The 115,343-nt window shown below is 63.5% G+C and carries 92 protein-coding genes, 1 tRNA gene and 4 pseudogenes (1 of these 97 only partly in view); 41 read left to right on the forward strand and 56 right to left on the reverse strand.

Annotation, left to right across the window (positions count from 1 at the left end):
* From ACUXVA_RS04520 to ACUXVA_RS04530, 3 genes are all read right to left on the reverse strand, one after another.
* Window positions 1-480 carry the 5' end (the start) of a M20 family metallopeptidase gene (locus ACUXVA_RS04520; RefSeq protein ID WP_445491018.1) on the reverse strand. The gene continues 819 nt to the left of window position 1, outside the view, so 480 of the gene's 1,299 nt are visible here — the first part of the coding sequence; its start codon is at window positions 478-480; the stop codon falls past the left edge of the window.
* 595 nt (window positions 481-1,075) lie between these two features.
* Window positions 1,076-1,942, reverse strand: coding sequence for a class I SAM-dependent methyltransferase (locus ACUXVA_RS04525; RefSeq protein ID WP_445491020.1), 867 nt, complete (start codon window positions 1,940-1,942; stop codon window positions 1,076-1,078).
* A gap of 32 nt (window positions 1,943-1,974) precedes the next feature.
* Window positions 1,975-2,952, reverse strand: coding sequence for a Bug family tripartite tricarboxylate transporter substrate binding protein (locus ACUXVA_RS04530; protein WP_265081401.1), 978 nt, complete (start codon window positions 2,950-2,952; stop codon window positions 1,975-1,977).
* Between the two features lie 130 nt (window positions 2,953-3,082).
* Between ACUXVA_RS04530 and ACUXVA_RS04535 the strand changes: the two genes are divergently transcribed.
* Window positions 3,083-3,970 carry a LysR family transcriptional regulator gene (locus ACUXVA_RS04535; protein ID WP_265081400.1) on the forward strand — a complete coding sequence of 296 codons (888 nt, stop codon included), beginning with the start codon at window positions 3,083-3,085 and terminating at the stop codon, window positions 3,968-3,970.
* A 636-nt stretch (window positions 3,971-4,606) separates the two neighbouring features.
* On the opposite strand, the gene ACUXVA_RS04540 is transcribed toward ACUXVA_RS04535, so the two are convergent.
* The gene (locus ACUXVA_RS04540; protein ID WP_445491023.1) at window positions 4,607-6,775 is read right to left on the reverse strand and encodes an autotransporter domain-containing protein; all 2,169 of its coding nucleotides are present in this window, start codon (window positions 6,773-6,775) and stop codon (window positions 4,607-4,609) included.
* Between ACUXVA_RS04540 and ACUXVA_RS04545 the strand changes: the two genes are divergently transcribed.
* The 3 genes from ACUXVA_RS04545 (at window position 6,707) to ACUXVA_RS04555 (ending at window position 10,117) form a co-directional block, all read left to right on the forward strand.
* Entirely contained in the window at window positions 6,707-7,585 is an 879-nt protein-coding gene (locus ACUXVA_RS04545) for a hypothetical protein (RefSeq protein ID WP_445491025.1), read from the forward strand. The genes ACUXVA_RS04540 and ACUXVA_RS04545 overlap by 69 nt on opposite strands.
* A 154-nt stretch (window positions 7,586-7,739) precedes the next feature.
* The gene (locus ACUXVA_RS04550; protein WP_445491027.1) at window positions 7,740-8,027 is read left to right on the forward strand and encodes a hypothetical protein; all 288 of its coding nucleotides are present in this window, start codon (window positions 7,740-7,742) and stop codon (window positions 8,025-8,027) included.
* Between the two features lie 485 nt (window positions 8,028-8,512).
* On the forward strand, window positions 8,513-10,117 hold the full coding sequence (locus ACUXVA_RS04555; RefSeq protein WP_265081396.1) for a winged helix-turn-helix domain-containing protein: 1,605 nt from the start codon (window positions 8,513-8,515) through the stop codon (window positions 10,115-10,117).
* Between the two features lie 292 nt (window positions 10,118-10,409).
* Here ACUXVA_RS04555 and ACUXVA_RS04560 read toward each other — a convergent pair whose 3' ends face one another.
* The 4 genes from ACUXVA_RS04560 to ACUXVA_RS04575 form a co-directional block, all read right to left on the reverse strand.
* The gene (locus ACUXVA_RS04560) at window positions 10,410-10,847 is read right to left on the reverse strand and encodes a hypothetical protein (protein WP_445491029.1); all 438 of its coding nucleotides are present in this window, start codon (window positions 10,845-10,847) and stop codon (window positions 10,410-10,412) included.
* 1,799 nt (window positions 10,848-12,646) lie between these two features.
* Window positions 12,647-13,249 (reverse strand): Panacea domain-containing protein, encoded by a 603-nt coding sequence (locus ACUXVA_RS04565; RefSeq protein WP_445491031.1) that lies wholly within the window; start codon window positions 13,247-13,249, stop codon window positions 12,647-12,649.
* 1,040 nt (window positions 13,250-14,289) lie between these two features.
* Window positions 14,290-16,596 carry a relaxase/mobilization nuclease domain-containing protein gene (locus ACUXVA_RS04570; RefSeq protein WP_445491033.1) on the reverse strand — a complete coding sequence of 769 codons (2,307 nt, stop codon included), beginning with the start codon at window positions 16,594-16,596 and terminating at the stop codon, window positions 14,290-14,292.
* Window positions 16,593-16,955 carry a plasmid mobilization protein gene (locus tag ACUXVA_RS04575; protein ID WP_445491035.1) on the reverse strand — a complete coding sequence of 121 codons (363 nt, stop codon included), beginning with the start codon at window positions 16,953-16,955 and terminating at the stop codon, window positions 16,593-16,595. Before ACUXVA_RS04575 ends, ACUXVA_RS04570 begins: the two co-directional genes overlap by 4 nt.
* 812 nt (window positions 16,956-17,767) lie before the next feature.
* On the opposite strand from ACUXVA_RS04575, the gene ACUXVA_RS04580 reads away from it, so the two are divergent.
* Both ACUXVA_RS04580 and ACUXVA_RS04585 read left to right on the forward strand, forming a co-directional pair.
* Window positions 17,768-18,430: a recombinase family protein gene (locus tag ACUXVA_RS04580; protein ID WP_445491037.1), complete on the forward strand. Its 663-nt coding sequence runs from the start codon at window positions 17,768-17,770 to the stop codon at window positions 18,428-18,430.
* 688 nt (window positions 18,431-19,118) lie between these two features.
* Complete coding sequence (locus ACUXVA_RS04585) at window positions 19,119-19,379, forward strand: hypothetical protein (RefSeq protein WP_445491039.1); 261 nt, start codon at window positions 19,119-19,121, stop codon at window positions 19,377-19,379.
* A gap of 742 nt (window positions 19,380-20,121) precedes the next feature.
* On the opposite strand, the gene ACUXVA_RS04590 is transcribed toward ACUXVA_RS04585, so the two are convergent.
* From ACUXVA_RS04590 to ACUXVA_RS04630, 9 genes are all read right to left on the reverse strand, one after another.
* The gene (locus ACUXVA_RS04590) at window positions 20,122-22,806 is read right to left on the reverse strand and encodes a DEAD/DEAH box helicase family protein (protein ID WP_445491041.1); all 2,685 of its coding nucleotides are present in this window, start codon (window positions 22,804-22,806) and stop codon (window positions 20,122-20,124) included.
* Window positions 22,806-24,524 (reverse strand): site-specific DNA-methyltransferase, encoded by a 1,719-nt coding sequence (locus ACUXVA_RS04595; RefSeq protein WP_445491043.1) that lies wholly within the window; start codon window positions 24,522-24,524, stop codon window positions 22,806-22,808. The genes ACUXVA_RS04590 and ACUXVA_RS04595 overlap by 1 nt, the downstream gene beginning before the upstream one ends.
* Complete coding sequence (locus ACUXVA_RS04600) at window positions 24,521-27,409, reverse strand: SNF2-related protein (protein WP_445491045.1); 2,889 nt, start codon at window positions 27,407-27,409, stop codon at window positions 24,521-24,523. Before ACUXVA_RS04600 ends, ACUXVA_RS04595 begins: the two co-directional genes overlap by 4 nt.
* 122 nt (window positions 27,410-27,531) lie before the next feature.
* Complete coding sequence (locus ACUXVA_RS04605) at window positions 27,532-27,861, reverse strand: LysR family transcriptional regulator (protein ID WP_445491047.1); 330 nt, start codon at window positions 27,859-27,861, stop codon at window positions 27,532-27,534.
* 49 nt (window positions 27,862-27,910) lie between these two features.
* The gene (locus ACUXVA_RS04610; protein WP_445491049.1) at window positions 27,911-29,503 is read right to left on the reverse strand and encodes a DUF6538 domain-containing protein; all 1,593 of its coding nucleotides are present in this window, start codon (window positions 29,501-29,503) and stop codon (window positions 27,911-27,913) included.
* Between the two features lie 79 nt (window positions 29,504-29,582).
* A tRNA-Ser gene (locus ACUXVA_RS04615) sits at window positions 29,583-29,672 on the reverse strand.
* Between the two features lie 330 nt (window positions 29,673-30,002).
* On the reverse strand, window positions 30,003-31,475 hold the full coding sequence (locus ACUXVA_RS04620; protein ID WP_445491051.1) for a trehalose-6-phosphate synthase: 1,473 nt from the start codon (window positions 31,473-31,475) through the stop codon (window positions 30,003-30,005).
* A 166-nt stretch (window positions 31,476-31,641) separates the two neighbouring features.
* Window positions 31,642-32,451, reverse strand: coding sequence for a trehalose-phosphatase (otsB, locus tag ACUXVA_RS04625; RefSeq protein WP_413776431.1), 810 nt, complete (start codon window positions 32,449-32,451; stop codon window positions 31,642-31,644).
* A gap of 7 nt (window positions 32,452-32,458) precedes the next feature.
* Window positions 32,459-33,910, reverse strand: a complete 1,452-nt coding sequence (locus ACUXVA_RS04630; RefSeq protein WP_265083514.1) for an MFS transporter — start codon at window positions 33,908-33,910, stop codon at window positions 32,459-32,461.
* A gap of 258 nt (window positions 33,911-34,168) precedes the next feature.
* On the opposite strand from ACUXVA_RS04630, the gene ACUXVA_RS04635 reads away from it, so the two are divergent.
* Window positions 34,169-34,564 carry a DUF3175 domain-containing protein gene (locus tag ACUXVA_RS04635; protein WP_265081326.1) on the forward strand — a complete coding sequence of 132 codons (396 nt, stop codon included), beginning with the start codon at window positions 34,169-34,171 and terminating at the stop codon, window positions 34,562-34,564.
* Window positions 34,565-34,712: 148 nt separating this feature from the next.
* Here the strand turns inward: ACUXVA_RS04635 and ACUXVA_RS04640 are convergent, their stop codons facing one another.
* The 4 genes from ACUXVA_RS04640 to ACUXVA_RS04655 all read right to left on the reverse strand — a co-directional run bounded on the left by ACUXVA_RS04640 (window position 34,713) and on the right by ACUXVA_RS04655 (window position 39,871).
* Window positions 34,713-36,734 carry a methyl-accepting chemotaxis protein gene (locus ACUXVA_RS04640; RefSeq protein ID WP_265081325.1) on the reverse strand — a complete coding sequence of 674 codons (2,022 nt, stop codon included), beginning with the start codon at window positions 36,732-36,734 and terminating at the stop codon, window positions 34,713-34,715.
* Window positions 36,735-36,900: 166 nt separating this feature from the next.
* The gene (locus tag ACUXVA_RS04645) at window positions 36,901-37,860 is read right to left on the reverse strand and encodes an SGNH/GDSL hydrolase family protein (protein WP_413776430.1); all 960 of its coding nucleotides are present in this window, start codon (window positions 37,858-37,860) and stop codon (window positions 36,901-36,903) included.
* The gene (locus tag ACUXVA_RS04650; RefSeq protein WP_445491055.1) at window positions 37,860-38,591 is read right to left on the reverse strand and encodes an SGNH/GDSL hydrolase family protein; all 732 of its coding nucleotides are present in this window, start codon (window positions 38,589-38,591) and stop codon (window positions 37,860-37,862) included. The genes ACUXVA_RS04645 and ACUXVA_RS04650 overlap by 1 nt, the downstream gene beginning before the upstream one ends.
* Before the next feature lie 20 nt (window positions 38,592-38,611).
* Window positions 38,612-39,871 carry an OpgC domain-containing protein gene (locus ACUXVA_RS04655; RefSeq protein WP_445491057.1) on the reverse strand — a complete coding sequence of 420 codons (1,260 nt, stop codon included), beginning with the start codon at window positions 39,869-39,871 and terminating at the stop codon, window positions 38,612-38,614.
* Between the two features lie 230 nt (window positions 39,872-40,101).
* On the opposite strand from ACUXVA_RS04655, the gene apaG reads away from it, so the two are divergent.
* Window positions 40,102-40,494, forward strand: a complete 393-nt coding sequence (gene apaG, locus ACUXVA_RS04660) for a Co2+/Mg2+ efflux protein ApaG (protein ID WP_265081322.1) — start codon at window positions 40,102-40,104, stop codon at window positions 40,492-40,494.
* Between the two features lie 1,004 nt (window positions 40,495-41,498).
* Here the strand turns inward: apaG and ACUXVA_RS04665 are convergent.
* The 3 genes from ACUXVA_RS04665 to ACUXVA_RS04675 form a co-directional block, all read right to left on the reverse strand.
* Window positions 41,499-42,503 (reverse strand): Hsp33 family molecular chaperone, encoded by a 1,005-nt coding sequence (locus tag ACUXVA_RS04665; protein ID WP_445491059.1) that lies wholly within the window; start codon window positions 42,501-42,503, stop codon window positions 41,499-41,501.
* A 351-nt stretch (window positions 42,504-42,854) separates the two neighbouring features.
* Window positions 42,855-43,781, reverse strand: a complete 927-nt coding sequence (gene argF, locus ACUXVA_RS04670) for an ornithine carbamoyltransferase (RefSeq protein ID WP_265081320.1) — start codon at window positions 43,779-43,781, stop codon at window positions 42,855-42,857.
* Window positions 43,778-44,995 carry an aspartate aminotransferase family protein gene (locus ACUXVA_RS04675; RefSeq protein ID WP_445491061.1) on the reverse strand — a complete coding sequence of 406 codons (1,218 nt, stop codon included), beginning with the start codon at window positions 44,993-44,995 and terminating at the stop codon, window positions 43,778-43,780. Before ACUXVA_RS04675 ends, argF begins: the two co-directional genes overlap by 4 nt.
* A gap of 513 nt (window positions 44,996-45,508) precedes the next feature.
* Between ACUXVA_RS04675 and ACUXVA_RS04680 the strand changes: the two genes are divergently transcribed.
* Entirely contained in the window at window positions 45,509-46,018 is a 510-nt protein-coding gene (locus ACUXVA_RS04680) for a GcrA family cell cycle regulator (protein WP_265081319.1), read from the forward strand.
* Between the two features lie 166 nt (window positions 46,019-46,184).
* Here ACUXVA_RS04680 and phoB read toward each other — a convergent pair whose 3' ends face one another.
* From phoB to ACUXVA_RS04735, 11 genes and pseudogenes are all read right to left on the reverse strand, one after another.
* Entirely contained in the window at window positions 46,185-46,889 is a 705-nt protein-coding gene (gene phoB / locus ACUXVA_RS04685) for a phosphate regulon transcriptional regulator PhoB (RefSeq protein ID WP_265081318.1), read from the reverse strand.
* Between the two features lie 12 nt (window positions 46,890-46,901).
* Window positions 46,902-47,618 carry a phosphate signaling complex protein PhoU gene (gene phoU / locus ACUXVA_RS04690; protein ID WP_265081317.1) on the reverse strand — a complete coding sequence of 239 codons (717 nt, stop codon included), beginning with the start codon at window positions 47,616-47,618 and terminating at the stop codon, window positions 46,902-46,904.
* 25 nt (window positions 47,619-47,643) lie between these two features.
* Window positions 47,644-48,468 carry a phosphate ABC transporter ATP-binding protein PstB gene (gene pstB / locus ACUXVA_RS04695; protein ID WP_265081316.1) on the reverse strand — a complete coding sequence of 275 codons (825 nt, stop codon included), beginning with the start codon at window positions 48,466-48,468 and terminating at the stop codon, window positions 47,644-47,646.
* Complete coding sequence (gene pstA / locus ACUXVA_RS04700; RefSeq protein ID WP_265081315.1) at window positions 48,465-49,310, reverse strand: phosphate ABC transporter permease PstA; 846 nt, start codon at window positions 49,308-49,310, stop codon at window positions 48,465-48,467. The genes pstB and pstA overlap by 4 nt, the downstream gene beginning before the upstream one ends.
* Window position 49,311: 1 nt before the next feature.
* Window positions 49,312-50,310 (reverse strand): phosphate ABC transporter permease subunit PstC, encoded by a 999-nt coding sequence (gene pstC / locus ACUXVA_RS04705; RefSeq protein WP_265081314.1) that lies wholly within the window; start codon window positions 50,308-50,310, stop codon window positions 49,312-49,314.
* 188 nt (window positions 50,311-50,498) lie between these two features.
* Window positions 50,499-51,509 (reverse strand): phosphate ABC transporter substrate-binding protein PstS, encoded by a 1,011-nt coding sequence (pstS, locus tag ACUXVA_RS04710; protein WP_265081313.1) that lies wholly within the window; start codon window positions 51,507-51,509, stop codon window positions 50,499-50,501.
* Window positions 51,510-51,648: 139 nt separating this feature from the next.
* The gene (locus tag ACUXVA_RS04715) at window positions 51,649-52,947 is read right to left on the reverse strand and encodes an ATP-binding protein (protein WP_445491066.1); all 1,299 of its coding nucleotides are present in this window, start codon (window positions 52,945-52,947) and stop codon (window positions 51,649-51,651) included.
* Window positions 52,948-52,981: 34 nt separating this feature from the next.
* Window positions 52,982-54,037, reverse strand: a complete 1,056-nt coding sequence (locus ACUXVA_RS04720) for a lysylphosphatidylglycerol synthase domain-containing protein (RefSeq protein ID WP_265081311.1) — start codon at window positions 54,035-54,037, stop codon at window positions 52,982-52,984.
* A 283-nt stretch (window positions 54,038-54,320) separates the two neighbouring features.
* Window positions 54,321-54,822 (reverse strand): annotated as a pseudogene (locus ACUXVA_RS04725) (DinB family protein).
* Between the two features lie 29 nt (window positions 54,823-54,851).
* Window positions 54,852-55,148 carry a hypothetical protein gene (locus ACUXVA_RS04730; protein WP_265081310.1) on the reverse strand — a complete coding sequence of 99 codons (297 nt, stop codon included), beginning with the start codon at window positions 55,146-55,148 and terminating at the stop codon, window positions 54,852-54,854.
* A 2-nt stretch (window positions 55,149-55,150) separates the two neighbouring features.
* Complete coding sequence (locus ACUXVA_RS04735) at window positions 55,151-56,548, reverse strand: OmpA family protein (protein WP_445491069.1); 1,398 nt, start codon at window positions 56,546-56,548, stop codon at window positions 55,151-55,153.
* A 164-nt stretch (window positions 56,549-56,712) separates the two neighbouring features.
* Between ACUXVA_RS04735 and ACUXVA_RS04740 the strand changes: the two genes are divergently transcribed.
* The 4 genes from ACUXVA_RS04740 to atzF all read left to right on the forward strand — a co-directional run bounded on the left by ACUXVA_RS04740 (window position 56,713) and on the right by atzF (window position 61,396).
* Window positions 56,713-57,771, forward strand: coding sequence for a polysaccharide deacetylase family protein (locus ACUXVA_RS04740; protein ID WP_445491071.1), 1,059 nt, complete (start codon window positions 56,713-56,715; stop codon window positions 57,769-57,771).
* 69 nt (window positions 57,772-57,840) lie between these two features.
* Entirely contained in the window at window positions 57,841-58,647 is an 807-nt protein-coding gene (locus ACUXVA_RS04745) for an SDR family oxidoreductase (protein WP_265081307.1), read from the forward strand.
* Window positions 58,648-58,865: 218 nt separating this feature from the next.
* Window positions 58,866-59,585: a cysteine hydrolase family protein gene (locus ACUXVA_RS04750; RefSeq protein WP_265081306.1), complete on the forward strand. Its 720-nt coding sequence runs from the start codon at window positions 58,866-58,868 to the stop codon at window positions 59,583-59,585.
* Between the two features lie 2 nt (window positions 59,586-59,587).
* Entirely contained in the window at window positions 59,588-61,396 is a 1,809-nt protein-coding gene (atzF, locus tag ACUXVA_RS04755) for an allophanate hydrolase (protein WP_445491074.1), read from the forward strand.
* Between the two features lie 152 nt (window positions 61,397-61,548).
* Here atzF and ACUXVA_RS04760 read toward each other — a convergent pair whose 3' ends face one another.
* The 8 genes and pseudogenes from ACUXVA_RS04760 to ACUXVA_RS04795 all read right to left on the reverse strand — a co-directional run bounded on the left by ACUXVA_RS04760 (window position 61,549) and on the right by ACUXVA_RS04795 (window position 70,075).
* The gene (locus ACUXVA_RS04760) at window positions 61,549-62,283 is read right to left on the reverse strand and encodes a GntR family transcriptional regulator (RefSeq protein WP_413776428.1); all 735 of its coding nucleotides are present in this window, start codon (window positions 62,281-62,283) and stop codon (window positions 61,549-61,551) included.
* 7 nt (window positions 62,284-62,290) lie between these two features.
* The gene (hpxZ, locus tag ACUXVA_RS04765; RefSeq protein WP_265081303.1) at window positions 62,291-62,689 is read right to left on the reverse strand and encodes an oxalurate catabolism protein HpxZ; all 399 of its coding nucleotides are present in this window, start codon (window positions 62,687-62,689) and stop codon (window positions 62,291-62,293) included.
* A gap of 2 nt (window positions 62,690-62,691) precedes the next feature.
* Window positions 62,692-64,086, reverse strand: a complete 1,395-nt coding sequence (locus ACUXVA_RS04770; protein WP_265081302.1) for an AtzE family amidohydrolase — start codon at window positions 64,084-64,086, stop codon at window positions 62,692-62,694.
* Between the two features lie 10 nt (window positions 64,087-64,096).
* Complete coding sequence (locus ACUXVA_RS04775; RefSeq protein ID WP_265081301.1) at window positions 64,097-64,276, reverse strand: DUF4089 domain-containing protein; 180 nt, start codon at window positions 64,274-64,276, stop codon at window positions 64,097-64,099.
* Between the two features lie 23 nt (window positions 64,277-64,299).
* Window positions 64,300-66,140, reverse strand: a pseudogene (locus ACUXVA_RS04780) (dipeptide ABC transporter ATP-binding protein).
* Between the two features lie 196 nt (window positions 66,141-66,336).
* A complete protein-coding gene (locus tag ACUXVA_RS04785; RefSeq protein ID WP_265081300.1) occupies window positions 66,337-67,236 on the reverse strand; it encodes an ABC transporter permease in 900 nt (299 codons plus the stop codon).
* Between the two features lie 4 nt (window positions 67,237-67,240).
* Window positions 67,241-68,254 carry an ABC transporter permease gene (locus ACUXVA_RS04790; protein WP_265081299.1) on the reverse strand — a complete coding sequence of 338 codons (1,014 nt, stop codon included), beginning with the start codon at window positions 68,252-68,254 and terminating at the stop codon, window positions 67,241-67,243.
* Window positions 68,255-68,455: 201 nt separating this feature from the next.
* Entirely contained in the window at window positions 68,456-70,075 is a 1,620-nt protein-coding gene (locus tag ACUXVA_RS04795) for an ABC transporter substrate-binding protein (RefSeq protein WP_265081298.1), read from the reverse strand.
* A 402-nt stretch (window positions 70,076-70,477) separates the two neighbouring features.
* Between ACUXVA_RS04795 and exbB the strand changes: the two genes are divergently transcribed.
* From exbB to ACUXVA_RS04810, 3 genes are read left to right on the forward strand one after another with little or no spacing between them, the layout of a single operon-like run.
* Window positions 70,478-71,272, forward strand: a complete 795-nt coding sequence (gene exbB / locus ACUXVA_RS04800) for a tonB-system energizer ExbB (RefSeq protein WP_445491078.1) — start codon at window positions 70,478-70,480, stop codon at window positions 71,270-71,272.
* Window positions 71,273-71,277: 5 nt separating this feature from the next.
* Window positions 71,278-71,703 (forward strand): TonB system transport protein ExbD, encoded by a 426-nt coding sequence (exbD, locus tag ACUXVA_RS04805; RefSeq protein ID WP_265081297.1) that lies wholly within the window; start codon window positions 71,278-71,280, stop codon window positions 71,701-71,703.
* 2 nt (window positions 71,704-71,705) lie between these two features.
* The gene (locus tag ACUXVA_RS04810; protein ID WP_265081296.1) at window positions 71,706-72,572 is read left to right on the forward strand and encodes a TonB family protein; all 867 of its coding nucleotides are present in this window, start codon (window positions 71,706-71,708) and stop codon (window positions 72,570-72,572) included.
* A 33-nt stretch (window positions 72,573-72,605) separates the two neighbouring features.
* On the opposite strand, the gene ugpB is transcribed toward ACUXVA_RS04810, so the two are convergent.
* Window positions 72,606-73,934 carry a sn-glycerol-3-phosphate ABC transporter substrate-binding protein UgpB gene (gene ugpB / locus ACUXVA_RS04815; RefSeq protein ID WP_445491081.1) on the reverse strand — a complete coding sequence of 443 codons (1,329 nt, stop codon included), beginning with the start codon at window positions 73,932-73,934 and terminating at the stop codon, window positions 72,606-72,608.
* A 222-nt stretch (window positions 73,935-74,156) separates the two neighbouring features.
* Between ugpB and ACUXVA_RS04820 the strand changes: the two genes are divergently transcribed.
* The 14 genes from ACUXVA_RS04820 (at window position 74,157) to ACUXVA_RS04885 (ending at window position 87,302) form a co-directional block, all read left to right on the forward strand.
* Entirely contained in the window at window positions 74,157-76,169 is a 2,013-nt protein-coding gene (locus ACUXVA_RS04820; protein WP_445493239.1) for an ATP-binding protein, read from the forward strand.
* Window positions 76,139-77,884, forward strand: a complete 1,746-nt coding sequence (locus ACUXVA_RS04825; protein WP_445491083.1) for an ATP-binding response regulator — start codon at window positions 76,139-76,141, stop codon at window positions 77,882-77,884. Before ACUXVA_RS04820 ends, ACUXVA_RS04825 begins: the two co-directional genes overlap by 31 nt.
* 1 nt (window position 77,885) lies before the next feature.
* Entirely contained in the window at window positions 77,886-78,623 is a 738-nt protein-coding gene (locus tag ACUXVA_RS04830; protein WP_265081293.1) for a response regulator, read from the forward strand.
* A 302-nt stretch (window positions 78,624-78,925) separates the two neighbouring features.
* Window positions 78,926-79,537 (forward strand): sigma-70 family RNA polymerase sigma factor, encoded by a 612-nt coding sequence (locus ACUXVA_RS04835; protein ID WP_265081292.1) that lies wholly within the window; start codon window positions 78,926-78,928, stop codon window positions 79,535-79,537.
* Between the two features lie 141 nt (window positions 79,538-79,678).
* The gene (locus ACUXVA_RS04840) at window positions 79,679-79,876 is read left to right on the forward strand and encodes a hypothetical protein (RefSeq protein WP_265081291.1); all 198 of its coding nucleotides are present in this window, start codon (window positions 79,679-79,681) and stop codon (window positions 79,874-79,876) included.
* Window positions 79,877-80,144: 268 nt separating this feature from the next.
* On the forward strand, window positions 80,145-80,840 hold the full coding sequence (locus ACUXVA_RS04845) for a cytochrome c biogenesis CcdA family protein (protein WP_265081290.1): 696 nt from the start codon (window positions 80,145-80,147) through the stop codon (window positions 80,838-80,840).
* Between the two features lie 17 nt (window positions 80,841-80,857).
* Window positions 80,858-81,418 (forward strand): thioredoxin family protein, encoded by a 561-nt coding sequence (locus ACUXVA_RS04850; protein ID WP_265081289.1) that lies wholly within the window; start codon window positions 80,858-80,860, stop codon window positions 81,416-81,418.
* Between the two features lie 90 nt (window positions 81,419-81,508).
* On the forward strand, window positions 81,509-82,918 hold the full coding sequence (locus ACUXVA_RS04855; protein ID WP_265081288.1) for a cytochrome ubiquinol oxidase subunit I: 1,410 nt from the start codon (window positions 81,509-81,511) through the stop codon (window positions 82,916-82,918).
* Window positions 82,915-83,922 (forward strand): cytochrome d ubiquinol oxidase subunit II, encoded by a 1,008-nt coding sequence (gene cydB / locus ACUXVA_RS04860; RefSeq protein WP_445491087.1) that lies wholly within the window; start codon window positions 82,915-82,917, stop codon window positions 83,920-83,922. Before ACUXVA_RS04855 ends, cydB begins: the two co-directional genes overlap by 4 nt.
* Window positions 83,922-84,050 carry a DUF2474 domain-containing protein gene (locus tag ACUXVA_RS04865; RefSeq protein ID WP_265081287.1) on the forward strand — a complete coding sequence of 43 codons (129 nt, stop codon included), beginning with the start codon at window positions 83,922-83,924 and terminating at the stop codon, window positions 84,048-84,050. Before cydB ends, ACUXVA_RS04865 begins: the two co-directional genes overlap by 1 nt.
* A 298-nt stretch (window positions 84,051-84,348) precedes the next feature.
* Window positions 84,349-84,945: a L,D-transpeptidase gene (locus ACUXVA_RS04870; protein ID WP_265081286.1), complete on the forward strand. Its 597-nt coding sequence runs from the start codon at window positions 84,349-84,351 to the stop codon at window positions 84,943-84,945.
* A gap of 63 nt (window positions 84,946-85,008) precedes the next feature.
* Window positions 85,009-86,049, forward strand: coding sequence for an amino acid ABC transporter substrate-binding protein (locus ACUXVA_RS04875; RefSeq protein ID WP_445493241.1), 1,041 nt, complete (start codon window positions 85,009-85,011; stop codon window positions 86,047-86,049).
* A 158-nt stretch (window positions 86,050-86,207) separates the two neighbouring features.
* Complete coding sequence (locus tag ACUXVA_RS04880) at window positions 86,208-86,753, forward strand: carboxymuconolactone decarboxylase family protein (RefSeq protein ID WP_265081285.1); 546 nt, start codon at window positions 86,208-86,210, stop codon at window positions 86,751-86,753.
* 51 nt (window positions 86,754-86,804) lie between these two features.
* The gene (locus ACUXVA_RS04885; RefSeq protein ID WP_265081284.1) at window positions 86,805-87,302 is read left to right on the forward strand and encodes a VOC family protein; all 498 of its coding nucleotides are present in this window, start codon (window positions 86,805-86,807) and stop codon (window positions 87,300-87,302) included.
* A gap of 72 nt (window positions 87,303-87,374) precedes the next feature.
* On the opposite strand, the gene ACUXVA_RS04890 is transcribed toward ACUXVA_RS04885, so the two are convergent.
* On the reverse strand, window positions 87,375-88,601 hold the full coding sequence (locus ACUXVA_RS04890) for an MFS transporter (RefSeq protein WP_265081283.1): 1,227 nt from the start codon (window positions 88,599-88,601) through the stop codon (window positions 87,375-87,377).
* A gap of 213 nt (window positions 88,602-88,814) precedes the next feature.
* Here ACUXVA_RS04890 and ACUXVA_RS04895 point away from each other — a divergent pair, with 213 nt between their 5' ends.
* Window positions 88,815-89,369, forward strand: a complete 555-nt coding sequence (locus ACUXVA_RS04895) for an ActR/PrrA/RegA family redox response regulator transcription factor (RefSeq protein WP_265081282.1) — start codon at window positions 88,815-88,817, stop codon at window positions 89,367-89,369.
* A 188-nt stretch (window positions 89,370-89,557) separates the two neighbouring features.
* Here the strand turns inward: ACUXVA_RS04895 and ACUXVA_RS04900 are convergent, their stop codons facing one another.
* A complete protein-coding gene (locus tag ACUXVA_RS04900; RefSeq protein WP_265081281.1) occupies window positions 89,558-90,061 on the reverse strand; it encodes an MmcB family DNA repair protein in 504 nt (167 codons plus the stop codon).
* 157 nt (window positions 90,062-90,218) lie between these two features.
* Between ACUXVA_RS04900 and ACUXVA_RS04905 the strand changes: the two genes are divergently transcribed.
* Both ACUXVA_RS04905 and ACUXVA_RS04910 read left to right on the forward strand, forming a co-directional pair.
* Complete coding sequence (locus tag ACUXVA_RS04905; protein ID WP_265081280.1) at window positions 90,219-91,340, forward strand: vWA domain-containing protein; 1,122 nt, start codon at window positions 90,219-90,221, stop codon at window positions 91,338-91,340.
* Window positions 91,341-91,474: 134 nt separating this feature from the next.
* Window positions 91,475-92,143 carry an MBL fold metallo-hydrolase gene (locus ACUXVA_RS04910; RefSeq protein WP_265081279.1) on the forward strand — a complete coding sequence of 223 codons (669 nt, stop codon included), beginning with the start codon at window positions 91,475-91,477 and terminating at the stop codon, window positions 92,141-92,143.
* 21 nt (window positions 92,144-92,164) lie between these two features.
* Here the strand turns inward: ACUXVA_RS04910 and ACUXVA_RS04915 are convergent, their stop codons facing one another.
* A complete protein-coding gene (locus tag ACUXVA_RS04915; RefSeq protein ID WP_265081278.1) occupies window positions 92,165-92,413 on the reverse strand; it encodes a hypothetical protein in 249 nt (82 codons plus the stop codon).
* A gap of 174 nt (window positions 92,414-92,587) precedes the next feature.
* Here ACUXVA_RS04915 and ACUXVA_RS04920 point away from each other — a divergent pair, with 174 nt between their 5' ends.
* Window positions 92,588-92,857 carry a GlsB/YeaQ/YmgE family stress response membrane protein gene (locus tag ACUXVA_RS04920; protein ID WP_265081277.1) on the forward strand — a complete coding sequence of 90 codons (270 nt, stop codon included), beginning with the start codon at window positions 92,588-92,590 and terminating at the stop codon, window positions 92,855-92,857.
* A 78-nt stretch (window positions 92,858-92,935) separates the two neighbouring features.
* On the opposite strand, the gene ACUXVA_RS04925 is transcribed toward ACUXVA_RS04920, so the two are convergent.
* The 8 genes and pseudogenes from ACUXVA_RS04925 to htpX form a co-directional block, all read right to left on the reverse strand.
* On the reverse strand, window positions 92,936-93,919 hold the full coding sequence (locus tag ACUXVA_RS04925; protein ID WP_445491093.1) for an acyl-CoA desaturase: 984 nt from the start codon (window positions 93,917-93,919) through the stop codon (window positions 92,936-92,938).
* Window positions 93,920-94,084: 165 nt separating this feature from the next.
* Entirely contained in the window at window positions 94,085-94,501 is a 417-nt protein-coding gene (locus ACUXVA_RS04930) for a DUF1236 domain-containing protein (protein ID WP_265081275.1), read from the reverse strand.
* A gap of 202 nt (window positions 94,502-94,703) precedes the next feature.
* Window positions 94,704-97,196 carry a PAS domain-containing protein gene (locus tag ACUXVA_RS04935; RefSeq protein ID WP_445491095.1) on the reverse strand — a complete coding sequence of 831 codons (2,493 nt, stop codon included), beginning with the start codon at window positions 97,194-97,196 and terminating at the stop codon, window positions 94,704-94,706.
* A 95-nt stretch (window positions 97,197-97,291) separates the two neighbouring features.
* Window positions 97,292-98,467, reverse strand: coding sequence for an extracellular catalytic domain type 1 short-chain-length polyhydroxyalkanoate depolymerase (locus ACUXVA_RS04940; protein ID WP_445491097.1), 1,176 nt, complete (start codon window positions 98,465-98,467; stop codon window positions 97,292-97,294).
* A gap of 141 nt (window positions 98,468-98,608) precedes the next feature.
* Complete coding sequence (chrA, locus tag ACUXVA_RS04945) at window positions 98,609-100,009, reverse strand: chromate efflux transporter (protein ID WP_265081272.1); 1,401 nt, start codon at window positions 100,007-100,009, stop codon at window positions 98,609-98,611.
* 295 nt (window positions 100,010-100,304) lie between these two features.
* Window positions 100,305-101,714, reverse strand: coding sequence for an MFS transporter (locus ACUXVA_RS04950; RefSeq protein ID WP_445491100.1), 1,410 nt, complete (start codon window positions 101,712-101,714; stop codon window positions 100,305-100,307).
* Between the two features lie 298 nt (window positions 101,715-102,012).
* Window positions 102,013-103,089, reverse strand: a complete 1,077-nt coding sequence (locus ACUXVA_RS04955) for an OmpA family protein (RefSeq protein WP_265081271.1) — start codon at window positions 103,087-103,089, stop codon at window positions 102,013-102,015.
* 77 nt (window positions 103,090-103,166) lie between these two features.
* Window positions 103,167-104,091 (reverse strand): annotated as a pseudogene (htpX, locus tag ACUXVA_RS04960) (zinc metalloprotease HtpX).
* Between the two features lie 192 nt (window positions 104,092-104,283).
* Here htpX and ACUXVA_RS04965 point away from each other — a divergent pair.
* The 3 genes from ACUXVA_RS04965 to ACUXVA_RS04975 all read left to right on the forward strand — a co-directional run bounded on the left by ACUXVA_RS04965 (window position 104,284) and on the right by ACUXVA_RS04975 (window position 107,789).
* Complete coding sequence (locus ACUXVA_RS04965) at window positions 104,284-105,513, forward strand: LLM class flavin-dependent oxidoreductase (protein WP_445491102.1); 1,230 nt, start codon at window positions 104,284-104,286, stop codon at window positions 105,511-105,513.
* Window positions 105,514-105,646: 133 nt separating this feature from the next.
* Complete coding sequence (locus ACUXVA_RS04970) at window positions 105,647-105,946, forward strand: hypothetical protein (protein ID WP_320109686.1); 300 nt, start codon at window positions 105,647-105,649, stop codon at window positions 105,944-105,946.
* A gap of 154 nt (window positions 105,947-106,100) precedes the next feature.
* Complete coding sequence (locus ACUXVA_RS04975; RefSeq protein WP_265081268.1) at window positions 106,101-107,789, forward strand: methyl-accepting chemotaxis protein; 1,689 nt, start codon at window positions 106,101-106,103, stop codon at window positions 107,787-107,789.
* Between the two features lie 260 nt (window positions 107,790-108,049).
* Here the strand turns inward: ACUXVA_RS04975 and ACUXVA_RS04980 are convergent, their stop codons facing one another.
* Window positions 108,050-108,859 carry a transglutaminase-like cysteine peptidase gene (locus ACUXVA_RS04980; protein WP_265081267.1) on the reverse strand — a complete coding sequence of 270 codons (810 nt, stop codon included), beginning with the start codon at window positions 108,857-108,859 and terminating at the stop codon, window positions 108,050-108,052.
* 328 nt (window positions 108,860-109,187) lie between these two features.
* On the opposite strand from ACUXVA_RS04980, the pseudogene ACUXVA_RS04985 reads away from it, so the two are divergent.
* The 4 genes and pseudogenes from ACUXVA_RS04985 to ACUXVA_RS05000 all read left to right on the forward strand — a co-directional run.
* Window positions 109,188-110,147, forward strand: a pseudogene (locus tag ACUXVA_RS04985) (FecR family protein); the annotation flags it as partial.
* 294 nt (window positions 110,148-110,441) lie between these two features.
* A complete protein-coding gene (locus tag ACUXVA_RS04990; RefSeq protein ID WP_445493243.1) occupies window positions 110,442-112,118 on the forward strand; it encodes a cadherin-like domain-containing protein in 1,677 nt (558 codons plus the stop codon).
* Between the two features lie 145 nt (window positions 112,119-112,263).
* Window positions 112,264-114,018 (forward strand): type I secretion system permease/ATPase, encoded by a 1,755-nt coding sequence (locus ACUXVA_RS04995; RefSeq protein WP_265081264.1) that lies wholly within the window; start codon window positions 112,264-112,266, stop codon window positions 114,016-114,018.
* Entirely contained in the window at window positions 114,015-115,334 is a 1,320-nt protein-coding gene (locus tag ACUXVA_RS05000) for an HlyD family type I secretion periplasmic adaptor subunit (RefSeq protein WP_445491106.1), read from the forward strand. Before ACUXVA_RS04995 ends, ACUXVA_RS05000 begins: the two co-directional genes overlap by 4 nt.
* The last annotated feature ends 9 nt before the right edge of the window (window positions 115,335-115,343 follow it).

The following is a 115,343-nucleotide window of genomic DNA, read 5'->3' on the forward strand; positions in this document are numbered from 1 at the left end:
ATCGAGGACGACACCGGCCTCGACCAAAGCCTGGACTGCGAGCAACGATGCCGCCAGGTTGCCGCGCGTGTCCGACGTTCCCCGCGCATAAAGCAGGTCGCCATGTCGTGTGGCCTTAAACGGATCAAAGTCGGTCATGTGCCACTTTTCCGGCTCCACGACCGGATAGGTGTCGAGATGGTCGTTGATGATCAGCGAAGGCGCCCCGTCCCGTCCCTTCAGAACGCCAAGCACATTGGGCCGATGCGGCTGCGCCGAATGCTTAGTGACCTCCATCCCGATTGCTTCCAGCTTACCGGCGACTAGCATCGATATCGCTTCTTCCTCCGCCGGCGGCAGATCAGGATCGAGCGGGTTGCCCGAGCGCGGCTGACCGGTACGGATCAGCTCCGTCGTCAGTTCGAGCCACCGCTCTTCGGTGATCCGCGACAAAACATCGGCTTCCATAGAGCTGAGGATAGGGGGGACCGTCATATTCATGAGCCATTCGACCAGCAGGACGCCGAAGGGCGTCACAGGAGACCACGCATGTCTCAATGCACTCCGCATGCCACCAGCATCGCCGCGCGGTTTGTGCAGGATTGTGTCCGAATTCCAATGCCTTAAACCCGTTGCAAGGAATGCAAATTTTTGCGCTTGAACTCACGTTTGCCAACCGAGCACCACCGGCTGCGCTTGGTAGGGCGATCTACCGGCAACTCTCCGGCTTTTGACGCGGGCGACGCGTCAATCCAGCCAACCCGCCGTATCCCGAGACGCGGTCGCGGCCTGCAAGCGAAGGAGGCACTGATAAAACCACGATTTTGATACCGTCGCGCTGCGGCGTGAAGGTCGGCGATAGGCCGATAGAGCAGCCGCCCACGCAAAGCATCAGCATTCGTCCATCAACTGTTATGGAAGATTCAATGCTGTGGACGGTCGTGAATTCTGTGAATGCAGCTCGCCATCTTCACAGACCACTGCGTCCACCGAACGCCCCCTGCGCTTGTAACATTAGAGCTCGCTAACTGGATGGCAGCTTTGCGTCAGAAGCGACCGTATGAAACGAACGACCGTTGTCCCTCATGGAGGGGGTCTACAATTTTCTTGCGGCCGTCAATAACATTTGATTTGGACCTTCCCACCCGGTGGCCGTTTCATATCGACTGAGAACTTGCTCCATATCCGCCCATGCGGCTTCAGCCTTAACGCCGTCAAGGCTCTTCAATATCTCGACGATCGGCCCCGCCGATGTTCGTACGAATTTCATGTAGTCCTTGACGGTCGGGAGGTGAAACGGCGCTGCAACGCTGGTGGTCACGACCTCGCGGAATCCCGCCCCCTTGAACAGGTCATCGATCAGGCCGAGCTTGCCGAGACTGAGCAGTCCGCCGGGCTGAAACGGATCGCGCGGCGGCAGGCCGGCGTGCCCGAGCGCCGTCGACATCAGCGTCGTCACACAGGGATTGGCCTGGGGCGACCCGAACACCATGGTACAGACGCCGCCACCGGGTTTGAGCACCCGCGCCATTTCACGCAATCCCTGTAACGGGTCGCCGAAAAACATCAGGCCTAGCCTGCACACCACCGCATCGAATCTGGTGTCCTCGACCTGCAAGTTCTGTCCGTCCGAAACGCGCGTCTCGACGTTGCGATGACCCGCGGCAGTAGCCTGCTGCGCTGCGAATTGAATAATCTCGGGCGATAAATCCGTGGCCAGCACGTAGCCGTCTGGACCAACCCGCTCGGCGATATCAAGGGTCTGGTCTCCGGCGCCGGCGGCCACATCGAGGACATGGGCGCCGGGTTTAACGCCGGCCATTCCAAGCATGGCCTGCGTCGCCTGCTGCAGCCACGGCCGAATGACGGCGCCGGAGTCGCGCCAGCCCCGGGCCGCCTGGTCCCACTGCGCGCGCATCGCCGCCGTGGCAACATCAGGGTCGACGGAAAACTCTATGTTCATGGCACGCGCTTTCGAACTCGTTTCAGATCGGATTATTCAGGTTTGATGTTGCCGTCGCGGACGATAGCTTTCCATTTGCTTAGCTCGGTCTGCAGATGCGCCGCGAACGCGTTCGGCGAGCCATTGATCGGCGTATATCCAAGCCCTGCCAACCGATCCCGCACGTCCGGCAACGCCATGATCTGACCAATTTGCCGATGCCTGAGTTCGACGATGTCGTCAGGCGTTCCCTTCGGCAGCAATATCCCGTCCCAGAATCCGACCTCGTGGTTCGGTATGCCTGCCTCCTCCAGCGTGGGAATGCTGGGAAATTCTGGAGCGCGCGTCTTGTCGGCAATTGCGAGCAAACGAAGTTTGCCGTCGCGCACCAGCGGGGCAACGATCGGAAGGGTGAGGTGCAGAATCTGGGTGTGACCGGCAACCGTTGAGGTCACGGCCGGAGGCCCGCCCTGGAACGGGACGTGCACGACGTCGAGCCCGAGCGTGTGTTTGAATAGCCGCTCGCTTGCGAGATGCGGCGAAGAACCATAACCGGGCGAAGCGTAATTGTACTTGGCGGGGCTCGCATGCACCAGCGCAACAAGTTCCTTGATGGTGGTAGCGGGCACGGACGGGTTGACCGAAATCGTTTCGGGCGCCGCGACCAATAGTGTGACCGGCGTAAAACTGTCGGGAACCTCGTAGGCAAGCTTTTCGCCGATCGCGGGCTGAACGACGAAGTTCTGATTGACGATGACCATGGTGCAGCCGTCCGGCAACGCCTTGGCGGCCGTCGCGGTGCCGATCATCCCGCCGGCGCCGGGGAGATTCTCGACATAGAACCGCCCGCCCGCCTCGGAGAGCTTTTGCGCCATGATTCGCGCGATCACATCGTCTGGCGACCCCGGCGGGTATGACACGATCATTTTGACGGGCTGCGAGCATTCAGCCCTTGCTGGCTGCGCGACGGCCGACGATACGAGGGCGGTCGTCACCACCCCCAATATCAGCGGGTGTACAAGGCTCTTCATCTCGATCTCCCGGATATCTAGGCCGCCAGGGAACGCCTGTTGGCGTCCTCATAAAAAGCCTAGACGTCCAATGCCACCGTCGTAAGCCGCAGGATTGCGGTCCCCCGCCGCAGAAGTGCATAATCGCACCATGTTCGATTGGAACGATTTGAAGTATTTTCTCGCCGTGGCCCGACACCACAGCACGATCGCCGCCGGGAAATCGTTGGGGCTTAGTCAATCGACGGTACAGCGGCGCTTAGTCGAACTGGAGCGCGCGATCGGGCAGCCGCTGGTGAAGCGTCACCCGTCAGGCTATCGCCTGACAAAATTCGGCGAGGAGTTGTTACCCCACGCCGAGCGCATCGAAGCCGCGGTGACCGACTTCGAACGGCGGGTCAACGATGAGGCCAACGACCTGACCGGTGTGATCCGGGTGACTTGCCCAGAACCGATCATCGGCCGCATGACTAAATCCGCCCTCATCGAGCGCTTCCAGACCCGCCATCCCAAGCTTCGGATTGAATTTGTAACGAGCGACCGATACCTCGATCTGTCGAAGGGCGAGGCCGATGTCGCCTTCCGGTCCGGCGATACCGACGACGAACTTGTCGGCCGCAAGGTCGCGGATTCGATCTGGGCGGTCTATGCGAGCCGGGGTTACGTCGAACAGCACGGCCAGCCTACGACGGTGAATGACCTACCAAATCATCAGCTTGTCGGCTTCGATGAAACGCTCAGCATGCACCGCGCATCGGTATGGCTGCGGAACGTGGCGCCGGACGTCAAGATGTCGGCGCGCACGAACAGCGTGTTGGGTCTTATCTATGCCGTGAAGTCGGGATTGGGCCTTGGGCCCCTCCCCGCGTCCCTGGGCGACGCCGAACCCGATCTCGTACGCGTGCTCGGCCCAATTCCGGAGCTGTCTCGAAGCTGGCGCCTGCTGGCGCATCCTGACCTCCGTCAGGTCCCGCGTATTGCGGCGTTTTTCGATTTCATTCTTGCAGAACGCGAGTTGGTGAAATCCATTTTGGCCTGACGGATCGAAATGAGAGTGACGGGATGAGACCCGACCGTCGGCTATTTGTCCCGATGCCTCATATTACTGATGGCCGCTGGAATTCGCCGCCAATAAGGAAGGCGCATCAGAGGTGGCGCCTAACTCCCGTACTCCGCATCAGCCGCAATGTCCGAAGATGGCACTTGGCCCTTCACCAAATGCCCGCTCCGCGCCGATACTGTTGAAAAAGTCGAAAATCGATCGACCTAGAAAATCTCGTCAAGACTCTCGTTCGATCTGATCTGTCGCTGCATATTGCTCCAGCCGATCCTCGGCGGCCCGTGATCGATTTTACGAGATTCAACGTGGTCCCTCAGGTTAATATGAGCAAGGCTCACCAGTGAGGCTAGGAAAATCCGACCCGGAGCACAAAACGACTTTTTCAACAGTATCCGCCAACTCCGGTCGTTCGCTCATCAGACGTTATGGAATGGCTCATCGACGGCAAAGGACGCGTTAGCTGAGCGTAGAATGAGTGTTCCTAAGAGGCCGACATTCCGCTCTAGAAGGCTCTTTTCCGGCGCTTTCAACACCAAATCATGCCGCGTTTCGCGAGCATGAGATCGGGAAGGCTGACACTTATCGAAATGTGGCCGCGACGCGGGCCGCGCGGCGCTACCACGCATACCGCACGACGCCCTTGCCGGCGTAGCTGCGGCTGACATCGGAGAACTCGCCATCGAAGGTGGCCGCCACCGACCAGCCGCCGGCGAGGGACATTTCGGCCGAAGCCGAGGTCAGCGCGGCGTTGCGGGCGGCGCTGGCGCCGTTGACGATGAAGGTCGAGCCGGGCAGCGACTGGAACACGGCGCTGACATTGCGGTCGGTTGTGTAGTCGTGCGCCCAGGCGGCGCGGCCGCGCAGCGTGAGCAGCCCTTCCGCCAGGGCCCACGACTTGTCGCCGCGCAGACCTAGTTCGGTGCGGGTCGCGGTGACGGTCTTGCCGGCATAGGTGAGAGCGAACCCGCCGGCACCGCTCGCCGAGGTCTCCGTATAGCCAGGCAGATCGAAAGCCGTGACCTGAACGGCCGCGTAAGGCGTCAGGCCGACGCCACCGAGCTCCGGCAGTAGCCAGCGATTGCCGGCTTCGATGCGGCCGGAAAACGCATTGGCATTGAAGTTCGCGCGCAGTCGCTCGGTGCCGACCGCGGTGATCAGGCGATCGGTGCTGATGTCCTGCCAGCCGTAAGCCGCGGTCGCGGTGATATAGGACGACGCGACGCTGTGACGAACGAAGGCGCCGGCCTGGAACAGGTCGGACTGGCCGCTGCCGCCACCCGCAACCGAGAAGCCGGTGCCGCCACCGGCCAGCGCGAAGCCGGCCACGGTGGACGGTGAGAACCAGTAGTCGGCGCCGACGGCAGCCGCCGCGATGTTGCCGGTGGTGCGGTTGGAGCCGAGGGCGGTGTTGCCATCGGTGGTGCGCGACCCGCCGAAGCCGGCAGCCCAGACGTTCCAGCGCGCCTCATAGGCGCGCGGCGGCGCCTTGGTGAACATCGCAAAGACGTCACGTTCGGTGCGGGTGCGCTTGCGGCCGTTCGGCGCATAAGCGAGCGCGTCGTCTTCGGCGAATGCGAGAGGCGTCGGCGCAGGACCACCGCGACCGGCGGTGAAGGGATCGGACAGCACGCCCATGAACTGGGTCATGGCATCGAAGGTGGTCTGCTGCGAACCGGTTGAGGTCTCGCCCGAGATCTGCGTCAGCGCATTGAGCAGATTGTTGCCGCCCAGCAGGAACAACCCATTGAACGACGCCGGCATGGCCGCCCCGCCCTCCAGCGCATTGTCGATGCCGGCAGCCACGTTCCTGTGATTGACCGAGGCATTGCCCGGCAGGATCGGCGACAACAGGCCGGGATCGAGGGTCAGCAGCACGTTGTTGCCGGCATAGCTCAGCCGCGCATTGCGGCCGAAATTGTTCGTGAGGGAGACGGTGTCGAATGTGCCGGTCAGGGTGCCCGCATTGATGATCGTATAGGTCGTGGTCGATGTGAGGCGCGCCAGCGGATCGACACTGACCTTGCCGGCGATCGCGGCAGTCCCGGTGATGATCGTCCTGTCCGATGCGGCACCTTCGACCTGCACCAGATAGGTCGAGGCCGCCGTCATGGTCAGGCTGGCGATGGTCAGCGTGCCGATGGAATTGCCGGGCGCCAGCGTGCCGCCATTGATGGCAGTGACGCCGACAATGCCAGAGCCGCCGAGGATGCCGCCGGGATTGACGGTGAGCAGGCTGGCGGAAGCGAGATTGCCGTTCACCGCGAGCGTGCCGCCATTAACATTGACGGGGTAGGCATAGGTCGAGGCGCCGGTCAGCGTCCACAGCGAGCTGTCGACCTTGTTGAAAGTGATGAAGCCAGAATATTTATGTGTGGGGTCAAAGCCGAGTTGCGAGATATCAAAATTCGCGGCGCCAATGCCGCCGAGTTGCAACGTGTCGCCGAAGCCGACGACATAGCCGGAGATGGCGGAGCCCGGCGTCAGCGTGAGTGTATTGCCGCCGGCGCCGAACCAGATCGCGGCTGTACCGCCGCTAATGCTTCCGGAGTTGACGATCGATGCGCCACCGCTTCCAAAAATTCCGTACACTGACCCGCTGATGCTGGCTCCAACATTGTTGAACAGTTGCAACGCGCCGCCCGCGAAAACGCCGTAGCTCGCCGCTGCTGCACCTGAAATCCTTCCGGAATTGATGATGGACACATCGAGATTGGCATGAACGCCGAAGGTCTCGCCAATGATGCTGCCGCCGGCGAGATTGGCGATTGTGTCGCCGCCGTTCATCACCCGTATCGCACCGGTGGTGCCGCTGATGGTGCCAGCGTTGACGATCGACGCAGGGAATCCGAAAAACCCTTGAATACCAAACGTCGAGCCGGCGATGCTTGCTCCCGCATTGTTCACGATTTGCGAGTTGCCGCTCACCGTTATGGTCCCAATCGTCCCGAAATTATCGACGGACATGTCCCCGGCACCGACGCCTGCTATGTGTCCGCCAGCGTGATTGACAAGACTGCCATACCCGACAACGTTGCCCATGCTTCCGCCGGCGCGATTGACCACACTGCTCGTCCCGACGGTGTTGATGTCGGCCACCGTTCCGGAATTGTCGATATCGGCGCCCCCCAGGCCGAATATGTTGCCAATCGACCCCGTCCCGGTATTGACCACCTTCAGATTCGGGCCACCGAGGATGTCGATGTGTCCGGAATTATTCACGTCAACACCGTTGGCTCCAATGATGCTGCCGCTGATGGTTGCTCCGGCCCGGTTGATCAGCGCCACACGATCGAAGGCGGAAACGGTCGTACCTGCGCTCGTGATGCTCCCGGCATTGTCGAGGGTGACGTTGCCACCGCGTGCGAATATGGCGCTTGGCCCACCGGAAATGACACCGCCAGCGCGGTTGATCACCGTGATGTCGATGAGGGCATCGATGGCGGCCCCACTTGTTGCGGTGATGCTTCCTGCATTATCGACCGTGATGGCGCCGGCTGTCGAAACGACGCCATTGGTCCCACCGGAAATGCTAGCGCCCGCTTGATTGGTCAGCGTCACGTTCGAGGACGAACTGATGCCGCTAAGCCCGCCTAGAATCGAAGCGCCAACACCGTTGCGGATCGTGGCATCTCCGACCCAGATGCCGCGGCCGGCGCCCCCCGTTCCTTGCACTGTCGCGCCATTGAGGACGTCGATCGTGATGCCCGTTTGAATGCCGGTGCCATAGCCCGAAGAAGGATTCTGATCGATGGTCGTCAAATCGCAAGTCACCGTGGTGCCCGGCGCAGGCGTCGGTGCGGTGGCTGCCGGCGTACATGCGGCCTGCGCCAGTGTTGCCATCGAGACCGACACCCCGAACGCCAAAGCCGCGCCTGCAGCGCTGCGCATCCACTCTTGTCCACGACCAAACTGCATGTTCGTCCCCGTCACTTCCACGCCGTGGCGCATCTCAGGATGGGAGTTCAACACCGGACCGGGGCACCTTCACAACCAAAAATCAGTGTTGCGCGGCAAAAGACAATTCGCAAGTAACTGAAAGAGCACGCCTTCTAACAATTGCTGAACAATTCATAACATTGCCGCAACATTCCACACGCGATGCGTGTGGCAGAGAAAAAGCGTGAGAATGCCGATACGCGGTTCCGCACATGTCGTGCGAGACGCTGGCCTCGATTCGACGTCGTCGACATTGCCCTGCGCTGAAACACGCGACAGAGATGCGCCTCCCATGACCGAATTCGTCAGTCAGAGCATCGTCGCCGCCCTATGCGGCCCATGGCCTTAGTCGGCACCATCGTGCTGGGTGTGCTCAGGGGCCGTGCCCTCCCTTGCTTGCGAGCAGTGAAGGCCGGCCGGCAAAATCGGGCGGCCTTCGTGTCGACCTGGAACCAAGGTGCGCAAGACAACGGACCGCATCCTGACGGTGGCAGGATAAGGTATAAGCGGACAAGCGCAGAATCGCCCGGTTCGAAACCGAGGCCCGGTTTCGGTGCCGGTCCAAAAGCGCGACTGGAGTTTGGTATGAGCAAGGCGCAAGGCCTCTCGTTCGGAGAGCTGATCCTGGACGAGACCTGCCTATTCGCGCGACGAGGCAGCAAAACTATCCAGTTCACCCGCAACGAGCGGGCACTGTTGCTTGCCTTTTCGCGCAACCCGCATCAGTTGATGTCGCGCAGCCGGCTGATCGAGGAGATCGCGTCGCCGGAAAACGAGTCTTCCGACCGCAACATCGATTTCCTGGTCAACCGTCTGCGCGCCAAACTCGGCGACAGCGCCAAGTCGCCCCGCTACATCGCCACGCAATATGGCGAGGGTTATGTCTGGATCGCCGAACCATCGGCGGTGCCGATCATGGCGTCACCGCTGTCGGGACCGATCGATGCCTATCTCGCAGTAGTTCCGGCCTTTGTCGAGCAACGCGACCGCATCGACACGCGGGCGTTATCGCTGCTCGATCACTTGCGCGACGGAATCGCCGCCGGCATGTCACCCGCGCAGAAAACCGTCATCGTCGACGACTGGCGCCACAGTGTCTCAAGCGGGCTGCGCTATGTCTTGCAGGTGAGCTTTCAGACCACCGACGATCGCCCCGATTGCACGGCGACACTGCGCGAGATGCCGTCGAAACGCATCGTCAGGGCGTTCCGCCTCGATCTCGCCGACAGCGCATCCTTTGCGTCGGAAGCGACGCGGGTTTCGCAGGGCACGATCAAGGAGCTGCGAAACGCGCTGGCCCATGCCTCGGCGGGGCTCGGCACGCCGTCCGACCAGCCGCTCGACATCCGCCTGCGCAAGGCGTCGACTTTGCTGTCGTCGTCCAATCCAGCCTGGCTCAAGAAGGGCCAGGAGCTGAGCGCCATGCGTGCGCAAAATCCCGCCAATCCCGACATCGCGCTGCAATGGTGCCTGCATCTGTTCGCGCGCCTGGTTCTCGCCAGTCCCTTCACGGGTGTCAGCAGCGAGGAACGCGACGAGCTTGAGAGCGAGATCGAGGCCACCGTGCTGGATTGCTTGCCGGCCATCGAGAACAATCCGCTGCTGATGCTGGCGGCCGCCAAGCTGCTGTATTTCATTCATCGCGGTCATCTCGACCTGGCCGAAGATATCGCCGAACGCGCCTTCGCACGCACGGCCGACTTCGCCGCCGCGCTGCCCGTGATGGGTCAGTTGCGGCAGGCGCGGGGCAACTTCAAGGAAGCCGTCATCCTGTTCGACCGCGGCATCGAGATGGCCGATCCGGCGTCCGATTTCATGCTGCATATGCGCGTGCTGAAATGTATCACGCTACTGGCGTCGGGCGACCGCGCAGCGCTCGATGCCGCCAACACCTTCGCCTACGACATCCCCTACAGCCCGCCCGCACTCGTCGTGATGATGGGCATGACCATGACGGCCGCCGATCAGCCGTTGTCCGAGGACGTGACGAAGGCGCTGACCGCGGCTGGTCCTGTCGGCGTCCGCAATGCGCTCGAATACGTCTATTTCACCTCGGCGCGTCATCTCATGGCACGAACAGCACGCGCGAATGTGATGCGCGGGCTGGTCGCCCATGCACTGCGCCTGCACGGCGCATCGGCGATCCCGCCCATCGTCCCGGCCGGCACCGGCCTGATCGCCGATGCGTGACCGCGGTTCCGATTGGCGGACCTCCGACTGATGACAACAAGGTAGGACCATATCTCAAGCGGCAAAATGCTGCGTCGCACTAGCGGTTACTCGGTCTGCCGCCATGAGCGCATGACATCTGCCCGCACAGGTTGCTACATGCATCGAAACCATATCCGAAAACGGCTGGGATTCAGATGGCTAGAACAATGCGATATTATCGGATCCGCCTAGATGGCGGGCGAAGTCACAAATGCTACTTCGACTGGCTTTCTGCTACCCAACAGATCGGAAAGCGTTGCGGTTGCGTCCCTCAGGAGGCGCGATTCTTCTCGTCCGCGATGCGGACCTTGGGCCAATCTTCGCCGAAGGTCACGAAAGAGAGCGATCGCTCTTTCGTCAGCTCGTCGACGGGGAGAATTAGACTTTCATGGGCGCTACGCCCCATGATAAAGCCGGATAAAGCACCGGATTTTGAAATGACAGGGGCCCCGACGCTTTGCTTGTCCGCGAACGATCGACCACGGGACGTCACAAGTCCGCAATACGGAAGTGAAAGATGGTCGTTGCCGTCCCTGATTTTCACGTCGAATATTTCGCCAGCCACGCGGCCCAGCTTATTGTTCTTCGGTCGATAAGCTATATTGCGGCGAACGCCCGTCGGACTTGGAGAGAGATCTTCGGCATTGACGCGCCGAACCCTGAAGTTGGGCCGGTCCCACAGGTTCGTGCGAAAGTCCCGGACCGTCACGAGCTTTTCCGAGGCCTGCACCGGATCATTAAAGAGCGGAGACGCTTCGAGCTGGACTGCACGGAAGCCGACGTCTGGTGACTTCTCGCCGAGGACATCGGTGACGCGAACGAAGTGGCCGAGACCCGGAGAATTTGCTCAAACTGAGTGCCAAGTTTGGGCCGCAGTGGCGATCGAACCGAGTCTCCAAGCGCAATCTCTCCAAAACGGGAATTTTGAAACTGTCCACCGGAGACTTTCGGGAATTCGCGGTACCCACGGTCAATTTCGCCGCCGAGAGACCTTTCCGAATACGCAAAAGCCCGCCATTGGCGACCTTTCTGCGGTTTGACCGGGAGAATCTCTAACCCTCGGACTGGCTGGCTGGGGCGAGAGGATTCGAACTTCGATATGGGGAATTGGCCTTAGGGGCACTCCCTCGTCCGACAGGGATTCGAACCGTCAGCAAGACCTTAGCTGCAGGCACCTAAAATGGCTGCCTTTCAAAACCATCGCAAATCGCAGTACTAGTTCGAACGTTCGCCAGCGTCCAATATCCATGTTCGATCAGTAAACGTGACATACATGCGCTCTTGGCCAAGCGCAGCGCCCAGCTCAACAGCGAGCTCGTTTAACATCGCCTCAATTGCATCGTCGGATAAGTGCCCCAGATAGGCGTGCACAGCCTCTCCGGTAAAAAGCGCAATAGGTTCGCGATCAGAGCCCACCGACCCGTCGAGACGTGGCCAAGCGTAAGCGACTTCTGCACGGGTGAACATACCGGAAAGCGCGGGCTGGCCTGCCTCTACGCGACGTCTCATCCAGGCATGAGCAGTGCGGACAGCTTCGGAAACGTCGAAGACGCGGCCTTCGGCGTCCCACCCCTCTCGTAATCCGACACTGATCCGAAAGTCACGGCGGGGGCCCATCGAGCCTGCGACGACCGAATAGTCTTGAGCTTTTGGCCCGGTCCGAGTTGTCATTTGATCCGTTTCATTGGTGGCCCGTGATTGCTCAAACTGCCAACTGAGCGTGGCGTGCTCCCTTGCCCGACAGGGATTCGAACCGTTAGCAAGATCGCGGCTGCAAACACCTTAGATGGCTGCCTTTGAAAACCGTACCAAACCGCCGCAGTACTAAGCTTTGGGAAAAAAGCCGTCTCCAGCCTGAAATCTCAGAAATCGGCCGTTCTCTCGTACGGTACCACTACGAGGGGAGTTTGTATTTATTGGGCTTTTTGGCGACTTTGGCCACGGGCGGCATTGAAAGCGGAGCGGCCGTGGCGGAGAGAGTGGGATTCTCTGCCAAACCCGGCGTAAGTCGTTGATATTACAAGATATGCCCCCGTCTCGGGCTTCCGACGTGGGTACCAAAATCCTGAGAGCCTAGTCAACAGCGAAACGCGAGCATAACGCCCCGGGCTGTTCAAGGGCAGTTCGCGTAGAGCTTTACCTTCCGAGGTGTCTGCTTTGAGGCGCACACCCCCGCCATAACCGCCGCAAGAAGTGCAGGATCGAGGGGCTCGTTAGGAATGAACAGGCCTGCTTCGACACCAGCCTCTAAGTCCGCTGCCGTTTCGATACGGGCCTTGCGATAAAAAACGTATGAGTCTTTTCTGATGAACTTATGGCAACCCGGTGCCAAGCGCGTGGTGGCGTCGCAGAGATCATTGGTCCACCCCGTTATCGAAACTATGAGGTGCTTTCCTGCAGGACAGACATCAGTGCAGATCAAGAACAGGTGCTTTCTGTTCGGATCGTCATATGTGCCGGATGGCATAAGCAACGTGTGGCACTTATCCACGCTATACGCCATTTTTGTCAGGAGCGCAGAGAGCTGAATACGCGGTCGATGTGCCGGTGATCCTCGACAAGAGCCGCCTGAGCATCCGCGTTACCGATGCTCAAAAGCGTCATAATCCGTTCGAGTGGAATCGGCTTGGAGCTTCCGTTTGGATCTTCCCATTCGGGCACGTTACTGCGGTCATGGGTATAATCGACCAACTGCCACTGATTCATGTGACCAAAGCGCCCCCAAACCTCGTCGAGGCACTCGATATCCGCGTCGCTCAACTCGTCGAGTTCGTCCAACTCGAAGGCTCGGCGTGCGCCGATCTGATGTTGAGCGCGATCCTCTAAGAACTCAGACCAACCACATGCATCGAGATCGAATTCCCCGTTCACGTGACTGTAGGTCGTCGAATTGACTGGACCGCGCGGCATAGCTACGCGCGTCTCGTCCAAAATTGGAAAGCCAAATTTTTCAATGCTGCAGCGATCGCCAAGATAGACGAGCTTGATAGCCTTCAAGACATTGATGCTGGTTGCACCACTTTTCGAAATGAGAAATGCAATCACCTGCGCGGATTTTCGTGCGTTGAAAGCCGACATATCGAGAGCCTTGCTGTGGAACATGGTCGCCATTTAGGTCCGTGCTTCAAGCGAACGCGAGGCCAGAACTGTTGCTCCGTATGGCGTCCGGCCTCTCGGGCAAATCACCAGGAACCTTCCGTGAACTAGGCCACACCGAAGCAGCCGAATCAAGGCCGAATTGCGGCACATCACCTTGCGCATAGCATGTTTTTGAAATCGTTAACGGCTGATGCCCTCGATCAGATCCTCAAAGTTTGGCTCCCTGCGCAGCTTTTAGGTGCCATTTTCCGGAGCGAGCGAGCCCCTTATTCTGGACGGTGTCGGCGCGAAGCGCGGCAGCTCAGCCGTGCCGGTGACGTCTTTCCGTCGTGTCGCTCGCCCGCGACCGTGAAGGCCCGACGTTGATGGGACGCAATGGGGATTGGGTGCGGCGCGTAGCGCACGGCCCCATTGCGAGGACTGTACGGCCGTTCTCTGCATCATTGGGCTTAGGTCGAAACAGGGTGTGCGATGCGACGGGAAAGCCTCAGACCATCAATTTAAAGGAACCTAAGATGGGTCGGCTGAGATCAGAGGCGTTTGCGCGGTGGTTTCATGGCCTTCTGCGAGCTAGTGCAGGTGTTTGCCTGCCAGAAAAATACCCCCATCAGTTCAACGCGGCACCATCGAGCGCAGGCCGGTCCCGCGCGCGCTCGGCCATCCGGCGAGAGGTCCTGGCGTTCCGGAAGCAGAGGCTGCGGCCGGTTGGACGGCGCCGATGATGCGCGCGCCGGCGGCGCGCCAATCTGCCAAGCAGCCCTTCGGACGTCGCATGACGTCGATCGCAAGACGGGACCAGTCATGAAATGGGACCGTCAGAAAATACATTTGCAAGCGCTCATCGTCGGCGACATCGGTACGGTGGCCGAGGATGTCACACCAGGGTCGCCCTGCCTCCCTGATCCGGCGATGATGTTCATGGCGTTTAGCAGTAGGTCCATCCGCAAGGATCCAGGCTCCGATGTCCTGGGCAAGGAACGACCACTCTGGATGCGGCATCCGACCGCTGGCCCGCCTCAGAACGTAACGACGTAGGACGTTAGGAGCCACTGTCATCGGGGTACGACCGTCCACTCAGGTCGTTGCTGCTGCTTGCCATCATCGGGGGCGGGAATGGAAAACTTCCGGCCGGATGTGGCTTCATATGCGTCGAGCTCGACGGCGCCAATTGTTCGGAGCCGGCTCAGCTCGGGGACAACATCTGCGACGGACTTAGCTGCCAATTCAGCGCGTTGGTCGTCATCAAGGTACAAGCCGACAAACGCCTGCAACGGCCCCTTCAACCTGCGCGCGGCTTCGACGTCTCCTTTGGCTGCCGCGATCAAATCCTGAGCATCGACGATCTCACTCCGGGCGGCGGAGATCGTCTTTGCTTTTGTCACGACGGCACATTGCTCCCGCTGCCAAGTCGCCTGAATGGACGAAGAAGGCGCGCAGTTGCCGACTTCGATTCCATGCCGCTGAGCAGCGATCCAAAGCCGATCTTTTTCCGCCTGCGTCCATCCGCCTTCGAGGGTTACGCCGCCGTTCCAAGCATCTCGGGCTTTAGTAAGGGCGGCGGCTATGGCGGAGTCGCTGAGGCCGCCATGGAATTCGAGATGATCTCCAGTATCCAAAATTCGGGAATGACCGGCATCGATCCAACAACCGTCTGGCGCAGCCACGGCCGTGTAGCCGCGCATTGCCCACCATCGGGTAAGTTTCTCGATTGTATCCTTCGACTGTTCGACGACTCGGAGCGCGGTGGCGTCGGCAGACATCGACACAGTTTTCGCGAGATGTGTTACCTCGCAGCCTAAGATATCAGCGACGGCCTGTGCAAAGACCTGGGCACGGCCAACAGGCCCCCACGTTCGCACTGCTTTCCCGGAGATGGTGTCGATCTCACACCAACCTCCATCGCGCATCATTAAACGCGCGACAGGATTACCTCGTGTCGGCTTCTTCACCATGTGGATGTCTGCGATGAAGCCTGACACGTCTAGCCCGTGCGGCGCGATCTCGGCGAGAAGCTTCGCCTTGTAGTCCAGTTGACGAACTGGTTTCATGGACTTCATGCGCGCCTCCTTAAGTGACATCAATTCATTGTCACTCAGTGCGCTACCGGCGGCCACCTTCGACGCCGCCGCTCTCAAATCGGCGATCTTCATTCGGGAAATAGAAGTTCCGGCCGCGCGGTCGAGGGCTCGACGATATTGCGAATTGCCGCGCAAGCTTCCGCAAGCAGTGGATTCGGCAAATCGCCTTAGCTTCCGGAAGCTGTCATCTCGACCAATTCCGATGAGGACGACGGTCTCATTGACGTGATCTCGAGACGATTGAGAATCTCGCCGTGCTTTGCCAGGATCGTCACGATCGTGGTTAGGAGGCCCGTCATTTGATCGAGAGGGCCGGGGCCGCCTTCGCTCGGGCTCTCCTCTAGCAGTTGGAGTAGAGGCTGAAGGTTCTCGGAGAACTGGCGTGCTTCCAATGCCGCGAAATAGATCGCTTCTCCCGCGTTGCGGGGCTTCTCTTGTTTCTTTGTCATGTCTTCCCTCTTTCATTCGGACCGCGACAGCGGTCCGTTTTTCGCGAACGATGCGATCGAGCGCGCCGACTTCAACCCCGTTTCTGGTGATCATGAGAACATTCGGCCGCGCCCCAACGGCGATTTCAAGCCCTTCTTCTGCGAGCGCGGCACGGAAGGCGGAAGGTGTGTCAGATGCGAGCCACGCCAGACGGACTGCCGCTTGAGCCAGCGGAAGATCGACGCCTTGCCGGGCGGCTTTCGCTCGCGTTCTCGACGACATCGCGCTTGCCGGTGATGACGCTGGAAGAACCATCATCTCCGCTACGTCGTCGCGGCCGATACGGCGCAGCTCTTTGATGACGGATTTCGTCAATCGAGACGGCGTCAGCTTCTCGCCGAAATCAACTTCAAGGGTTCGCGCTGCTGCTTCCAACTTTGCAAACGACATAGAATCGTTCAAGGCGAGGCCATCGGGCCCGATATGGCTGACGACAAGGTGAAAATGCTCTTCAGCGACCGCCTCGTCGGTCCTAGCCTTTTCGGAATGTTGCCAAAGTACGTAGGCGTGATCGAGAGCGTTCATTGCCGCGAGAATGCGGCGGACAGCCTCGTCACGTTGATCATCCGTGAGGTGTATTCTCGGGGAGATCGAGATGTGGTGGCAGGCGACTGTCGCAAGTGATGCGTCGCGCAACAATTCCATATACCTCATGGCATCCGCGGCATCTGGAAGTGCCACGCCGTCAATTCTGACAACGCGAGAGGTCTGCTTCACCTGCTTCGATAGATGAGCCAGCAAACGTTTGATGTCGCCGGCGGTACGGCCGTGGCGTTTCGTTGTCAGGATCAATGTGAAGGTCCTCCCAACGATATGACGGCGCGCGTGAGCCGTTGGAACTCGATCAGCAGATGTCCGGCGGAAACGATGGCCGCAGCGCTCCCCGTCGAATTTGCGACCCGGGCCAGTTGATTGAGGTTCGACCCGATGGGGCCGAGCGCCCGGAGAACTGGATCGATGACGACGGTGACCTTCTCGCGTCGTGGTGGTGATGCAGGCGTGAGATCGGCAGCGCGGATCGTGGCGACGCGAGCAAAAGAGCTGACACCTATCCCGAGCGATCCGGCAGCCGCTTGCACGGCCTCTCGTTCCGGACGTGTCATGCGGAATGTCGTGGTGGTGCTACCGTTCTTCCTTTCCATCGCCGCCATCGCTCAAGGGCTCCCAGCCGGGGTTCGACAGGGGGCTCGCCCCCTTCGCCAGCGGGCGTGTGCGTAGCACCACCCATTGCTGGCTAACTCAAGAAGTCTGTGACGACCGGCGGCATCAGACAAGTCGACTTGGGTCCATCAACCTCGTCGCAGTAGCGTGCAGCACGGTCTTTGCGTCCCGCAGGAATCGCACCGTTCCTTCGGCAACAGGCTTGTCGGTGGGAATGTTCAGTACCTGAAACCTCCATCCGCGGCGCACTCGCTCGACCCAGAGACCGAGAGATTGCCCCGCAAGATCCGCCTCTGCGTAATACAGCCCGTTATCCAGGCCCTTTCGCTCGCCCCACTTAGACACGAATGGATCAGGGCGGAGTCGGCGAACGTTATCTGTCATGATGAACCTCCAACTATTACTAAGGCGCGGACTCATGCATCGATCGGAACCGGTGTCCAGCACCTGAAACTCTTTGAAAATAGAGCTTAAGGACTCGTTCTCGGTGACCAAGGATTCGATCCTTGGGCCAAAGGATTCAACGACGGCACTACGCTTGCCCCGCGTCGATCTGTCGCGTCAGGCTGCGGCCATCAGGGCATTCAAGTTGGCGTCGCATTTGGCTGCTTCGCGGTCGAGGCGGGCGATTGCCGATTGCAGCCGAATGACATGTCACCGAGTCCGCGTGTCACATGTCGCATCGGCCAGGGTTTGCGGCACATAGAAAATGTGACGGATAACGTGACGGCTTGCCGCCGGTCATTCTCTGAATCACCATCTGTCTCACAAACGGTCGTTTGAGTGACATGGAGATACAGTCGTGGGTGAACTGATTGGATACGTCCGCGTTTCGAAGGCTGATGGCTCGCAAGTCGTCGATCTTCAAACCGACGCAATGTTGGCCGCGGGCGTGCGGAAGGACATGGTCTATGAGGATCGTGCTTCCGGAAGTAGGGATGACCGTCCTGGCCTCGACCACTGCCTCAAGGCGCTGCGGGCAGGAGACACGCTGGTCCTTTGGAAATTGGATCGCCTCGGTCGCGACCTCCGCCATCTCGTTAATACGGTTGACGATCTCGCGACCCGCAGTATTGGCCTACGCGTGTTGACTGGTCATGGTGCGATAGACACAACGACTGCTCAGGGGAGGCTCATGTTCGGCATCTTCGCCACCCTTGCGGAGTTTGAACGAACTCTGATCCGAGAGCGGACCATCGCCGGACTGGCATCTGCGCGGGCACGTGGTCGTGTCGGTGGCCGAAAGGCAGTCATGACGCCCGCGAAGGTCCGTCTGGCCGAATCAGCAATGGGGCACCCCGAAACGAACGTCGCTGCTCTTTGCAAGGAATTGGGGGTCTCGCGACAGACCCTGTACCGGCATGTCGCGCCGGATGGATCGCTCCGACCGGATGGCTGCAGGATCGTCGGGGCGGGCCGCGGCACCGGGGCCAGCGGCGATCGACGGATCGAAGCCCTGTCGTAGACGCGTGGGTTGGGCGTAGAACGGCTACGATGCTAGCCAGCACTGACTTCCACTTCCAACTCCACGCACCTCCACGAACACGATGAACCGGCCCTTTGACGTCCGTTTGTTGGCGGTCACCCGTGTCGACAACATCGATGGCGGTGTCATCGATTGAGTCCTGAGTTGTGTCGCTAGTCGCTGAAGAAGAGTCTTCGGAGGAGGTCTGCTCAGGCACCACCGGCGCCGTAGCCACGGCGCCCTCCGGCGCAGCAGCCAACCTTTCAAACAGTATTACGGCGACCCGCTTGCCGTTGATCGTCGCTTTCGTCTTCACCAGCAACCGATCACGACCTTCCGGCCTGGGCGTGGAATTCGTGGCTTTCCTCCTTTCTCGTCGAAGCAGTTCCTGGCGCACGCTCTCGGGGTCTTTTACGGCAGCGCAATTGTCGCGTCGCCATTTCGAGAGCCTTGAGCCATTCCGGACAAGCCGGGCTTTTGAGCGCGACAGCTGCCACAAGTCTGACAGAGCATCATCCGGAAGCTCGGCGGTTTCGTTGGGTCGGCAAATGCCCCAAATCATGTAGGTCGCGCAGGCTCCAGGGTTTCGTACGCGCTCCTCTGGGACGTGAGCCTTAGAGAATGCCGTCAGGAGCCGCCGGCTGGCCGCTTCCCGGTGTTCGCCTGGGATGCGGCAGATGAAATGTGCGTGCAAATCGAACTTTCCGCTGATTGGGTCGAACCGAGGATGGATAACGAGCAGGATCAATTCGAAGCCGTTGCGGCGGCGCATCTCCGTAAAATGGACGTTGATGAGCCGGTTGAATTCGCGATTTGCTTCTACGAGATTGCCGACCGCAGCTTTTGCGCCGGGCAGGCTCACATTCCAGTACAGCCATTCCTCGCCGTTGCAGGCGTCCGCGAACGATTCGATGGCGCAGACCCTGTCAATGTCGCGGGAAAGATTTGATTTTTTGAACAGACGAGATCCGCGTAGCGGGCGGCCAAGCTCGATGATGTCCCCCGGGCGCTCTTCAAGCAGGACGAAATAGCGTTCCCGATCAGAGTAAAACGGGTCAAGGCCGAGCCGTTCAAGACGGTCAGCAATCTGATTTGCTGCTTGGGTTAGCGAGGCTTGGCTTGCGATCGGCGATTCCGCTGCCAGCAATGCTGATGGCGCATAGGCTAGGCTCGGCGTAGGCGACATCGCATCCGAACTCGCTGCGATGCTACATCGAGTTTGCCGACTGACGTTGACAGATTCAGAACTGAAAGCGACCATGAAACCACCCGTTGATGACCCCGCCCGGAGCGCTTGCAGGCGCGATGAAGGGCGGGGTTATCTTTTGATGGTCAGTGCGTTTTTTGTTTAATGCAAACCTGCCGGGGCGATGCGGCCTTTATCGGCGCTCAAACGGCACGCGACCTCTCAGAATACAAGTGTTCGAGAGCAGAGCGCCGACGCAAAGCGATGTTCATGAATATCGAGGCACCGGACATTCTCCTCGAAGGGGAGTTTCGAGATTTCAGCCGGTTCTCCGGAAGCAGTGGATGAGGCGCACGGCATCAGATGCGTTTCTTGCCCACGATAGTTTCGCCAGCGCGTCGGGGCACTAGCCTATCGGGACCGACCAGAAGGCACATGCCGTCGTCGATGTTCGACAAATAGAAGAGTGAACCTGCTCATGAGGCGACTTGCTGTGCATTCGCCTTCAAATCATGGCCGCCTGGGAGTACGCCGATGCCAGCGACGCCAGGGTCGCGCTTGGCCTGACGGCATCATGCGGGATGAGCATATAGGTCCACGGCTTTCCGCCAGTCTCCTTGGCGTGCTCGTTCGCGTGATAAATCCATTTCTGCGCAGCCTTCGCCTTTGCCTGCACAATCGGATCGGACAGCTCGTTCTTGGCCTTGATTTCGACGATCAGCTTGTCTTTGTTCGTCTCGATGACGAAGTCCGGCTCATATGACTGCCCAGATGCGTACTCAATCCGGAATTGCCCCATCGCTGGCTTCATCCATCGCAATACGCCGGTCTCGCTGCTCGATTCGGCGATCACCGCAAACTCGCGCTCGGTGTCCGAATCGAATTTCTGGTATGGATAGCAACACTTCGAGAAGCCCTCGAAGACATATTTTGGCGTCTGATTAAGAGGCTCAACAGGCGTTCGGAAATCTCGAACGAATGCCGGGCTGGGCACGTTGTAGGCCGTAGGTTTCAGCATCACGAAGCCCCGGGACACGCTCGCTCGATAGTCGGTCGCCGTCTCCCAATAACGCTCCTGCATCTGCGCGAAAATGAACCTGGCGAGGTCCTTCCCGTGCACGATCAGGACGTTTTCGACATCCTCTGGCTTGGTGAGATAGGCTTCCAGCCGCCCGACCATCTGCCCCGAAAGCTTGAAGAGAAGCTCGCTCTGGGTCTCGTAGTCTACCTGCGGCAGATCCATGAGATGACGAACGAGATAGTTTTCGAGGCGCTCTTCCTTGACCCCTTCGACGGTGCGCGCGAGGAAAGCGCGGGACTCGTCTCGCAGGCGCTGGACCATGATCTGGTCGGACAACGGCTGCTTGGCAATTGTTTCGAGATTCGAAAGATCGAAATCCCTGAAGCCGAAGTTCACCTCGCTCGTCGGCAGCACGACAATTTCGGGAATCGAAATGGTGTTCATGACGAGCTGTTTCGTGACTTTGGCTACCGTTGCCGCCACGTCCGTTTTTTGTTCGAAAGTTTCGAACGATCCCTGCTCCGGCGCCATCACCTCCTTCACGATCCGGGTGATTTCGGCCTGAACCTCGGGAGTTTCGAGCTTCTCTATGCCGGTCTTGATTTTCCGTTCGAACTCCCGCGCGATCACGTCCCAGGTGACCTTCGCGACCTCGCGCTCTTCCTGTGTTTCGAACACATATGGCTTCTGTTCGGATTCCCCGAACGCTCCGCCCTTCCCCGTCAATGACGTTTCGACGTTCGAAGCAGATTCGACGACATGCGCGCCAACGTTGGACACGTCGCCGCCGGCGCCGACGATCACCGTCTTACGGATAGAGATCAACGAATTGGGGTCGCGCGCTGCCTTGATCACATCGTCGAAACGATCATGGGCGATGACCGTCAACCGGTCGATGGCCTCGACTCCGGTCCGCTGACCATAGGGCAGTCGGAGGCCGCGCCCCAGCGTCTGCTCGGTCAGAATGTCCGAAGCGGAAGCGCGGAGGGGAACGATGGTGTAAAGGTTGGTGACATCCCAGCCTTCCTTCAACTTGTTCACATGGATCACGATGTCAGTTTGTGAATCGGTCTCCAGCGCGACAAGCCTAGCGGTCGCCTCCTCAGTTTCTTCTCCTCGTGTTCCGGAATGAACTTCAATGACGCGCCCCTTGTAGCGCCCCTGAAAGAACTCGACGGATTCGACATATTTCCGGATTTCGCCAGCGTGGCTGGTATCCTGCGCGACGACCAGCATGAAGGGATGGATCAGCTTTCGGCCTGTCTGCTGCGCATAGATCGCCAGCTCCGCCTTCGTATGTTCGTGACAGTGGATGCCATCTTCAAGCTTGATGCGCTCAAGTTGTTCGGGGGTGACACTGTCAGCGCGGAATCCCTCCCGGGTCGCAACCGCCGGGTCTTTCACAAAGCCATCCACCATCGCCTGGCCGAGTGGATAGTCATAAATGACGTTCTTGAAGGCCGTAGAGCGCGCCCCGACCGAGCGCGGAGTGGCCGTCAATTCCAACCCGATCACCGGCCGCAGTTCGGCAATCGCGTTCATGCCCGCGTTGGCGCGGTAGCGATGAGCCTCGTCCATGAGGAGGACAAGGTCCGAAAGGCCAGACAGATATTCGAAATAGCTCTCGCCTATGTACTCGTGGAGCTTGCGAATGCGGCCCTGCTCCTTGTTGATCTTGTCAACATTGAAAATGAACACGACCGCCGTATCGCCAAGAAGATCACCCCGCACGGCATAGCCGCGCTCCCAGTTGTCGCCGGTTTCGACGATGGGAGGAAGCTGCGCAAATTCTGCGATCCCCCTGAAGACATATTTTGGAGAATTTTGCTGGCTGAAGTCGGCAACCAGCTTGTCATAGATCGTTGTATTTGGAGCCAGGATGAAGAAATGCTTTGAGCGGCTGCTGAGGTAGAGATAGGCAATGAACGCACCCATCAACCGCGTTTTTCCGACGCCGGTAGCAAGGGCGAAGCACAGCGACGGGAAACTTCGCTCAAACTCGGTCACACTCGGATAGGCAGCTTTGATCGCCTCAAGCGCTGCGGCAACATCCGCAGCCTTCGAAAACTCGATAGATTCGAGCACGTCGGCGAGGATGTCCAGCGCCTCAGCCTGTGGCGTCCGAAGAGAAAGCCTAGCTTTAATCTGCTGAACCTGACGCGGCAACATCACTTTTCTCCTGTCGTATCGAAGAGCGGCAGCGTTGCTTTTGCGTTGCGGCGTTTGGGCTTCTCTACCTCGTCTGTTGCTGGTTCTTGGACGTCCTCAGAATTAATTGCATCCGGGAGATCGGCTATCTGTAGGGAATAGTCGTCTCTACCCCATTCGCATTTGGCTAGAATGGAGTGGGGTATCTTCTTCACTGTCAGATTCGGGAAGCTGTCTTCCTTTGCGTTAAATGCCTTGCAACAGACCAGAAGAGATCTTTTCGGGCCGACCTCCTCAGACAGCTTCTTCAGGGCGTCGTAGGTCAGCGACTGGGTTGTTACAAAGACGAAATCGGCCTCGGTCGAATAACCGTGCCGCCAGTATTCCGCCGTATCCTGGCTTGGCGCATACGTGAATCCAAGATGCTTGCAAAGTGCTTCCGCCAGCATCGCCGCATTGTACTCTTTCGCGATGACCCAATTCCCGAAGCGATCCTTTTCGAGGAGGGACGGTGCGAGCCGATAAAATCGAAACCCACCGCCACCCGCCCACCCAGTCGCATCGGTCACACCACCTGGATCGTCATCTTCCACGACCTTCGTCAGCCGGGGAACGATATGGGTAACGGCATGGTCGCCCAGTTCAACCATGATCCACCGGCGGCCGAGCTTTTGAGCAACTGCGCCAGTTGTCCCGGAACCTGAAAATGAATCGAGAACGAGATCGTTCTCTGTTGTGCACATCAGAAGAATTCTTTCAATCAACTCCTCAGGTTTAGGAGTCGAGAATTCGCGCCCTGCTCCGAACAGCTCCTTCTGGTGAGCCTTGGTCTGCCGTGTGGTAGGCAAGTCTGTCCAGAGACTGTTGTATGGCCTGGTCGGACTCGCCTTGGCATATTCGCGAGTATAAGGAACCCATCGGCTGGACGGCCCATCACCCCGAGTTTTCCAGATTAACTGACCCTCTGCGATAAGCTTTTTGACGGCAGCCTTTCCTAGCGCCCAGCACGCCTCTCTTCCATCGTCGTGTATCGGAAGAATTTCTTCGCCGTCGGGATCATCGATGGGGAAGAACATTGTCGGCCTATCGGTACGAAGGCTGTTCTTTCCATTCTTCTTCAGGAGCCGGTCCCGATAATAGCGACCTTCATCATCTGGACCGCGATAAGCTCGGAGGAGAGATTCATCGCCTCTTTGCTTCAATTTCGCCGCTGTAATGTTTTTTGCGTATCCAAAAATGAATTCATGATCTGGGGTAACTGGGACTTTGTTATCGTTCGGGCTATCCACTTTTCTCCAAATGAAGGTCGAGATGAAATTCTTTCTGCCAAATACTTCATCGCAGACTACCTTGAGATAGTGAGCCTCGTTGTCGTCCGCCTGCACAAAGAAACATCCGTCATCACGAAGCAGCCTATGAAGCAGAAGGATACGTTCGTGAAGCATCGTCAGCCATAGCGAGTGCTCAAGTCCGTCAGCATAATGCTCAAATGCAGAGCCGGTGTTGTAGGGTGGATCAATGTAAATGCACTTGATCTTACCTGCAAAACCCGCCTCCAGAGCCTTCAAAGCGAGTAGATTGTCGCCCTGTATAAGTATGTTGTCGAAAATGTCGGCTTCAGATCGCCGCGCGCTGGCATGATGAGACAGTGACGCATCCTCGATAAGGATTCTTGGCTCAAGCCGCGGCCGCTCATCCTTGCCGATCCAGGTGAGTTCAAGTCGTGTTTTCTTGCTCATGCCGTCAATTCCCAGCGGATCGTCATCAGGGGCGTAATCTTCGGCGTGATCGCCAGTTTCGAGGCAACATCGTTCAATTTGTCATCGATCTCTCTGCCGATCTCCCGCAGTCTTTGGAAGCTGGCGAACACAAGGTCATCGCGCTCTTGCTCCAGCTTTTTTATCCGGCGCTCTTCGACAATCTTTTCTGCCAGCGGCATTGATTGATTGCCTCGAAGCGCTCGTTTGGCGGCGTCGGCCTCGGCCTTGAGTTCCTTCTCGCGACGCTTGTTGGCGCTTTCGAGGTCCTCGGCGTAGGCCTCTAATTTCAGGGTTTCCTCGTCCAGCCACTTCCGGCTTTCGTCCTCGGCTTCCTGCTGGGCAGCCTTCATGGCTTCCCCATCGATTGCCGCCATCGTACCGGCCGGATAGGCAGCGTCCACAGGGCCGCGCGTGGCGGGCACCTGGAACAGTCGCTCGGCGGTCTCCTGAGCCAGCATCAGGCCGTCATCGGTCAGCGCTGCGACAACCATGCTATCTCGCGAGCCGAGGGCTGTTTCGGCCCTCAATAGCGAAACCTTGAGCCAGCCCGATTTTCCAGAAACCCGTTCGAGGTCAGACAGGCGAGGCTGCCCCTCGCTTCGGTAGGCCTTGTAGTCGAAAACCAGCTTCGCTTCCGGAAGCTCGCGCTTGCGCGCCTCCTCGACCAAGCTATCCGCCAGTGTCCCATCGCCCAGCCGGAAGAATTGCCATCCACGCTCATCCGCCTCGGGCCAGACTGTCGACCAGGTTTTGTTGGCATGAAGAAAGCGCGGAATGCCGTCCTTCAAGAATTTTGCGTCTGGAAGCTCGGCGCGAGCCACCAGCCAGAGGCGCTGCTCAAAGTCCGACATGGTGCGCTCGATATCAGTTGCGCGCCGTCGCAAGACGTCGACGACAGATGCATCGAACAGGTCGAAGAGGTGCTGGCGGGTTTCCGCCATATCCGCCTTGATCTGCTCTTCAAGTTCGGCTTCGAGCTTCTCGAAAGCCTCCCGAACTTCCGTCTCGCCACGGCAGCTCTGCACCACCGCCAAGACCTTTTTCTCGAAATCGATCCCGGATTCGATTGTCCCGAGCACTTGATCGCTGGCACCGAACAGGCCCTCGAAAAGGTTGAACTTGTTCTTGAGAAGCTCGTAAATCCGCTTTTCAGCTTGATTCTTGCGATTCAGCATGTTGACGACAGTAACGTCGATTTTCTGACCGTACCGATGACAACGGCCGATGCGCTGCTCTACCCTCTGTGGATTCCACGGCAGGTCGAAATTGATAATCAGCGAGCAAAATTGAAGATTGATGCCTTCCGCGCCGGACTCCGTCGCGATCAATATCGTCTTTTCATCAGACTTGAACGCCTGGACGATGGCCGTCTTCATGTCTGCTGATTTGGACCCGGAAACGGCGTCGGTGCCCTGCTTTGCCTTCTTCCAGTCCTTGTAGATTGTCTGGCTTTCCGGATCGCTGTTGGACCCGTTCATCAGCACGATCTCGCCGGCATACCCATTCTGTGACAAAATGTCAGCCAGGTAGCGCTGGGTGCGGACGGACTCGGTGAAAATCACCGCTTTCCTTTGGCCTCCCAGCGACTTTACCGCGTCAAGCACGAAGGGGAGTTGTTCAAGCAGCTTCTCGCCCTTTGCATTCGATCCGATAGATCGGGCAAGACTCAGATAGCCCTCCAATTCAGTGATCTCGGCCGCGAGCACCTTAGGATCGATCCCACCGGTGCCATCATCATCTTCGTCTCCGCCGGGACCAGATCCGGTCGAATCGGAGAGAATGGCGTCGTCGGCAATTTCCTCTTCGACCTCTGCTGTATCGTCAATATCCTCGACGACACTCACGTCTGCCACCTCGCTCTTACGAAGCCGCGCGATGACATTTTCCAGGAACAGGACGATTGCTGCGATTGACGACCCGAGGGTCTTGCGCGCGCCGATGAGCACAAGCTGGTTGGGCTTGGAGCCGAAAGCGATGGAGTCCTTGCGTTGGAGATACTCGGAAACGCCTTCGTAGAGCTGCGCTTCGCGATCATGCGGCTCGAAGTCGAATGTAACCGCAATCCTCTTCGTAAAGCTGACGTGACCGGCCTCTTGGACGTCGCGCCTGAGGTGACGCTTGTAGATCGGCGCAAGGCGCCGCCGCAGGCCTTGAAGGGACAGCCGGTCGGTGGTCCGGCCGTACATTCCGCGAAAACTCTCCTCGCCGCCGAAGAAAGAGTCATCAATGACGGAAACCAGCCCGTAAAGCTCCATGAGGGAGTTTTGCAGAGGCGTGGCGGTCAGCATTATTTTGAAGCGAGAGGCGAGTGCGTCCCGCAATTGCTTTGCCTGGGCCGACTGTCCTTTTTTATAGACATTGCGGAGCCGGTGTGCCTCGTCGATAACGACAAGGTCCCACGCAATGCTCCGAAGCTCGTCGTGTTTGCGAGCGGCATACTGATAGGACGTGATAATGACAGCGGCGGGATTGCCGAAAGGGCGGGGCTTGCCCGCCTTCACAGCGTCCCTGTGGGTTTTCGAATCGAGAACGATGCTCGGCAACGAGAACTTTTCCTGAAGCTCCTGCTGCCATTGCGTTCGCAGTGACGCCGGGACGATCAGAAGGACGTGACGCCGACGTTCAGCCCATCTCTGGGCGATGACAAGGCATGCCTCGATGGTTTTGCCCAAGCCGACCTCATCGGCAAGGATGACACCCTTGGACAGCGGCGAATGCAAAGCAAAACGGGCAGCCTCCACCTGGTGAGGCTTCATATCGACGCGAGCGGCCGAAAGGGATTTGGCGAAAGCCTCTTCATTTCGCCCCTGCAGCATAATGCGGTGAGCGAAATATTTGCCGTGGTAGCGCGTGTATGCCGTCATTTTCCCCGCCCGAGTCGCATGCCCGAGCTTCCGAACGGCTGATTCGGGCGTCGCGACGAAGGGGCATCCTAGACCGGCGGCGCCACTTCACTACATCTTTTTACCATCCGTAGTGGACTCGTTCAGTGGACTTCGTCATCTTTCTGAGCATCCCGTAGGATATCGGCAAAATGCCCGATCTCATCGATCAGCCGCGGGCCGTATCGCGCCATCTTTCTGCCCGCTGCCGTCGGCGTCTTCCGTTGCGGGCCGGTGAACAGCTTTACTTCAAAGAAGCGCTCCATCCGTCGAACGCGATCGGTGATGACAGACTTCTGAATTCCGTGCCGCTCCGCGACCCGCTCTCGCGCCCCGTCCTCCTGTGCGACGGCCTCCGACAACAATTCCGCCGTCAACTGAAAGTCCTTCAATCGCATTGAGGCCTTGTCGGCGCCTTCCGTATCCATTTTCATCCGCTTTACCCGCTCACACACCCGTTGCTTATCCGCTATATTGCGGCCTTCAGTAGCTCTCTTTGCGATAATAGGGCGACAGATCCAGTCCTTCTGGAAGCGGCAGGACCGCGAGAACCTCTACCTCTTCATCTCTGAGCTTTTTGTCACCGTAGGTTTCGCTGACGGTCTTCGGCGCGTGGCCGGTCTGGCGATCGGCCGTACGCGGATCAATTTTTGCGATCCGCATGATGTCCTTGTTTGTGTGGCGGGTAGAATGAAATGTATTTTCGAGCGGCTTGTGAATTCCGACGTTCACCAGCCGCCCATTGAGCCGCTTGGAGGCAGCACCGGCGGGATCCTCAACGCGCTTTTTTCCGTGCAGGAATGCAGCGGGAAACAGCCAGTCTTCGTGCCCGCGTGATTGGCAATAGTCGATAAAGCCGACTTGCGTGAGAGAATCATGCAAGGCGAATAACCGACGGCTCGATTTATTCTTCAATTGCCGCTTCTTCTTGCTACCATCTGGAATGGCCAAGGTCGTGGTGAGGTCGGCAACCCACCAGCCATTTGAAAGCTGATAGACGTCCTTTCCTTGAAGAAAAATGAGTTCGCCGACGCGGGCACCGGTCAACGTTCCCAAGAGCGGTAACCATTTCAGGTCTGCACGTTTCTCTTTTGCCGCAGCTCTGAACCAGAGATTTAGCTCTTCGACCGTAAACGGCGATCGCTCGACTGATTCCTTTGCATCGACCGGAATCGTAACGCTTATATCCGACAGCGGAGAGTGGAATTCGTGTTCCGCAGCCATTGTCCGGAAGAACATCCGCAATGGCGAGAAATAGTTGGCATCGATCGCTTTTCCCGACAACGTTTCAAATCGCCGAGCAGGAGACAGACCGTCGTTATAATCTGCGGCCTCCTGCCGCGTCATGTGCCGGATCCTTGGATCCTTCATATAATCCGCCGGGACGCGGGCGAGCAGGTTCGCAAAGCTTTGGAAGTCCGAGTATTTGTACTTGTTGACAGGCCTATCTCCGGCAAAGTTAAGGAAATCCGTGATCCGATTTCGATCCGTGCGCACTTTCTTATCGGCCGCATGTCCAACCCGGATTTCGATCCATCGCTTCAATTCTTGAGACGCCGGTGGGCGGATTGGCCCGCCATCTAGCGACTGGCGAAGAAGCTTCGTCAATTCTCCGATTTCTTGCTCCAGCCCGCCGCGCTGCGGCTTTGGGAGTCTTGCGACAGCCGATTTCAGGTTCTCCATTCCGCCCTTGAGCGCCTGGAGCCGCTTACCAAAGTGCTGTTGCTCCATCGAGCGTTCGACCAGAAGATTGAGCTCCAGAGTATGCAGCTCATTCTTTCGCCGTTGCTCGGCGGATTCCAGAGCTTTCTCCGAGGAATCCAGCACCGAGAGGAGCAGCCCATGTAACTCCTCTATCAAATCGTCCCGCGCGTCGTCCGTCATTCTTGCCCCTTTGCGATACAGCATGAATACCGACTCGGCGCGACCAGTCAGTAAACGGGCGATGCGAAGAGCGGGACGTTTTGCAAGCTGGCCAAGGTTCAAACGGATAGGTGCGCGCCCTAAAACGGGTTCGAGATCGCGAGGAATCCTGATCTGGAATCGCCATCCGCCGGTGCGGAGCGTAATATGCATGCTGATGTCTCGGGTACACGAGTGGGTACATTACCCGATCAAGCGATGGCATATTTCAACAATATCAATGACTTAACAGTGGCGGAGAGAGTGGGATTCGAACCCACGGTACGGTTTCCCGCACACACGCTTTCCAAGCGTGCGCCTTAAGCCACTCGGCCATCTCTCCCCGCGCGCCTTCTCATGACGGGGCGGGAGGTGATTTGCAAGGGACTGCGACCGCGACGCGGGGATTTTTCTCAAGTAATTGACAGCGTTTGGGTATTTTCGCGCTTTGGAGGCGGCTTTTAGCCCGGATGAGGCTCCCGCGGGGTCCGCAAAACGCGGTGAAAGGCCGTTTCCGTCGCCGGATCGCCTATCCCGGCCATTGGCCGAAGGGCGCCCATAACGCCGCAGACCCGGCCTCGCGTGCAAGAACGCCGGCATTGCGGTCGGCAGCCCACCCAGTACCGAGCAACACGGACGCTGCGTGGCCTGGCCGTGCCGTGGCGGCCGTCAATCAGTGATAGCGCGTGCCAACGACGGCGCCGGATGTGCGCAATGGCCAGATCATGCTGGTGTCGGGCTCGGCCTCCGGCACGCTGCCCTTCTCGTTCACGGCGTGGGCCTCCTGCAGCGCATCGACGAAGTCGGCGAACCAGTTCTGGATGGTGCCGGCACGCAGCTTGGCCATCATCGCCTCCCAACGCATCCGCCGCTCCAGCAGCGGCATCGAAAACGCCGTGGCGATGGTCCGCGCCATGCCGTCGATATCGTGCGGATTGACCAGCAGCGCGGTGTCGAGCTCGTTGGCCGCGCCGGCGAATTTCGACAGCACCAGCACGCCGGGATCGGCAGGGTTCTGCGCCGCGACGTATTCCTTGGCGACCAGGTTCATGCCGTCATGCAACGGCGTCACCAGACCGACCTGGGCGGTGCGATAAAGACCCGCGAGCACGGTCTGACTGAAGCCCTTGTTGAGGTAGCGAATAGGCGTCCAGTCGACTTCGCCGTGGCGGCCGTTGACGTCGCTGACCAGCTTGGCCAAATCGTTCTGCAGATTACCATAGGCCTCGATGGTGCCGCGCGACAGCGTCGCGATCTGCAGCAGCGAGACAGAGCGGTTGAGCGCTGGATTGAGCGTCAGCATGCGGTCGAACGCCTCGATGCGGTTGACCAGCCCCTTCGAGTAGTCGACGCGATCAACACCGATGGCCAGCTTCTCGCCGTTCAGGCTACGGCGTAGGCGCGACACGTCGGGATGGGACGCAGCCTTGGCGGCATGCTGGGCGAACTTCTCGGGATCGATGCCGATCGGGAACACCGCGCAGCGCGACGCGCCGAAGCGCGACGTCACTACGCCATCGCTGGCGTGCAGGCCGAGCTCGCAGGACAGGTAATCCAGAAAATTGTCGCGGTCGTCGTCGGTCTGGAAGCCGATCAGGTCGTAGGCCAGCATCGCCTCGACCAGTTCGCGATGATGCGGCACGCCGCCGAAAATCGCCCGGGTAGGCCACGGCGTGTGCAGGAAGAAACCGATGGGATGCGTGACGCCGAGATCGCGCAACTCGGCGCCGAGCGCAAGGAAATGATAATCTTGGATCCAGAACACCGCGTCCGGCTTGCGGAAGCGCAGCAGCGCCCGCGCCATGAACGAATTCACTTCGCGATAGGATTGATAGTCGTCATGCGAGGAGCGGATCAGGTCGGTGCGCGAATGCAGCGCCGGCCACAGCGCCGAATTGGCGAAGCCTTCGTAATAGCCGGCGTAATGCGCCGCAGGCAGATCGAGCATCGCCAGGGCGCCGGACCCGAGCGCCTCGATTTTTGCAAACGGCTCGCGCTGCGCGCCATCGCGGAGGCGGCCACTCGAGCCGACCCAGATGGCTCCGGACTTTTCGACCACGGGCAACAACGCCGCCGCCAAGCCTCCGGTCATCGGCTCGTGAGCCGTTGCGCGCGAGACGCGGTTGGAAACAACGACGAGGTTCACGGGCGGCCCCCTCCTGCTGGTACATTTATTCGGACGATTAACGTCCGTTCATCAATATGGTTCCTCGTCACCATTCGACCCAATTGAAACCAAATTCAGGCAACCGCCAGTGGAACCGCGAGTTCCATGGTTCCATTATTTTCAACAACAGCGATCCCTGTGTGAATCAGTCCTCGAGCAATCGTGCCAGCCAGGCGCGAACATCGCTCGGCTCGCCGAAATGCCCGGCGACTCCCAGCGCGTGTCGCCCCACCGAGAAGGCCAGACCATCCATGCCAGGCATGATGGCAAACACCGTTTCGTCGGTGACGTCGTCGCCAATAAACACCGGGCGGCGGCCCTTGAACGGACCGTGCGTCATCAATTCGATCACGCCGGTCGCCTTGGTGAAACCGGAATGCTTGATCTCGCACACCGACTTGCCCGGCAGCACCTCGATCGGCGCATTGGGCAGATCGGCGCGGATCGCGGAAACGGCATCGTAGATCGCCTTCTCCGCATGCGGCGCCAGGCGATAATGCAGCGCCAGCGAATAGCCCTTGTCCTCGAGCAGAATGCCGGGGCTGAGCTTGGCGATCGCCGCCAGGCGACGCTTCAGCTCCTTGTCCAGCGGCGGCGCATGCGCCGCAACGGATTCGTTTTCCATCGACAGCCGCATTTCGGCGCCGTGGCCGCCGACCGCAGGGAACTGCATCGGCGCAAAGATAAGGTCGATGTCGTTGAGCGAGCGACCGCTGACAAGCGCCAGCGCGCCGTTGGTTCGTTGCAACAGCTTACCGAGGGTGGTCGCCAGTTCCGGCGGCACCCAGACCTCGCGCGGCGTCGGCGCGAAATCGAGCAATGTGCCGTCGATATCGAGCAGCAGCGCGCAGTTGCCGAGCGCCGGCATCACTGCGCCGGGAGTCATGGTGTGACCGGACGGGACAACGTCAATGGGGGATTCATCCATCTGCTTCTCAGCCAGGTTCTGTTTCATCGTCATTCTACTCCACAACGGCCAGTGGCCGTGCAACTGATTCCAAAGGCTGACGTTCCGCCGCGACGGCGTAGCGCCAGGCGATCGCCGCAGCGGCGATCATGAGGGCGGCACCAAACAGGTAGCCGCCAAACACGCTTGTGCGCGATCCCGTATCGATCAACATGCCGAACAAGGCCGGCCCTGCGACGCCGCCGATGCCGGTGCCAATGGCATAGAACAGCGCGATGGCCAGCGCGCGGACCTCGATCGGGAAGGTCTCGCTGACCGTGAGATAGGCTGCGCTCGCCGCCGGCGAGGCGAAGAAGAAGATGATCATCCAGCAGATGGTCTGGCCCTGCGCGCTCAGCACGTCGATCGAGAACAGGTAGCCGGACAGCGCCAGCAGTACGCCCGACAGGCCGTAGGTCACCATGATCATCATGCGGCGGCCCAGCGTATCGAACAGGCGGCCGAGCAGCAGGGGGCCGAGAAAATTACCCGCCGCGAACGGCAGGATGTACCAGCCGACCTGGTTCGAGGCGATACCGAAGAAATCCGTCAGCACCAATGCGTAGGTGAAGAAGATCGCATTGTAGAAGAAGGCCTGCGCGCCCATCAGCGCCAGCCCGACCAGCGAGCGCTGCCGATACAACACGAACAGCGTGTTGGCCACCTCGCGCAGCGGCGTATGGCTGCGCATCTGCAGTCGGATCGTCGGCAGCGCCGCCGCGGCAGCCTCGGTGATGGGCTGCTTTGCAGAGGTCTCGATCTCGGCCACGATGGCATGAGCCTGCCCCGGCTGCCCATGCACCATCAGCCAGCGTGGGCTCTCCGGAATCCACAGACGCATCACGAATACGACCAAGCCCAGAACCGCGCCGGTGAGATAGGCCAGGCGCCAGCCATATTCCTGGACGATGACCTGCGGATCTAGCAGCACGATAGCGCACACCGCGCCGAGCGCGGCGCCAAGCCAGAAGCTGCCGTTGATCACCAGATCGGTCCAGCCCCGGTACTTCGCCGGTACCAGCTCCTGGATGGTGGAATTGATCGCGGTATATTCGCCGCCGATGCCGGCACCGGTGAGAAAGCGAAACAACGCGTATGTCGTCAGATTCCACGACAAGGCCGTCGCGGCCGTTGCGGTCAGATAAAGTGCCAACGTGATGAAGAAAAGCTTTTTTCGGCCGATCCGATCGGTCAACCAGCCGAAGCCGAGCGCGCCGATCACGGCGCCGGCGAGATAGGCGCTGTTGGCGAAGCCGACGTCGAAATTCGAGAATTTGAGTGTCGGGCTTTCCTTGAGCGCGCCGGACAATGCGCCTGCCAACGTGACTTCGAGGCCGTCGAGGATCCAGGTGATGCCCAGTGCGAGCACCACACGCGTGTGAAAGCCGCTCCATGTCAGACGGTCCAAGCGAGCGGGAATGTCGGTGTCGATCACACGGCCCGTGGGGGCATCCTGCACGCGGCGCATGTCGGGTTCGGCCCCGAATTCAGCGCCACGGAGGCTAGTCATAGCGGTCGTTCCTGAATGTAAGTTCCGCGCGGCAGGACACATTTGAGGAAAGGCCACGCCTCGAAGCCAGTCCGAGCATCCCTTGCGTCAGTATTGAATATGTTCGGAACTAACCCGTGACCCCGCCATCCGTTCCAGCATTTCCGCGCCGCGGCACCGGAACGGGACAGAATTCTGCGAGTTTCTGCCGATAGAACCTACATGCAGGAGCTCGTGATGGCTGCACCTTCAAGCACCCGGAAATCCGCCAGACGAGCGGGTAAGGCGCGCAGTGCAAGCACGACACGCAAGACGCCGGCAAAGCGAAAGGCCAAGGCAGCCCCGCCGAAACGCTGGTCCCAGCGCGTCACCGAGCACAGCGATGCGCTCGACCTCAAGGACGGCGTGTTCAAATTGACCGATCCGAAGAAGATCGCCGTATCGCTGAAGCGCTCGGCCGAACGCAGCGCGCGACGCAAGACCGGCGCCTACCGCTCTGCGCTGTCAATGCTGACCTTCTACATCAACCGCGCCGGCAAGACGCTGCCCAAGACCCGGCGCGAACGGCTAGAGCGCGCCAAGAACGAGTTGAAAAAGGCGTTCGGGAAGATTGACGCACACGCCGCCAGCTAAGTTCACTGGTGTCGTCGCCGGCTTGACCGGGCGATCCAGTAGACGTTGAAATCGCGCGCGAGTTGCAGATGGCGCCGCTTACTGGGTCACCCGGTCAAGCCGGGTGACGACAATATTGACGCGGTACCGACATTCGCACGCTGGCAGATCAGGCCGCGCGGATGTTTTGCATGAAGCGGTCGAGTTCGGCACGCAGCCGCGCGCTTTCCGACGACAGCGTTTGCGCCGAATTCAGCACCTGCTCGGAAGCCACGCCGGTTTCCGTGGCCCCGCGGTTGACCTCGGTGATGTTGCCCGCCACCTGCTGGGTCCCGTGCGCGACGCTCTGGACATTCTGCGCGATTTCCCTGGTGGCAGCGCTCTGCTGTTCGACCGCCGAGGCGATCTCCGAGGCGATGCTGGAGATCTGCCCGATGGTGCTGCCGATCTCCTTGATCGCGGTGACCGATTCCCGGGTCGCGCTCTGCATGCCGGCGATCTGCACCGAGATCTCGTCAGTGGCCTTCGCTGTCTGGCTGGCCAGCGACTTGACCTCCGCAGCGACCACGGCAAAGCCGCGCCCGGCATCGCCCGCCCGCGCCGCCTCGATCGTCGCGTTGAGCGCGAGAAGGTTGGTCTGCTCGGCGATGGCGGTGATGAGGTCGACGACGTCGCCGATGCGCTGAGCCGCCTGTGACAACTCGCCGATCCGCGCATCGGTCTGTTCGGCCTGGGTCACCGCGCTGTCAGCAATGCGGCTGGAGTTACGCACCTGACGTCCGATTTCGTTGACCGAGAGCGACAACTCCTCGGTGGCCGTGGCCACAGACTGCATGTTCGAGGAAGCTTCCTCGGATGCGCCGGCGACCTTGCCGGACAGGCTCTCCGTGGTTTCAGCGGTGCGGGTCAGGGTGCCGGCAGCGGTTTCCAGCTGCACGGCCGAGGAGGACACCTGGGCCACGATGCCGCCCACGGCGCTTTCGAATTCATCGGCAAAGCGAATGAGCTCGGTGCGCCGGGCAGCGCCGGCCGCGCGGTTCTGCACCTCGTGCTCTGCCGCGTCGCGCTCGGCGCGAGCAATCGCCTCGACCTTGAATTCTTCCACTGCGGAAGCCATGTCGCCGAGTTCGTCCTTGCGCCCGAGGCCGGGCAGCACGACTTCGAAATCGCCGGCCGCGAGCTTGCGCATCGCCGCGCACATGGCGGTCATCGGCTTGGAGATGCCCCGGCCGAGCAGGCCAGCCACCACGGCGCCGAGAATGAAGCCGCCGAGCGCGAGGATCGCCACCTGGCGCTCGGTCTCGTGGATGGTGGCATCGGATTCGGATTCCAGACGCTGCTGGTCGGACAGCAGATCGGTCTTCATCGCTGTCGATGCCTCGGTGATCGCCGCGGTGGCTTCGGCCATCTCGACCACGAGCTTGTCGACGACCTTGGTGTTCTCAACGAACTTGGTGAAGGCTTCGCGGTAGACTTTCAGATCGCCGGTGAGGGTCTTCACCTTCTCATTGATCTGTTGATTGTTGGCGAACACCGTCGCGAAGGAATTTTCGAGAAACTTGACGCGGGCAAAGGCCGCGCTCGACACCTTGTCGTCCGCCCTTGCAATGAAGTTGTTCATCAGCGACGACGCCACCACGAACTGGCTGGCGATATCCTTCACGGTGTCCTGGACCGACGACAACCCCGCCAGCGTTGCAGTGTCGCCGAGATCGTCCAGCTTCGAGCGCAACTGCAGGTTCATGCGCGAGATCTGGTTCGAGGCGATCTTGTCGTTCTCGTTCTTGACGACGACGATGTCAGCGAAGATCTTGGTGAACATCTTGAAATCACGCGCCAGCCGCGTGATCTGGTTCAGGCGCGCGGAGCTGGTCGTGACTTTCATCGACTGCTCGATGGCGTCGCGGAGTTTGGCTTCGGCGGCCAGCGCTGCCTTGGCGTCGTCCTCCTTGCCGGTGATCACATAGTAGCGCGTCAGCGCCTGATAGGAGGTCAGTTCGCGGTCGATGTTGCGGGCAAATCCGGACTCGGCGACGCTGTTGCGATACGACACGACGCCGGCGGAGACGCGCTCGAAGCCGACATAGGCAAGGCCCATGCTGGCTGCAGAAATGCCGAGCACCGCGGCGAAGCCCAGCGTGACCTTTGAACGAAACCGCAGCGACGGCAGTTTCAGCCCGACAACTTTCATCAACCCCACGATAGCCCCCGTATGCTCCCAAATGTCGTGTTTCCGGCCTAGGCGCGGACCCGACGGCGGCAGGCTACGTGGCAATGGCTAAAACAGAGTAAAGAAATACCGGTATTGTCATCCGCAGGTTGCATTGCCTGGAACGTCGGGCGCGATGGAGCCGCCGTTACATCGGCCGGTTAGCCAGCACGCTGGACGGCGCGTCGACGCCGAGCTTGATCTGGCCGACCGACTTGATGATGTTGTCGCCAAGCAACTGGGCGAAGCAGGCATAGCCCCAGTCGTTCATATGCAGGCCGTCGGCGATGACGAAGCTGTCGAACGCCATCGACTGGCCTTCGTGCCATTCCCGCATCACCTCGAAGCGCGGGAAAATGCCGACATGGCGCAGTTCGGCGACCTTGTTCAGCAGCTTGATCATCTTGCTGGTGCTTTCCGGCTTGGCATTCACCGCCGGCGAATATTGCGGATCGACCAGCACCAGATCGGCGCCGGCCGCCTGGATCTTGCCGATGCCGTCCTCGACGATCTTGGCGGTATCGCCGGGGTCGAGGTTGCGCAGCACCGCATTGGTACCGACCTGCCAGATCACCAGATCGGGCTTCGAGTTGATCACCTCGTTCTGCAGCCGGGCCATCATCTCAGGCGCGTCCTCGCCGCCCTTGCCGCGGTTGAGCACGGTGATACCGGCGCCGGGATAGGCACGATGCAATTGCGCCGCCAGCCGGTTCGGATAGGTAAATTCCGGCGCCGTCGAGCCGTAGCCTTCCGTCGACGACGATCCGAAGGCAACGATCACAACCGGTTCGCCAGCCGCCAGCTTGGCCGCCACATGCGGCAGCGAGCCCATCGCCTTGGCGCCGCCCTTCGGCGGCAGGCAGGGCACGCGGGCGAAGATGTCGCTGGCGGATTTCGCGACTTCCTTGACCTTGTCGATGGTCTTGCTGGTGAGGCTCTTCTTGTCGGTGGAGGCATCGGCCGCGGCCACGGCAGGACCGGGCGGTGTGCTGACACCCATCGCGTCAGCGGGCTCCGCATGCAGGCGTCGCGGCAGCAATGGAAATGCAAACACGGATGCAATGACAGTCAGGACCGCAAGGCGAGAAAGCGACGATTGGAAACTCATTAACGCTGAATCCTCAATTCTGCTGGATTGACGTGGGCAGCATCGATCACGAAGGTCGACAATGCGCGGGCAAGGCAATCGTGCACGCGCTTGGCAAGTTCGACGCCCGGCGAGGCGCTGAACAGATCGAAATCTCCCGTTTCATTCCAGTTTCGCATGATAGCAAAGCGATCGAACAGCGGTACGTCGTGCTGCTGCGCCACCACACGCATGTTATCTATGTAGGCCGAAGGCGAAATCATCGTCTCAGTACGCGGACTATACTGGAGATTCATTAAAATCACGTCGGTGCCGGCGCTTCGCATCGCCGCAACGCCGTCATCGATCGCCCCCCGGAAGTCGTCGGCATCCACCGAGCGCATCGCATCGACGGTACCTGTCTGCCAGATCACCAGGTCCGGCTTCTTGTCCGCGACCAGCTTGCCGAGCGAAGGCGCCACTTCCTCCGCGGTTTTCTTGACCTGCAGCTCCAGGCTGACATTGACCTCGACGGTCGGCAACTTCTCGCGCAGGATTGCCTGCAGGCGGCCGGGATAGGCGATCGAGGAGTCGGCTACGCCGATGACCGAGGAGCGGCTGCCTATGACCAGAATGTTGAGTTTACCGCCAGGCTTGACCGCTGCGGCCACCCTCGGCAGCGTGCTCTCGCTGGTCAGCAGATAGGCCGGCACCTCGCAAGCCGGCGGATCGTCCGCCCGCGCCGGCGCCACGACCAACAGGCCGGCCAGCATCGTGAGGACCACAATGGTCTTCATGATCCCCCTCCCGCAAAATCCGCGTCGGCACTTTTCGTGCGCGGTCCGCTCTTTTCCATCCGCTTGTACCATGAAAGCAGCCAGGCTGCGCCGCACATGATGAGGATGCCGGAAATACTGATGGCAAAGTGCATCCCGGCCCCACCGGCGACTTCCGCCAGCACGAAGTGGCCGGCGAAAGCCAGAAACACGCCGAGGCAGAAGATCTCCAGCGAGTGCTGGCCGCACATGATCATCGGCCGCAACCATCGCGATTTCAGACCGGGCCAGTCCTTGTGCAGGAAGCGCACGGTGATGGCTGCGAGCGCAAGGAAATGCGCAAAGCGCAACACATCGAGATCGGTCTTGTTGATCGGATACATCCACTGCTCGATCAACTTCGGCAGCAGGTGATGGAATTGCGGAATGTACCAGGTCAGCGTCACCCAGAATGCCGCCAGCAGATAGGCCACCGAAATCCACATGGTAATGGGCGACTTCAGCAAGTGCTGCATGCGTTTGGCGCCGCCGAGCGCGCACCAGGCCCCGAACACGAACAGCAATTGCCAGGCGTAGGGATTGAACGCCCAGACGCCGTTCGGATAGGCCGACAGGTACAGGTCGAACTCCCAGGTGATTGCATAAAGCGCCACGGACAACGCCAGCGTGAGGTCCGCACGGCGCAGCATCAGCCAAAGGATCGGCGGCAGAAACAGCATCAGCACAATGTATAACGGCAACACGTCCATGTTCACCGGACGAAATTTCAGCAACAGCGCCTGGACGATAGTCACGTCGGGCTGCTTGAGGAAATCGAGGATGCCCATTTCTTCGGAATAAAGCGGGTTCTCGAAGCTGGTCGCCACGTAGGAAATCTCGGCGAGGAAGATCGTGAACAGGAAGACGTGGGCGACATAGATCTGCCAGACCCGCTTCAGGATGCGCGCGCTGGCCACCAGCACGCCCTGCTCCAGCATGGCGCGGCCATAGACGAATGCTGCCGTGTAGCCGGAGATGAAGATAAAAATCTCGGTGGCGTCGCTGAAGCCGTAGTTGCGGATGGTGAACCAGGTCAGGATGTTCGGCGGCAGGTGATCGATGAAGATCAGCCACAGCGCCAGCCCGCGAAACAGGTCGAGGCGCAGCTCGCGTTCGCCGGCCGCGACCGGCATGGGCCGGGGTGCCCCGCCTGCAAGCGCCGGCGCTGCCGCTGCGGCGCGGTCCTGGCTCGCATCCGGTCGCGGCGGGCCGGTGATGTGATCGACGACGGTGCTCATTCGGCGGCGCTCGGACAATCGGGAATCGTGGGGTCGGCCCCCTAGACAGAGGGGATCGGCCCGTGAGTTGCAAGAAAATTGCGGCCGTGGCGCGGCCCGGAGCCAAGTCGCCGCAGCGAGCGGTAGCGTGGAACTATGTTGAAACGTCGATCATTGCCGTCCCAACCGCCGATTTGGACCGTCGCGCGGTTTTCGCTATGATTGGACCGCATTTTGGACGATGACATGCCATGTATCGCGCCGTGACCCGCCAGATCGAAGTCACCGTCGAGCCGAACTTCCAGCCGGAACGTTCGTCGGCGGAAAAGCACCGTTTTTTCTGGTCCTACACCGTGGTGATCACCAATTCCGGCGCCGAAACCGTGCAGTTGAAGACCCGGCACTGGGTCATCACCGACGCCGCCGGGCGGATGGAAGAGGTGCGCGGCGAGGGCGTGGTCGGCGAACAGCCGGTGCTCGCCCCCGGCGAACGCTTCGAATACACCTCCGGCGTGCCGCTGCCGACGGCCTCCGGCTTCATGGCCGGCAGCTACCAGATGGTCACCGACACCGGCGAGCCGTTCGAAATCGACGTCCCCGCCTTCTCCCTCGACAGCCCCGACCACAAGCGCGTGCTGAATTAGCGTCTCCGGATGCAGTGCAACGCTCCGGGCTCACGTGCCCCGGACGCGGTGCAGCGCGCCGCCTTTTGGCGACGTGGTGCGCCGCAGATCCGGGGCCGTCACGAACGCCGGCGCCTCGGACGGTCCCAGTTCTGCGCCGCAACGTGGCGGCGATGCTGCGCATCGCCTTCGCTGCAGCGCGCCCGGGACACGAGACCGCTCTGCTCTCAGATTCAATTGTCAAACAGCCATATGTTCGCAGTCCCGCGACGCTGGCGCGTCCGGGGTGTGCTGCATTCCCGCCTTCCCGAAGCGAGAAGGCGCGCGGAACGCCGGGTGCCCGATGCACCCATGGGCTTGTGCGCAGTGATAGAAAGCGCACAAGGCTTGCCACGGTCACACCGGACTGATCCGGCGTTCCGCGCGCGATGGTGTTAACGGCTTATGGCATTGCTCTCCGGCGGCCGACCCGGTTTTTCGTCGCCGTCGCGCCCTCCTGAGGATGTGTCCCTGCCCGGTAGGCCAGGGCTCTCCGGAGGGGCTTGATGCCACGCGGGGCATCGAGACCTCACGCTTTTGCCGTCCGCGCCAGCGCTGTCGTCTGCGCTTCCTCCGGTTCTCACTGGCCATTCTGGCGAGCCCTGAACCGAATTCCGCGCCTGACGCTGCCGCGTCCACCGCATCCCCTCCCGCGTCCGTGACGACGCGATACGCCCCTCTCGGTGGGACAGGATGCACTGGATTATAAACCTACACTGATGATCGTCAAGAGGATGTTAGGAAAAAATATCGCAATTCGAGTTCGGGCCGTTCCCCGGACGCGGTGCACTGCGCCGCGCAAGCACGGCGTGGCGCACCGCAGATCCGAGGCCCAGCTTGGTGACACCAAGAATCCGGGTCCCGGGTCTGCTCAGCAGCACTGTCGGCGATGCTGCGCGCCCGGGAAACGAAGGTCGCCTCCACGGGAACAAGGGCTCCGGCCCGTCCCGGCGACAACGGCGGATGGCGCTTCCGGATGGCGGCGACTACGACTCGACGCCGGCCTCGGCGGGGGTGAACTCGTAGACCGAGCTGCAGAACTCGCAGGTCACCACGACCTTGTCGTCCTTGACCATGTCGGCGCGGTCCTGCGGCGCGAAGTTGTTGAGCATCGCCGACACCGCCTCGCGCGAGCACGAGCACTTCGCCCGCAGCGGCAGCGACGAGAACACGCGGACGCCGCGCTCGTTGAACAGGCGGAACAGCAGCCGCTCGCCCGACAGGTCGGGATCGATCAGCTCGATATCTTCCACCGTCGCGATCAACGACTGGCCTTCCAGCCAGGCGTCATCCTCCGGCGGCACGTCGAGCTCGACGCCCTCCGGCGCATCGCCACCGGAGATATCGCGCTGCGCGCGCTCCGGCGCCTTCGGCAGGAACTGCAGCAGCATGCCGCCGGCGCGCCAGCGATGCATCGGTCCGTTCTCGCCGGTCCGCCATTCCTCGCCGACGGCGAGCCGCACGCGGGTCGGGATCTGCTCCGAGCGCGCAAAATATTCGTGTGCGGCGTCTTCGAGGTTGCCGCCGTCGAGCGCCACCAGGCCCTGATAGCGGCTCATATCCGGCCCCTGGTCGACGGTCATCGCCATGTGGCCTTTACCGAGCAATTGCCCGGTGGTGAGGCCGGGCACCAGTTTCTCGGCATCGAAGCGCGCATAGGCGCGGATGCGATCCGGCGCCTGGAAGTCGACGATCATCAGCGACACCGGACCATCGGTCTGGGTCTGCAGGATGAAGCGGCCGTCGAATTTCAGTGCGGAACCAAGCAGCGTGGTCAGCACGATCGCCTCGCCGAGCAGCTTTGCGACCGGTGCGGGGTAATCGTGCTTGTCGAGCAACTCGTCGAGCGCGGGGCCGAGCCTGGTCAGCCGGCCGCGCAGATCGAGCGGCGACACCTCGAACGGCAGCACCGCGTCATCGATCGGCACCGCGGAAGGCGCTCGGACGGGGGGATCAACGAGGATTCGGGATTCGGGGGATTGTGAGGTCATGGAGCCTATTTGGGGGCGATGGGGCCGGATCGAAAGGTTTTGCGGCGGGAAAAAGTGGCGCGTCTCTTCCTTCCCCTCTCCCCCAAGCAGCGCAGCTGCGCAGGCGGGAGAGGGTGGACGCGCGCCAGCGCGGCCGGGAGAGGGGGCCGCTTCTGCAGAGTGTGCGGCGTCGCCCCCTCTCCCGTCGCGGACTTCGTATAGCCGATGCTTCGCATCGGCGTTATTTCGAAAAACGGCGGCCGAAGGCCGCCTATGCCACCCTCTCCCACCTTCGCGCGGCTGCGCCGCGCGCGGGGGAGAGGGGACGATAGAACCGCACCGGCAAACAACTAGATCGGCTGTAGCTTCGCCTTACGCCACCGCGTTGAGGCACCAGGCCAGGATGCCCTTCTGGGCGTGGAGGCGGTTTTCGGCTTCGTCGAACACCACCGACTGCGGGCCGTCGATCACCTCGTCGGTGACCTCGTCGCCGCGATGCGCCGGTAAGCAGTGCATGAAGATGGCATCGGGCTTCGCCAGGCCCATCAGCCGTGCATTGACCTGGTAGGGCTTCAGCAGGTTGTGGCGGGTCTCGCCGTCCTTGTCGCCCATCGAGAACCAGGTGTCGGTGACCACGCAGTCGGCGTCGCGCACCGCGGCGTCGGGATCGGTGCCGAGCACGATCGGCGCGTTGGTCGCCTTGATCCAGTCGCGGAACGGCTTCTTCGGCGCGAGCTCCGGCGGCGTCGCCACGTTGAGCCTGAACTGGAAGCGCTCCGCCGCGTGCGCCCACGACATCAGCACGTTGTTGTCGTCGCCGGTCCAGGCGATGGTGCGGCCCTTGATCGGCCCGCGATGCTCCTCGAAGGTCATGACGTCGGCCATCACCTGGCAGGGGTGCGACTTCCGGGTCAGGCCGTTGATCACCGGCACGGTGGCAAATTCGGCCAACTCAAGCAGCGAGTCATGGCTGAGGATGCGGATCATGATGATGTCGACGAAGCGCGACAGCACGCGCGCGGTGTCGGCGATGGTCTCGCCGCGGCCGAGCTGCATTTCCGCGCCGGTCAGCATCACCACCTCGCCGCCGAGCTGACGCATGCCGACCTCGAACGACACACGGGTGCGGGTCGAGGGCTTCTCGAAGATCATCGCCAGGGTCTTGTTCTCGAGCGGCCGGTCACGCTTGTCGCTGCTCTTCAGCTTCGCCTTGATGGCAACGCTGGCATCGAGAATCTTTCGCAGTTCCGTGGTGGGCACCTCGTTGAGGTCGAGGAAATGCCGCAGCGCTTTGGTCATGACGCGGCTCCCTGCTGCTGCGCGGCAGACGGTGACAGCGCGACACAGGCGGTCTCGAGGCGCTGGATGGCCTCCTCGATTTCAGCCTCGTTGACGATCAGCGGCGGCAGGAAGCGCACCACGTTTTCGCCGGCGCCGACCGTCAGCAGTTTTGCGTCACGCAAAGCTGCCACCAGATCGCCCGACGGCACCACCGCCTTGAGGCCGATGAGCAGGCCTTCGCCGCGCACTTCGGAAATCACCGAGGGGAAGCTATCGACCGCCGACGCCAGCTTCTGCTTGAACAGCAGCGACATCCGGTTGACATGATCGAAGAAGCCCGGCTTCAGCATCACGTCCATCACCGCATTGGCCGCAGCCACCGCCAGCGGATTGCCGCCGAAGGTGGAGCCGTGTGAGCCCGGTGCCATGCCGGCCGCAGCTTCCGCGGTGGCCAGGCAGGCGCCGATCGGAAAGCCGCCGCCGAGCGCCTTGGCCAGCGACATGATGTCCGGCGTGACGCCAAATCGCTGATGGGCGAACAGCGACCCGGTGCGGCCCATGCCGGTCTGCACCTCGTCGAAGATCAGCAGGATGCCGCTCTCGTCGCAAAGCTCGCGCAATGCCCGGACGAACGCATGCGACGGCGCGCGGACGCCACCTTCGCCTTGCAGCGGCTCGATCAGGATGGCGGCGGTGTTGGGACCGACGGCCTTCTTGACGGCCTCGATGTCGCCGAACGGCATCTGGTCGAAACCCTCGAGCGGCTTGCCGTAGCCTTCGAGATATTTTGCAGCGCCGGTGGCGGCGAGCGTTCCGAGGGTACGGCCGTGGAACGCGCCTTCAAACGTGATGATGCGGGTTCGCTCGGGCTGGCCCTTGGAGAAATGATAGTGGCGCGCCATCTTGATCGCGCATTCCATCGCCTCGGCGCCGGAATTGGCGAAGAACACGTAGTCGGAAAAGCTCTCTTCGCACAGACGCGCGGCGAGACGCTCGCCGTCCGGGCTCTTGAACAGGTTCGACATGTGCCAGAGCTTGGTGGCCTGCTCCTGCAGGGCGGCGACCAGATGCGGATGGCAGTGACCGAGCGAATTCACCGCGACGCCGCTGGTGAAGTCGAGATAGCGCTCGCCGTTGATCGCGGTCAGCCAGACGCCCTCGCCCGAGGTGAAGGCGAGATCCGCCCTGGCAAATACCGGCAGCAAATGAGACGTGCTTGCGCTCTTGGTCATAACCAATCCGATCGGAACTTCGGGTGACTGGGCGAACGCGCCTGTGCGAGATCGGACAACCTACCCCGGAAACGAAACGTGCCGCCTTTCCAGGCGGCACGTGGGCATTATTCTATGGTGACGGCGGTGGCTGTCAACCTCGGCGCACCGCGGAAACCCCGTAGTATTCCGGTGACGGCCCCGACGATCGAGGCAACTATTGGAGTCCGGGTGCGTTTCCCTGATGACAGAATCGCACAAAAAACCGATTTCTCTGTTTTGCAAGCACAAGGATGTGGACGCGCGATGCCTGACTCTTGCGCCAGAGTCACGGCATATTGTAGCTTCTGATCTATCGGGTACGACATATCGTGCGCGATTGTGTTCCACTACGGTCCAGTGTTCGGCGTAAACGTCCGGTCGCAATTTTTGCGCCCGGCGAGCGCTAAGGGATTCGGACTGCAGGGATTTTTGTGACGCTGGAGTCGCTGCGCTGCCTGACATCGGCCGGCGCGACACGAAGGGAAGAGTGCGATGACGGTAATAACCTGGACCGACGATCGCGTCGAGCAACTGAAGAAGCTCTGGGAAGGCGGCCTGTCGGCCAGCCAGATCGCCGCAGAGCTCGGCAATGTGACGCGCAACGCGGTTATCGGCAAAGTCCACCGCCTCGGCCTGTCCGGCCGTGCCAAGAGCCCGACCTCGGCGGCGCCGCGTCCGCGCAAGGCGCGTCCGGCCCAGCACATGATGCGGGTTACGCGTCCGGTGGCCCGCGGCAACACCGCGCTGGCCCACGCCTTCGAAGTCGAAGTCGAGCCGGATCCGGTCACCTATGACAATGTGGTGCCGATGGCGCAGCGGCTGAGCCTGCTGCAGCTCAACGAGGCGACCTGCCACTGGCCGATCGGCGATCCCAGCAATCCGGAATTCTACTTCTGCGGCGGCAAGGCCCTGCAGAGCCTGCCCTATTGCGCGCACCACTCGCGCATCGCCTACCAGCCGGCAAGCGACCGCCGTCGGCAGGCACCGAAGCCGATCAGGTAGTCTGGTTTCCCGGACGCGGTGCGGCATCCTTTATGCCGCTCCGCAGATCCGGGATCCCGATTTCTTCTTTCCAGCAAACAACCGGGACCCCGGATCTGCGGCGCACCACGCCGCTCACGCGGCGCAGTGCACCGCGTCCGGGGAACACCGAAAATCTCCGAAGAAACTACTCCGCCGCCTTGTCGAAGCGGTCATCCAGCGCGTAGCCGGCGCCGCGGACGGTGCGGATCGGGTCCTGCTCGCCGCCGGGATTGAGCAGCTTGCGCAAGCGGCCGATGTGAACGTCCACGGTGCGCTCGTCGATGTAGATATCGCGCCCCCAGACGCTGTCGAGCAACTGCTCGCGGCTGAACACCCGGCCGGGATGCTCCAGAAAGAATTCGAGCAGCCGGTATTCGGTCGGACCGAGATCGATCGGTCGGCCGGAACGCGCGACGCGGCGCTTGTCGCGGTCGAGTTCGATGTCGCCGAACGCCAGCACGGTGGCAAGGCGCTCGGGCGATGCACGGCGCAACAGCCCCTTCACCCGCGCCAGCAGCTCCGGCACCGAGAACGGCTTGACGATGTAGTCGTCGGCGCCGGTGGCGAGACCGCGAACGCGTTCGCTCTCTTCGCCGCGCGCGGTGAGCATGATGATCGGCAACGCCTTGGTCTCGGGCCGCGCCCGCAGCCTTCGGCACAGCTCGATGCCGGACAGGCCGGGCAGCATCCAGTCCAGCACCACCAGGTCGGGCACGCTTTCCTTCAGCCTCGTATCGGCGTCATCGCCGCGCGCCACCGTCTCGACGTCATAGCCTTCGGCGTCGAGGTTGTAACGCAGCAGCGTGGTCAGCGCTTCTTCGTCCTCAACCACCAGAATGCGTGCGTTCATATGCGGTGTACCTTACGTATTGCCGGGAGCAGTGGCGAAGTTGGTCATGTCGCCCTTGGGGCGCTTATCGAGGATCTGCTGGCCCTCGATCATGTAGAACACGGTCTCGGCGATATTGGTGGCGTGATCGCCGATCCGCTCGATGTTTTTGGCGCAGAACATCAGATGGATGCAGAACGAGATGTTGCGCGGGTCTTCCATCATGTAGGTCAGCAGCTCGCGGAACAGCGAGGTGCAGATCGCGTCGATCTCCTCGTCGCCCTTCCACACCGCCATTGCTGCGGGCAGATCGTGCGCGGCATAGGCGTCGAGCACGGCCTTGACCTGCGACTGCACCAGATTGGTCATGTGCTCGAGGCCGCGGATCAGCTTCAGCGGATGGAAATCGCTGTCGAGCGCGTTGACGCGCTTGCCGATGTTCTTGGCGAGGTCGCCGATGCGCTCGACGTCGGTGGCGACGCGCATCGCACCGACGATCTCGCGCAGGTCGACCGCCATCGGCTGGCGCCGGGCAATGGTCAGCACCGCGCGCTCCTCGATGTCGCGCTGCATCTGGTCGATTTCCTGATCGGCGGCGACCACGCGCAAGCCGAGTTCGACGTCGCGCCGGACCAGCGCGTCGACGGAATCGGTGATCTGGCGCTCCGCCAGTCCGCCCATCTCGGCGACGAGCCGGGTCAGTTCCTGCAGGTCGCCGTCGAATGCCTTCGTCGTATGTTCAAAAGCCATAATCAATCCTCTCGCGCGATGCGCGTCAGCCGAAACGGCCAGTGATGTAATCCTGGGTGCGACGATCGGTCGGCGACGTAAAGATCTTGTTCGTGGGACCGAACTCGATCAGCTCGCCGAGATACATGAAGGCCGTGGAGTCGGAGACGCGCGCGGCCTGCTGCATGTTGTGCGTGACGATGGCGATGGTGTACTCGTCCTTCATCTCGTCGATCAGCTCCTCGATCTTCGCCGTCGAGATCGGATCCAGCGCCGAACACGGCTCGTCGAAGAGGATCACTTCCGGCCGCACCGCGATGGTGCGGGCGATGCACAGGCGCTGCTGCTGGCCGCCGGACAGGCTGAGCCCGGAGGCGTTGAGCTTGTCCTTGACCTCGTTCCACAGCGCGCCGCCGCGCAGCGCCTTCTCGACCCGGCCGTCCATCTCCGACTTGGAGATCTTCTCGTACAGGCGCACGCCGAAGGCGATGTTCTCGTAGATGGTCATCGGGAACGGGGTCGGCTTCTGGAACACCATGCCGACCCGGGCGCGCAGCAGATTGAGGTCGAGCTTGGGGTCGAGCACGTTCTGGCTGTCGAGCATGACCTGGCCCTCGGCGCGCTGGCCGGGGTAGAGGTCGTACATGCGGTTGAAGATGCGCAGCAGGGTCGACTTGCCGCAGCCCGACGGGCCGATGAAGGCCGTGACCTTGTTGGCGATCAGGTTGAGGTTGATATGCTTCAGCGCGTGATGCTCGCCGTAATAGAAATTGAGGTCGCGCACGCTGACCTTGGGCCGCTCGTCGCCCTGCACCGCCGAGGGCGGCACTGCAACGCCGGGAACGCTGGTGGAAATCGAAAGCTCACTCATTTGGTTGTCCTCTCGGCGCCGAGAATGCGTGCACCAATGTTCAGGGCAAGTACGGTCAAGGTAATGATCAGGGCGCCGCTCCAGGCGAGCTGCTTCCAGTATTCGTAGGGGCTTTGCACGAAGTTGTTGATGGTCACAGGCAGGTTGGCCATGGTCTTGGTGAGATCCAGGCTGAAGAACTGGTTGCTCAGCGCGGTGAACAGCAGCGGTGCCGTTTCGCCGGCGACGCGGGCCGTCGCCAGCAGTACGCCGGTGATGAGGCCGGCGCGGGCCGCACGATAGGCGATGCGGCGGATCACCAGCGAGCGCGGCAGGCCGAGCGCCGAGGCCGCCTCGCGCAGTGGGTTGGGCACCAGGCCGAGCATGTCCTCGGTGGTGCGCACCACCACGGGGATGACGATCACCGCCAGCGCCAGCGCACCGGCGAAGGCCGAGAAGCCGCCCATCGGCACCACCACCGCGCCATAGACGAACAGGCCGATGATGATCGACGGCGCCGACAGCAGGATGTCGTTGATGAAGCGGATCACGTCGGTGAGCCGGTCGTTCTTGCCGTATTCGGCGAGATAGGTGCCGGCCAGCAGGCCGAGCGGCGCGCCGATGCCGACGCCGATCACCGTCATGATGATCGAGCCGACGATGGCGTTGAGCAGGCCGCCTTCCGTCGAGCCGGGCGGCGGCGTGTTCTGGGTGAAGATCTGCACGCTGATGCCGGCGAGGCCGTTGGTGAACAGCGTGAACAGGATCATCGCCAGCCAGCTGACGCCGAACAGGGCGGCGGCGAAGCACAGCGTACGGATCGTCATGTCGATCCGCCGGCGGTGGGCGTAAATCGGGTTCATGTTAGTTGCCCGCCTTCTTCTCAAGCCGCATCAGCATCAGGCGCGCGCCCGACAGCACGAAGAACGTCAGCACGAACAGCAGCAGGCCAAGCAGGATCAGGCCTGACTGATGCAACCCGTCGCTTTCGGCGAATTCGCTGGCGATCGCCGCCGAAATAGTAGTGCCGGGCCCGAACACCGAACCGGAGATCTTGAACGAGTTGCCGATGATGAAGGTCACCGCCATGGTCTCGCCGAGGGCGCGGCCGAGCGCCAGCATAACGCCGCCGATCACGCCGACGCGGGTGTAGGGGATGACGACGTTGCGGACGACTTCCCAGGTGGTGCAGCCGACGCCGTAGGCGGCCTCCTTGAGCACCGGCGGCACGGTCTTGAACACGTCCACCGAAATCGAGGTGATGAACGGAAGCACCATGATGGCGAGGATCAAAGCGGCGTTGAACAGGCTGAGATAGGACGGCGGACCGGCGAAAATGGTGCCGAGGACCGGCACGCCTTCGAACGTGTTGATCATGAAGGGTTGCACGTGGTTGGCCAGGAACGGGCCGAGCACGAAGAAGCCCCACATGCCGTAGATGATCGAGGGAATGCCGGCGAGCAGCTCGACGGCCATGCCGATCGGGCGGCGCAGCCACTGCGGGCACAGCTCGGTGAGGAAGATCGCGATGCCGAGGCCGACCGGGATGGCAATCGCCATGGCAATGACCGAGGTGATCAGCGTGCCGTAGATCGGGCCAAGCGCGCCGAGCACCGGCGGATCGGCGGACGGCGCCCAGCGCGCGGTCCACAGGAAGGCAAAGCCGTATTCCTTCATCGCCGGCCAGGCGCCGGCAATGAGCGACAGGATGATGCCGCCGAGGATCAGCAGCACCGACATCGCGCAGGCCCGCGTCGCCCAGTAGAAGGCGACATCGCCAAACTTGAAGGCGCTCAGGGCCTTGGCGCGGTCGTAAGGTCCAGCAGCTTCCATCGATGAACTCTGAACAGCCATATCTGCCACGCCATTCCCCTGTCTGTTGTTACGCCAGTCTAACTGTCATTCCGGGATGCGACAGCCGGCGAAGCCGGATGGCGCAGGCCCCAGCCACCCCGATTGGAGTGGCGGGGAAGCCCGAAATGTTCTGAGCATCTTGAGGTTCCGGGGTCGCTCGCAGTAATCTGCTCGCGCCCCGGAACGTCGAGTTCAGCTCAGCTCTTGATATCAGCCGACCAGGTCTTCTCGATCAGCTTGACCACGGGCTCGGGCATCGGGATGTAGTCGAGCTCTTCGGCCATCTTGTCGCCCTTCTCGAACGCCCACTTGAAGAACTTGACGGCTTCGGCAGAGGCAGCCTTGTCCGCGGGGGTCTTGTGCATCAGGATGAAGGTCGCGGCAGTGATCGGCCAGGAAGCTTCGCCGGGCTGGTCGGTGAGGATCACGTAGTAGCCGGGAGCCTTGGCCCAGTCGGCGTTCGACGCGGCAGCCTGGAAGGCAGCGATGGTCGGCTGCACGGTCTTGCCGGCCTTGTTGATCAGCGCGGCATAGGTCAGCTTGTTCTGCTTGGCGTAAGCGTATTCGACGTAGCCGATCGCGTTCTTGGTCTGGCTGATGTTGCCGGCAACGCCTTCATTACCCTTGGCGCCAACGCCAACCGGCCATTCGACGGCGGTGCCCGAACCGACCTTGGTCTTCCAGTCGGCGGAGGCCTTGGCGAGGTAATCGGTGAAGTTGAAGGTGGTGCCCGAACCGTCCGAACGACGAACCACGGTGATGGCGGCCGAGGGCAGCTTCAGCTTCGGGTTCAGCTTGACGATCGCAGCGTCGTCCCACTTGTTGACCTTGCCGAGATAGATGTCGGCCAGCAGCTCGCCGGACAGAACCAGCTCGCCCGACTTGATGCCTTCGAGGTTCACGACGGGGACGATCGCGCCCATCACCATCGGCCACTGGACGAGGCCGTCCTTCTCGAGCGCGTCGGCCTTGAGCGGCGCGTCGGTGGCGCCGAAGGTCACGGTCTTGGCCTGGATCTGCTTGATGCCGGCGCCGGAGCCGATCGACTGGTAGTTGAGGCCGTTGCCGGTCTCTTTCTTGTAGGCGTCAGCCCACTTCGAATAGATTGGGAACGGGAAGGTCGCGCCCGCACCGGTGATGTCGGCAGCGAATGCCGACGTCGATGCGGCCACCAGGCCGGCAACGACGATTGCCTTGAGGAATTTCATGATGGTCTCCATCTGCTGAGCTAGGCGCCGGACGCGCCCGATCTTGCTCACGCCGCCCGTTTAGGGCTGGTCGACTGACCTTTTATGATGGTTCAGTGACAGTTGGATGACAGCGCCAACCCTTTGAAATTGCGTCAATTTATGGCGTAGAGGGAGTCTTCACCTGGGGAAAAGCGGCCGTAAAAGTGGCGCCATTCTTCGGCACGCTTTCGATCAAAAGCCGGCCGCGATGACGGTTAAGAATATGTTTCACCAGAGATAATCCGAGCCCGGTGCCGCCCTGCGCACGGCTGTCGCCGACGTCGACCCGGTAGAACCGTTCGGTGAGCCGAGGCAGATGTTCCGGCGCGATGCCGGGACCGAAATCACGCACCGCGACCCGCATCTCCGGCGCCCCCTCGGGCGATGTCGACGGCGCCACGGAGACCAGCACCTGGCCGCCGGACGCACCGTATTTCAGCGCATTCTCGATCAGGTTCTCGAACAGCCGCAGCAGCTCCTCGCGGTCGCCGGCGATCATGACGGGGTCGCCCGGCAGATCCATCTCGATGCGGACGCTGCGTTCGGCGGCCAGCGGCTCCAGCCCGTCACCGACCTGGCGGATGATCGGCAGCAGGTCGACCAGCGTATCCGGCCGGACATGGGCCGAGAGTTCGACCCGCGACAGCGACAACAGGTCGTCGATCAGCCGCGCCATTCGCGTGGCCTGGGTGTGCATGATGCCGAGGAAGCGCTCGCGGGCCTTGGCATCGTCTTTCGCCGGCCCCTGCAAGGTGTCGATGAAGCCGGACAGCGCCGCCAGCGGCGTGCGCAGCTCGTGGCTGGCATTGGCAACGAAATCTGCGCGCATTTCCTCGACCCGGCGCAGCGGCGTCTGGTCGTGGAAGGTCATCAGCATGCAGGTGTCGGCGCCGCCGAAGGCGGTCGGCACCGACAGCGGCGTCACGATCAATTCCATCCAGCGATCGACCGGGACGTGATCGAGATAGGTGGCGCGGCGCGGCTCGGTGCTGGCGATGGCCTCGCGCAGTGCGGTGATGATCTCCGGGGAGCGCAGCGCGAACTGCGCCAGTTCGTTCTTGCGCAGCGCCGGGGCAAGCTGGGCGGCGGCCGTATTGAGGTGGATGACGCGGCCGGCCCGGTCGAGCAGCACTGCGGGATCCGGCATGCCGGCGATGATCGCACGGACCGCCGGGGCTTCCACCGGATTGACGCCGAGCACTTCCTCGCGCGACGCGACCGCATCGTGCAGCCGCCACGGCACCAGCGCGGACGCGGCAATGCAGGCGAACACGATGCCGGCGCGGGTCGGCGACAGCTCGCCGAACACCACCAGCGCGACCAGCGCCAGCCCCGCCGAGAGCAGGATGATGGCGGAATGGCGCAGCCGGTCGGGCCATGGCGAGAACATGGTTGGGGAGGAAGCTTCAACAGCCATTTGGCGGAACGTCTCCCTGCTCCGGATTTGACGATCAGGCGCCGGAGCCGCCCTGTTCCTTGAGATGGCGGCGATCGGATTGGGCTTCAACCTCGAGCGCCGCCGCCATCTCGCGAATCTTCTTGGATTGCGCGCCCACGATAATCTCCCGACACGTCAGCAAGATTACAGAGATGAAGAATGGCGCCAGATAATACAGCACGCGAAACAGCAGCATGCCGGCCAGCAGCTCTTCCTTGTCCATCTGCCACAGGCCGACCAGCATGGCGGCGTCGAACACGCCGAGCCCGCCCGGCGAATGGCTGGCGAAGCCGAGCAGCGTCGCCGACACGAAAATGACCGCCACCACGACGAAGCCGAGATTGGGCTCTTCCGGCACCAGCATATACATGGCCAGCGCGCAGAAGCCGAGATCGACGATGCCGATGACGATCTGCAGCAGGGTCAGCGGGCCGCCGGGCAGCTCCACCGACCAGTGACCACGGCCGACGCAGCGCGGTTTGACCCACACCCAGGCAACGTAGCCGGCGAGCCCCGCCAGAATGCCGAACGCCACGATCCGGTTGAGCCATGGCGGCAGATGGTCGATCGCCGATGCCGCTTCCGGATGATAGGCGATGCCCATGCCGAGCACCGCGGCGTTGCCGAGCCAGAAGGTGAGGCCGGCCAGAAAGCAGATCTTGGCGACGTCGATGGCGTTGAGGCCCCATGCCGAATAGATGCGATAGCGCACCGCGCCGCCGGTGAAGACGCTGGCGCCGACATTGTGGCCGATGGAATAGCTGGCGAAGGCCGCCAGCGCATTGACGCGGTAGGGCACGTCGCGGCGCCCGATCGCCCGAACCGCAAACCAGTCGTAGAAGGTCAGGGTGAAATAGCCGGCCGCCACCGACAACGCCGCCAGCCCGATCAGCCGCGGCTCGGTCGCCATCATGGCCTCGTAGACCTTGTGGCCGTCGATGTTGCGCAACTTATGGTAGAGCATGTAACAGGCGAACGCGATGACCGCGACACTGATCAGCACACCGAGTTTGCGCAGGATTTGCTTCTCGCGCAGAAACGAGACCGCCCTGCGTATTGCTTCCAGCATCTCAACCTCGAATGCGATTTGACGACCAGGGGCAGTCAGCAGCCTCGGCGTCACCGCCGTCTCGTGTCTCCAGGGTCATCGCCGGATGACCGCGAAGACAATCTCGTAGCGTGTTTTACGAAAAAGAGGAATTCGGCGGAGGTGAATAAAAGAGTCGCAGCGTCAATATATTAGCTCGCGTCCAACAAACCAGAGGCGCAATTTTCCGGCACCGCTGCGGCAAAATGACAGCATTGCGGTGACCGCGCAGACCACAATGCCGCATTGGCGAGCGCAAAGGCCGCTACACCGCTGCCTGACGCTGGAAAAACAGCAGATCCAGCTCCGGCGCCGCGCCGGTGAGCCCGCTCAGCAGCGCGTGGACCTGGCCGCGATGATGGGTCTGGTGGTTGAACCAGTGCGCCAGCGCGGGAGCCAGTCTGCTGTACGAATGCCTCCGGCGAGGACACCCGGCGATAGCTGATGGTTCCGGCGATGCGTTGCGCGTCCAGCCCGTCCACATAGGCTTTGATGCGGACGTCTTCGGCCTGCCGTGCGGCCCGCAGTTCCGCGAAGCTGTCATAGAGGATGGCGTCGAGCCGGTCGGGCACCTCGCCCTCGCCGGTAAACCGCTTCATCCAGATCCGGTCGGTGGCCAGCAGATGGTTGAGCGTGCCATGCACCGACTTGAAGAACGCGCCGCGGTCGGCGCGGTATTGTTCGGCGCTGAGTGCCGCTGCGGCGTCGTAGACCCGCTCATTGGCCCAGGCATTGTAATGGCCGAACATGCGGTAATGGGCGGTCAGCGACATCGCGTCACTCAGCTCCGCCGTCATCACACGACCTTGGCCGGTCGCGACACCACCCAGTCGCGCAGCTTTGAGCCGATGGCACAGCCCACCAGGTAGAAGGCGAACAGCGCCAGGCCGAGATCGAGCCAGTAGCCGAACCGGCCGGGCAGTAGTTTCGCCAGCGACACGCCGATCAGCACCACCGTCAGCGCCGCCAGCTTCTGCGCCAGCGCCCGCGACACCGTCTTGCCGCGCCGAACCACCGCGATCCAGCCCATGCCGAGCCCGAGCAGGAACGCGCCGAGCAGCCAGCCCCACAGAAATGTTGCGAGATAGAGCATCGTTATGGCCTCACCACGAATTCGATCCGCCGATTCTGCGCCTTGCCCTCATCGGTGTCATTGGAGGCGATGGGCAGCGCGCTGCCATAGCCGACCGCGGTGAAGCGATCCGCCGGCAAGCCGGCCTTGACCAGATAATCCGCCACCGCCTGAGCACGCTTTTCCGACAGCTCCTGATTGAACTCCTCGGCGCCGCTGCGGTCGGTGTGCCCGACGATTTCCACATTGGTGGAGGGACAGCGCATCGCCGTCTCGACCAGGCGATCGAGCAGGCCGGCCGAATCCGCGTTAATCGAGGCGCTCGAACTTTCGAAGCGGATCCGCCCCTTTGTCAGGTTCTGCGCGAACAACTGCTGGCAGACGGTGGCATCCACCGGCGCGGCCGCCGGCTTGACCGAGATTTCCGGCTTGCTGGTCCAGCCCAACGGCAACTCGCGGGTCAGGCCGGCGCGGATCTGCCCGGCCGCCGCCTCATAGAGCGCATCGCCCGACAGCTTGATTTCGCGGTCGGACACCACCAGCGTGCCGGTCGACAGCCGCGACAGCGCACCCAGCGCCGACGTCACCGCCGCGGTGAATCCGGACGGCGCGCCGATGCTGGCCTTAAGGTTGTCGACGATTTTTTCGTTGGGAAACTTGCGGCCGGCCGCCGCCGCCAGCGCGGCATGGGCATTGTTGTCCGGCACGTAGCCGCTCAGGGTCAGGGTTACGGCCACCGGGTCCTTGTTGGCCTGGAAGATATAGGGCGGCGCCTTGACCTCGTTGCTGGCTACGACAAAACCCTCGGGCAGGTTCTTCAGCGCCGCAGCGATGGCTTCGCGGCCGCCGAGGTCGCGGGCCATGCCGGACAGGCTGACGCCGATGTCGGAGAGAACGATCTTGCCCTCCTTCAGCTTGGACATCTGATCGACCAGCAGCAGGGCCGCGGCATCGAAGCGCGCAGGCGCGCCGCGTGCCATGCCCATGCGGTCGGAAACTTCGGTGCCGTTCAGCGCTGCCCGCGCCGCTTCCAGGATGCGCGCCTTGCTGGCCGGCAGCGGCGCCGTGCCCCACAGCGTCACCCGGACATTGTCGCGTTCGGCGACCCAGACGAACGGCTTGGCCTCGGCGACCAGCCGGGTCTCGTCATTGACCAGTCGGACCCCGGGCGCGGCCTCCACCGAGGCGACCGCGCTGCGCCGGCCTTCCTCGGAAAACGCCTGGGCCGCGAAGCTGACGTCACGACCGGCTACCGAAATGCGGGTCTTGTCGAGTACAGTGTTCTTCAGGGCCTGATTGCTACGGGCGGCGAGGTCAGCTTCCAACGGCTGGGTTGAGTTCCAGCCCGCAAGCGCCCAAAGCAGGGCAAGGGGAATGATTCCAGGCCACCATTTGTTGCTCCACCTGTAAAATCCGTGCATTCGACGTCCTGCGGGGTCTGGAAACAAAGTGAAAACAAACCCTTGCGGGACTGTCAAACTGGAAATGGCGCCTTGGCCAATGCCCGGGCGGTATCCAGGGATAACGGTTTCTTCAATCGTTTCTGATTGTGTCGACCTTAGATAGAATCGTTACCAGGTTACCGATGAAGCCTTTTCGCCATCAGATGATCCGCGCCGGCCTGGGAGCGCTTTACTTCAGCGGCGCTCACTATGCGCTGCAGCCGATCTTCGGTGGCGTCGGCGCCATCTTCATGTTGCATCATGTCCGCCCGCTCAGCGGCAATCCGTTCCGGCCCAATCACCATCTCGAAGTCACCCCGGAGTTCTTGCGCGAAACCCTCGCCCACGTTCGCGCCCGCGGCATCGATATCATCACCCTGGACGAGATGCACCAGCGGCTGACGGAGCGGAATTTCGGCCGTCGCTTTGCCTGCTTTACCTGCGACGATGGCTACCGCGACAACCGCGATTTCGCGCTGCCGGTGATGCGCGAGTTCGAGGCACCGCTCACCGTCTATGCAACCAGCGATTTCGCCGCAGGCCGCGGCAGGCTGTGGTGGGTCGCACTGGAAATGGTGCTGGCGAGTGCCGATCGCGTCGAGGTCGAACGCGACGGCGCCATCCAGATCCTCGACACCAGCACGCTGCAGGGCAAGGCCACCGCCTTCTGCGACCTGCAGACGCGCATGCGGACGCTGCCGACCGAGGCCGACGTACGCCGCGAGATGACCGCGCTTTGCGGGCGCCACGGCATCGACGAAGCCGCCATCAGCCGCGATCTCTGCCTGTCGTGGGACGAGTTGAGGGCGTTCGCCGCCGATCCGCTGGTGACGATCGGCGCCCACAGCGTCAGCCACTGCAATCTCGCCAAGCAGAGCGAGGCCGGGGCTGCCGAGGAAATGGCATCGAGCCGCGCGCGGATCGAAGCCGAGTTGCAGCGCCCGGTGCGTCACCTCGCTTATCCCTATGGCGACGGCGACGCCGCCGGCCCGCGCGAATATGAGCTGGCCCAGGCCGCCGGCTACACCACCGCGGTGACCACCCGCAAGGGCATGATCTTTCCGGACCATGCCGGCCACCTGATGGCGCTGCCGCGGGTCTCGCTGAACGGCCACTACCAGAACAAGCACGTCCTGCCGCTGCTGACCTCCGGCGCCGCCACCGCCATGTGGAACGGTTTCCGCCGTTTCGCCGCGGCGTAGCCCACTCCGCCCTTCCTTGACTCGCCTGACGGGCAGCAGCAAACCTTCGGCCAACAAACCGGAGGCAACATGTTCAAGGATCTGTTTTCGCTGCAGGGGCGCGTGGCGCTGGTGACCGGCGGCTCGCGCGGCATCGGCCGAATGATCGCGGCCGGCTTTCTCAACCAGGGCGCCGCAAAGGTCTACATCACCGCGCGCAAGGCCGGGCCGTGCGAGGCCACCGCACAGGAGCTGACCGGGCAATATGCCGGCGAATGCATCGCCCTGCCGATCGACATCTCCACCATGGCGGGCATCGAGATGCTCGCGGCAGAGATCAGCAAGCGCGAACCGAAACTCGACATCCTCGTCAACAATGCCGGCGCCGCCTGGGGCGCCGACTTCGACGAATTCCCCGAGAGCGGCTGGGACAAGGTGATGAACCTCAATCTCAAGACGCCGTTCTTCCTGACCAAGGCGCTGGCTGGCCCGCTGCGCGCCGCCGCCTCCGCCGAGCGGCCGGCCAAGGTCATCAACATCGCCTCGATCGACGGCATCTTCGTCAATCCGATGGAGACCTATTCCTACGCCGCCAGCAAATCCGGCCTGATCCACCTGACGCGGCGGATGGCGGTGAAGCTGATCAAGGACCATGTGGTGGTCTCGGCCATCGCCCCGGGTCCGTTTCAGTCCGACATTAACAAGGCGGCGCGCGACAATGCCGATGAAGTGGCGACGCGAGTGCCGGCCGGCCGCATCGGCACCGACGAGGACATGGCGGGCACGGCGATCTACCTCGCCTCGCGCGCCGGCGACTATGTGGTCGGCGCCACCATCGCCGTGGACGGCGGCATCGTCTACGCCAATCCCGGCATCAAGGGCGACGGCTGGGACTGATCCGACAGCCGCAGGCGTTCCTTGATGCAGCACGGTCCGACTTCGCCCAAAAATGAGGCGAATACGGACCGAAGCTGACTGCGCGACATTGCGACATGCGTTCTAATCGCTTGAAATTGAACATATTTAGACGATATCGGGAGACTTCCGTATTGTACACAATGGCATGAGCCTTGCTTCGCTGAGTCCGTGATCTTGATGACCCGAAGGACTGCGCAATGACAGACTCGCTGCTTACGACGACGGTCGCTGCCGAGCCGGGCCCCATCGACGTGAACTGGGGGGCGACAGCACTGCTGATCATCGACATGCAGCGCGACTTCATGGAGCCGGGCGGATTTGGCGAGACGCTCGGCAACGATGTGGCACTGCTGGCACGCGCGGTTTCACCGATCGCCGCAGTGCTGAAGGCGGCGCGCGAGACCGGCATGATGGTCGTGCATACCCGCGAAGGCCACCTGCCCGACCTTTCCGATGCGCCGCCGGCAAAAATCCAGCGCGGCGCGCCGAGCTTGCGGATCGGCGACCCCGGACCGATGGGGCGCATCCTCATTCGCGGCGAGGCCGGCCACGACATCATCCCCGAACTGTACCCGGTCGAGGGCGAGATCGTCATCGACAAGCCCGGCAAGGGCGCGTTCTACGCCACCACGCTCGGCGCCGACCTCAAGGCGCGCGATATCGATACGCTGCTGGTGTGCGGCGTCACCACCGAGGTCTGCGTCAACACCACGGTGCGCGAAGCCAACGACCGCGGCTATCGCTGCATCGTGCTGGCCGACGGCTGCGCGTCGTACTTTCCTGAATTTCACGAGATGGGACTGCAGATGATCAAGGCCCAGGGCGGCATCTTCGGCTGGGTCAGCGACTCCGCGCGCGTCCTTCAAGCGATGACGACCATGCCGGAGCCGTCCGGCAACGCAGCAACGGGAGCATGACGATGAGCGCGATCACCGAAACCATCGCCGAGATCGTCGCCGCGCATCGCGCCGGCACCGTAACGCCCGCGCAGACGGTCGCCCGCACCTTTCAGCGCATCCGCGATCACAACGATCCCGCCATCTTCATCAGCCTGCGCGTTGAGGCCGAAGCGATCGCCGAAGCCGAAGCGCTGTCAGCTAAGGACGCGTCGACGCTCCCGCTGTACGGCGTGCCGGTGGCAGTGAAGGACAATATCGATGTGGCCGGCCTGCCGACCACCGCCGCCTGCCCGGCCTTCGCCTATACGCCGACCCGCGACGCCAGCGCCGTGGCGCGGCTGCGCGCCGCCGGCGCCATCGTCATCGGCAAGACCAATCTCGACCAGTTCGCGACGGGTCTCGTCGGCGTGCGCTCGCCCTACGGCATTCCGAAGAACGCGGTGCGCGACGACCTGGTGCCGGGCGGCTCGAGCTCCGGCTCCGCGGTTGCCGTCTCCGCAGGGCTGGTGCCGTTCTCGCTCGGCACCGATACCGCCGGCTCCGGCCGGGTGCCGGCGATGCTCAACAACATCGTCGGCCTCAAGCCAAGCCTCGGCCTGGTGCCTACCGCCGGCGTGGTGCCGGCATGCCGGACGCTGGACTGCGTGTCGATCTTCGCGCTGACCGTCGATGACGCGATGACGGCGCTCGACATAATGGGCGGCTACGATCCGCAGGACTCGTTTTCACGCCCGCGCGAGGTCGGCGCACTGACAGAATTTCCCAAGGCGCTGCGGCTGGGCGTGCCGCGCAACGGCCAGCTGATCTTCTTCGGCGATACGGTATCCGAGAAAGCCTATGGCGACGCGCTGAAGCGATGGACGTCGCTCGGCGCCACGCTGGTCGAGTTCGACATCGAGCCGTTCTATGAAACCGCGCGGCTGCTTTATGACGGGCCATGGGTGGCCGAACGCCTGCTGGTGATCCGCGACCTGCTGGCCTCGGCGCCCGACGCTATTCATCCGGTGACGCGCGAGATCACCATCGCCGGCGCGTGGCAGAGCGCGACGGACACCTTCGCCGCGTTGTACAAGCTGCAGGACCTCAAGCGCTCCGCCGAGACGGCGTTCGCGGAGATCGACGCGCTGGTGCTGCCGACCGCGCCGACCGCCTACACCACGGCCCAGGTGCTGGCCAATCCGATCGAGCTCAACTCAAGGCTCGGCACCTACACCAACTTCGTCAATCTGCTCGACCTGTGCGGGCTCGCTCTGCCATCGGCGATGCGGGCCGACGGCATTCCGTTCGGCATCACCCTGCTGGCGCCGGCCGGGCACGACGCGGATCTCGCCAGCATCGGCCGGGTGTTTCATGCCGATACCGGACTCACCATGGGCGCCAGCAAGCTGCCGCAGCCGCCGCTGGCGGCACTGCCCGCTGCATTGCGCGGCGACGAGATCGCCATCGCCGTGGTCGGCGCGCACCTATCCGGCATGGCGCTGAATGGTGAACTGACGTCGCGCCGCGGCCGCCTGCTCAAGGCGACCGCCACCGCGCCGGACTACAATTTCTATGCGCTCGACGGCACCACGCCGGCCAAGCCCGGGTTACTGCGGGTCGCGGCCGGCACCGGTTCGGCGATCGCCGTGGAAATCTGGGCGCTGACGGCGGCGGCGTTCGGCGAATTCGTCGCCGCGATTCCATCGCCAATGGCAATCGGCACGCTGCAGCTCGCGGATGGCACCAGCGTGAAGGGATTCCTCGCCGAGCCCGCAGCGCTGCAAGGCGCCCGCGACATCTCCGGCTTCGGCGGCTGGCGGGCTTATGCGGCAGAGGGTGCGGGGAAGTAGGTCTCGTGTCCCGGACGCGGTGCGGCATTCTTATGCCGCTCCGCAGATCCGGGATCCCGGTTCTCCCGTCCGGCGAAGCGGGGCCCCGGATCTGCGGCGCACCACGCCGCTATGCGGCGCAGTGCACCGCGTCCGGGGAACACGAGAAGGCCCTACACCGACACCGCGTAAAGCTCATACTCGCCGCGCACCAGTTCGATATGCGCGCGCATGGCATTCGCCGCACCGATGCGGTCGCCGCGCATGATCGCGACGACGACGCGGTCGTGCTCCATCTGCGACTTCGCTAAACGCCCGAGATTGCGGAACTGGGCGCGGCGGAACGGCTGCACGCGGACCCGCGTCGCCAGTGTGATTTCGGCGATGTAGTCGTTCTGCGCGCCGGCATAGATGGCGTTGTGGAAGCGTTCGTTGACCTCGTGGAAACGATCCGGATTGCCGTCGTAGCTTAGCACCCGCAATTCCTCGTGGATCGCTTCCAGCGCATGGCGCTGCAGCGGCGGCATCCGTTCGGCGGCAAAGCCGGCGCACATGGCCTCCAGTTCGGCCATCGCCTCGAACATGCCGGTCAGCCGCTCCAGCGACGGCCGCGCCACCACGGCGCCGCGATGGGCGCGGGAGTCCACCAGACCGCTGGCGCCGAGCTGGCGCAGCGCCTCGCGCACCGGGGTCCGCGACACGTTGAAGCGTTCGGCAATGTCGGTCTCATCGAGCGCGGCGCCCGGCGCCAGCACGCCGCGGACGATCTCGTCGGCCAGTTGCAGACGCAGTTCCTCGGCGCGGGTGATCTTGACCGGAGTTGCATTGACGCGACCGATCGCGGCCACACCGGCCTTCAGGCGCGGCTTGCGCGCTCCCGGCAGTGCCGCCATGTCGTCGAAACTCATGAATGTCTCACGCCTTGCTGCCCTGCGACTCGTCGATAATGCTGACATGGGCGGCGACGATCCGCCAGCCTTCCGGGAAGCGGATCCAGGTCTGCATCTGCCGGCCGACCTTGCCGGGCGCGCTGTCGCGGTAGAACAGGGTCGAAGCCACCGCGGTGTCGCGGCCATAGGACGAGATCACCGTCCTATCGGTGCGGCGCATCAATCCGACCGGGGAGCGGGCGCCGCGAAACGCCTGGATGGCGTCGTAGCCGTAGAGGTTCTCGTCGATGCCGTAGCGCAGGGTGCGGGGATCGTTGCGGAACAATTCGCCGAGTACCGCAGTGTCGTTGCTGACGAGCGCCGCTTCATAGCGCGCGAACGCAGCGCCGACCTCGGCCAGCACGTCGGGAAGATCGATATCCATGGTCAGAATCCTTTGGGGCGTGGGGCTGCGGCGACGCCGGCCTGTTGCAGCGCGTAAGCGACGCGCAATGCGATGTCTTCCCGCCACGGGGCGGCGATGATCTGGACACCGATCGGCATCGGTTCCAGCGGCACCGGGACCGCGACGACCGGCAGGCCTATGAAGGAGATCGGCTGGGTGTGGATGCCGATATTGGCGCGCACCGGCAGCTCGACGCCGTCGAGCACGAAGGTTTGCTGGCCCAGCTTCGGCGCCACGCAGGGCGTCGACGGCGCGATGATCACGTCGACGTCCTTGAACAGTTCGAGGACGCGGGCGCGGTACCAGCGGCGGAATTTTTGCGCGCGGTCGACCAAAGGCGCCGGCACCATGGCGCCGGCCAGCAGCCGGTCGCGCACCGCGGGATCGAAATCGTTCGGCCGCATGCGCAGCCGGTCGAGATGCAGCGAGGCGCCCTCAACAGTGGAGATCACGTAAGCCGCCGAACGGGCACGCGCCACCTCCTGCAATTCGACCTCGCGGGTGACGCCGAGCGCCTTGGCGACGCGGGCCACAGCTTCCTTCGCTTCCGGAAACAGGTTGGCCCTGAAGTAGCCGCCCGCCAGCGCGATCCGGAGGCCGCCGATGTCCTGCGCCAGCAGCGAACTCACCGGTTCGATATCGCGCGTCGAGCAGGCGGCGTCCTCCGCGTCCGGCCCCTGCATGGCATCGTAGGACAAAGCGAGATCTTCAACCGTGCGCGCGAACGGGCCGAGATGGTCGAAGCTGGCGACGAAGGGAAACGAGTGCGCCCGCGACAGGCGGCCATAGGTCGGCTTGAGGCCGAAGATGCCGCAGAACGACGACGGCACCCGGATCGAGCCGTTGGTGTCCGAGCCCAGCGCCAGCGGCACCAGACCGCCGCCCACCGCGCCGCCGGAGCCGCCCGACGAGCCGCCGGTCATCCGCGTGATGTCATGGGGATTGCGCGAGGCGCCGTCATGGACATTCTCGCCGGTGAAGTCATAGGCGTATTCGCCCATGTTGAGTCCGCCGACCAGCACGGCACCGGCGGCTTCCATGCGCTCGACGAGCGTGGCATCGCGGGTGGAGACCGGCCGGTCGCGGTTGATCTTCGAGCCGGCGCGGGTCGGCAGGCCCGCGAGGTCGAACAGATTCTTCACCGCGAACGGCACGCCGGCCAGCCGGCCGACAGTGTCGCCGGCGGCGATGGCGGCATCGACCGCACGGGCCTTGGCGCGGGCGCGCTCGGCAGTGACGTCGGTGAACGCGTTGAGCACCGGATCGTGCACGGCGATCCGCGCCAGCGCCGCCTCGGTCACCGCGAGCGCAGTGATCCTCTTCGCCGCCACCGCTCTAGCGATGTCGGCTGCGGGCAGCCATTCGCCATCGGCCATGATTGCGGGATCAGGCTGCAAAGACACTGGCGGGCTCGATTTCATCGGGAAGGGAAAATTCGTCGACCATGCGCGCCATCTTCAGCGTAACGGCGAGATTGGCGCACACGGCAGGCTTCCAGGACTCTTCGATCGGCAATCCCAGAGCGGACGCCACGGCGTCGATATAGTCGTCAAGCGGTTCGGCCACGATGGTCCTTCTTCCGTTGCGCTTCAGTGAACCGGCAGCGGCGGATGCGGGATCGCCGACAGCAGCTCTCTTGTATAGTCGTCCTTCGGTGCGTCGAGCACGGCCTCGGTCTGGCCCTGCTCGACGATTCGCCCGGACCGCATCACGATGACACGATCGCACAACAAGCGCACCACATTCAAATCGTGCGACACGAACAGATAGCTCATCCCCATGGACTGCTTGAGGTCCTGCAGCAGGTTCAGCACCACCGCCTGCACGGAAACGTCGAGCGCCGCGGTGGGCTCGTCGAGGATCACCAGTTTCGGTTGTAGCGCGATAGCTCGGGCGATGCCGACGCGAGCCTTCTGGCCGCCGGACATCTGATGCGGAAAGCGATCCAGCAGATCCAGCGGCAGCCCGACCTGGCGCGCCAGATCCTCGCACTTCGCCCGCAGCGCGTCGCCGCCCTTGATATCGCCGAGCTGCATGATCGGATCGGCGATGGCCCGCGCCGCAGTGAAGCGCGGGTTGAGGCTGTCGGTGGGATCCTGAAACACCATCTGGATGTTTTTGCGCAACGGAAGACGGGCGAAGGCATTGGGCGGGATCGCGCCGATATCATCGCCGTCGAAGGTGATGGTGCCCGACGACTTGTCGATCAGCCGCATCACCATCATCGATGTCGTCGACTTGCCGCAGCCGGACTCGCCGACCAGACCCACGCTCTCGCCGTGGCCGACCGTGAAGCTGATGCCGTCGACGGCGCGAAAATGATCCGGCTCGGCCGCGGGTTTTCGCGAAAACAATTTTGCGAGGCTCGCTGTAGCGCCCTGGCGAGGGTATTCCTTGACGAGATTGTCGATGACGAGGAGGGGCTGGGACACGGCCGGAGTGTCCCCTCCCCCTTGTGGGGGAGGGTCAGGGAGAGGGGTGCCGCGGGCGACGGCGTTTGTGGCTCCCCCTCTCCCGGAGCCTCGCTACGCGAGGCTCCGACCTCTCCCCGCTGGGGAGAGGTGAAGGAAGCAAGGGGAGAGCTGAACACCGGCATCGCCGCGCGCTCTTCCGGCGGCAGCAGATCGCGCAACGAAATCCCCAGCCGCGGCGTCGCCTGCATCAGTTTCTTCGTGTAGGGGTGCTGCGGATTGGCAAAAATGTCCGCCGACAAAGCGGTCTCCACCACCCTGCCCTTCTCCATCACCACGACGCGGTCGCAATAGGCGGCGGCGAGGCCGAGGTCGTGGGTGATCAGGATGGTCGACATGCCGCGGCTTTTGGTCAGTTCGACGATCAGGTCCATCACCGCCTTCTGCGTGGTGACGTCGAGGCCGGTGGTCGGCTCGTCGGCGATCAGCAGTTGCGGATTGCAGGCCAGTGCCAGCGCGATCACCACGCGCTGGCACATGCCGCCCGACAGTTCGAACGGATAGGCGTGATAGCGCTCGCGGGGACGCGCGATCTTCACCGCCTCCAGCGCCGCGATGGCCTTCTCGCCGCGGTCGCCGGCTGCCGACTGAAGGTGCTGACGCAGCACGTCCTCGATCTGGTCGCCGACCTTGCGGATCGGGTTCAGCGCCGCGCGCGGGTTCTGGAAGATCATCGAGATCTCTCGCCCGCGCAGGTCGCGCATCTGGCTCTCGGTCGCGCCCTTGATGTCGACGCCGGAGAACATCACCGAGCCCTCGGCGATGGAGCCGGCGCGATCGAGGATCCGCATCACCGCATAGGAGGTGACCGACTTGCCGGAGCCGGACTCGCCGACGATGCCCAGCGTCTCGCCCTTGGCGACGGAGATGTTGACGTGCTGCACCGCCTTGACGATGCCGCGCCGGGTGGCGAATTCGACGGTGAGGTCATGGACATCGAGCAGGGGCCGGGCGGTCATGAGCAAAACTCCGTCTCGTTTCCCGGACGCGCTGCAGCACGCAGCGCCGCAGGCGCGCAGTGATGCTGCGCAGATCCGGGATCGCGCCAGGCGTTGATCGACGATCCAAATGGGTCCCGGTTCTGCAGCGCACGACGTCGCTTCGCTCCGTACTGCGCTGCGCCCGGGACACGAGAGTGGAGCTGTGTTGCCATCCTCACGTCCTCCGGGAGGGATCGACGATATCGCGCAGACCGTCGCCGAGCAGGTTGAAGCAGAACACCGCGATCATCAGCGCCAGGCCGGGAAACAAGGCGATCCACCATTCGCCGGACACCATGAACGAGGCGCCCTCGGCGACCATGATGCCCCATTCCGCCGTGGGCGGCCGCACGCCGAGGCCGATGAAGGACAGGCCGGCGGCGTTGAGGATGGCGTAGCCCATGGTCAGCGACATCTGCACGATCATGATCGGCATGATGTTCGGCAGGATATGCACCAGGAGGATGCGCATCTCACTGTTACCGGACAGCCGCGCCGCCTGCACGAAGCCGGCGTCGCGGCGGACGTTGGCCTCGGCGCGGGCGACGCGGGCATAGAGCGGGAAGTTCACGATGGCGGTGGCGATGATGATGTTCTGCACGGTGTTGCCGAGTGCGGCGACGATGCCCATGGCCAGCACGAACAGCGGAAACGCCATGATGGTGTCGCTGATGCGGCCGACGATGCGGTCGGTCCAGCCGCCGAAATAGCCGGACGCGATGCCGGCGAGGCCGCCCATGGCGAACACCAGCAGCACCGAGGCGATGGCGATGAAGAAGTCCAGCCTTGTTGCCACAATCACGCGGCTGAAAATGTCGCGGCCAAGCTGGTCGGTGCCGAACCAGTGCGCCACCGACGGCGGCTTCAGCGCCTGCGCGGTGTCGGAGGCCAGCGGATCCCAGGGCACGATGGCCGGACCGAACACTGCGGCGAACACGATCAGCACCAGCAGTCCGAATGCGAAGGCGGTGACGCGGTTTTCGCCGAGGATATAGCACGTGTGCTGGAACGTAGCCGCCAGCGCCGAAGTACGCGCGGCGGCGGGTTCGTTGAGAGGAGCGACGGTGCTGCTCATGGTCTCACCCTTCCATCCTGACGCGGGGATCGATGACGCCGTAGAGAATGTCGATGATCAGGTTGATCAGCACGTACATCACCGCCATCGTGAGCACGAAGCCCTGCACGGGGGCGAAGTCCGAGGAGATCAGCGCTTCCACGGCATAGGAGCCGATGCCCGGCCAGGCGAACACCTTTTCGACCAGCACATTGGCGCCGAGCAAAAATGAAAACGTCATCGACAGCGTGGTGATGACCGGCAGCATGGCGTTGCGGAACGCATAGGTGACGATCACCGCGCGTGGCGAAAGGCCTGACGCGCGCGCGGTACGCACGAAATCCGACGACAGGACCGCCAGCATCGAGGCGCGGGTCATGCGCGCGATCGGCGCCAGCGAGAAGATCGCCAATGTGGCGGTCGGCAGGATCAACTGGTTGAAGGAGGAGCGGAACGCCTCCCAGTCGCGCGCGAGCAGGCTGTCGATCAGGTAGAAGTTGGTGACCGACGGCGGCGTGGTGGCGAACACGTCGAGCCGTCCCAGGGGCGCCGGAGACCAGCCGAGCCGGAAGTAGAACACATAGACCAGCACCAGCCCGGTGAAGAACACCGGCAGCGACACGCCGGCGCTGGTGGTGATGCGACAGAGATGATCGATCCACGAGCCCGGCCGCGTGGCCGCGAGAATGCCGAGCGGAATGGCGATGACGACGGAGACGATCAGGCCGAGCAGCGTGAGTTCGGCGGAGGCCGGCAGGCGGTTGCGGATTTCGGTGGCGACCGGCTGGCCGGTGGTGAGCGAATTGCCGAAGTCGCCGCGGGCAAGGTCGGCGGTATAGCGGAAGAACTGCTCGATCAGCGGCTTGTCGAGGCCGAGCTTCTTGCGGATTTCCTCCACGGCGTTCTTGTCCGCCGAGGGACCGGCGAAGTACGCCGCCGGATCACCGGGCAATGCGCGGGTGAGAAGAAACGTCACGATGACCACGCCGATCAGCGAGGGGATCGCGAACATCAGGCGCTTGGCGATCAGGGTCAGCATGATGATGGCCCCATGTTGTGGGAGGCACGCGCAGCGAAGCGCGGAGAGCCCCCTCCCCCTTGTGGGGGAGGGCTGGGGAGAGGGGGAGCAAAAGGCGCCGGCGTTCGTGGCTTACCCCTCTCCCGGCGCTACGCGCCACCCTCCCCCACAAGGGGGGAGGGGAAACCGAGAGGCCGGAGCTAACCACGGCTTCCATCGCCGTTACGCCTTCACCAACGCGCGGTAATCCAGCCGGCGGTGGAACCAGTATTGATAGCCACTGATATTCTTCTGCATCGCGACGTTGACGTAGGGCTGGTACAGCGGGATGCGCGGCATGTCGGTGAAGGCGAGATCGACGAAGCCCTTGACGTCGGCGTCATAGGCCGCCTTGTCGCCTGACGCCGCCGCGGCGCGAGCGCCGTTGATCAACTTGTCCATCTCCGGCGACTTGTAGCTCATGGTGTTGAACACCGAATTGTCGCCGTGATAGCACCAGTAGAAGAAGTATTCGGGGTAATCGAGCCAGCCGGAAAACACGTTGGTGTAGAGCGGCATTTCCTTCTTGTTCAGCTCGGTGCGCCAGTTGGCGCCGGGGATCTTGTTGATGGTGGTCCTGATGCCGATCTGGCCAAGGCTTTCCTGGACCAGCACGCAGAGCGGCTCGTTGACCACGGCAAAGCCGAGATCGAACGAGATCGTGGTTTCGAAGCCGTTGGGATAGCCGGCCTCGGCGAGCAGCGCCTTGGCCTTGGCGATGTCGGTATTGTACTTGTGCGGCTGCGGCCACGCGACTTCGGTGGGCTTGTCGGCAGACGCGCCGAACATCGGGTTGGCGAGACCGAACAGCACCGCGTCGATGATCTTCTGGTAGGGGATCGCATAGGCGACAGCCTGGCGCACCTTGGGATTGTCGAACGGCGCCTTGGTCACGTTCATGCCGATGTACTGGATGCCGTTGGAGAACGGCAGCGACACCACGTCGAGTTTGCCGTTGGCCTTGATCTCCTGGAAGTCCTTGTAGGGCAGCTCATAGGACATGTCGGCATCGCCGCGTTCCAGCAGCGCACGGCGGTTCCCGGCCTGCGGCACCATGCGCCAGATCACGCGCTTGATCTTGGGTAGCGGGCCGCACACCCAGTCGTCGTTGCGCTCCATGATCACTTCGGTGCCGGCGGTCCACTTGGTGACCTTGTAGGCGCCGCCGGCGGCGGTCTGCATCTTGGTGTATTCGAGACCCCACGGATCCTTCTCGCTGGCGTTCTTCTTCACCAGCTCGGAATTGATCACGCAGGGCACGATCACAGCGAGATCGGGAATCGTCAGCCGGTCCTTGGTGGCGAAGTCGACGCGCACGGTGTGATCGTCGACGATGACGAACTGCTCCGGCTTCTTCAGCGAGCCGGCGCTCATCTGGAAGGTCGGAAAGCCGCCAACGCTGACCGCGCGGTCCAGCGACCACTTGACGTCCTTCGCCGTCACCGGCGTGCCGTCGTGAAATTTGGCGTTCTTGCGCAGCTTGAAGGTCGCCGACATGTCGCCGACCTGCATGTCCTCGGCGAGTTCCGGCTTGAACTTGTCGCGGTCGTAGTAAGGCACGCCGCCGGGGCCGGCCTTCATCTCGTGGCCGATCAGCCGGTCGTAGCAATTCCACGACACCTCGTAGCCCGGCACGTTGGTGCCGACGCCGTGAATGTCGAGATTGTTCGGGCCGCTCTCGGAGACGATCAGCAGGGTTTCGGACCGGGCATCCGCACGGGCGGCAGAGAAGATCGCAGGGCTGGAGACGGCGGCCGTGGCGGCCACGCCGGTGACAGACTTGAGGAAATCGCGGCGCTTCATCGGCAGGCTCCAAGGCACAGGGGTCAAAGGGCGTTGGAACCTGACTTCGCAAGGTTTGTGCCAGAATTTAACAAAATCTTGATTTTCGCTTAAGGCACTGTCCTGCAGACAGAAATCCGATTTTCTGTGGCCGACACCGGCGGCGACCACGCCGCTCATTGCATACAAAGATCATGCATTGATAATAAAATAGGCAGTTGATGTTGGCCGGTCACTCGGTGGGCAGGCCTTCTTTCGCCGCGATGACGGTAGATTAGAGGGCTTCAAGCAGCATGACCGGATCTTGAATTGCCGCGCATTATGGCGTGACCTTACAAAGGCCATCGCCGACACCGCACATACCGCACCATTCCCGGCTCGACGCCGCCCCTGAGCACCGCTCCACAGCAGGTCAGATCGCCGATGAAGATGTCCGACCGCAGCCCGCTTCGTTTTTACGGTACCGGCGCGACGCTCGCGGCGCTGCTGCTTTCGCCGCAAGCCGCCCTTGCCACCACCATCGACGCCCAACTGCCGCGCAACCTGTCGCCGTGGGGCATGTTCATGGCCGCCGACCTTGTCGTGAAGGCGGTGATGGTCGGCCTGGCCTTCGCCTCGCTGGTGACCTGGACGGTGTGGCTGGCCAAGGCCATCGAGCTGCAGCGCGAAAGCTCCAGGGCCCGGCGCCGGCTCGCGCTGCTGGAAAGCGACACCACGCTGGCGCAGATGGAGCGCGACAGCCTTGAGGCCAGGGATGCCGTGGCGCGGCTGATCCACAGCGCGGCGCGCGAGACCAGCCTGTCCGGCGGGCTGTTCGACGACGGCTTCAAGGAGCGCATCGCGCTGCGGCTGGAACGCGTCGAGGCCGCCATGGCGCGACGCATCGGCCGCGGCACCGGCGTGCTGGCCACCATTGGCGCCACCGCGCCTTTCGTCGGCCTGTTCGGCACCGTGTGGGGCATCATGAACGCCTTCATCGGCATTTCCGAAGCCCACACCACCAACCTCGCAGTGGTGGCGCCGGGCATCGCCGAAGCCCTGCTGGCCACCGCCATGGGCCTGATCGCCGCGATCCCGGCGGTGGTGATCTACAATCGGCTGGTGCGCGGCATTGCCGGCTATCGCGCCTTGCTTGGCGACGCCTCGGCGCAGGTGATGCTGCTGATCAGCCGCGACGCCAGCCGCCGCGGCCTGTCGCTGGCGCGGGCGGCGGAGTAGCGATCATGGGCGCAAGACTCGGCGGATCGCGCGGGGGCGACGACCTCGAGGTGCAGCACGAGATCAACGTCACGCCGTTCATCGACGTGATGCTGGTGCTGCTGATCATCTTCATGGTGGCGGCCCCCTTGGCCACCGTCGACCTCGGCGTCGACCTGCCCGCCTCCGCGGTGGAGCCGCAGCCGCGCCCGGACAAGCCGGTGTTCGTCACGGTAAAGCCCGACCTGACCATGGCGGTCGGCGAAGAGACGATCGCGCGCGACGCGCTGAGTGCCACGCTCGATACCGCATCGAAAGGCAACAAGGACGAACGCATCTTCCTGCGCGCCGACAAGGCGGTCAGCTACGGCGACCTGATGGAGGTGATGAACCTGCTGCGCAATGCCGGCTATCTCAAGGTCGCGCTGGTCGGCCTCGACGGACGCAGCTGACCGTGAACGCCTTCGCGCTGCACGCCCCGACCGACAACAGCGGCCTACGCTGGACAGTGTCGGCCGCGGTGATCCTGGCGCTGCATGCCGGCCTGATCGCCGCCGGGATGGCGTGGTACCGCGAGCAGCCGCCGACCGGCACCGAAATGCCGACCATCATGATCGACATGGCGCCGGCGTCCGCCGCGCCCGAGGCCCAGCCGATGGACGTGGCGCCCGGCCCGGAGATGCAGCAGGCCGACGAGCCGACTCCGCCGACGACGCCCGAACCGATGGCGCAGCCGCCGGTGGAGGAACAGATCGCGCCGACGCCGCCGGTGGAAAAGCCGGTGGTCGAGGCGCCGCCCGAACAGAAGGCCGAGCCCGTACCGCCGCCCGAGCCGGTCCCGGAGCCCGCCAAGGTTGCGCCCGAACCGCCGAAGGTGAAACCGGAGCCGATCAAGCCGAAGCCGGTCCGCACCGAAGTGAAGAAGAAGCCGAGCGACACCCCGCCGGCGCCGCGCACGTCCGCCGCGCCGCGCGCCGAACGGGTCGGCCGCGCGGCAGCGGCGGCAACGGCCGGCGCCGCGGCAGCCGCGGCGGCGCTCCCGTCTTACCGCGATCGCCTCGCCGCGCACCTGCAGCGCTACAAGCAATATCCGGAGAGCGCCAAATCCGCGGGCCGGCAGGGCACCGCCATGCTCAGCTTCACCGTCAGCCGCAGCGGCCAGGTGCTGGGCAGCCGGCTGGCCGGCTCGTCGGGGGTGCCCGAACTCGACGCCGAGACCATGGCGATGATCCGCCGCGCGCAGCCGCTGCCGGCGTTCCCGCCGGAAATGACCCAGGCGTCGCTGAGCTTTACGGTGCCGGTGCGGTTTTCGATCCGGTAGTTGTTGGCGCTGCGACGGCTGTCGAACGTCGCGCTACTGGTCCGGATTGGCGCGCTCGAACTGACGCAGCAGCCGGTTGCCGCGATCGACGGCCGCATCGAGCGCGGCCTGCGCCGACTTCTTGCCGCTGAAGGCCAGTTCGAGTTCGTCCTCGATGGCGTCGCGGACCAGCACGAAGGAGCCCAATCGCACCCCGCGCGAATTGTCGGTCGGCGGCTTCAGGGTCACCTGCTCGATGGAAATCGCAGTGCCCGGATTGCGGTCGTAGAAACCCTGCGCGCGGGTCAACTCATAGGCCGCGCGGGTGATCGGCAGATAGCCCGTGTTCTGATGCCACGCCGCCTGGATCTCCGGCTTCGACAAGTAGGCGAAGAATTTGGCGACGCCCTTGTATTCGTCGCGTGGCCGATCGCGCAGCACCCACAGCGTGGCGCCGCCGATGATCGAATTCTGCGGCGCAGCAGGAACGTCGGGCCAGTAGGGCAGCATGCCGTAGCCGACCTCGAACCGCGCATTGGCCAGGATATCGGCGCGGGTCCCCGATGAGCCCAGGAAGATCGCACATTCACCGTGCTGGAACCGCGGTTCGGCCACGACGTTGCGGCCGCTGTAGTCGAATATGCGGGTCTTCTGCCAGTCCGCGAGCTGCGCGATGTGGCGCACCATCAGCGGATTGTTGAAGGTCAGCACCGCATCGAGCCCGCCGCGGCCATTGGATTTCGTCGCCATCGGCACGTCGTGATAGGCCGAGAAGTTCTCGACGTTGATCCATGACGGCCACGAGGTGGTGAAGCCGCAAGGCGCGCCGGCAGCGCGCAACCGCTTCGCCGCCGCGCCGAGCTCCGGCCAGGTTTTCGGCGGCGCGTTGGGATCGAGGCCGGCGGCGCGGAACAGATCCTTGTTGTAGTACAGGATCGGCGTCGAGGCATTGAACGGGAACGACAGCATGTTGCCGGCCATATCGGCATAGTAGCCGGTGATCGCCGGCAGGAAGGCCGCCGCCACGAACGGCTCTGCCTGATCGCGCATCAGCTCATGGACCGGATAGAGCGCGCCCTTGGCCGCCATCATGGTGGCCGTCGCGATCTCGTTGACCTGGACGATGGCCGGCTGGCTACGCGAGCGGAAGGCAAAGATCGCAGCGCTCACGGTTTCGGTGTAGTTGCCCTTGTAGACCGGCACCACGCGGAATTCGGCCTGCGACGCGTTGAAATCGGTGGCGAGTTTCTCCGGCTGCCGTCCGAGCTGGCCGGACATGGCGTGCCACCACTGGATCTCGGTGGCCGCTTGCACGGGGGACACCAGCGCAAGTAAAGCCGCTGCCATCGCGATGGTGAGATGTTTGATCGCCGATCTCAGCATGTCTGCCCCGGCCCCACCGACCAATGATCCCGGTTTGAGGTCTTCGCTAGATTGACGCCATAGGCCATTTTCAGACACCCTCCTGTCGGGAAATATAATACGATGACTGACCGCACCATTTGAACGTTTTTTCAAAGTAGAGCGACATAGCCTTGGTGGAGACCGAGCAGAACGGCGAGATCGGGGCGGCGGGACGGGCAGGCGGCGCATGGCCGATCCGGCATCGTGGCGCTTGTTCGTGCGATTCCGATCCGCTGGCGCATCCTGTCGATTGCCGCGCTGAATTCCGCTGTGGTGGTCGTGCTGGCCGTCCTGATCTGGAGCGGCACCCACGTTCTGTCGTCGGCCTGGGACGACGTTCGGCAGGTCCGGCAGTCCGACCAGATTCTGGCGCTGCTGGAGAGCGAGACCGGGCGGCTGCAGAACCTGATCCACCGCTATATCAACCAACCGAGCCCCGAACTCTTCGCCGAAATCCTGCTGCTGCGCGAGGCGGTGCTCGGCACCCTCAACACCCGCGCGTCCACCGATCCGATGCTGTCCGGCTCGGTGGCCGAACTGGAGCGCGTGACCGAGCGCTTCCTGAGCGGCTTCGGCGAATTGCGCGCGCTGCAGACCACGATCTCCAAGACCTATGAGGAGCAGGTGCTGAGTCCCGCCAAGGACATGGCCGGGCTGTACTCGATCATCGAGGGCGCCACCGCGCAGCGCGACGCCCTGATCTGGCCGGCGCTCGGCAAGTCCCGCGAAGCCTTCACCGCCATGCTGGTGGCCGCCAACGCCTACTACCTGTCGCTGGCGTCGGCCGCCGCCGAGGACGCCCACCGCAACACCGAAACCATCGAGCGCACCATTCCGGTGATGACCGATCTCGCCGACAACGACCTGCAACGCATTGCGCTGCAGCGCCTGAAGGACCGCGCTGTGGCACTGCGCCAAGGCCTTGCCCACCTCTCCGAGCAGCTCACCAGCCGCACCGATCTGCTGCGCAACTCCATCGACGCCAGCCAGGCCGACACCATCGGCGCCATCGACGGCCTGTCGGTGAAGATGCGGCAGCGCGAGCAGAACGCCCAGGCCACCTTCGACCGCACCCTGTCGGACATCTCGCGCAAGGTGCTGCTGATCGCGGTGGTGTTCCTCGCCGTCATCATGATCGCGGGCATTGTCATCGCGCTCAGCATCCGGCTGCCGCTGCAGCAGATCATGGCGTCGATGCACGCCATCACCTCGGGCGACTACGATCGCCGGGTGCAAGGCACCGCGGCGCGCGACGAGGTCGGCGCCATGGCGCGCGCGGTCGACGTTTTCCGCGAGAATGCCATCGCCAAGCGCGAGACCGAGAATGAACTGCGGGCCTCCAAGGAGAGGGCCGAAAGTGCCCTGCTCGAACTGAATGCCGCGCAGCAGAATTTGATCGATGCGGAACGGCTGGCGGCGCTGGGCGGCCTGGTGGCCGGCGTCGCCCACGAGGTCAACAATCCGATCGGCATCAGCCTGACCGTAGCCTCGAGTTTCGCCCGCCGCGTCGAGATGTTCGGCGCCGAACTGCGCTCCAACACGCCGATGCGTCGCTCGCGGCTGGAGGAATTCGTCCGTACCTCGCAGGATGCCGCGCAGCAACTGGTGGGCAACCTGCACCGCGCCGGAGAGCTGATCCAGTCGTTCAAGCAGGTGGCGGTCGACCGGTCGCACGCCGAACGGCGGCAGTTCAGCCTCTCGGAGGCCACCGACCAGATCGTCGCCAGCCTGCGGCCGGTGCTGAAGAAGGCGCCGATCAGCCTGACCATCGACGTGCCGGACGGCCTGATCATCGACGGCTATCCCGGCTCCTACGGCCAGATCCTGACCAACCTGTTCCTCAACGCCGCCAACCACGCCTTCCCGGACGGCAAACCGGGCGCGATCTCGATCACGGCGCGGCCGCGCGGCGCCGATGACATCGAGATCATCTTCGCCGACAATGGTGCCGGCATGACGCCCGACGTGCAGCGCCAGGCTTTCGATCCGTTCTTCACCACGCGCCGCAACGAAGGCGGCACCGGCCTTGGCCTCCACATCGTCTACAACCTGGTCACCCAGCAGCTCGGCGGACGCATGATGCTGGAGTCGAGACTGGGACAAGGCACGACATTTCGCATTATCATGCCGCGGGCCGCCACCGGCGCTTCCGCTGACGCCGCAACAAACAACGGGACCACGCAATGGCCGACCAGGACGATGTCCTCCAACTGATCGAAGATTTCGGGCCCGAGCCCGAGGCATCGACAGGGCGCAGGTGGAAAATAGCCGTGATCGACGACGATCACGCGGTGCATGAGGGCACCCGCTTCGCGCTCAGCGACTACAGTCTCAACGGCCAGGGCCTCGAGATCCTCTCGGCCTATTCGGCTGCGGAAGGCCAGACCCTGATGCGCGCGCATCCGGACATCGCCGCGGTACTGCTCGACGTCATCATGGAAACTGACGCCGCCGGGCTCGACCTCGTCGAGTTCATCCGCAATGAGCTTCAGAACGAGACCGTCCGCATCATCCTGCGCACCGGGCAGCCCGGCCAGGCGCCGGAACGCCGCGTCATCGTCGATTACGACATCAACGACTACAAGGCCAAGACCGAGCTCACCGCCGACAAGCTGTTCACCTCGCTGACCGCGGCGCTGCGCAGCTACCAGCAGCTCGAACGCATGGTGCAGACAAGGCGCGGGCTCGAGATCATCCTCGACGCCGCCTCGACGCTTTACGACTTCAAGTCGATGCAGCGGCTTGCCGAGGGCGTGCTGACCCAGATTGCGTCGCTGCTGAATGTCGACTGCGCCGGAATCCTGGTGCTGCGCGACAGCGGCACGAAAGGCGACGATTTTGCGGTACTGGCCGGCTCCGGCTGCTACAGCCGTTTCATCGGCTGCCCCGGCCCGCAGGGACTCGATCCGGACCTGCGGCAGATGGTCGAAGAGGCATTCCGCCGCCGCAAGCACGACTTCGCCGACCAGCGCACCGTGCTCTATGTGCGCACCGGCAGCGGACGCGAGGTGGTGGTGCTGCTGCAGGCCGAACATCGGCTGTCCGACACCGACCGCTCGCTGGTGGAGATCTTCGGGAGCCGGCTGTCGATCGCCTTCGACAATGTGATCCTCTATCAGCAGCTCCATGAGGCCAATACGCAGCTCGAGGACCGTGTCGCCCAGCGCACGCGCGCCTTGATGCAGGCCAATCGCCGACTGTCGGCGCAATGGCTGCGGCTGCAGCGCGCCAACGGCTTCAAGAACGAGATTCTCGGCACCGTCGCCCACGACCTGAAGAATCCGCTCGGCGTCATCCTCGGCCGCACCGAAATGCTGACCGAGCTGATCTCCGCCGGAGCCGCCAAGGACAGCATCGCCGCGCAGGTCGATCATATCCGCGACGCCACGCGACGCCTGACCTCGATGGTCGATCACCTCATCAACGACGCCATGGCCGATGCCTTCGACATCACCATCCGGCGGGAGGCCGTCGATATTTCCGCGCTGGTCACCGAAGTCGCCGAGGCCAACAGGCCGCTGGCCGTCAACAAGCAGCAGGTCATGACCGTGTCGGCATCGACCCGCGATCACACCATGTGCGATGCCGACCGGATGCGCGAGGCGATCGACAATCTCATCAGCAACGCCATCAAATACAGTCCGATCGGCGGCAAGATAGCCATCTCCGTTGCCTGCGACGGCGAGAACGCCATCGTCCGCGTCAGCGACGAAGGCGCCGGCCTGTCGCCGGAGGATATCGACCGGCTGTTCGGCCGCTTCCAGCGGTTGTCGGCCAAGCCCACCGGCGGCGAAAGCTCGACTGGCCTTGGCCTGTCGATCGTCAAGCGGATCGTCGACATGCATGGCGGCGAGGTGACTGCGGACAGTCCCGGCCCCGGCCGCGGCGCGACTTTCACCATCATCCTGCCTGCGACAGCCGAAGCGTGACATGAGCCAGAGCCCGCATATCATCATTGTCGACGACGAAGCACCCGCCCGTGAAATGGTCGGCGATTATCTCAAAATGCACGGCTTCTCCGTCACCCTGTGCGACGGTGGCAAGAGCCTGCGCGGCGTAATCGAGACCGGCGTGCCGGATCTCGTGGTGCTCGACCTCAACATGCCTGAGGAAGACGGGCTGTCGATCATCCGCGACCTGAAAAGCCGCACCAACGTGCCGGTGATCATGCTGACGGCCACCGCCAGCCCGATCGATCGCGTGGTGGGGCTGGAGCTCGGCGCCGACGACTACATCGCCAAGCCCTGCGAGTTGCGCGAGCTGATGGCACGGATCCGTTCGGTGCTGCGACGCAGTGCCGTCAAGCCAGCGCCGGCCGAGGTTGCAGCGCCGGCCAAGGCCGAGACCGACCATCTGGTTCGCTTCGGCACCAAATGGCTCGACCTGCAGGCCCAGGCGCTGCGCGACGACGAGGGCAACGAACACCCGCTGACCGCATCGGAATTCGGCCTGCTGAAGGTGTTCGCGGCCAATCCCAAGCGGGTGCTGTCGCGCGAACGGCTGCTTGAACTGGCCAATGCACGCGACGCCGAGGCGTTCGACCGCGCCGTCGACCTGCGAATCATGCGGATTCGCCGCAAGATCGAACCGGACCCGACCAAGCCGGCGGTGATCCGCACCATTCGCGGCGGCGGCTATCTGTTTTCCCCGGCGGGCGACAAGGCCTGAGCGGATTTTGCGGCCGGCAAGCCCGGAATCCTCGCCTGCCACGCCACGCCTAGGCGTGGCATGGCCCTCCAGTGTGATCTGGATCACAAAGTAGCGGCGCCGGCGCGATCCGGCACGGGGGCGTCACGCCCCTTAAAATCATTACTGTTTTTCTCTGAATGTGTCGCCGCCCGCTTCGCGACGAAACATTCCATAGGTGGCATGAAACCATTTTCGGTTTTGACGCAGACGTCCCGAAACCCGCGCTGGCTATCACTCCTCCCAACGAAGCCGCCATTTGCGGTGTCTCACGGGAGCCGATCATGCAGAACGTCATCGCCATCAGCGCCGCAGGCCATCAGGGCATCATTGCCGCCCGGGCTACCTCCGATGAAATGTTGCTGGAGCGCATTTCAGGCGGCGACCGGACCGCGATGCACACGCTGTATTCGCGCCACCATGTGCGGGTCTACCGCTTCGTGCTGCGCATGCTGCGCGACACGACGCTGGCCGAAGACCTGGTCAGCCAGGTGTTCCTGGACGTGTGGCGCACCGCCGGCCAGTTCGAGGGCCGCTCGCAGGTCTCGACCTGGCTGCTGTCGATCGCCCGCTTCAAGGCGCTGACCGCGCTGCGCCAGCGCAAGCACGAGGACATAGACCAGGACGACGTGATGGAGATCGCCGATTCCGCCGACACGCCGGAGGCGTCGCTCGAGCGCAGCCGCACCAGCGCCATCCTGCGCGCCTGTGTCGCCAAGCTGTCGCCGGCGCATCGCGAGATCGTCAACCTGGTCTACTATCACGAGAAGTCGGTGGAAGAGGTGGCGTCGCTGATCGGTATCCCCGCTTCCACGGTGAAGACCCGGATGTTCTACGCCCGCAAGCAGCTGGCCGAACTGCTCAAGAGCGCCGGCATCGATAGCCTCGCCGCGTAATCGAGGTCACGATGTGATTGGGATCACGATGTGATCGGGATCACGGTCGCGCGACGAAACACATGAAACAGTCGACGACATCGGCCGGAAAGAATCGCCTGCTATTCCAATCATCACCAACGCCGAACAGGGAGTGAGAAAATGCTGAATCCCACCTTCCGCTTCTTCGTCATCCCGCTCGGCGCGATCTGCACCCTGGCCTCGCTGTCGGCCCAGAACACCGCGCCTCACGCCCCACGCGACGGCGCGATGACGGTCCGCCAGCAGGTGATCGACTGCAGCAGCAGGAACCCGGCGGAGGTATGCGTGATCTCCTTCGACGGTGATGCCCGCCGCTGATTGAATTTTTTCTCCCACGTTCCGACCTCCAAACAGCCTTCGACCCGGACGGGATGCCCCCTTCCGGGTCTTTTTTTGTTTGGATACGACGATCTCCGATGTCGTCCCCGCCTTCGCGGCGACGACAGGAGAGTTCGCGATGCCGCCTCGTGCGTCTCACGAACACGTGACGCCTGCCGCGTAACGGGATTGCATCTCATCGCGAAGACCCATCATGCGCCCGTCGTGACGATCCGGTCATGAGCGCGGCGCGCCATGGGGCCGACCAATGCTCAACCTCGTTCTCGCTGTGCTCGCCGGTGTGCTGACCATCGCCGCACCCTGCACGCTGCCCATGCTGCCGATCCTGCTCGGCGCATCGCTGGGTCACACCGGCAGGATACGTCCGGCGATGATCGCCCTCGGCTTCGTGCTGTCGTTTTCCTTTGTCGCCCTGCTGCTCGGCTGGCTGACCCAGGCCTTCGATTTCGATCCGAATGTGCTGCGTACCGCCGCGGCTGTCCTGCTGCTCGGCTTCGGGGTGCTGATGATCTGGCCGACGCCGTTTCATTGGCTGACCAACCGCATCGGCGGATACACGTCCGAAGGAAGCCGTGCGGTCGCGCATCCCGGCAATATCGGCGGCTTCGTGCTCGGCACCACGCTGGGGCTGGTATGGACGCCCTGCGCCGGTCCGGTGCTCGGTTCGATCCTGACGATCGTCGCGACATCGAAGGATGTCGCCTGGGGCAGCACCCTGATGATCGCCTACGCCGTCGGCGCGGCGATCCCCATGCTGGCGATCGCCTATGGCGGCCAGGCAGTCACCACGCGGGTCCGCAGCATCGCACGGATTTCGCCGAGGCTGCAGCAGGCCTTTGGCGTCATCGTGATCGGCTTCGCGGTCGCCTCCTACTTTCAGTACGACACGCAGATCGTGGCGTGGCTGACAGCCTTCTACCCCACCGGCCAGCTCGGCCTGTAACCTCCGAGGAACATGACATGAAGACCCGCTCGTTCATTACGTCCGCCTCGCTCCTTGCAGCCCTGCTCGGAACGGCCCTGCCTGCCCTCGCCGGCGAAACCGGCAACCCGCCGGCGCCCCTGCAGATGGCTGCAGCCCAGGATGTCGCGCCGGAATTCAGCGGCATCGGCACCTGGTTCAACTCGGGGCCGCTGACGATGGCAGGCCTGCGCGGCAAGGTGGTGCTGGTGAACTTCTGGACCTATGGCTGCGTCAACTGTGTGAACACGCTGCCGCACGTCACGGAGCTCTACGCCAAATACAAGGATCGCGGCTTTGTCATCGTTGGCGTCCACACGCCCGAATTCCCGTTCGAACGCTCGGCATCAAACGTGAACGCCGCATTGCAACGCCACGGCATCACCTATCCGGTGGCGCAGGACAATGACTCGCGGACCTGGAATGCCTACAGCAACCGCTACTGGCCGGCCCAATACATCGTCGATCAGGGTGGACATATTGTCTACCAGCACGACGGCGAAGGCCAGTATGAGAAAATTGAGAGCACGATCAAAAGCTTGCTGAAAGCGAGCAGCTAGGGAACCGGCGCGGCAGAAGACATCCCGAGATAGGATCGACACAGACCACGTGCTAATCATCCCGATGCGAGTTGCGGAAGGATGATCAGCATGTTCGAAGGCGTCGACGCGGTGATACTGGCAAGAGCCCAGTTCGCCTTCACCATGTCGTTCCACATCATCTTTCCGGCGTTCTCAATCGGGCTCGCCAGCTATCTCGCGGTGCTGGAGGCGCTGTGGCTGTGGACCGGCCGCGAGGTGTTCATCAACCTGTTCAACTATTGGCTCAAGATCTTCGCCATCGCCTTCGGCATGGGCGTGGTGTCGGGCATCGTGATGTCCTACCAGTTCGGCACCAACTGGTCGGTCTTCTCCGACAAGACCGGGCCGGTGATCGGCCCCTTGATGGCCTATGAGGTGCTGACCGCGTTCTTCCTCGAGGCCGGCTTCCTCGGCGTCATGCTGTTCGGGCTCGAGCGCGTCGGCCACCGGCTGCATTTCCTGGCCACGCTGATGGTGGCGATCGGCACACTGTTCTCGGCGTTCTGGATTCTGTCGGCCAACTCCTGGATGCAGACCCCGGCCGGCTACGCCATCAATACCGACGGCCAATTCATCGCCGCCGACTGGATGAAGGTCATCTTCAACCCATCCTTCCCCTATCGCCTCGTTCACATGGTGCTGGCCGCCTATCTCACCACGGCGCTGGTGGTCGGCGCGGTCGGCGCCTGGCACCTGCTGCGGGATTCTCATCTCGCCGGCCCGCGGGTGATGTTCTCCATGGCGATGTGGATGGCCACGCTGGTGGCGCCGCTGCAGATTTTTGCCGGCGACCAGCATGGCCTCAACACGCTGGAGCACCAGCCCGCCAAGCTGATGGCCATGGAAGGCCACTACCAGAGCCATCCCGACGGCGCGCCGCTGATCCTGTTCGGCCTGCCCGACCAGAAGGAGGCGAAAGTCAAATACGCCATCGAGGTCCCGAAGCTGGGATCGCTGATCCTGAAGCATGACATGAACGCGCCGATGGCCGGTCTCGACACCGTGCCGCGTGAAAACTGGCCGCCGGTGCCGGTCACCTTCTGGTCGTTCCGCATCATGGTGGGGATCGGCTTCCTGATGCTCGGCCTCGGGCTGCTGAGTCTGGCGATGCGCTGGCGCGGTGAGCTCTACCAGTCGCGCTTCCTGCATCTGTTCGCCATGGCCATGGGCCCGGCCGGCTTCGTCGCGGTGCTGGCAGGCTGGGTGACCACCGAGACCGGACGCCAGCCGTTCACCGTGTTCGGATTGCTGCGGACCGCCGACTCCACCTCGCCGCTGGCCGCACCGGCGGTGGCATCGTCGCTGATCGCCTTCGCGATCGTGTATTTCATCGTATTCACTGCCGGCGTCATCTACATCCTCAGGCTGATGGCCGCGCCGCCGCATCATGGCGAACAGGGCCCCCGCGGCGACGCGCCGGTGCGCGCCGCCGGCATCACCCCCGCAGCCGGCCACGCCGCCCAGGGACACGCATCATGATCGCCATCGATATCGCCACCGTCTGGGCCTTCATCATCGCCTTTGCCGTTTTCGTCTATGTGGTGATGGACGGCTTCGACCTTGGTCTCGGCATGCTGTTTCCGCTGTTTCCGAAGAAGGAAGACCGCGATGTGATGATGAATTCCGTCGCGCCGGTGTGGGACGGCAACGAGACCTGGCTGGTGCTCGGCGGCGGCGGGCTGATGGCCGCGTTTCCCCTCGCTTATGCCGTGCTGATGCCGGCGCTGTACACGCCGATGATCGCCATGCTGCTCGGCCTGGTGTTTCGCGGCGTCGCCTTCGAATTCCGCTGGCGCACGCGGCGCGAACGCAATCTATGGGACTTCGCCTTTGCCGGCGGCTCGCTGCTGGCCACCATGGCGCAGGGCGTGGCGCTCGGCGCCATCCTGCAGGGCGTCGTCGTCAACGGCAGGCACTACGGCGGCGGCTGGTGGGACTGGCTGACGCCGTTCAGCATCCTCACCGGCGTCGCCCTGGTGATCGGCTACAGCCTGCTCGGCGCCACCTGGCTGGTGATGAAGACCGAGGGAGAACTGCGCGAACGCGCCTACATGCTGAGCTGGTGGCTGCTGTTCGCCATGCTGGGCGCCATCGGCGTGGTCAGCATCGCCACCCCGTTCCTCGACGTCGAATATGCGCGGCGCTGGTTCAACTGGCCGAACGTGCTGCTGACCGCGCCGGTGCCCGTTGCGGTCGCCGCCGTCACCGCGCTGCTGCTGCGCAGCCTTGCCAAGAGGCAGGACAACCGGCCGTTCTTCCTGTCGCTGACGCTGTTCGCGCTGTCCTATGCGGGCCTCGGCATCAGCATGTGGCCCTATATCGTGCCGCGCAGCATCACCATCTGGCAGGCCGCCGCTCCGGCCAGCAGCCAGATCTTCATGATCTGGGGCGTCGCCGTACTGGTTCCGATCATCCTCGCTTACACGGCCTGGGCCTATTACGTGTTTCGCGGCAAGGTCAGCGCCGGGACGGGCTATCACTGATGCCGCGTCTCGCGGAAACACCGCGACCGCTGTGGCAGCGCCTGCTGTGGTTTATTGCGCTGTGGGCCGCCGGCGTCGGCACCGTGACGATTGTAGGCTACGGCCTGCGGCTGTGGATCGGGAAATAGCTCCGGCTGTCATCGCCCGGCCGGCGCGCATTGCGCGCCGGGACCGGGCGATCCAGTATTCCGCGCGGCGTGTGGGACTGGGCGGAGGCCCGGCAAGGACCGCGTTCAAGCTGATGATGCCGGCGTTTACTGGGTCACCCGGTCCAGCGCGCAATTGCGCGCCGGCCGGGTGACGACAACGGAGCTTGCAGCATGAAGAACGCTGCAGTGCGTCCGGGACAGAGACCACTTCGCGGTCTCTGGTTCCGTTAACCACGCTGTGGTAGACCACGACGGTACGCCGAACCGGAGATTTTCGATGACCCACGTCCGACGCCCGACCTGGCTTTCGCTTGTTGCCGCGGCCGGCCTGATGTTGTCGGCCTCGCAATCCTTCGCGCAGCAGCCCGATGTCGGCGACCAGCCTGGCCTGATCCCCGATGACTCCGTGCAGCTCGAGCCGGAATTCCAGAAGACCATGGTGCTGTATCGCACCACCGAAGCGCCCGGCACCATCATCATCCAGACCGCCGAGCGGCATCTCTATGTGGTGCAGCCGGGCGGGCGCGCCATCCGCTATGGCATCGGTGTCGGTCGCGACGGCTTCACCTGGCAAGGCCTGCTGAAGATTTCGCGCAAGGCCGAGTGGCCGGACTGGACGCCGCCGCCGGAGATGATCGAACGCCAGCCCTATCTGCCGCGCTTCATGGCCGGCGGCCCCGGCAACCCGCTCGGCGCCCGCGCGCTGTATCTCGGCGCCACCGTGTACCGCATCCACGGCACCAACCGGCCCGACACGATCGGCACCGCGGTGTCGTCGGGCTGCTTCCGGCTGGTCAATTCCGACGTCGCCGACCTCTACGACCGCATCCCGGTCGGCACCAAGGTGATCGTGCGGCAGAAGCCCGAGCTGTAGCCCGCGGCCCCGCTGTTTTTCAAACCGAACTGTTTCCCGAATATCAGTGAGAGCATCATGTGGATGAAGCGGACCTTTGCGACCGGACTGGCCATCGGCCTCATCGTGGCCGCCGGCATCGCCGCCGCTGCCATCACCTATGAACGCTACGATACCAAGACGCTGAAGCGCACCATCCGCCGCGACGCCGTGCTGTGCGGCGTCAACACCGGCCTGCCGGGCTTCTCCTCGCCCGACGTCAGCGGCAACTGGGCCGGCTTCGACGTCGACTTCTGCCGCGCGGTGGCGGCAGCCATCTTCAACGATCCGAAGAAGGTGACCTTCGTGCCGCTCGACGCCACCGACCGCTTCAAGGAGCTGCAGAGCCGCAAGGTCGATATCCTCAGCCGCAACTCGACATGGAGCATGTCGCGCGAGACCAATTACGACCTGTATTTCCCAGCGGTGTCCTATTACGACGGCCAGAGCTTCATGGTGCCGAAGGCGCGCAGCATCGATTCCGCGCTGGAGCTCGACGGCAGCAAGATCTGCGTCCAGGACAACACCACCACGGCCTTGAACCTCGCCGACTTCTTCCGCGCCAACAACATCAAGTACACCGAGATGAAGTTCGCGAAGCTCGACGATGTGATGAAGGCCTACAATGCCGGCCAGTGCGACACATTCACCGCCGACGCCTCGCAGCTCTATGCGCTCAGGCTGACACTGGGCAAGCCGGACGAGCACGTTGTGCTGCCCGACGTGATCTCCAAGGAGCCGCTGGCGCCGGTGGTGCGGCAGCGCGACGACGACTGGATGATGATCGTCAAGTGGACGCTGTATGCCATGATCAACGCCGAAGAACTCGGCATCACCTCGAAGAACATCGACGAGGCCCTGAAGTCGAAGAAGCCCGACGTGATGCGGCTGGTCGGCACCGAAGGCGCCTATGGCGAGGATCTCGACCTCCCAAAGGACTGGGCGGCACGCATCATCCGCCATGTCGGCAATTACGGCGAAGTCTATGAGCGCAACGTCGGCACCGGCTCCAAGCTGCAGATCCCGCGCGGATTGAACCGGCTGTGGAGCGCCGGCGGCATCCAGTACGCGCCGCCGATCAGGTAGCTGCAACGCACGCAACTGTCATCGCCCGGCCTGCGCGCAATTGCGCGCCGGGACCGGGCGACCCAGTAAACGCTGTCGTCTGTGTTTACTGGGTCACCCGCCTTCGCGGGTGACGACAGCCCAGGGCTGACCCAAAAATAGCACCGAGAGGAAACACAATGCGTCTCAAGCTGCTTTCGCCGGACGACATGACCGCAGACCAGCGGGAGATCTACGACGAGTCCATCGCCAGCAAGCGCGGCCGGCCACCGGAGCCGATGTTCGCCTGGCTGCATAGTCCGGACATGGCGAAACAGGCGACGCGGCTCGGCGCTTTCCTGCGCTACGACACCTCGATGCCGGCGGCGGAATCCGAACTGGCGATCCTGGTCACCGCACGGCACTGGACCTCGCATTTCGAATGGTATGCCCACAAGAAGCTGGCGCTTGCCGGCGGCATGGATCCCGCCATCATCGAGGACATCCGCAATCGCCGCACGCCAAAACTGCCGGACGCGAGGTCGCAGGTGATCTATGACGTTGCCAAATCGCTGCACGAAGGCCACGGCGTCACCCAACCGCTCTATGACGCGGCGATCGGATTGCTCGGCGAGCGCGGCCTGGTCGAGATCATCGGGTTGTGCGGCTATTACACCATGGTGTCGATGACGCTGAATACGTTTGAGTTCGGCCTGCCGGACGGAGAAATATCCGAACTTGCGTAAGGGCGCGGCGCTGCCTAGATCGGCAGTAGACGTCGCACGGTTGGAGAGAGCATGCCCGATACCGCAACACCTATCGCCGCAGGAACCCGGATCGGGCATGTCCACCTGAAGGTGGCCGATCTCGACCACGCCATGGGATTCTATTGCGGCGTGCTCGGCTTCCAGCTCATGCAGCGTTACGGCGACCAGGCTGCGTTCATTTCAGCGGGCGGTTACCACCATCACATCGGCCTGAATACCTGGGAAAGCAAAGGCGGCCAGCCGCCGGCGGCGGGGACCACCGGCCTGTTTCACACCGCCATCCTGTATCCGACGCGCGCGGCGCTGGCCGACGCGCTGCACCGCGTGCGCGAGGCCGGCATCGAACTCGATGGTGCCAGCGACCACGGCGTCAGCGAAGCCTTGTACCTGCGCGACCCCGACCAGAACGGCGTCGAACTGTACTGGGATCGCCCCGAAGCGGATTGGCCGCGCGACGAAAGTGGCGGCATCGCCATGTTCACGCGACGGCTCGATCTCGCTGATCTGATGAAGCAGCGCGTGGCGTAGGCACCCGTCATTGCGGGGCGCCCTCCCGGCGCGGCCATGCCGTTCTTCCTCGGTACTTTCAGATCCGCTTGCCTACAGCGGCTGCGCCGACTTCCTTCGCACCAGGATCAATGCCGCCGCGATCAGTTGCAGGCTCATGCAGCCGTAGAACGGCAATGCGTAGCTGCCGGAGGCGTCGCGCAGATAGCCGATGATGCCCGGCGCAAAGGCGTAGGTGATCTGCGTCACCGCGGTGACCAGGCTGACCAGCACGCCGAACGAGCGCATGTCGAATTCGCGCTGCACGATCAACGCCGGCAAGGTGATGAGATTGCCGACGGAGAAGCCGAACAGCGCGCAGGCGAACAACAGCAGCGCCTCGTTATGCGAGTTGATCACGATGGCCAGCGCCACCGCCTGGCTGCAGAACGAGATCGCCGAGGCCAGCCGCTGGTTGAGCCGGTCGATTACCGTCGAGAACAGCACCCGCCCGACCACCGCCATCAGGGTCAACAGCGACACCGCCGCTGCGGCGCGCTCGCGGCCGACGACGGGATCGAGGTAGGAGATCAGGTGGACGATGAAGCCGACCTGGGCAAACAGCGTCAGCGCAAAGGCGACGGTCAGCGTCAGAAAGCCCGCGTCGCGCAGCGCCTGCGCCCGGACCCGCGCCGATGACGGCGCGTCGGCAGCGCCGGCCAGCACGCTATGGGCACGCATCGGCGGGCGGCCGACGAAAATGAGGATCACCGGCACCAGCACCACGACCATGGCGATGGCTGCGGCGAGCGTGGCGCGGGCGAATCCGAATCCTGATATCGCCGCCACCAGCAGCGGCACGCCGACGATGCCGCCGAAGCTGGCGCCGTTCAGCGCCAGGCTGATGGCCATGCCGCGCTTCCTGTCGAACCACAGGCCGAGGGTATTGGTGATGGCGCCGAGGCTGGTGCCGGCCCAGCCCAGCGCCAGCAGCGCGTTGACGGCATAGAGCTGCCACGGCGCCGTGATCTGGCCGAGCAGTACGGTGGCACTCGCCATCGCCGCCACCCCGACCAGCAAACAGGCGCGCGGACCGAATGCCTTCATGGCCTCGCTGAAGAAGGCCACCAGCAGGGCGCCGAACAGATAGAAGAAGGTGGTGGCTGTCGACACGGTGGAAGCCGGCCAGCCGTGCACGCGCTGCAACTCGGCGAGGTAGACGCTCTGGCCGTAGAAGCCGAGCGCCCAGCCGAAGGTTGCCACCGTGAAGCACACCCCCACGATGCGCCAGCCGTCATAGCGGAGCGACGCTTCGTCGGGTTGTGGGGCTGTCGCGTCCATGCCGGATCCGTTCTCGCCGCTCGATGGGTGGTGCTGCACTGCGTCTGCGACAACACGCCGCGCTGATCTATCATCCCCCGGGGATTAACCACCCGAAATACCGGCCAAAATCGGCCGGGACCGTCCTGACCGCACCGCACCGACTTAATGCGGCCTTGGCAGTGCGCTGTGGTCGCGCCATATGAAAGTATCCGACATGGAGGATTTCCGACCGTGAACGCCATCGCCGAATTGACTGGCCAGACCGACCGCTCGCTCTTGATTGTCGAGGACGACAAGCCGTTCCTGGAGCGGCTGTCGCGCGCGATGGAGACCCGCGGCTTCACCGTGACATCGTGCGACAGCGTCGCCGATGGCCTGTCGCAGATCGGCAAGGCGGCGCCGGCCTTCGCCGTGGTCGACCTGCGGCTCGGCGACGGCAACGGGCTCGACGTGGTCTCGGCGCTGAAACAGAAGCGCCCGGATGCCCGCGCCATCGTGCTGACCGGATACGGCAACATCGCTACCGCGGTCACCGCGGTGAAGATGGGCGCGGTCGACTATCTGTCGAAGCCGGCCGACGCCGACGATGTGGTCGCGGCGCTGCTGGCCAGCGGCGGCGAGAAATCCGAACTTCCGAACAACCCGATGTCGGCAGACCGCGTGCGCTGGGAACACATCCAGCGCATCTACGAGATGTGCGGCCGCAACGTCTCTGAAACCGCACGCCGCCTCAACATGCATCGTCGCACCCTGCAGCGCATTTTGGCCAAGCGCGCGCCGCGGTAATAGCCTGCAGCCGCAAACACGGCTGTCATCGCCCGGCCTGCGCGCACTTGCGCGCCAGGACCGGGCGACCCAGTAAACTCAGGCTTCAGTGATAAATCCGCAGCGCCGGTGTTTACTGGGTCACCCGCTTTCGCGGGTGATGACAATTGAGTGGAAGGCGGATGACTGCTTGATGTCCCGCAGACCGCCTACACCTCACCCACCACATCCCCATGCCCCTGCCCCTGCGGATCGATCAGCCGGTTGAGCCGCTGTGCCGCCGTGGTCGCAAACCGCAGCAGCATCAGTTTTCGCGTCGCCGCCGGCAGCCGATGCTCGGGCGCCTCGCAATGCAGATGCGCGCCATAGGCGTCGGCGACGATCAAACCGGTGTCGCCGGGAAAGATCTCGCATGGCGGGTCCTGGGTGAAGGCAAAGAACAGCCGGTCACAATGCGCGCGGTACTCCGGCCATTTTTGGTCGGCGCGCAGATCCGCCAGCGATGACTTGATCTCGACGATCCAGATCTCGCCGCGCTCGTTGACGGCAACCAGATCGGCGCGGCGGCCGGACGGCAATGCCACCTCACCGATGCAGGAAAAACCCAGCGTGCGCAGCCAGCGCGCGGTGCCGCGCGCGATCGCCAGCGCCGTCTCGGACTGACGGCGGTCCACGGGCGGCACGACGGCCAGTTGAACGGCTTGCGATTCCATTGCGACGAACCGTAGCCCATTTTGGGGCACAGCCCCAAGCGAGGCCCCTCGCCACAACAGCCGCAAATTTGCGCCGGCTGCGCCCCAATTTCGACCTCACGCGAACGTGAAGCCGATGGAACCTGAGTTCCGAGGGACGCTACCGGAGGAGAGCAACATGACGTCAGCCATTACCGCCCGCGCACTCGCGTTGGCGATCGCCGCACTGCCGTTGACGGCCGCCTTGTCAGCGGCACAGGCCAAACCCACCGTCGAGGTCGCGTTCGTGCTCGACACCACCGGCTCCATGAGCGGGCTGATCGAAGGCGCCAAGCGAAAGATCTGGTCGATCGCCACCACCATCCTCGACAGCAATCCCGATGCGGAGATCCGGATGGGTCTCGTAGCCTATCGCGACATCGGCGACGACTACGTGACGAAGACCTACGAGCTCACCACCGATATCCAGGATCTCTACGCCAACCTGCTCGAGGTGAAGGCGCGCGGCGGCGGCGACTGGCCGGAGAGCGTCAACGAGGCGCTCGATATCGCCGTCAACAAATTGCACTGGACCGACCGCAAGGACACCCGCCGCATCGTCTTCCTGGTCGGCGACGCGCCGCCGCACATGGACTATGCGCAGGACACCAAGTACCCGACCACGCTGGCCGTCGCCAGGCAGAAGGACATCATCGTCAACGCGGTCCTGGCCGGCAGCGCGCGCGACACCGAGCGGGTGTGGCAGGATATCGCCCAGCGCGGCGACGGCCGCTTCATTCCGATCCCGCAGGACGGCGGTCAGGTGGTGATCATCGAGACCCCGTATGACGAGGACATCATCATCCTGCAGAACGAGATCAACCGCACCGTGATCCCCTATGGCCCGGCGCCGATGCAGAAGCGCACCGAGGACCAGGCAAGGCAGCTGTCGAAGGTGGCGGCGGCGGCGCCGGCGCAGGCCTCCGACATGGCGAGCTACATCAACAAGCGCGCACGATCGACCTCCGAAGCCGTCACCGGTGGCGGAGACCTGGTCAGCGACGTCGCCGCCGGCAAGCAGAAGCTCGACGGCGTCAGGGAGGACGAGTTGCCGGACAGCCTGCGCCGGCTGGCGCCGGAGCAACGCGCCGCCGAACTCGAAACCCAGATGACGGCGCGCAAGGCGCTCAACGCCAAGCTCGCCGCTCTGGTGCAGAAGCGCGACAGCTACGTCGCCGTCCAGCGCGACAAGGCGCCGGCAAAAACGTCGTCATTCGATCGGGAAGTCGAGGCGACGCTGAAGGCGCAGTTGAAGAGGTAGTTCTTTCTTCCCCTCTCCCCCAAGCAGCGAAGCTGCGCAGGTGGGAGAGGGGCCCCTGTGGGCGCAGCTTGCGTGCACCAACACCGCCCCAATTTTCCCCTTCACACTCCCGCAAAAATCAGCATTGTGGCGCGATGACACAAGAAACCGAGACCAAAGCCAAAGCCGGCGCGGTGATCATTCCAGTGACCCTGTTCCAGCAGAACTGCATGCTGCTATGGGACGAGGCCACGCGGCAGGCCGTCGTGATCGATCCCGGCGGCGACGTGCCGCTGATCCAGCAGGCTATCGCCAAGGCAAATGTGAATGTCGAGCAGATCTGGCTGACCCATGGTCATATCGACCATGTCGGAGGCGCCGCCGAGTTGCGCGAGGCGCTGAAGGTGCCGATCACCGGCCCCCATATCGCCGACAAGTTCTTCTTCGATCTGGTCGAAGAGAGCGGCCACAAATACGGCATGACCGGCATGCGCAACTTCCAACCGGACAGCTGGCTCAAGGAAGGCGACCGCGTCAGCGTTGGCGGGCTGAACTTCGACATCCTGCATTGCCCCGGCCATTCGCCCGGCAGTGTCGTGTATTATGAAAAATCGATGCGTTTCGCCCATGTGGGCGACGTGCTGTTCGCCGGCTCGGTCGGCCGCAGCGACATTCCCGGCGGCAACCACGACACGTTGATCCAGTCGATCACCGACAAGCTGCTGCCGCTCGGCGACGATGTCGGCTTCATCTGCGGCCATGGCCCGGGCTCCAGCATCGGCCAGGAGCGCATGACCAATCCGTTCCTCACCGGCGCGGCGTAACCTCGGCGCCGGTTCGATGGATCATTCGACGTAGCTGGGGTCGCACCATTTCTCGATATTGGACGAGGCGATGGTCTGCTTCGGCTGATACGGGTTCAGGGTGCCCGCACTGGCGGTCCACCCCTTGGCCAGGATCTGCTTGGCGAACAGCTTGGCGTCGATCTCGGACTTGAAGGTCTTGGTCGAACGCACGGTGCCATTGCCGCGGTCATCGGACTTCACGGACTTGTCGGGGCCAAAGGCCACATACCAGATATCGGGCTTCGTCATGAGGCCACAACGCGCTCCGCGCCGTCTGGTTCCATTGTGTCGTAATGTCGCTTGGTAATTGGGCAGACGCCGCGCGGCGGCGGCGAAGCCGCAAAATGTCCCGCTGCCCGCGCAACGGATTGTTCCCTCGCGACTTGCCCCACGCGCGATCTTCGCGCCATCAGGGGGACTGCTATGCACATGTCGAACGAAAGTATTCTGGTCATTCTACTGGTGGGCCTTGTCGCCGGCTGGCTCGCCGGCCAGATCGTGCGCGGCACCGGCTTCGGCATTCTCGGCGACATCCTGGTCGGCATCCTCGGCGCGCTGGTCGCCAGCCTGCTGTTTCCCAAGCTGGGCATCCGCCTCGGCACCGGACTGATCTCGGAAATCATCTATTCGGCGATCGGCGCTGTCATCCTGCTGCTGGTGGTGCGCCTGGTGCGCGGCAGGGGGCGATTCTAGTACTGTCCGATCGGACTGACTGTTCCCTCTCCCCGCCTTGCGAAGCAAAGCTTCCCAGGCGGGGAGAGGGAGCGGCTTCTACTGCTTCAGCGGCCGCGGTGTGACGATGTCCCAGGCGAGTCCGAGCTTCGCCAACAGCCGGATGGTGAGGTAGGTGGTATCGATCTCCCACCAGCGATGGCCGTGGCGGGCCGAGCGCTGATCGGCATGGTGATTGTTGTGCCAGCCCTCGCCGTGGGCGAGCAGGCCGACGAACCAGTTGTTGCGGCTGTCCTCGTCCGTGGCATAGCTGCGATAGCCCCACATGTGGGTCAGTGAATTCACCGCCCATGTCTGGTGCCAGACGAATACGGTACGTACGAACACGCCCCACACCACGAAGCTCAGCGCGAACGGCAAGGCATCGGCCCACGCCTGATCCTGCATCAGCGCGATGGCGAGGCCAACGAGGAAAAACAGGTTGATCTGGATCAGCACGATCTTGAGCTGCCAGAAATTACGCTCCAGCGCGACGTAGAACGGATCGCGCAGAATGTCCTTGGCGTAGCGATCGTAAATGCCGAGACGAGACAGGTCCGGGTTCTTCACCAGCAGCCAGCCGATATGGCCCCACAGGAATCCGGCGAGCGGACTGTGCGGGTCGGGCTGTTCGTCGGATTTCTCGTGATGGCGGCGATGCACCGCCACCCAGCGCGCCGGCGTATCCTCGGCACAGCAGATCGCGATGACCACCAACGTATGCTCGAGCCATTTCGGGCATTTGAAACCGCGATGCGTCAGCAGCCGGTGATAGCCGATATTGATGCCGAGCAACCCGGACAGCCGCGCGGCGACGATCGCGACGATCACCGCGGTCCAATTGAAAAACGTCGGCAGCAGCGCGAGCAGCGCCAGCGCGTGAAAACTGGCGATGGTGACCGTGTTGACCCAGTCGACGCGCCAAGGCCGGACGCCTTCTGGCAATGCAATGCGTGGATGGGTGACGTCCGATTGCGCAGCAATCTGTGACGGAATTTCGAAAGCGACGGCGGAGGCTGCGGGTTCGCGATTTGAGGCTGCCACGTCACTCCTGAATTCGGGGCCGAGAGCCGCCGACAACACAATGATTCGCACAACGAGCTGTGCGCCAGATTGTGCTTCCTGACCAGAGCGGCACCGTTTGTCAGGTCGCAAACAAATCAGGCCGCCCGAAGGCGGCCTGATCATTTGACGAAGAATATGTCGCTGTTATTCGACGATTTCGACAATGCGACGGGTACCGGGCTCGACCAGCACGGTGCGACCGTTGACCACAGTGTAACGGTAATTCGAGGCGCCGTATTCCTGCGGCACGTCGTAATACGTCACGCCATCGCCGGGCAGTACCGCGCCGACACGGACTTCGTCACGATACTGATAGGACGGGCGGTGCTGTTCCACGACGTAGGAGCGGAACCGGGGACGCTGGTCGACACCGAGCACGCCGGCCACGCCGCCGACAACGCCGCCGATGGTTCCGCCGACGATGGCGCCCACCGGCCCGGCTGCGCGCTCGCCATCCCGGGCGCCGCGCTCAATGCCGCCGGGGACGCCCTGGGCCTGAGCGATTGCGGGAACTGCCAAAGTGGCGACAATGGCAGCGGTTCCGAGAATGCGACGAATCATGATGTTCTCCTTTGAAGCGATCGGGTGACCGTTCGAATTGCGCAGGACAAGTGCCCGCGCTGCGATAGGTTCCAGGGGAACTTGACGTGACCGATGAAGGCCTGTTCGAGCCACTCGTTGCCCTGCAAGCGGGAAATGACCGCGCTGCATTTCAAGTGAGCGGGCCGGAGTCTGGCCGCGGCACGTGCCGCAGGACTCGTTGCTATTTCGCGACCATGTCGCGAATCCGTTGCGACAGGTTGTCGAGGTCGAACGGCTTGGTAATCATCTCCATGCCGGGCTGCAGGAAGCCGTCGGCGATGGCGACGCTTTCGGCGTAGCCGGTGATGAACAGGATCTTCAGCCGCGGCCGGGTCTCGCGCGCCTGATCCGCGAGCTGGCGGCCGTTCATGCCGGGCAGGCCGACATCGGTGATCAACAGGTCGATCCGCGCCTCGTCGCGCAGAACCCGCAGCCCGGACGGACCGTCAACCGCCTCGAACACACGATAGCCCTGCTCGTGCAGCATCTCGACGATGACGCCGCGCACCACCGGCTCGTCCTCGACCACCAGCACGGTTTCGCCGGCGGCGGCATGGATATCGGCACCGACAGAGGCGGCGGGATACACGGTGGCCTCGCCGTGATGGCGCGGCAGATAGAGTTTCACCGTGGTGCCACGACCGGGCGCACTGTCGATGCTGACGTGGCCGTTGGACTGCCGCGCAAAACCGTAGATCATCGACAGGCCGAGCCCGGTGCCCTGCCCTATCGGCTTGGTGGTGAAGAACGGGTCGAAGGCGCGGGCCACGACTTCGGCGCTCATGCCGGCCCCGGTGTCGGTCACGGATATGCAGATGTAGTCGCCGGGCAGCAGCGCCGGATTGGCGGCGTTGAGGGCGGCAACGACGATATTGACGGTGGCAATGGTGAGCCTGCCGCCGTCGGGCATGGCGTCGCGGGCATTGATGGCGAGGTTGAGCAGCGCGTTTTCCGGCTGGTTCGGATCGCACAAGGTCAGCCAGAGATCCTTCGCTGTGACGATGTCGAGATCGAGCACCTCGCCGATGGTCCGGCGCAGCAGATCTTCCAGCGACACCACCAGCGCGTTGGCGTCGACCGTTTTCGGTATCAGTGGCTGGCGCCGTGCGAAGGCCAGCAGGCGATGGGTCAGCGCAGCCGCGCGATTGGCCGAGGTCATCGCGGCTTCGATATAGCGCTCGACATTCTCGGTGCGGCCCTGCTTGAGGCGGGTCTGCATCAGATCCAGCGAACCGACGATGCCGGTCAGCAGATTGTTGAAGTCGTGGGCGATGCCGCCGGTGAGCTGGCCGACGGCTTCCATCTTCTGCGACTGGCGCAACGCCTCCTCGGCCGCCTTGAGGCGCTCGCTCGCGGCCTTCTCGGAAGTGATGTCGCGGGCCACGGCGTAGATCTTGTCGCCGTCAACCACGGCCGTCCAGGACAGCCATCGGTAGGAGCCATCCTTGTGGCGAAACCGGTGCTCGAAGCGCACGGTCGGCTGGCCCGACGACAGCTTGCGCTGGACTTCGGATCGCGAGGTGTCCTGGTCGTCGGGATGGTCGAGCCATTCCGAGGTGCGGTTCAGCAATTCGTCTTCCTGCCAGCCCAGCGTGCGGGTCCATGCCGGGTTGATGCTGCGCCAGGTGCCGTCGCGATCGGCCACCAGCAGCAGATCCTGCGACACGTCCCAGATGCGGTCGCGCTCGCGGGTTTTCTCGAGCACGCGCTGCGCCAGCGTCGCATTGAGTTCGGCAAGTTCGGCGGCAAGCTTGCGCGACTGTTCCTCGCTCTGCCGCAACGCCTGCTCGGCCTGCATCTGCTCGGTGACGTCGGTATGGGCACCAACCAGCCGGATCGCACGCCCGTCGGCATCGCGCTCGATCAGGGACTTCACCGAGATCCAGCGCACCTCGCCGTCGCTCGGGCGGATGATCCGGTACTGCACCGTGTAGTCGCTCACGCCCGATGCGACGGCATCGCGAAACTTGCGGTCGGTGGCTTCGCGGTCGTCGGGATGGATGCGCTTGACCCAGTCGTCATGGGTCTCGTTGACAGCATCCGGCGGCAGGCCATGCACCAGCAGATATTCCGGCGAGCGACGATTACGGAAACCGGTGCGCAGGTCGACCTCGAGTCCGCCGATGCGGCCGATCTGCTGCACCCGCGCTAGCTCAGCCTCGCGTTCGCGCAGCGCGACGGTGGCAAGATGCTGTTCGGTGACGTCGCGGCACACCACCAGCACGCCGCCGATGCCGTCATCCTGATCGATCGGGCTGTAGCTGTAGGTCCAGTAGACCTGCTCGAGCTTGCCGTGACGGGTAACCGGGACCAACTGGTTCTCGTGCCAGGTGGCGCCGCCGCCCGACATCACCTGTTCGATCTGCGGGCCGATGATCGGCCAGATCTCCGCCCAGCAGTCGCGACCGCGCTGGCCCAGCGCCGAGGGGTGGCGCTCCGGACCCATGGTCTGGCGGTAGGCGTCGTTATAGAACTGGATCAGCTCCGGACCCCACCAGACGAACATCGGGTGGTTGGTGTTGAGCACAATGCGGATCGCGGTGCGCAAGCTTTGCGGCCAGAATTCCGGGACGCCGATCGGGCTCGACGCCCAGTCGTAGGCGCGCATCAACGCGCCCATCTCGCCGCCACCGGCGAGAAAGTCTTCGGAACCCGACCTGTTGATGTCCAGCATTGTTACGCAATCACGAGCGAAATCTCGGCGTCAGACTAGCCGGGAAAACTTAACCGCCTGCACTGACCGGTGCAAATCGCGGATTCGCACCTGCGTTATTTCATCAGTCCGGCAGCGGTCAGAGCGCGGGTGATGACAGCGTTGATATCAAGCACGCGGCGGCCGGACGGCTCGCGCGCCTTGAAGCGGCGATCGCCCGTGGCGCGCGGCGACGCGGTGACGGCCTCCACCGGAACTTCTGCGGCGGTCTGGGCAGCGCCGGCCACCACCACGGACTTCGGCAACCCGGCGGTGAGGCCAAAGAACTGCGCGATATGCCACGACGAGGAGATTCCAGCCTCGATCAGGAACGCGCCTTCGAGGCCGTAGCGCTCTTCGTCGCTGCCGATCCCCAGCGGGGTCCCGTGAGCCATATGGGTGATGGTGAAGGATTCCACGATGCTCTCGCCGTCGGAGTTCCACCACACCTGACGCGGATAGCCATCGACCTCGGCTTCCGACATCGGCTGCTCCGGCAGGCCGTGGACGTTGACCCACTGCTTGACGATCTCGCCGGCATTGGCCGGATTGACGGTGCGATCGGCGCTGCCGTGCCACACCGAGATTTTCGGCCACGGGGCGCCATGGCTGGAGGCATTGCGCACGAGATCGCCGAGCTGCTGCGCCGGATGCGCGGGCGCGCGATACATGGCGGTGAGCGCATCCTGCATGCTGTTGGCGACGCCGTAGGGCAGACCGGCGATGATAGCGCCGGCGGCGAACACGTCGGGATAGGTCGCCAGCATCGCGGACGTCATCGCGCCGCCTGCCGACAGGCCGGTGATGTAAACTCTTTTGCTATCGAGACCGTGGGACTCGACCACGTGGCCGATCATCTGCCGGATCGACAAGGCCTCGCCACTGTCGCGCGTGGTATCTTCGGCGTTGAACCAGTTGAAGCAGCCATTGCCGTTGTTGGACGACTTCTGCTCGGGCATCAGCAGAGCGAAACCATAGCGCTCGGCCAGCGCCGACCAGCCGGTCCCGACATCGTAGCCGGCCGCTTTCTGGGTGCAGCCATGCAGCACCACGACCAGCGGCGGCCGGGCCTCCAGAGTATCAGGCAGATAGGCAAACATCCTGAGATCGCCGGGATTACTGCCAAACCCCGTGACTTCACTGATCGGGCTGTCGCCGGCCGGCCGCAGACCGCGCGCCAGGCCGTCGAGGCCATTGATTCCGGGCATTTTCGGGAGGCGGCGGAGGAATTCGATATTATCTGCGAGGGACACGGCAGCTCCTGGGTCGGGCTGGTCTATAACAGGGCTGTGCGAATATAGTTGCTGCACTGCAAAATAAAATGCCGACGCAATGAACGATCCGTGACGCAGGTATGCAGGTACGGAATGTTGGGCGGCATTCCTCCTGCCCTGTCAGATCAATCCCGTCACATGCAGCAGGGCGCCGACCGCCGCACAGGCGGCAAGCGTCTGCAGCATGCCGACCTTGAAGCGGAACACGGCCAGCAGCGCCGCCGCCGAGAGCGCCACCGCCCAACCATTGACGCTGCCCGGCACCGGCGCATCGAAGCCGACGCCGCCGAACAGCTGCAGCGGCCTGACCTCGCGGAACATGGTGTGGATGGCGAACCACACGGCGAGATTGAGAATGATACCAACCACCGCCGCGGTGATCGCCGCCAGCGCCGCGCTCAGCGCCTTGTTGCCGCGCAGCGTTTCGACAAACGGCGCGCCGAGAAAGATCCACAGGAAACACGGCGTGAAGGTCACCCAGGTGGCGAGCAGGCCGCCAAGCGTGCCCGCCAGCAGCGGCGACAGGGTGCCGGGCGCGCGGAAGGCGGCCATGAAGCCGACGAACTGCAACACCATGATCAGAGGCCCCGGCGTGGTTTCGGCCATGCCGAGGCCATCGAGCATTTCGCCGGGCTTCAACCAGGCGTAGTGCTCCACCGCCTGCTGCGCCACATAGGCCAGCACCGCATAGGCGCCGCCGAACGTCACCATGGCCATCTTGGAAAAGAACACCGCGATCTGGCTGAACACATTGTCCGCGCCGAGCGTCAGCAGCAGGAGCGCCACCGGCGTCAGCCACAACAGCAGCCAGATGGACCCCGCCAGCAGCGACTGACGCATGCTTGGCCGCGCATGGGCCGGCATCTCTTCGCCGAGCAGGCTGTCGCCATCGCCGTTGCCGGCCGCACCGTGGCCGCTGCCGCCGTTGAACGCCGGGCGCCCCGCCTTGCCGCCGAGATAGCCGATCAGGCCGGCGCCGAACACGATGGCGGGAAACGGCACGTCGAGAAAGAAGATGGCGAGAAACGCGATTGCCGCCAGCGCGCGCATCGTATTGTTCTTCAGCGCGCGGCTGCCGACCCGCACCACCGCCTGCAGCACGATGGCCAGCACCGCCGCCTTCAGCCCGAAGAACAGCGCCGCGACGATGCCGACATTGCCGAATGCCGCGTAAATCCAGCTCAGCGCCATGATGCAGATGGCGCCGGGCAGGATGAACAATCCGCCGGCCATCAGGCCGCCGGCCGTGCGATGCATCAGCCAGCCGATATAGGTGGCGAGTTGCTGTGCCTCCGGCCCCGGCAGCAGCATGCAGTAGTTCAGCGCGTGCAGGAATCGGCCCTCCGAGACCCAGCGCTTCTCGTCCACCAGGATGCGGTGCATCACCGCGATCTGCCCCGCCGGCCCGCCGAACGACAACAGCGCGATGCGCAGCCAGACCTTGAATGCCTCCGCGAAGGTGACGCCATGGCTGGCAGACTTTGAAACAACAACGTCAGGGGCGTTCGGCGGCGATGACATGGCGCGTCCTTGCATGGAAGCGGACGCGATACTTGGGCGACGGACGCCGCCTGAGGGGCGATCGCTTTTCCCCGTGAAACGGTATCGGCAGGGATCGCCGGCCTGTCAAGTTGCGGACGCAAGGGGATGACGCGCGGGGCGAATGGTCTTCGGGGTGAGAAGCCCTGATGCGACCTGCCCCGCGCATGTTCCCGAGATCGAAGGAGGCTCCGGCTCGACAGCCACATCAGGACCGGAGGACTCCGCCTTCTTTTCTAGAATGCGGCGCCGTTGATAGATGAAGATGATTAAAGTTCTATGCCGGCGCGGCGCGCCGCATGCGCAGCAGCAGCCAGACACAAATTGTCAACGACGCAGCGCATGCGCCGAAGCACGCAAGCAGCGCGCCCCTTGGCGCTCCTGCCGTCTGGATGGCGAGGTACAGTCCGCCGATCGCCGCCACGCCGGCGGCATTGGCGATCTGCGCCGTGGTACCATAGACGCCGGCGCCGGCCCCCGCGCTGCGCGCCGGCACGGTCGACAGCACCGCGCCGGAGAGCGGCGCCATCACCATGCCCTGGCCATAACCAAACACCACCAGCGGCAAGGCCAGCAGCCACGGCCGCGGCACGGACACCGCCGTCACCAACGTCGCAAGCGCAGCAAGCCCGATCAGCTGCACCGCGCAGCCCTCGATCAGCACCAGCCGGCCGCGATGCCGGGAACGGACGCCGCTGTGGCGGGAGGCAATGACGAAGGCCACCGCCAATGGCACGTAGACCAGCCCGGCACCCAGCGGCGCGATGTGCAGCGCGTTCTGCATGAACAGCGTCAGCACCAGATAGAACGAGATATTGGCGAAGAAAAAACCGAAAACCGCGCCGAGCCCGCGGATGAAGGCGGCATCGTCGAGCAATGCGAGATCGACCAGCGGCATGCCGCCGGTCGCAGCGACGCGGCGCTCCAGCCGCACGAAGCCGGCGATCACCGCCACGCCCAGCCCCATCGCCAGCCAGACCACAGGCGACCAGCCGAGTTCGTGGCCGAACAGCAGCGACCCGATCAGACACAGCATCCCGACGAACAGAGCCAGCGCGCCGGGAATGTCCAGCCGCGTGCCGGCGCGGCGCGGCGCCGTGGGCATCAGCACCGCCGCGGCGACAACGATCAGCGCGCCCATGGGCACGTTGACGAAGAACACGGCACGCCAGCCAAGCCCGGCGAGGTCCAACGTCACCAGCACGCCGCCAAGAATAAAGCCGGCAGCGCCGGCCAACCCGAGCACCACGCCGTAGATGGCGAAAGCGCGGCTGCGCGCTTCATCGGCGAACAGCACATGGATGGTGGCCAGCACCTGCGGCACCATCAGCGCCGCGGCGGCGCCCTGCGCCAGCCGGGCGGCGACCAGCTCCGGACCGGAGCGGGTCAGTCCGCACCATAGCGACGTCGCGCTGAAGCCGAGCACGCCCTCAATGAAAACCGACTTGGTGCCGTGAATGTCGCCGAGCCTGCCGCCGGTCACCACCAGCGTAGCATAGCCGATCAGATAGATGGCGATGACCGCCTCGACCTCGGCCGATGACGCCCGCAGCTCGGAAGCGATGGTCGGGATCGCCACGTTGAGGATGAAGGCATCGACCCCGAACATGAACTGGGCGGCGACCACAATCGCCAGCACCCACCAGCGGCGGGCGGTATCGGTCTTGTTGGCAACCGTCCGATCCATGACGCAATCCCGCGATGCTGGTCTTGCCTTCAGAATTGCATCTGGCGGTCATGGCGTCGATGACCTCTGAGGTCATCATTGGCGGATTTGTGGTCCGGCTGGGCCTTTCCCCACGGCATCTATTGGGGGCCTGAGAATCGCATGAGCCGGTAGCGCCACGGCCTCTCCACGTCGTTGCGAGGAGCGAAACGACGCGGCAATCCAGAAGGCCACAGCGGAAGGAAGACTGGATTGCTTCGTCGCAAGGGCTCCTCGCAATGACGGACGCTTGGTGCGCCGCGACGGCAGGCTGGTCAGATCAATTCAGCTTCACCACCTCGACCCGCCGATTCTTCGCCCGGCCGTCATCCGCATCGTTGGACGCCGCAGGCGCCAGCATGCCGACGCCGGCTGCGCGCAGGCGTTTGGCATCGGCGCGAAAACTGGCGGTGAGCGCGGCGACCACCGATTCGGCGCGGCGGCGCGACAGGTCAAGATTGTAGTCGTAGGCGCCCTGATTGTCGGTATGGCCGACGATCAGCACCGCCAGCTTCGGATCGGAGGCCAGCAAGCCGGCAATCTCCTGCAGCGTCGGTGCCGATTCCGGCTTCAGCTCGGCCTTGCCGGTATCGAAGAAGATGCCATAAAGCGCCACGCGGCCGGTCGAGCCGATCGTCTTGGCCATCTCGTCGGCCTTCACCACCACCATCTTCTGCTCGCGCGGTTTCGGTTCGACGACATGAACCACCGCCACGGTGCGTTCGTTGAACGCCTTGCAGTACAGGTCATTCTTGACCTGATAGGTCTGCACCGTGACGTAAGCCTCACCTCCCGTTTGCGGAATTTTGGCGGCGAAGAAGCGCTGGTCATCGATCTCAACCGCCAACGCGCAGGCGCCGTTGGAGAACGCCGCGTCCTTGAGCTGCGCCTCGGTGACCGCATACATCAGCAGGCTCATGTCGCCGCCTCCGCCGGCGCTGGAGCGGGTCGGATCGGCGCCGCAATCGTCGCCCTTGCACTGGTACAGCACCTCGCCGCCCGCGGCCTTCACGACATCCTGGTAGTTGCGCAGCACTTCCAGCGGCGAACGGTTGGCCGGCAGGATGTAGGCGATCCGGGTACGGGCGCCCTCGACCTCAAGTTCTTTCGCGGGCTTGAAGACCTGATTGTTCATTCGGTCGCGGGTGTCGCCGGCCTTTTCCAGCTTCGACAGCGGCACCTTGAAGTCGGTGAAGGCGAGGCGCTCATAGCTGACGATGAACGAACCGTCATACCGCTTCAGCAGCGGATTATCGCGCGCGTTGGCGATGTCCTTGTTCGGGATCGTCGCGTCGGCCTGCGCGGCCGTCACGCCGGCAAGCAACAAAAAACCGGTGATCAGAAGCCGTGTCAGCATTCTCGATACGCCTCCAGGAAGGAGGCCACCATGCCGGTTTTACCAGTCGCGACAAGGGCGAGATGCGCACTCGGCCCTTAGCCCCACGGCCCCTTCGCACGAGGCTCGCCGTTCCACGGGCCACGTGGCGCAGCACCGGTTGCGGCACGCGCAGACTGCCCGCCGAGCTGCCCCGCCAGCTGCTGCAGCGCTGCGATGCGGTTCTGCGTCGACGGATGGGTGGTGAACAGGTTGTCCATGCTGCGGCCCGACAGCGGGTTGATGATGAACATATGCGCGGTGGCCGGCGCGCGCTCCGCATCCTCGTTGGGAATCCGATGCGCGGCATTGTCGATCTTCGCCAGCGCCGAAGCCAGCCACATCGGGTTGCCGCAGATGCGCGCGCCCATGTCGTCGGCGGCGTATTCGCGGGTCCGGCTAATGGCCATCTGCACCAGCATGGCGGCGAGCGGCGCCAGGATCATCAGCGCCAGCCGGCCGATGATGCCCGGGCCGTTGTTACGGTTGCCGCCGAAGAACATGCCGAACTGCGCCACCATGGAGATCGCGCCGGCGATGGTCGCGGTGACGGTCATCAGCAGCGTGTCGTGGTGCTTCACATGGGCCAGCTCGTGCGCGATCACGCCAGCCAGTTCCTCGCGGCTCAGGCTGCTGCATCAGCCCGGTGGTGACGGCCACGGCGGCGTTTTCGGGATTGCGGCCGGTGGCAAAGGCGTTGGGCTGCGGATTGTCCATGATGTAGACTTTTGGCATCGGCAGGTTGGCGCGGGCGGCGAGATCGGCCACCAGCCGAAACAGGTCCGGTGCATTGCGTGCGTCGACCGGCTGCGCGCCGTGCATCGACAGCACCATGCGATCGGAATTCCAGTAGGCAAACAGGTTCATGCCGGCCGCAACCAGCAGGGCCAGCGTTGCGCCGGACGCGCCGCCGATCAGATAGCCGACGCCCATGAACAGGGCGGTCATGCCAGCGAGCAGCATCGCGGTTTTGAAGTAGCTCATCGGTCCTCCTGCCCGCGAAATCGCGCCGGGATTGGCGCTGCGGTGCCTCCTTGAGATGGTGATGGCGCAGGCAGCGGCGCAAGACGTCGCTCTGCGGCAGCGCGTCGCGGCCATGCCGGGGAACGCATTGAAAGCCGGGGGTGGCTGGCCTAGGCTCGCGGCAAGCAAAAAACAACAATGAGGAAATGCCGTATGGCGCGCGTCAAGTTTGGAGCCTTTCTCGCTCCGCATCATCCGATCGGCGAACATCCGATGCTGCAATTCCGCCGGGATCTCGATCTGGCGGAGCAGCCGGATGCACTCGGCTACGACGAGTTCTGGTGCGGCGAGCACCATTCCTCCGGCTGGGAGATGATCGCCTCGCCCGAGATGTTTCTGGCCGCAGCCGGCGAGCGCACCAAGCGCATCATGCTCGGCACCGGCGTGGTGTCGCTGCCCTATCACCACCCCTACAATGTGGCACAGCGCATGGTGCAGCTCGACCACATGACCGGCGGCCGTGCCATCTTCGGCTCCGGCCCGGGCGCACTGGCCTCCGACGCCCATACGCTGGGTATCGATCCCATGACCCAGCGCGACCGCCAGGACGAAGCCATCGCGATCATTCGCCGGCTGTTCAATGGCGAGCGCGTCACCGCGAAGAGCGACTGGTTCACCATGAACGATGCGGCGCTGCAGATCCTGCCGCTGCAGGAGGAGATGCCGTTCGTGGTGGCGTCGCAGATCTCGCCCTCGGGCATGACGCTGGCCGGCAAATACGGCATCGGCATCATCTCGCTGGGGTCGATGTCGACGCAGGGACTGATGGCGCTGCCGACGCAATGGGGTTTTGCGGAAGACGCCGCGAAGAAGCACGGCACCACGGTGGACCGCGCCAACTGGCGCGTGCTGCTGAGCTGGCACATCGCCGAGACGCGTGAGCAGGCGGAACGCGAGGCCGGCCCCGGCCTGATGCGCTGGCACAACGAATACAACGTCAAGACCCTGCAGCGTCCGGGCCTGCAGCCGTTCACGTCGCCGGAGGACGCTATCGAGAAGACCGCCGGCGGCGAGAGTGCGGCCTCCACCATCGGCACCCCCGACGATCTGGTCAGGACCATCAAGAACCTGATGGCCGTGTCGGGAGGCGTCGGCACCATCATCGGCTTCGTACACGACTGGGCCAACCCGGAAAACACGCGGCGCAGCTGGGACATGGTGGCGCGCTACGTGGTGCCGGAGATCAACGGGCATATCGCGGCCTTGCGCAGGTCGCAGACCTTCGTGATCGAGAACCGCGCCATTTTCGAGCGTGCGGGTCAGGCCGTGATGGCCAAGATCATGGAGAACGACAAGGCCGCGGCGGCGCTGTCGCACACCGGCCCCGGCCGCGTCGCCATCCCCTTGGTCAACGCGCCGGACCTGCAGCAGACGAAAGCGTAGCGCACGGCAATACCGCCGTCCCTGCCGGCGAGGTTACAGCGCCCCGCGCTTCCCGCTTGCAGGGAATCGCGGGGCGGGACAATTTCGACGCAGCGCAACGGTCGACAGCCGGCCGGCGCCCCGGAGGCAACAGATGGGCAAGGACCTCGATCCTCTGATCCTCGATCTCCTGGAATGGATCGCGCGCGAGCCGCGTTCCTATGCCGATGTGCTCGACGCCTGGCGGACGTCTTGTCCGCGCCTCACGGTGTGGGAAGACTGCGTCGACCGCGGCTATGCCACGCGCGAACATCATGCGGGCCGCGAGGTGATGGTCGGACTGACGCAGGAAGGGCGCGACTTCCTGTGCGCGCACGGGCGGATGGCGCGCGACCTGCACGCCGGCGACGTTGCCGCAACTGCGGCGGCGCGGGTCCATACCGTCACGACATAACCCAATACCTGTAAGTGGTAGCAGGTGCGGCGCGGTCAATTCCCGTCGTGCCGCCCAAGAATTACGCTTAAGGAAGTTCTAATTCCGACCTGCGTAGTCTGCACCCCATTGATGGTCCGGCATCCAGTCCGCCGCATTTTTCGGGGTCTTCATTGTGAAATTGCTCAACAACCTGCCGATCTCCGCCAAGCTCGGCATTCTCGTCGGCGTCACCCTGCTCGGCCTGTGCGCCGCCGGCTTTCAGGCAACGCGCCTGGTCAGCCAGGAGATGATTGCGGCGCGGATGGACCAGATTCACGCCATCGTCGACACCGCGCGCAACCTGGCGATCGGATTGCAGAAGCAGGTCGAGGCCGGCGAAATGACCAAGGACGCCGCGATCAAGGAATTTTCCCGACGCGCCCGCACCATGACCTACGACAACGGCAGCGGCTATATCTTCGCCTACGACATGGACGGCGTCACCATCGCCGCGCCCGACCCGAAGGCCATCGGCAGCAACCGGCTCGACGTCAAGACCAACGGCCGCGCGCTGTCGCGCGAGTTGCGCGACGGCGTCGCCGCCAAAGGCGACGTCACGCTGTACTACGAATACATGAAGCCCGGCGAAAAGGAGCCGATCCGCAAGGTGTCCTATGCGGTGGCGATTCCCGGCTGGAACATGTTTGCCGGCACCGGCACCTATATCGACGACCTCGACGCGAAGCTGAAGCCGATCATCTGGTCGCTGGCGCTGGCGCTGTTCGGCATTGCCGCGGTCGCCGGGCTGATCGCCTGGTTCGTCGCCCGCAGCATCACCGGGCCGCTCGGCCTGCTCGGTGCACGCATGAAGAACCTCGCTGCCGGCAAGATCGAAGCCGACATCCCCGGGGCCGGCCGCCGCGACGAGATCGGCGCCATGGCTGCAACGGTGCAGGTGTTCAAGGACAGCGCCATCCGGATGCGCAGCCTCGAACAGGAGGAAGCGGCCATGCAGACGCGCGTCGCCGCCGAACGGCGCGCCGCCATGATCGGCCTGGCCGACGGCTTCGAACGCAGCGTCACCGGCGTGGTGAAGTCGGTGGCAAATTCCGCGGCCGGCATGCAGGCCACGGCCACGTCCATGACGGCCACCGCCGGCGAGACCAGCGACCGCGTCTCCACCGTGAGCGCCGCGTCGGACAAGGCACTGGGCAATGTGCAGACCGTGGCCGCCGCCGCGGAAGAACTCGCGGCCTCGGTGCAGGAAATCTCCCGTCAGGTGGCGCAGTCCACCGAAATCGCGCGGCAGGCGGTGAGCGAAGCGGGCCGCACCAACTCCACAGTGCAACTGCTGTCCGGCGCCGCCGAAAAGATCGGCGTGGTGGTGCAGCTCATTCACAATATCGCCGAACAGACCAACCTGCTGGCGCTGAACGCCACCATCGAGGCAGCGCGCGCCGGCGAGGCCGGTCGCGGCTTCGCCGTGGTGGCCTCCGAGGTCAAGGCGCTGGCGACCCAGACCGCCAAGGCCACCGAGGAAATCTCCGCGCAGGTCTCGAGCATGCAGTCGTCCACCGGTGACGCCGTTGCGGCGATCGCCAGCATTGCGTCCACCATCGAGAAGATGAGCGACATTTCGCTGGCGATCTCCTCGTCGGTCGAGCAGCAAGGCTCCGCCACCCGCGAGATCGCCCAAAACATCCAGGCCGCTTCCGCCGGGTCCAGCGAGATCGCCAGCCATATCGGCGGCGTCAACACCGCCGCCTCGGCGACCGGTCGGGCTGCCGGCGAGGTCCTAGCCGAGGCGCGCGAACTCGACGGACACGCCAGCATGCTGCAATCGGCGGTGGCAGACTTCCTGCGACAGGTCCGCGCGGCCTAGCAGTCTGCTGAAAAACTCCGGCGCCGGGCGTCAAAACCGTGAACAAAACGGAATCTAAAAGAGTCTGGAACGGAATCGAACTGCGGCGGAATTGAGTTTTTCAGCAGACTGCTAGAGTCTGATCCATCAAGTATGCCGCTCCGCAGAGCCGGGACCGTATCATGCGGTATCGTTTGTGGCGGTCCCGGATCTGCAGTGCACCACGCCTCCTGACGGAGGCGCATTGCACTGCGTCCGGGACACGATCTATGGAGATGGATCTAGCTCGAGAGTCCCGGGTGGCCGGCAGGCGCTGACGACCCGGCGAGCAGTGCCAGCTTCATCAGGCCGGCGGATGACGCAGCGGGCGGCACCTTGTCCGCAAGCAGCGGCGTGTCGAGGTATTGCCGGACGCCGGAGCGATCGATGACGAACAGTGGCCGGATCTGCCTGACATGGCTGTCCTCGACCATGGCCATGCGCCGGTTGTCGAGCAGCAGCCAGTTGCCATCCAGCCTGACGGCGGCGACCGCGTGGTCCTCATGGCGCCCGAGGTCGCGCAGAATCACGAGGCGCAGATCGTCGGCGGCGATGCCCGCCACGCGCAGCGCCACCAGCTTGGCGATGGCGTAGTCCTCGCAATCACCGGCGCCTTCGGCCAGCAGCGCCAGCGGCGAACGCCACACGTCGACGGCGCCATACAGCGCAAGATCGCTGGCGGGTCGGATCGCCAGGTTGATGGCGCGGTTGACCTCGCCGAGCCGGGCCCGGCCATCATGCGCCACGGCCTCATCGACGATCCCGAGCAGTCGCAGGGCGGCCGGCGAGCCGCACCGCGCGCGATCCTCCTGGCACAGGGTGATGGCCAGCAGCTCGGCCTCGATTTCCCGCTCCGCGCCCAGCCATTTGTCGCGCAACTCGCCGCCCTCAACCGGCGCGGAGGCAAGTCCGAACGGACCGGCGGCCGGTGCTGCAGCTTGGATCCCGTCCGGATGCATTGTATCGGCCACCGCAAAGGCCGGACCGCACAGGGCCAGACCGCAGGCCAGCAATCCGGCGCGCCATGACGGCGCCCATTTGAAACTCAACATCTGACGCCCCCTGTCCGGGCATCGGCGGGGGTGACAGCCCGCACGTGACCGGATCATTCGCGCCGATCATGGGCGGGGGGATTTTCAACCGGCTTAAGGCGGCATGGTCGCAGGGGCGGACTTTGCCGTCGTGCTCAAAGCTGGATGGCGCAATTGAATACAAGTTTAGCAATCGGGAACCGGCGCCACACCTCACCACCACCGCCGGGCTCGCAAGCCGCATTAACCGCAACTAATGGTGCGCAAGCGTGCACTTTCGCATTGCACGCGCCGGTGGTATGCATCAGGTAAGTCTTTCCTCTTTCTTTACCTTTGCGCGGTGTCACCATTGAACTTCGCCGGGAAATTCGACTTTTCGCATTTTGATACGGTTGGGCTTTCGGGGGCGTCGGCAGAAGTGCCGGCGAATAGCGGCGGCCTTGACGGCGCGCAGCCCAGCATTGTCGTTCCCGACGCGCATCTGCTGTTTGCCGGCGACTACAAGCGCGCGGGACTCGACCTGGTGCTGTCGAAGGACGGCCACGACCACGTCGTGAACGACTATTTCAAGGGACACGTCCGCGCTGCGCTGTCATCACCGGACGGCGCGCGGCTGTCGGGCGCGCTGGTGGAGTCGCTGACCGGCGAGGTCCAGGTCGCGCAGCTCGCCGGCGCCACGGCCGCGGCCACCGTCATCGGTCGCGTCACCAAGCTGACCGGCAGCGCCACCGCGATCCGCAACGGCGTCTCGATCCAGCTCAACATGGGCGACAACGTTAACAAGGGCGACGTGGTGCAGGCCGGCAGCGATTCCACGCTCGGCCTCACCTTCATCGACGGCACCGTATTCGGGTTGTCCTCGAACGCCCGCATGGTGCTGAACGAGATGGTCTACGATCCCAACGGATCGTCGAATTCCTCGCTGCTCAGCCTGGTGCAGGGCACCATTACCTTCGTTGCCGGCGAGACCGCCAAGCACGGCGACATGAGGGTCGACACGCCTGTGGCGACCATGGGCATCCGCGGCACGGCCGTGCTGGTGGAAATCGATTTCACCGTGCCGGGGACCGGCGGCGCCCCGCCGGTCAAATTCCAGGTGCTGGTGGAGCCCGGCGGCAAGACCGGCTCCTACGTGCTGTACAGCAAGTCCGATCCGAACGTGATCATCGGCACGGTCAACCAGGCCGGCCAGGTCACCAGCGTCACCGGCGACGGCACGCCATCGACCGCGCCGGCGCCGCTGTCGCCGGAAGTGCTGGCGATCATTCCGGAGATCTTCAAGCTGTATTTTCCGGGTTACACGCCGAACGCCAATCCGCAGAGCACCAACCCGAACAACGGATCGGCCCCAGCCAATCCGACGCCCGGCAGCACCAATCCCGATCCGATCAAATTCACGCCGACGCCGGACCTTCCGGTCAACGTCCCGACGACGATCCCCATTAATCTGCCCGGTGACACGCCGGGGACGCCGCCGATCAATGTCATCGTCACGCGCTTCAACACCGCGCCGACCATCGAGGTTGCGCCGCTCGAGATCTCGCTGACGGAGGGCAGGACCGGCTTCAGGCTGGCCGACCAGGTCACGATCAAAGATCCCGACATCGGCGACGGCGGATTCAACGACGTTGCCGTGCCCTATGTGGCCGGCACCGGAAAGGTGGTTTCCGCGGTCAGCCCCGCCAACGTTCCAGCGGGCCTCGATCTGGCAAAGCTGGTGACCATCGATCCGCTGACTGGCGCAGTCAGCTACGATCCGGCGGCGTTCCGGTTCCTTGGCGAAGGCCAGAAGCTGGTTTTCACCATCAGCTTCGACAGCCGCTCGGGACCGGACACCGTCCACGAGACCCTGACCTTCACCATCGACGGGGTCAACGATGCGCCGGTGATCACCGCGGCGTCGCTTTCGGTCACCAATGGCGGCACGGTCGTTGTGCAACTGTCCGACATCGGCATTGTCGATCCCGACAGCACCAGCTTCACCTTTTACGCGACAGCGACGCACGGCTCGTTCGAAATCCTGGTCGGCTCGAACTGGGTTACGCTGGCATCTGGCCAAGCGGTGACGTCGGCGGACATCGCCGCCGGCCATATCCGCTTTCATCATGACGGAAGCGGATTTGCGCCGGACATCAGCGTCATCGTCAGTGACGGAAGCGCCGTCAGCACGCCTTTTTCGGCTCACGTCGACTTCACGCCGGGGCAGCCGGACACGGTGTATCACCTGACCTCTTCGGAAGGCACCATCATCGATGTGTCTGGACACGGCGCGACCAACGGTTTCGTCCTCCCCGGCGCCGGTAATGTGACCACGCCTGGCACGCCGGAAGACCGCATCGTGCTCGGCTATCACATCGGGGGAGACCCAAATCCGGTCGTCGTCAACGGATCGCCGCTGATGCACGACAACGGCTTTACGCCGCTTTCCCATTCAGAGGTTCATAATACAGACGGCTCGAATTCGGTCGTCACCAGCCTCGATGCCGGCCATGGCGTCACGCTGACCCAGACCATCACGCTGGGGGCCGACGCCAATTTCTTCACCACCACCATCGACATTTGCAACAACAGCGGCGCGACGATCGACAATGTCCGTTTCATGCGCAACTTCGATCCCGATCAGGATCAGAACCCGCAGGGGACCGGCACCTACAACACCTTCAACGACGTGATTCACAACTCGACTGACGTGGCCATCGTATCCGCCAAAGGCCCTTCCTCCGGGACTGAGGTCGCGCTGATCGGATTGAACGGCGCCTGGCACGCATCGTCATACGGCTTCACAAATACCGATCCATATGCGGCCCAGGCCTATGCTTCGCCGGTCGATCCGAATGGCGCCCTGGGCGACCGGGCGATCTCGCTCACCTATGATTTCGGCACCATCGCCGCAGGCGCCCACGCGACGGTGACCTACATCACCACCAACAACGTTGCCACCATCGGCAGCAACGCCCTGTACGGCACCGAGGGTGCGGACACCATCAACGGGCTGGGTGGCGACGACCTGCTCATCGGCCTTGGCGGCGCCGACACCTTCGTATTTTCAGCCAATTCCGGTCACGACACGATCTACGATTTTCAGAAGAATGTGGACCACATCAATCTGTCCGCCATCGTCAACACGACTGATGTCTGCGGGTGGATGTCCAGCCACGTCGCGGCGAGCGGAGCCGACACATTGATCACCCTGGATGCCGGCGACACCATCCTGCTGCACAACGTGGCCTATACGAGCCTGCATGCCAGCGACTTCATCGTTCAGTCCCATCCGGTCTGAACCACGGGCCCTCATCCCGCGACATTAACTGTTGCGGCTTGATATCCTGCACAAGACGCTTCGCTGATGGCATAGTGGCTGACGCAGAACGGATCGCGGAACCGGTTCGGGGCCGTCCTCCGACCGTTTCCCAAGGGTTTTGACGATGCAGCGCGGCCAGCTACGGTTGTCTCACTCTCCGAAGTCCGAGCTTGGCGACGCACTGCGCGCCTGCCGCGGCGCGTTCCTTGGCGTCGGGCTGATGAGTTGCATGATCAACCTTCTGTATCTCACCGGCTCGTTCTTCATGCTGGAAGTGTACGACCGCGTGCTGCCCAGCCGCAGCGTGCCGACCCTGGTCGGCCTCATTGTCCTCGCCGCCGGCCTGTACATCGCCCAGGGCGTGCTCGACCTGCTGCGCGGCCGTGTCCTGGTCCGGGTCGGCACGTCGCTCGACGAGGCCTTGAGCGCCCGCGTGTTCCAGACCGTGGTGCGCCTGCCGCTGATGGCCGGCGGCCGCAGCGAAGGCCTGCAGCCGCTGCGCGACCTCGACAATGTCCGCGCATTTCTCTCCGGAATGGGACCGAGCGCGCTGTTCGACCTGCCCTGGCTGCCGCTGTATCTGGCGATCTGCTTCGCCTTCCACCCGATGCTCGGCCTGACCGCGCTGGTCGGCGCGATCATCCTGGTGGCGTTGACCATCGCCACCGAAGCCATGACCCGGGCTCCGGCCCGTGAAGCCAATGCGCTGGCGGCGCGGCGCAGCGATCTCGCCGCCGCCGGCCGCCGCAATGCGGAAGTGATGGTGGCGATGGGCATGGCCGGCCGCCTAACCCGCCGCTGGGAGGAGTCGAACCAGAACTATCTCGCCGGCAACCAGCGCACCAGCGACGTCGCCGGCGGCCTGGGCGCGGTGGCCAAGGTGCTGCGCATGATGCTGCAATCGGCGGTGCTCGGCGTCGGCGCCTATCTGGTGATCCATCAGGAGGCGACCGCCGGCATCATCATCGCCGGCTCGATCCTGAGCGCCCGTGCGCTGGCCCCTGTGGACCTGGCGATCGCCAACTGGAAGGGCTTTGTCGCGGCGCGGCAGAGCTGGCACCGGCTCAACGGCCTGCTCGCCGCCGTGCCGGAACGCTCCACGGTGACGCAGTTGCAAAGCCCGACGCAGCGGCTGTCGGTGGAAAATCTTTCCGTGATGCCGCCGGGCGACCAGAAACTGGTGGTGCAGGACGCCAGCTTCGCCCTGCAGGCCGGCAACGGCCTCGGCATCATCGGTCCCTCCGGGTCCGGCAAGTCATCGCTGCTGCGGGCGCTGGTCGGGGTCTGGCAGCCGGTGCGCGGCAGCGTCCGGCTCGACGCCGCCGCCCTGGACCAGTGGACCTCCGACAGCCTCGGCCGCCACATCGGCTATCTGCCGCAGGATGTCGAACTGTTCGCCGGATCGGTGGCGCAGAACATCTGCCGTTTCGATCCCGACGCCTCGTCCGACAGCATCATCGCCGCCGCCAGGCAGGCCGGCGTGCACGATCTGATCGTCAGCATGCGCGACGGCTACGACACCCAGATCGGTGAACAGGGCAGCGTGCTGTCCGCCGGGCAGGCGCAGCGCGTGGCGCTGGCGCGGGCGCTGTATGGCGACCCGTTCCTGATCGTGCTCGACGAGCCGAATTCCAATCTCGACACCGAGGGTGACGAAGCCCTGACCCGAGCGGTCCGCAATGCCCGGGCCCGCGGCGCCATCGTCGTGGTGGTGGCGCACCGGCCGATCGGCATCGACGGCGTCGACCTGCTGCTGGTGCTCAAGGACGGCCGCGTCCAGGCCTTCGGGCCGAAAGACACGGTGCTGGCGCAGGTGCTGCAACGACCGGTGCCGCAGCCGATCAAGATCGTCGCCGACGGCGGGGTCAGCAAGCCATGACCGCCAAGTCAACCGGATCGCCAACCCGATCGCATCGCTCCATCCGCCTGCATCTGGTGATCGGGCTGGTGGTGGTGCTCGTCCTCGCCGGCGGCATCGGCGGCTGGGCCGCGACCGCGCAGATCTCCGGGGCGCTGATCGCGCCGGGCGCGGTGGTGGTCGATTCCAACGTCAAGAAGGTGCAGCATCCCACCGGCGGCGTGGTCGGCGAACTGCGCGCCCGCGACGGCGACGTGGTCAAGGCCGGCGACGTCGTGGTGCGGCTCGACGACACCGTCACCAAGGCCGGCCTCGCCATCGTCACCAAGAACCTCAACGGGCTGTGGGCACGCGCCGCCCGCCTTGAGGCCGAGCAGCGCGGCGCCGAGCGGATCAGCTTTCCTGCCGTCCTGCTCGAACAGATTGCCGACGACGACGTCAAGAACGTGATCGCCAGCGAGACCAAGCTGTTCAACGTCCGCTCCACCGGACGCATCGGCCAGAAGGCGCAGCTGCGCGAACGCATCGCCCAGCTCAACGAGGAAATCGGCGGCCTGACCGCGCAGGAAGCCGCCAAGACCAGCGAGATGGCGCTGGTCGAAAAGGAACTGATCGGTGTCCGCGGACTGTACAACCAGCAGCCGGTGCAGATCTCGCGGCTGACCGTGCTGGAGCGCGACGCGGCAAGGCTGGCCGGCGAGCGCGCCCAGTTCATGGCGGCGCGGGCCCAGGCCCGCGGCAAGATCACCGAGACCGAGTTGCAGATCATCCAGATCGACAAGGACCTGGTGTCCGAGGTCTCCAAGGACCTGCGCGAGACCAACGACAAGATCGGCGAGTTCGTCGAGCGCAAGGTCACCGCCGAGGACCAGTTGCGGCGCATAGACATCCGCGCGCCGCAGGACGGCATGGTGCTGCAATCCACCGTGCACACCGTCGGCGGCGTGATCACCGCCGGCGACGCCATCATGCTGATCGTGCCGCAGACCGACAGCCTCTCGGTGGAGGCCCGCGTCAATCCGCAGGATATCGACAAACTGGTGATCGGCCAGAAGACGCTGCTGCGTCTGTCGGCCTTCAACCAGCGCACCACGCCCGAGCTGAACGGCGTGGTGACGCGGGTGTCGCCGGACGTCACCACCGACCAGCGCACCGGACAGAGCTACTACACTATTCGCATTTCGATGCCGCCCGAGGAGATTGCGCGGCTCGGCGACGTCCGGCTGATTCCCGGCATGCCCGTGGAAGCCTTCGTGCAGACCGGCGACCGCACCATGCTGGCCTATCTGGTCAAGCCGCTGAGCGACCAGCCGATGCGCGCGTTCCGGGAAAAGTGACGCGAGCCG

It is taken from the genome of Rhodopseudomonas sp. RCAM05734 (assembly GCF_052658035.1).

Coding starts and splice junctions, on each gene's coding strand:
- ACUXVA_RS04525 (WP_445491020.1), bottom strand. CDS start 1,942: ATGAACATAGAGTTTTCCGTCGACCCTGATGTTGCCACGGCGGCGATG.
- ACUXVA_RS04530 (WP_265081401.1), bottom strand. CDS start 2,952: ATGAAGAGCCTTGTACACCCGCTGATATTGGGGGTGGTGACGACCGCC.
- ACUXVA_RS04535 (WP_265081400.1), top strand. CDS start 3,083: ATGTTCGATTGGAACGATTTGAAGTATTTTCTCGCCGTGGCCCGACAC.
- ACUXVA_RS04545 (WP_445491025.1), top strand. CDS start 6,707: ATGAACGCCGAAGGTCTCGCCAATGATGCTGCCGCCGGCGAGATTGGC.
- ACUXVA_RS04540 (WP_445491023.1), bottom strand. CDS start 6,775: ATGAACGGCGGCGACACAATCGCCAATCTCGCCGGCGGCAGCATCATT.
- ACUXVA_RS04550 (WP_445491027.1), top strand. CDS start 7,740: ATGGTCGTCAAATCGCAAGTCACCGTGGTGCCCGGCGCAGGCGTCGGT.
- ACUXVA_RS04555 (WP_265081396.1), top strand. CDS start 8,513: ATGAGCAAGGCGCAAGGCCTCTCGTTCGGAGAGCTGATCCTGGACGAG.
- ACUXVA_RS04565 (WP_445491031.1), bottom strand. CDS start 13,249: ATGGCGACCATGTTCCACAGCAAGGCTCTCGATATGTCGGCTTTCAAC.
- ACUXVA_RS04575 (WP_445491035.1), bottom strand. CDS start 16,955: ATGGCGGCGATGGAAAGGAAGAACGGTAGCACCACCACGACATTCCGC.
- ACUXVA_RS04590 (WP_445491041.1), bottom strand. CDS start 22,806: ATGTTGCCGCGTCAGGTTCAGCAGATTAAAGCTAGGCTTTCTCTTCGG.
- ACUXVA_RS04595 (WP_445491043.1), bottom strand. CDS start 24,524: ATGAGCAAGAAAACACGACTTGAACTCACCTGGATCGGCAAGGATGAG.
- ACUXVA_RS04600 (WP_445491045.1), bottom strand. CDS start 27,409: ATGACGGCATACACGCGCTACCACGGCAAATATTTCGCTCACCGCATT.
- ACUXVA_RS04605 (WP_445491047.1), bottom strand. CDS start 27,861: ATGAAAATGGATACGGAAGGCGCCGACAAGGCCTCAATGCGATTGAAG.
- ACUXVA_RS04610 (WP_445491049.1), bottom strand. CDS start 29,503: ATGCATATTACGCTCCGCACCGGCGGATGGCGATTCCAGATCAGGATT.
- otsB (WP_413776431.1), bottom strand. CDS start 32,451: ATGAAACAGAACCTGGCTGAGAAGCAGATGGATGAATCCCCCATTGAC.
- ACUXVA_RS04630 (WP_265083514.1), bottom strand. CDS start 33,910: ATGCGCCGCGTGCAGGATGCCCCCACGGGCCGTGTGATCGACACCGAC.
- ACUXVA_RS04635 (WP_265081326.1), top strand. CDS start 34,169: ATGGCTGCACCTTCAAGCACCCGGAAATCCGCCAGACGAGCGGGTAAG.
- ACUXVA_RS04640 (WP_265081325.1), bottom strand. CDS start 36,734: ATGAAAGTTGTCGGGCTGAAACTGCCGTCGCTGCGGTTTCGTTCAAAG.
- ACUXVA_RS04645 (WP_413776430.1), bottom strand. CDS start 37,860: ATGAGTTTCCAATCGTCGCTTTCTCGCCTTGCGGTCCTGACTGTCATT.
- ACUXVA_RS04650 (WP_445491055.1), bottom strand. CDS start 38,591: ATGCTGGCCGGCCTGTTGGTCGTGGCGCCGGCGCGGGCGGACGATCCG.
- ACUXVA_RS04655 (WP_445491057.1), bottom strand. CDS start 39,871: ATGAGCACCGTCGTCGATCACATCACCGGCCCGCCGCGACCGGATGCG.
- apaG (WP_265081322.1), top strand. CDS start 40,102: ATGTATCGCGCCGTGACCCGCCAGATCGAAGTCACCGTCGAGCCGAAC.
- ACUXVA_RS04665 (WP_445491059.1), bottom strand. CDS start 42,503: ATGACCTCACAATCCCCCGAATCCCGAATCCTCGTTGATCCCCCCGTC.
- argF (WP_265081320.1), bottom strand. CDS start 43,781: ATGACCAAAGCGCTGCGGCATTTCCTCGACCTCAACGAGGTGCCCACC.
- ACUXVA_RS04675 (WP_445491061.1), bottom strand. CDS start 44,995: ATGACCAAGAGCGCAAGCACGTCTCATTTGCTGCCGGTATTTGCCAGG.
- ACUXVA_RS04680 (WP_265081319.1), top strand. CDS start 45,509: ATGACGGTAATAACCTGGACCGACGATCGCGTCGAGCAACTGAAGAAG.
- phoB (WP_265081318.1), bottom strand. CDS start 46,889: ATGAACGCACGCATTCTGGTGGTTGAGGACGAAGAAGCGCTGACCACG.
- phoU (WP_265081317.1), bottom strand. CDS start 47,618: ATGGCTTTTGAACATACGACGAAGGCATTCGACGGCGACCTGCAGGAA.
- pstB (WP_265081316.1), bottom strand. CDS start 48,468: ATGAGTGAGCTTTCGATTTCCACCAGCGTTCCCGGCGTTGCAGTGCCG.
- pstA (WP_265081315.1), bottom strand. CDS start 49,310: ATGAACCCGATTTACGCCCACCGCCGGCGGATCGACATGACGATCCGT.
- pstS (WP_265081313.1), bottom strand. CDS start 51,509: ATGAAATTCCTCAAGGCAATCGTCGTTGCCGGCCTGGTGGCCGCATCG.
- ACUXVA_RS04715 (WP_445491066.1), bottom strand. CDS start 52,947: ATGGCTGTTGAAGCTTCCTCCCCAACCATGTTCTCGCCATGGCCCGAC.
- ACUXVA_RS04720 (WP_265081311.1), bottom strand. CDS start 54,037: ATGCTGGAAGCAATACGCAGGGCGGTCTCGTTTCTGCGCGAGAAGCAA.
- ACUXVA_RS04730 (WP_265081310.1), bottom strand. CDS start 55,148: ATGCTCTATCTCGCAACATTTCTGTGGGGCTGGCTGCTCGGCGCGTTC.
- ACUXVA_RS04735 (WP_445491069.1), bottom strand. CDS start 56,548: ATGCACGGATTTTACAGGTGGAGCAACAAATGGTGGCCTGGAATCATT.
- ACUXVA_RS04740 (WP_445491071.1), top strand. CDS start 56,713: ATGAAGCCTTTTCGCCATCAGATGATCCGCGCCGGCCTGGGAGCGCTT.
- ACUXVA_RS04745 (WP_265081307.1), top strand. CDS start 57,841: ATGTTCAAGGATCTGTTTTCGCTGCAGGGGCGCGTGGCGCTGGTGACC.
- ACUXVA_RS04750 (WP_265081306.1), top strand. CDS start 58,866: ATGACAGACTCGCTGCTTACGACGACGGTCGCTGCCGAGCCGGGCCCC.
- atzF (WP_445491074.1), top strand. CDS start 59,588: ATGAGCGCGATCACCGAAACCATCGCCGAGATCGTCGCCGCGCATCGC.
- ACUXVA_RS04760 (WP_413776428.1), bottom strand. CDS start 62,283: ATGAGTTTCGACGACATGGCGGCACTGCCGGGAGCGCGCAAGCCGCGC.
- hpxZ (WP_265081303.1), bottom strand. CDS start 62,689: ATGGATATCGATCTTCCCGACGTGCTGGCCGAGGTCGGCGCTGCGTTC.
- ACUXVA_RS04770 (WP_265081302.1), bottom strand. CDS start 64,086: ATGGCCGATGGCGAATGGCTGCCCGCAGCCGACATCGCTAGAGCGGTG.
- ACUXVA_RS04785 (WP_265081300.1), bottom strand. CDS start 67,236: ATGAGCAGCACCGTCGCTCCTCTCAACGAACCCGCCGCCGCGCGTACT.
- ACUXVA_RS04790 (WP_265081299.1), bottom strand. CDS start 68,254: ATGCTGACCCTGATCGCCAAGCGCCTGATGTTCGCGATCCCCTCGCTG.
- ACUXVA_RS04795 (WP_265081298.1), bottom strand. CDS start 70,075: ATGAAGCGCCGCGATTTCCTCAAGTCTGTCACCGGCGTGGCCGCCACG.
- exbB (WP_445491078.1), top strand. CDS start 70,478: ATGAAGATGTCCGACCGCAGCCCGCTTCGTTTTTACGGTACCGGCGCG.
- exbD (WP_265081297.1), top strand. CDS start 71,278: ATGGGCGCAAGACTCGGCGGATCGCGCGGGGGCGACGACCTCGAGGTG.
- ugpB (WP_445491081.1), bottom strand. CDS start 73,934: ATGCTGAGATCGGCGATCAAACATCTCACCATCGCGATGGCAGCGGCT.
- ACUXVA_RS04825 (WP_445491083.1), top strand. CDS start 76,139: ATGGCCGACCAGGACGATGTCCTCCAACTGATCGAAGATTTCGGGCCC.
- ACUXVA_RS04830 (WP_265081293.1), top strand. CDS start 77,886: ATGAGCCAGAGCCCGCATATCATCATTGTCGACGACGAAGCACCCGCC.
- ACUXVA_RS04835 (WP_265081292.1), top strand. CDS start 78,926: ATGCAGAACGTCATCGCCATCAGCGCCGCAGGCCATCAGGGCATCATT.
- ACUXVA_RS04840 (WP_265081291.1), top strand. CDS start 79,679: ATGCTGAATCCCACCTTCCGCTTCTTCGTCATCCCGCTCGGCGCGATC.
- ACUXVA_RS04845 (WP_265081290.1), top strand. CDS start 80,145: ATGCTCAACCTCGTTCTCGCTGTGCTCGCCGGTGTGCTGACCATCGCC.
- ACUXVA_RS04850 (WP_265081289.1), top strand. CDS start 80,858: ATGAAGACCCGCTCGTTCATTACGTCCGCCTCGCTCCTTGCAGCCCTG.
- ACUXVA_RS04855 (WP_265081288.1), top strand. CDS start 81,509: ATGTTCGAAGGCGTCGACGCGGTGATACTGGCAAGAGCCCAGTTCGCC.
- cydB (WP_445491087.1), top strand. CDS start 82,915: ATGATCGCCATCGATATCGCCACCGTCTGGGCCTTCATCATCGCCTTT.
- ACUXVA_RS04865 (WP_265081287.1), top strand. CDS start 83,922: ATGCCGCGTCTCGCGGAAACACCGCGACCGCTGTGGCAGCGCCTGCTG.
- ACUXVA_RS04870 (WP_265081286.1), top strand. CDS start 84,349: ATGACCCACGTCCGACGCCCGACCTGGCTTTCGCTTGTTGCCGCGGCC.
- ACUXVA_RS04875 (WP_445493241.1), top strand. CDS start 85,009: ATGAAGCGGACCTTTGCGACCGGACTGGCCATCGGCCTCATCGTGGCC.
- ACUXVA_RS04880 (WP_265081285.1), top strand. CDS start 86,208: ATGCGTCTCAAGCTGCTTTCGCCGGACGACATGACCGCAGACCAGCGG.
- ACUXVA_RS04885 (WP_265081284.1), top strand. CDS start 86,805: ATGCCCGATACCGCAACACCTATCGCCGCAGGAACCCGGATCGGGCAT.
- ACUXVA_RS04890 (WP_265081283.1), bottom strand. CDS start 88,601: ATGGACGCGACAGCCCCACAACCCGACGAAGCGTCGCTCCGCTATGAC.
- ACUXVA_RS04900 (WP_265081281.1), bottom strand. CDS start 90,061: ATGGAATCGCAAGCCGTTCAACTGGCCGTCGTGCCGCCCGTGGACCGC.
- ACUXVA_RS04905 (WP_265081280.1), top strand. CDS start 90,219: ATGACGTCAGCCATTACCGCCCGCGCACTCGCGTTGGCGATCGCCGCA.
- ACUXVA_RS04910 (WP_265081279.1), top strand. CDS start 91,475: ATGACACAAGAAACCGAGACCAAAGCCAAAGCCGGCGCGGTGATCATT.
- ACUXVA_RS04915 (WP_265081278.1), bottom strand. CDS start 92,413: ATGACGAAGCCCGATATCTGGTATGTGGCCTTTGGCCCCGACAAGTCC.
- ACUXVA_RS04920 (WP_265081277.1), top strand. CDS start 92,588: ATGCACATGTCGAACGAAAGTATTCTGGTCATTCTACTGGTGGGCCTT.
- ACUXVA_RS04930 (WP_265081275.1), bottom strand. CDS start 94,501: ATGATTCGTCGCATTCTCGGAACCGCTGCCATTGTCGCCACTTTGGCA.
- ACUXVA_RS04935 (WP_445491095.1), bottom strand. CDS start 97,196: ATGCTGGACATCAACAGGTCGGGTTCCGAAGACTTTCTCGCCGGTGGC.
- chrA (WP_265081272.1), bottom strand. CDS start 100,009: ATGTCATCGCCGCCGAACGCCCCTGACGTTGTTGTTTCAAAGTCTGCC.
- ACUXVA_RS04950 (WP_445491100.1), bottom strand. CDS start 101,714: ATGGATCGGACGGTTGCCAACAAGACCGATACCGCCCGCCGCTGGTGG.
- ACUXVA_RS04955 (WP_265081271.1), bottom strand. CDS start 103,089: ATGCTGACACGGCTTCTGATCACCGGTTTTTTGTTGCTTGCCGGCGTG.
- ACUXVA_RS04965 (WP_445491102.1), top strand. CDS start 104,284: ATGGCGCGCGTCAAGTTTGGAGCCTTTCTCGCTCCGCATCATCCGATC.
- ACUXVA_RS04970 (WP_320109686.1), top strand. CDS start 105,647: ATGGGCAAGGACCTCGATCCTCTGATCCTCGATCTCCTGGAATGGATC.
- ACUXVA_RS04980 (WP_265081267.1), bottom strand. CDS start 108,859: ATGTTGAGTTTCAAATGGGCGCCGTCATGGCGCGCCGGATTGCTGGCC.
- ACUXVA_RS04995 (WP_265081264.1), top strand. CDS start 112,264: ATGCAGCGCGGCCAGCTACGGTTGTCTCACTCTCCGAAGTCCGAGCTT.
- ACUXVA_RS05000 (WP_445491106.1), top strand. CDS start 114,015: ATGACCGCCAAGTCAACCGGATCGCCAACCCGATCGCATCGCTCCATC.